This window comes from Marinobacter sp. (assembly GCF_052091845.1).
In the GTDB taxonomy this organism is placed as follows: domain Bacteria; phylum Pseudomonadota; class Gammaproteobacteria; order Pseudomonadales; family Oleiphilaceae; genus Marinobacter.
On sequence record NZ_JBQDCO010000007.1, the window covers coordinates 1 to 102,912 of the forward strand.

General features: G+C 53.1%; 95 protein-coding genes and 3 pseudogenes. 51 read left to right on the plus strand and 47 right to left on the minus strand.

Annotation, left to right across the window (positions count from 1 at the left end; genetic code table 11):
• Positions 1–389 precede the first annotated feature (389 nt).
• Together ACTHYN_RS03600 and ACTHYN_RS03605 are read left to right on the plus strand one after the other, a co-directional pair.
• Positions 390–965, plus strand: coding sequence for a diguanylate cyclase (locus tag ACTHYN_RS03600; protein WP_441811139.1), 576 nt, complete (start codon positions 390–392; stop codon positions 963–965).
• A gap of 857 nt (positions 966–1,822) precedes the next feature.
• Positions 1,823–1,912 (plus strand): annotated as a pseudogene (locus ACTHYN_RS03605) (PEP-CTERM sorting domain-containing protein); the annotation flags it as partial.
• Between the two features lie 136 nt (positions 1,913–2,048).
• Here the strand turns inward: ACTHYN_RS03605 and ACTHYN_RS03610 are convergent.
• The gene (locus ACTHYN_RS03610; RefSeq protein ID WP_441811140.1) at positions 2,049–2,717 is read right to left on the minus strand and encodes a glutathione S-transferase; all 669 of its coding nucleotides are present in this window, start codon (positions 2,715–2,717) and stop codon (positions 2,049–2,051) included.
• A gap of 231 nt (positions 2,718–2,948) precedes the next feature.
• Here ACTHYN_RS03610 and ACTHYN_RS03615 point away from each other — a divergent pair, with 231 nt between their 5' ends.
• From ACTHYN_RS03615 to ACTHYN_RS03625, 3 genes are all read left to right on the plus strand, one after another.
• The gene (locus tag ACTHYN_RS03615) at positions 2,949–4,082 is read left to right on the plus strand and encodes a sugar diacid recognition domain-containing protein (protein WP_441811141.1); all 1,134 of its coding nucleotides are present in this window, start codon (positions 2,949–2,951) and stop codon (positions 4,080–4,082) included.
• A gap of 151 nt (positions 4,083–4,233) precedes the next feature.
• Complete coding sequence (locus ACTHYN_RS03620) at positions 4,234–5,577, plus strand: GntP family permease (protein WP_441811142.1); 1,344 nt, start codon at positions 4,234–4,236, stop codon at positions 5,575–5,577.
• 47 nt (positions 5,578–5,624) lie between these two features.
• Complete coding sequence (locus tag ACTHYN_RS03625) at positions 5,625–6,761, plus strand: glycerate kinase family protein (RefSeq protein WP_441811143.1); 1,137 nt, start codon at positions 5,625–5,627, stop codon at positions 6,759–6,761.
• On the opposite strand, the gene ACTHYN_RS03630 is transcribed toward ACTHYN_RS03625, so the two are convergent.
• On the minus strand, positions 6,751–8,325 hold the full coding sequence (locus ACTHYN_RS03630) for a methyl-accepting chemotaxis protein (RefSeq protein ID WP_441811144.1): 1,575 nt from the start codon (positions 8,323–8,325) through the stop codon (positions 6,751–6,753). The genes ACTHYN_RS03625 and ACTHYN_RS03630 overlap by 11 nt on opposite strands.
• 203 nt (positions 8,326–8,528) lie before the next feature.
• Here ACTHYN_RS03630 and ACTHYN_RS03635 point away from each other — a divergent pair, with 203 nt between their 5' ends.
• The 3 genes from ACTHYN_RS03635 (at position 8,529) to ACTHYN_RS03645 (ending at position 12,575) form a co-directional block, all read left to right on the plus strand.
• Positions 8,529–9,476, plus strand: a complete 948-nt coding sequence (locus tag ACTHYN_RS03635) for a carbon-nitrogen hydrolase family protein (RefSeq protein ID WP_441811145.1) — start codon at positions 8,529–8,531, stop codon at positions 9,474–9,476.
• Positions 9,477–9,481: 5 nt separating this feature from the next.
• Positions 9,482–10,588 (plus strand): cell division protein ZapE, encoded by a 1,107-nt coding sequence (zapE, locus tag ACTHYN_RS03640; RefSeq protein WP_441811228.1) that lies wholly within the window; start codon positions 9,482–9,484, stop codon positions 10,586–10,588.
• Between the two features lie 103 nt (positions 10,589–10,691).
• Positions 10,692–12,575 carry a monovalent cation:proton antiporter-2 (CPA2) family protein gene (locus tag ACTHYN_RS03645; RefSeq protein WP_441811146.1) on the plus strand — a complete coding sequence of 628 codons (1,884 nt, stop codon included), beginning with the start codon at positions 10,692–10,694 and terminating at the stop codon, positions 12,573–12,575.
• Positions 12,576–12,599: 24 nt separating this feature from the next.
• On the opposite strand, the gene ACTHYN_RS03650 is transcribed toward ACTHYN_RS03645, so the two are convergent.
• The 3 genes from ACTHYN_RS03650 to ACTHYN_RS03660 all read right to left on the minus strand — a co-directional run bounded on the left by ACTHYN_RS03650 (position 12,600) and on the right by ACTHYN_RS03660 (position 16,391).
• On the minus strand, positions 12,600–13,766 hold the full coding sequence (locus ACTHYN_RS03650) for an MFS transporter (protein WP_441811147.1): 1,167 nt from the start codon (positions 13,764–13,766) through the stop codon (positions 12,600–12,602).
• Positions 13,767–13,832: 66 nt separating this feature from the next.
• Positions 13,833–15,998 carry a 5-histidylcysteine sulfoxide synthase gene (gene ovoA, locus ACTHYN_RS03655; RefSeq protein ID WP_441811148.1) on the minus strand — a complete coding sequence of 722 codons (2,166 nt, stop codon included), beginning with the start codon at positions 15,996–15,998 and terminating at the stop codon, positions 13,833–13,835.
• A gap of 165 nt (positions 15,999–16,163) precedes the next feature.
• Complete coding sequence (locus ACTHYN_RS03660) at positions 16,164–16,391, minus strand: DUF1206 domain-containing protein (RefSeq protein ID WP_441811149.1); 228 nt, start codon at positions 16,389–16,391, stop codon at positions 16,164–16,166.
• A 217-nt stretch (positions 16,392–16,608) separates the two neighbouring features.
• On the opposite strand from ACTHYN_RS03660, the gene ACTHYN_RS03665 reads away from it, so the two are divergent.
• Both ACTHYN_RS03665 and ACTHYN_RS03670 read left to right on the plus strand, forming a co-directional pair.
• A complete protein-coding gene (locus tag ACTHYN_RS03665; RefSeq protein WP_441811150.1) occupies positions 16,609–17,058 on the plus strand; it encodes a pseudoazurin in 450 nt (149 codons plus the stop codon).
• A 72-nt stretch (positions 17,059–17,130) separates the two neighbouring features.
• Positions 17,131–17,499 (plus strand): hypothetical protein, encoded by a 369-nt coding sequence (locus tag ACTHYN_RS03670; protein ID WP_441811151.1) that lies wholly within the window; start codon positions 17,131–17,133, stop codon positions 17,497–17,499.
• On the opposite strand, the gene ACTHYN_RS03675 is transcribed toward ACTHYN_RS03670, so the two are convergent.
• On the minus strand, positions 17,491–18,633 hold the full coding sequence (locus ACTHYN_RS03675) for a cytochrome P450 (RefSeq protein WP_441811152.1): 1,143 nt from the start codon (positions 18,631–18,633) through the stop codon (positions 17,491–17,493). The two genes, ACTHYN_RS03670 and ACTHYN_RS03675, sit on opposite strands and share 9 nt — an antisense overlap.
• A gap of 266 nt (positions 18,634–18,899) precedes the next feature.
• On the opposite strand from ACTHYN_RS03675, the gene ACTHYN_RS03680 reads away from it, so the two are divergent.
• Complete coding sequence (locus tag ACTHYN_RS03680) at positions 18,900–19,331, plus strand: DUF3010 family protein (protein ID WP_441811153.1); 432 nt, start codon at positions 18,900–18,902, stop codon at positions 19,329–19,331.
• A gap of 36 nt (positions 19,332–19,367) precedes the next feature.
• Here ACTHYN_RS03680 and ACTHYN_RS03685 read toward each other — a convergent pair whose 3' ends face one another.
• Both ACTHYN_RS03685 and ACTHYN_RS03690 read right to left on the minus strand, forming a co-directional pair.
• Positions 19,368–19,811 (minus strand): YtoQ family protein, encoded by a 444-nt coding sequence (locus tag ACTHYN_RS03685; protein WP_441811154.1) that lies wholly within the window; start codon positions 19,809–19,811, stop codon positions 19,368–19,370.
• Positions 19,812–19,896: 85 nt separating this feature from the next.
• Positions 19,897–20,406: an acyl-CoA thioesterase gene (locus tag ACTHYN_RS03690; protein ID WP_441811155.1), complete on the minus strand. Its 510-nt coding sequence runs from the start codon at positions 20,404–20,406 to the stop codon at positions 19,897–19,899.
• Positions 20,407–20,553: 147 nt separating this feature from the next.
• Between ACTHYN_RS03690 and ACTHYN_RS03695 the strand changes: the two genes are divergently transcribed.
• Complete coding sequence (locus ACTHYN_RS03695; RefSeq protein ID WP_441811156.1) at positions 20,554–21,525, plus strand: DnaJ C-terminal domain-containing protein; 972 nt, start codon at positions 20,554–20,556, stop codon at positions 21,523–21,525.
• 14 nt (positions 21,526–21,539) lie between these two features.
• Complete coding sequence (locus ACTHYN_RS03700) at positions 21,540–21,884, plus strand: chaperone modulator CbpM (RefSeq protein ID WP_441811157.1); 345 nt, start codon at positions 21,540–21,542, stop codon at positions 21,882–21,884.
• Positions 21,885–21,897: 13 nt separating this feature from the next.
• Here ACTHYN_RS03700 and ACTHYN_RS03705 read toward each other — a convergent pair whose 3' ends face one another.
• A complete protein-coding gene (locus ACTHYN_RS03705) occupies positions 21,898–22,071 on the minus strand; it encodes a DUF6435 family protein (protein ID WP_441811229.1) in 174 nt (57 codons plus the stop codon).
• Positions 22,072–22,267: 196 nt separating this feature from the next.
• Here ACTHYN_RS03705 and ACTHYN_RS03710 point away from each other — a divergent pair, with 196 nt between their 5' ends.
• The 4 genes from ACTHYN_RS03710 (at position 22,268) to ACTHYN_RS03725 (ending at position 26,630) form a co-directional block, all read left to right on the plus strand.
• Positions 22,268–23,716 (plus strand): DUF5666 domain-containing protein, encoded by a 1,449-nt coding sequence (locus ACTHYN_RS03710; RefSeq protein ID WP_441811158.1) that lies wholly within the window; start codon positions 22,268–22,270, stop codon positions 23,714–23,716.
• 91 nt (positions 23,717–23,807) lie between these two features.
• The gene (locus tag ACTHYN_RS03715) at positions 23,808–24,686 is read left to right on the plus strand and encodes a DUF6502 family protein (protein WP_441811159.1); all 879 of its coding nucleotides are present in this window, start codon (positions 23,808–23,810) and stop codon (positions 24,684–24,686) included.
• A complete protein-coding gene (locus ACTHYN_RS03720) occupies positions 24,683–25,084 on the plus strand; it encodes a DUF6502 family protein (RefSeq protein ID WP_441811160.1) in 402 nt (133 codons plus the stop codon). The genes ACTHYN_RS03715 and ACTHYN_RS03720 overlap by 4 nt, the downstream gene beginning before the upstream one ends.
• A gap of 55 nt (positions 25,085–25,139) precedes the next feature.
• On the plus strand, positions 25,140–26,630 hold the full coding sequence (locus ACTHYN_RS03725) for a DUF5666 domain-containing protein (protein ID WP_441811161.1): 1,491 nt from the start codon (positions 25,140–25,142) through the stop codon (positions 26,628–26,630).
• A 71-nt stretch (positions 26,631–26,701) separates the two neighbouring features.
• Here ACTHYN_RS03725 and ACTHYN_RS03730 read toward each other — a convergent pair whose 3' ends face one another.
• Positions 26,702–27,667, minus strand: coding sequence for an NAD(P)H-dependent flavin oxidoreductase (locus ACTHYN_RS03730; RefSeq protein WP_441811162.1), 966 nt, complete (start codon positions 27,665–27,667; stop codon positions 26,702–26,704).
• A 128-nt stretch (positions 27,668–27,795) separates the two neighbouring features.
• Here ACTHYN_RS03730 and ACTHYN_RS03735 point away from each other — a divergent pair, with 128 nt between their 5' ends.
• The 3 genes from ACTHYN_RS03735 (at position 27,796) to ACTHYN_RS03745 (ending at position 30,452) form a co-directional block, all read left to right on the plus strand.
• Entirely contained in the window at positions 27,796–28,527 is a 732-nt protein-coding gene (locus ACTHYN_RS03735; protein ID WP_441811163.1) for a DsbA family protein, read from the plus strand.
• A 136-nt stretch (positions 28,528–28,663) separates the two neighbouring features.
• On the plus strand, positions 28,664–29,680 hold the full coding sequence (trhO, locus tag ACTHYN_RS03740) for an oxygen-dependent tRNA uridine(34) hydroxylase TrhO (RefSeq protein ID WP_441811164.1): 1,017 nt from the start codon (positions 28,664–28,666) through the stop codon (positions 29,678–29,680).
• Between the two features lie 40 nt (positions 29,681–29,720).
• The gene (locus tag ACTHYN_RS03745) at positions 29,721–30,452 is read left to right on the plus strand and encodes a DUF481 domain-containing protein (protein ID WP_441811165.1); all 732 of its coding nucleotides are present in this window, start codon (positions 29,721–29,723) and stop codon (positions 30,450–30,452) included.
• 9 nt (positions 30,453–30,461) lie between these two features.
• Here the strand turns inward: ACTHYN_RS03745 and ACTHYN_RS03750 are convergent, their stop codons facing one another.
• The 4 genes from ACTHYN_RS03750 to ACTHYN_RS03765 are packed head-to-tail and all read right to left on the minus strand — an operon-like array spanning position 30,462 to position 35,784.
• Positions 30,462–31,409: a YbgA family protein gene (locus tag ACTHYN_RS03750; RefSeq protein WP_441811166.1), complete on the minus strand. Its 948-nt coding sequence runs from the start codon at positions 31,407–31,409 to the stop codon at positions 30,462–30,464.
• Positions 31,406–33,667 carry a glycosyltransferase gene (locus ACTHYN_RS03755; protein ID WP_441811167.1) on the minus strand — a complete coding sequence of 754 codons (2,262 nt, stop codon included), beginning with the start codon at positions 33,665–33,667 and terminating at the stop codon, positions 31,406–31,408. Before ACTHYN_RS03755 ends, ACTHYN_RS03750 begins: the two co-directional genes overlap by 4 nt.
• Complete coding sequence (locus tag ACTHYN_RS03760) at positions 33,664–34,722, minus strand: lysylphosphatidylglycerol synthase transmembrane domain-containing protein (protein ID WP_441811168.1); 1,059 nt, start codon at positions 34,720–34,722, stop codon at positions 33,664–33,666. The genes ACTHYN_RS03755 and ACTHYN_RS03760 overlap by 4 nt, the downstream gene beginning before the upstream one ends.
• Positions 34,723–34,761: 39 nt before the next feature.
• Positions 34,762–35,784, minus strand: coding sequence for a DUF6160 family protein (locus ACTHYN_RS03765; RefSeq protein ID WP_441811169.1), 1,023 nt, complete (start codon positions 35,782–35,784; stop codon positions 34,762–34,764).
• Between the two features lie 278 nt (positions 35,785–36,062).
• Here ACTHYN_RS03765 and gloA point away from each other — a divergent pair, with 278 nt between their 5' ends.
• Positions 36,063–36,611: a lactoylglutathione lyase gene (gene gloA / locus ACTHYN_RS03770; protein WP_441811170.1), complete on the plus strand. Its 549-nt coding sequence runs from the start codon at positions 36,063–36,065 to the stop codon at positions 36,609–36,611.
• On the opposite strand, the gene ACTHYN_RS03775 is transcribed toward gloA, so the two are convergent.
• From ACTHYN_RS03775 to ACTHYN_RS03805, 7 genes and pseudogenes are all read right to left on the minus strand, one after another.
• Positions 36,608–37,567 carry a DMT family transporter gene (locus ACTHYN_RS03775; RefSeq protein WP_441811171.1) on the minus strand — a complete coding sequence of 320 codons (960 nt, stop codon included), beginning with the start codon at positions 37,565–37,567 and terminating at the stop codon, positions 36,608–36,610. The genes gloA and ACTHYN_RS03775 overlap by 4 nt on opposite strands.
• Before the next feature lie 41 nt (positions 37,568–37,608).
• Positions 37,609–37,686, minus strand: a pseudogene (locus ACTHYN_RS03780) (lactate utilization protein); the annotation flags it as partial.
• Positions 37,687–37,783: 97 nt separating this feature from the next.
• Entirely contained in the window at positions 37,784–38,053 is a 270-nt protein-coding gene (locus ACTHYN_RS03785) for a ComEA family DNA-binding protein (protein WP_441811172.1), read from the minus strand.
• A gap of 373 nt (positions 38,054–38,426) precedes the next feature.
• Positions 38,427–38,570 carry a DUF3096 domain-containing protein gene (locus ACTHYN_RS03790; RefSeq protein ID WP_441811173.1) on the minus strand — a complete coding sequence of 48 codons (144 nt, stop codon included), beginning with the start codon at positions 38,568–38,570 and terminating at the stop codon, positions 38,427–38,429.
• Positions 38,571–38,724: 154 nt separating this feature from the next.
• Positions 38,725–39,927: a c-type cytochrome gene (locus tag ACTHYN_RS03795; protein WP_441811174.1), complete on the minus strand. Its 1,203-nt coding sequence runs from the start codon at positions 39,925–39,927 to the stop codon at positions 38,725–38,727.
• 3 nt (positions 39,928–39,930) lie between these two features.
• A pseudogene (locus tag ACTHYN_RS03800) lies at positions 39,931–41,800 on the minus strand (NAD(P)-binding protein).
• 139 nt (positions 41,801–41,939) lie between these two features.
• Complete coding sequence (locus ACTHYN_RS03805; protein ID WP_441811175.1) at positions 41,940–42,785, minus strand: DUF72 domain-containing protein; 846 nt, start codon at positions 42,783–42,785, stop codon at positions 41,940–41,942.
• Between the two features lie 127 nt (positions 42,786–42,912).
• Between ACTHYN_RS03805 and ACTHYN_RS03810 the strand changes: the two genes are divergently transcribed.
• Entirely contained in the window at positions 42,913–43,602 is a 690-nt protein-coding gene (locus tag ACTHYN_RS03810) for an MgtC/SapB family protein (RefSeq protein WP_441811176.1), read from the plus strand.
• 3 nt (positions 43,603–43,605) lie between these two features.
• On the opposite strand, the gene ACTHYN_RS03815 is transcribed toward ACTHYN_RS03810, so the two are convergent.
• Positions 43,606–44,733, minus strand: coding sequence for a hypothetical protein (locus ACTHYN_RS03815; protein ID WP_441811177.1), 1,128 nt, complete (start codon positions 44,731–44,733; stop codon positions 43,606–43,608).
• A 225-nt stretch (positions 44,734–44,958) separates the two neighbouring features.
• Between ACTHYN_RS03815 and ACTHYN_RS03820 the strand changes: the two genes are divergently transcribed.
• Positions 44,959–45,840 carry a formylglycine-generating enzyme family protein gene (locus ACTHYN_RS03820; RefSeq protein WP_441811178.1) on the plus strand — a complete coding sequence of 294 codons (882 nt, stop codon included), beginning with the start codon at positions 44,959–44,961 and terminating at the stop codon, positions 45,838–45,840.
• A gap of 266 nt (positions 45,841–46,106) precedes the next feature.
• Here ACTHYN_RS03820 and ACTHYN_RS03825 read toward each other — a convergent pair whose 3' ends face one another.
• Complete coding sequence (locus tag ACTHYN_RS03825; RefSeq protein WP_441811179.1) at positions 46,107–46,361, minus strand: hypothetical protein; 255 nt, start codon at positions 46,359–46,361, stop codon at positions 46,107–46,109.
• Positions 46,358–46,711 carry a transposase gene (locus ACTHYN_RS03830; protein ID WP_441811180.1) on the minus strand — a complete coding sequence of 118 codons (354 nt, stop codon included), beginning with the start codon at positions 46,709–46,711 and terminating at the stop codon, positions 46,358–46,360. The genes ACTHYN_RS03825 and ACTHYN_RS03830 overlap by 4 nt, the downstream gene beginning before the upstream one ends.
• 164 nt (positions 46,712–46,875) lie before the next feature.
• On the opposite strand from ACTHYN_RS03830, the gene ACTHYN_RS03835 reads away from it, so the two are divergent.
• Positions 46,876–47,748: a formylglycine-generating enzyme family protein gene (locus ACTHYN_RS03835; RefSeq protein WP_441811181.1), complete on the plus strand. Its 873-nt coding sequence runs from the start codon at positions 46,876–46,878 to the stop codon at positions 47,746–47,748.
• Here the strand turns inward: ACTHYN_RS03835 and ACTHYN_RS03840 are convergent.
• From ACTHYN_RS03840 to ACTHYN_RS03905, 14 genes are all read right to left on the minus strand, one after another.
• Entirely contained in the window at positions 47,745–50,468 is a 2,724-nt protein-coding gene (locus tag ACTHYN_RS03840) for a LysM peptidoglycan-binding domain-containing protein (protein WP_441811182.1), read from the minus strand. The genes ACTHYN_RS03835 and ACTHYN_RS03840 overlap by 4 nt on opposite strands.
• Positions 50,455–51,321 (minus strand): DUF4123 domain-containing protein, encoded by an 867-nt coding sequence (locus ACTHYN_RS03845; protein WP_441811183.1) that lies wholly within the window; start codon positions 51,319–51,321, stop codon positions 50,455–50,457. Before ACTHYN_RS03845 ends, ACTHYN_RS03840 begins: the two co-directional genes overlap by 14 nt.
• Complete coding sequence (locus ACTHYN_RS03850) at positions 51,284–53,401, minus strand: type VI secretion system Vgr family protein (RefSeq protein WP_441811184.1); 2,118 nt, start codon at positions 53,399–53,401, stop codon at positions 51,284–51,286. The genes ACTHYN_RS03845 and ACTHYN_RS03850 overlap by 38 nt, the downstream gene beginning before the upstream one ends.
• A gap of 119 nt (positions 53,402–53,520) precedes the next feature.
• Positions 53,521–54,264 (minus strand): class I SAM-dependent DNA methyltransferase, encoded by a 744-nt coding sequence (locus ACTHYN_RS03855; RefSeq protein ID WP_441811185.1) that lies wholly within the window; start codon positions 54,262–54,264, stop codon positions 53,521–53,523.
• A gap of 83 nt (positions 54,265–54,347) precedes the next feature.
• Entirely contained in the window at positions 54,348–56,222 is a 1,875-nt protein-coding gene (locus tag ACTHYN_RS03860; RefSeq protein WP_441811186.1) for a protein kinase domain-containing protein, read from the minus strand.
• 4 nt (positions 56,223–56,226) lie between these two features.
• Complete coding sequence (locus ACTHYN_RS03865; protein ID WP_441811187.1) at positions 56,227–57,528, minus strand: 2-oxo acid dehydrogenase subunit E2; 1,302 nt, start codon at positions 57,526–57,528, stop codon at positions 56,227–56,229.
• Between the two features lie 26 nt (positions 57,529–57,554).
• On the minus strand, positions 57,555–58,532 hold the full coding sequence (locus ACTHYN_RS03870; protein WP_441811188.1) for an alpha-ketoacid dehydrogenase subunit beta: 978 nt from the start codon (positions 58,530–58,532) through the stop codon (positions 57,555–57,557).
• A gap of 1 nt (position 58,533) precedes the next feature.
• On the minus strand, positions 58,534–59,718 hold the full coding sequence (locus tag ACTHYN_RS03875) for a thiamine pyrophosphate-dependent dehydrogenase E1 component subunit alpha (RefSeq protein WP_441811189.1): 1,185 nt from the start codon (positions 59,716–59,718) through the stop codon (positions 58,534–58,536).
• 319 nt (positions 59,719–60,037) lie between these two features.
• A complete protein-coding gene (locus ACTHYN_RS03880; RefSeq protein ID WP_441811190.1) occupies positions 60,038–60,565 on the minus strand; it encodes a cytochrome C in 528 nt (175 codons plus the stop codon).
• An 11-nt stretch (positions 60,566–60,576) separates the two neighbouring features.
• A complete protein-coding gene (locus ACTHYN_RS03885) occupies positions 60,577–61,098 on the minus strand; it encodes a methylamine dehydrogenase light chain (RefSeq protein WP_441811191.1) in 522 nt (173 codons plus the stop codon).
• Positions 61,099–61,115: 17 nt separating this feature from the next.
• Positions 61,116–61,727, minus strand: a complete 612-nt coding sequence (gene mauD, locus ACTHYN_RS03890) for a methylamine dehydrogenase accessory protein MauD (RefSeq protein ID WP_441811192.1) — start codon at positions 61,725–61,727, stop codon at positions 61,116–61,118.
• Position 61,728: 1 nt separating this feature from the next.
• A complete protein-coding gene (locus tag ACTHYN_RS03895) occupies positions 61,729–62,268 on the minus strand; it encodes a MauE/DoxX family redox-associated membrane protein (RefSeq protein WP_441811193.1) in 540 nt (179 codons plus the stop codon).
• Between the two features lie 11 nt (positions 62,269–62,279).
• Positions 62,280–63,419 carry an amine dehydrogenase large subunit gene (locus ACTHYN_RS03900; RefSeq protein WP_441811230.1) on the minus strand — a complete coding sequence of 380 codons (1,140 nt, stop codon included), beginning with the start codon at positions 63,417–63,419 and terminating at the stop codon, positions 62,280–62,282.
• Positions 63,420–63,528: 109 nt separating this feature from the next.
• Complete coding sequence (locus ACTHYN_RS03905) at positions 63,529–64,938, minus strand: aldehyde dehydrogenase family protein (RefSeq protein ID WP_441811194.1); 1,410 nt, start codon at positions 64,936–64,938, stop codon at positions 63,529–63,531.
• 376 nt (positions 64,939–65,314) lie between these two features.
• Here ACTHYN_RS03905 and feaR point away from each other — a divergent pair, with 376 nt between their 5' ends.
• From feaR to ACTHYN_RS03935, 6 genes are all read left to right on the plus strand, one after another.
• Entirely contained in the window at positions 65,315–66,229 is a 915-nt protein-coding gene (gene feaR / locus ACTHYN_RS03910; protein ID WP_441811195.1) for a transcriptional regulator FeaR, read from the plus strand.
• Between the two features lie 23 nt (positions 66,230–66,252).
• Positions 66,253–68,112 carry an FAD-dependent oxidoreductase gene (locus ACTHYN_RS03915; protein WP_441811196.1) on the plus strand — a complete coding sequence of 620 codons (1,860 nt, stop codon included), beginning with the start codon at positions 66,253–66,255 and terminating at the stop codon, positions 68,110–68,112.
• Positions 68,113–68,145: 33 nt separating this feature from the next.
• Entirely contained in the window at positions 68,146–68,652 is a 507-nt protein-coding gene (locus ACTHYN_RS03920; protein ID WP_441811197.1) for a cytochrome c3 family protein, read from the plus strand.
• Between the two features lie 175 nt (positions 68,653–68,827).
• Complete coding sequence (locus tag ACTHYN_RS03925; protein WP_441811198.1) at positions 68,828–69,211, plus strand: DUF2750 domain-containing protein; 384 nt, start codon at positions 68,828–68,830, stop codon at positions 69,209–69,211.
• A gap of 200 nt (positions 69,212–69,411) precedes the next feature.
• The gene (locus tag ACTHYN_RS03930) at positions 69,412–69,591 is read left to right on the plus strand and encodes a hypothetical protein (RefSeq protein ID WP_441811199.1); all 180 of its coding nucleotides are present in this window, start codon (positions 69,412–69,414) and stop codon (positions 69,589–69,591) included.
• Positions 69,592–69,714: 123 nt separating this feature from the next.
• On the plus strand, positions 69,715–70,413 hold the full coding sequence (locus ACTHYN_RS03935) for a crotonase/enoyl-CoA hydratase family protein (RefSeq protein ID WP_441811200.1): 699 nt from the start codon (positions 69,715–69,717) through the stop codon (positions 70,411–70,413).
• Here ACTHYN_RS03935 and ACTHYN_RS03940 read toward each other — a convergent pair.
• Positions 70,410–71,258 carry a zinc-dependent peptidase gene (locus ACTHYN_RS03940; protein WP_441811201.1) on the minus strand — a complete coding sequence of 283 codons (849 nt, stop codon included), beginning with the start codon at positions 71,256–71,258 and terminating at the stop codon, positions 70,410–70,412. The genes ACTHYN_RS03935 and ACTHYN_RS03940 overlap by 4 nt on opposite strands.
• Positions 71,259–71,457: 199 nt before the next feature.
• Here ACTHYN_RS03940 and ACTHYN_RS03945 point away from each other — a divergent pair, with 199 nt between their 5' ends.
• The 4 genes from ACTHYN_RS03945 to ACTHYN_RS03960 all read left to right on the plus strand — a co-directional run bounded on the left by ACTHYN_RS03945 (position 71,458) and on the right by ACTHYN_RS03960 (position 77,042).
• Complete coding sequence (locus ACTHYN_RS03945) at positions 71,458–71,658, plus strand: DUF1656 domain-containing protein (protein WP_441811202.1); 201 nt, start codon at positions 71,458–71,460, stop codon at positions 71,656–71,658.
• A gap of 9 nt (positions 71,659–71,667) precedes the next feature.
• The gene (locus ACTHYN_RS03950; protein WP_441811203.1) at positions 71,668–72,540 is read left to right on the plus strand and encodes an efflux RND transporter periplasmic adaptor subunit; all 873 of its coding nucleotides are present in this window, start codon (positions 71,668–71,670) and stop codon (positions 72,538–72,540) included.
• A gap of 13 nt (positions 72,541–72,553) precedes the next feature.
• The gene (locus ACTHYN_RS03955; RefSeq protein WP_441811204.1) at positions 72,554–74,653 is read left to right on the plus strand and encodes an FUSC family protein; all 2,100 of its coding nucleotides are present in this window, start codon (positions 72,554–72,556) and stop codon (positions 74,651–74,653) included.
• A gap of 253 nt (positions 74,654–74,906) precedes the next feature.
• On the plus strand, positions 74,907–77,042 hold the full coding sequence (locus tag ACTHYN_RS03960) for a TonB-dependent receptor (protein ID WP_441811205.1): 2,136 nt from the start codon (positions 74,907–74,909) through the stop codon (positions 77,040–77,042).
• 58 nt (positions 77,043–77,100) lie between these two features.
• Here the strand turns inward: ACTHYN_RS03960 and ACTHYN_RS03965 are convergent, their stop codons facing one another.
• From ACTHYN_RS03965 to ACTHYN_RS03975, 3 genes are read right to left on the minus strand one after another with little or no spacing between them, the layout of a single operon-like run.
• A complete protein-coding gene (locus ACTHYN_RS03965; protein ID WP_441811206.1) occupies positions 77,101–78,141 on the minus strand; it encodes a FecCD family ABC transporter permease in 1,041 nt (346 codons plus the stop codon).
• Positions 78,138–79,136 carry a FecCD family ABC transporter permease gene (locus ACTHYN_RS03970; protein WP_441811231.1) on the minus strand — a complete coding sequence of 333 codons (999 nt, stop codon included), beginning with the start codon at positions 79,134–79,136 and terminating at the stop codon, positions 78,138–78,140. The genes ACTHYN_RS03965 and ACTHYN_RS03970 overlap by 4 nt, the downstream gene beginning before the upstream one ends.
• A complete protein-coding gene (locus tag ACTHYN_RS03975) occupies positions 79,136–79,957 on the minus strand; it encodes an ABC transporter substrate-binding protein (RefSeq protein WP_441811207.1) in 822 nt (273 codons plus the stop codon). The genes ACTHYN_RS03970 and ACTHYN_RS03975 overlap by 1 nt, the downstream gene beginning before the upstream one ends.
• 287 nt (positions 79,958–80,244) lie before the next feature.
• On the opposite strand from ACTHYN_RS03975, the gene ACTHYN_RS03980 reads away from it, so the two are divergent.
• The 6 genes from ACTHYN_RS03980 (at position 80,245) to ACTHYN_RS04005 (ending at position 85,052) form a co-directional block, all read left to right on the plus strand.
• A complete protein-coding gene (locus ACTHYN_RS03980; RefSeq protein ID WP_441811208.1) occupies positions 80,245–81,096 on the plus strand; it encodes an ABC transporter ATP-binding protein in 852 nt (283 codons plus the stop codon).
• 17 nt (positions 81,097–81,113) lie between these two features.
• Complete coding sequence (locus tag ACTHYN_RS03985) at positions 81,114–82,055, plus strand: sucrase ferredoxin (protein WP_441811232.1); 942 nt, start codon at positions 81,114–81,116, stop codon at positions 82,053–82,055.
• A gap of 81 nt (positions 82,056–82,136) precedes the next feature.
• Complete coding sequence (locus ACTHYN_RS03990) at positions 82,137–83,393, plus strand: dicarboxylate/amino acid:cation symporter (RefSeq protein WP_441811209.1); 1,257 nt, start codon at positions 82,137–82,139, stop codon at positions 83,391–83,393.
• A 57-nt stretch (positions 83,394–83,450) separates the two neighbouring features.
• On the plus strand, positions 83,451–83,816 hold the full coding sequence (locus ACTHYN_RS03995) for a thiol-disulfide oxidoreductase DCC family protein (protein ID WP_441811210.1): 366 nt from the start codon (positions 83,451–83,453) through the stop codon (positions 83,814–83,816).
• A gap of 37 nt (positions 83,817–83,853) precedes the next feature.
• The gene (locus tag ACTHYN_RS04000) at positions 83,854–84,294 is read left to right on the plus strand and encodes a MaoC family dehydratase (protein WP_441811211.1); all 441 of its coding nucleotides are present in this window, start codon (positions 83,854–83,856) and stop codon (positions 84,292–84,294) included.
• Between the two features lie 83 nt (positions 84,295–84,377).
• The gene (locus ACTHYN_RS04005) at positions 84,378–85,052 is read left to right on the plus strand and encodes a spermidine synthase (protein ID WP_441811212.1); all 675 of its coding nucleotides are present in this window, start codon (positions 84,378–84,380) and stop codon (positions 85,050–85,052) included.
• A gap of 3 nt (positions 85,053–85,055) precedes the next feature.
• On the opposite strand, the gene ACTHYN_RS04010 is transcribed toward ACTHYN_RS04005, so the two are convergent.
• Positions 85,056–85,910 carry a PA4780 family RIO1-like protein kinase gene (locus tag ACTHYN_RS04010; protein ID WP_441811213.1) on the minus strand — a complete coding sequence of 285 codons (855 nt, stop codon included), beginning with the start codon at positions 85,908–85,910 and terminating at the stop codon, positions 85,056–85,058.
• Positions 85,911–86,133: 223 nt separating this feature from the next.
• Here ACTHYN_RS04010 and efpL point away from each other — a divergent pair, with 223 nt between their 5' ends.
• Positions 86,134–86,700, plus strand: coding sequence for an elongation factor P-like protein EfpL (efpL, locus tag ACTHYN_RS04015; RefSeq protein WP_441811214.1), 567 nt, complete (start codon positions 86,134–86,136; stop codon positions 86,698–86,700).
• A gap of 18 nt (positions 86,701–86,718) precedes the next feature.
• Positions 86,719–87,897 carry a YbfB/YjiJ family MFS transporter gene (locus tag ACTHYN_RS04020; protein ID WP_441811215.1) on the plus strand — a complete coding sequence of 393 codons (1,179 nt, stop codon included), beginning with the start codon at positions 86,719–86,721 and terminating at the stop codon, positions 87,895–87,897.
• A gap of 301 nt (positions 87,898–88,198) precedes the next feature.
• Here the strand turns inward: ACTHYN_RS04020 and ACTHYN_RS04025 are convergent, their stop codons facing one another.
• Positions 88,199–90,001: an NAD(P)/FAD-dependent oxidoreductase gene (locus tag ACTHYN_RS04025; RefSeq protein WP_441808504.1), complete on the minus strand. Its 1,803-nt coding sequence runs from the start codon at positions 89,999–90,001 to the stop codon at positions 88,199–88,201.
• A gap of 334 nt (positions 90,002–90,335) precedes the next feature.
• Between ACTHYN_RS04025 and ACTHYN_RS04030 the strand changes: the two genes are divergently transcribed.
• Complete coding sequence (locus tag ACTHYN_RS04030; RefSeq protein ID WP_441811216.1) at positions 90,336–92,294, plus strand: sigma-54-dependent Fis family transcriptional regulator; 1,959 nt, start codon at positions 90,336–90,338, stop codon at positions 92,292–92,294.
• Between the two features lie 5 nt (positions 92,295–92,299).
• Positions 92,300–93,073: a hypothetical protein gene (locus ACTHYN_RS04035; protein WP_441811217.1), complete on the plus strand. Its 774-nt coding sequence runs from the start codon at positions 92,300–92,302 to the stop codon at positions 93,071–93,073.
• Between the two features lie 5 nt (positions 93,074–93,078).
• On the opposite strand, the gene ACTHYN_RS04040 is transcribed toward ACTHYN_RS04035, so the two are convergent.
• Entirely contained in the window at positions 93,079–93,531 is a 453-nt protein-coding gene (locus ACTHYN_RS04040; protein ID WP_441811218.1) for a winged helix-turn-helix transcriptional regulator, read from the minus strand.
• A 283-nt stretch (positions 93,532–93,814) separates the two neighbouring features.
• Here ACTHYN_RS04040 and putA point away from each other — a divergent pair, with 283 nt between their 5' ends.
• On the plus strand, positions 93,815–97,444 hold the full coding sequence (gene putA, locus ACTHYN_RS04045; protein WP_441811219.1) for a bifunctional proline dehydrogenase/L-glutamate gamma-semialdehyde dehydrogenase PutA: 3,630 nt from the start codon (positions 93,815–93,817) through the stop codon (positions 97,442–97,444).
• A 50-nt stretch (positions 97,445–97,494) separates the two neighbouring features.
• On the opposite strand, the gene ACTHYN_RS04050 is transcribed toward putA, so the two are convergent.
• On the minus strand, positions 97,495–98,187 hold the full coding sequence (locus ACTHYN_RS04050; protein WP_441811220.1) for a lytic transglycosylase domain-containing protein: 693 nt from the start codon (positions 98,185–98,187) through the stop codon (positions 97,495–97,497).
• Between the two features lie 137 nt (positions 98,188–98,324).
• A complete protein-coding gene (locus ACTHYN_RS04055; protein ID WP_441811221.1) occupies positions 98,325–98,501 on the minus strand; it encodes a DUF1328 domain-containing protein in 177 nt (58 codons plus the stop codon).
• 250 nt (positions 98,502–98,751) lie between these two features.
• Here ACTHYN_RS04055 and ACTHYN_RS04060 point away from each other — a divergent pair, with 250 nt between their 5' ends.
• The 6 genes from ACTHYN_RS04060 to ACTHYN_RS04085 form a co-directional block, all read left to right on the plus strand.
• A complete protein-coding gene (locus ACTHYN_RS04060; protein ID WP_441811222.1) occupies positions 98,752–99,228 on the plus strand; it encodes a hypothetical protein in 477 nt (158 codons plus the stop codon).
• A gap of 26 nt (positions 99,229–99,254) precedes the next feature.
• Positions 99,255–99,491 carry a TIGR02647 family protein gene (locus ACTHYN_RS04065; RefSeq protein ID WP_441811223.1) on the plus strand — a complete coding sequence of 79 codons (237 nt, stop codon included), beginning with the start codon at positions 99,255–99,257 and terminating at the stop codon, positions 99,489–99,491.
• A 126-nt stretch (positions 99,492–99,617) separates the two neighbouring features.
• Entirely contained in the window at positions 99,618–100,499 is an 882-nt protein-coding gene (locus ACTHYN_RS04070; RefSeq protein WP_441811224.1) for a DMT family transporter, read from the plus strand.
• Positions 100,500–100,665: 166 nt separating this feature from the next.
• Positions 100,666–101,568 carry a diacylglycerol/lipid kinase family protein gene (locus ACTHYN_RS04075; RefSeq protein ID WP_441811225.1) on the plus strand — a complete coding sequence of 301 codons (903 nt, stop codon included), beginning with the start codon at positions 100,666–100,668 and terminating at the stop codon, positions 101,566–101,568.
• A gap of 7 nt (positions 101,569–101,575) precedes the next feature.
• The gene (gene mtgA, locus ACTHYN_RS04080) at positions 101,576–102,271 is read left to right on the plus strand and encodes a monofunctional biosynthetic peptidoglycan transglycosylase (RefSeq protein WP_441811226.1); all 696 of its coding nucleotides are present in this window, start codon (positions 101,576–101,578) and stop codon (positions 102,269–102,271) included.
• A 100-nt stretch (positions 102,272–102,371) separates the two neighbouring features.
• On the plus strand, positions 102,372–102,912 hold a 541-nt coding region (locus ACTHYN_RS04085), incomplete at its 3' end, for an oxidoreductase (protein ID WP_441811227.1).

Sequence of the window (102,912 nt, forward strand, 5' to 3'; positions counted from 1 at the left end):
AAGAACGATCTCTCAGCACTGGTTCAGCGATTGGTGCCCCAGTAGATAATCGGGCTCCCCCGGCCCGACACCAATGGGGGAAAGGGGGAGCTGCGCCCGAATGGTCGAGAATGATTAAATAGTAACCAGATCCGACCACAAGCACCTGGATCTCGCGCTTTCTGCCTTGGCCTGCGACGCTTGTTGGGACACTATGAGAAATTCAGGCTAGCGGTGCGCGCTGGTTGAAAAGCCAGGTTCACGAAGTACCTCTTGCGCCGGTAGCTGGCCGAAAGTGGATGGTTAGAGCCATGCCTGCGAAGGCATACGTGAGTGACAGGCGAGGTTACCTGCCGGCCCTTGTTCTTGGGTTTGGTTTCTCTTTTATCGCATTGCTGGTGTTCTATGCCGTGCGAAGCCTGCGGCACAATGCTGAACTGAACACGGACAAGAGCGAGTTGGAAAAAATTTCCCTGACCGACGCCTTAACCGGGCTTCCCAATCGCCGGCACTTTGATCTTTATCTTGAGAAGGAGTGGTCGAGGGCTTTACGCCAACGTCAGCCGATTGCGATCGTGATGGTGGATATTGATTACTTTAAAGCATTTAACGATGCTTATGGTCATTTGGGAGGGGATGAGTGTCTGAAGCAGGTCGCGCAAGTATTGGCTCAGGCGGTGCGGCGACCCACTGATCTGATCGCTCGTTATGGCGGTGAGGAATTTGCTCTGGTACTGCCGAACACCCAGGATGCAGCTGCGGTTGCTGAATCCTGTAGGCTCGCCATACAGGCACTTGGTATTGTTCATGAATTCTCAGGTGTGGCGCCGGTGGTTACTATTAGTGCAGGTGTTTGTAACTTGGTTCCGAGCAAGAGAATTTCACCTGAATTGCTGATTCAGCGTGCAGATAAAGCGCTTTACGAAGCTAAAAGAGCCGGGCGCAACCAAGTATTGGAGGCAGGGGAATTTTTACAGAAACATTAAAACTCAGACAAATTTTTGGTTATATAGCTGAATAATGCGGAGAGGCTTAGCAAGATGACGACGAGTTCAAATAGAAGCATGTGTTCGTTCGCTTTGCAGGCCAGAGCAAGCAATTTGAGAATCAGGTTTCGTGCACCGGCTGTTGCTTAAAGAGTTGGTTGAACTCTCAAATCGCAAGTGCCCATTAGGAATTTGATGTCGATAATCTATACATGTCCATCGAAGAGACGCATCAAAATTTATCGATTTTATTTTTATATTGTTGTTTTATATTTGTTTTTTGTTTGTGGTTTGTTTTTTGCTTATTTTTAAAATGGCATCGAGCCGCTTATTTTTCGAAGCGTAAAAACGTCCACATAAGGAAGAACAAAATGAAAACAGTCAGTTTGGCTCTAGGAGTGATCGTACTCAGCCTGGGATCTGCCATGGTACAAGCCGTGCCATTCAAGTCTGGTCTTGACGATATCTGTGATGGTTGCAGCCTGTCAGATCAAGTCGATCAGCACTATGTCACCCCAACTGGAAATCTTGATGGAGCTGCCTGGATACAGGATAGCGCAGCGTGGGAAGTAGATGACGCGGAGTTCGGTGTCTGGGAAGAGAGTTTTGGCTCGCTCGCCACTGACTCAATTGTTGATTCATTGTTTGTCTCTTTCGACGATAACCTGAAAATCGTCAACGGCACTGAGACTATTTTCGACTCAAAGATTCTTGGTAACCCGATTTCCGAGCCCTGGACACAGGCTATTGATATTTTCGACTATATCACTGGTCCCTTCCTCGTCACTGCTGGCGAGTCGCTCAAGTTCGTGGTGTCAAACGATGCAGACTACGCGACTGGCGTTATTTGGAAAGGCTCTGCTTATCAGGTGCCGGAGCCAGGCACACTGGCACTGCTGGGTCTTGGCCTGGCCGGACTTGGCGCGGCTCGACGGAAAGCTGCGTAGTTCTACTCGCCAGAAAAACAAAGGGAGGCATTTGCCTCCCTTTGTTTGCGTGGTTTGCCATGTAAGTTGTAACCGGTTTTATGCGCTTCAGGTCTGCTCCAACCCCCTGATCTGAGCCATGCCTTTTAGCTGGCTTTTAAGCAAAATCATATTCTCCGCCCTTTTGCAGAGCACTCTGGTAGGCAGGTCTGGCGTGCACCCTCTCCACCCACGCGGCTATATGGGGTCTGCTTTTATCGACGATACCCCGGGCAACCGAGGCTTCCAGAGGAAAGCTCATCTGAATATCCGCTGCGCTGAGCTTGTCCCCGAGAAACCAGGTATTTTTCGCCAGATGAGCTTCCACAAAATCCATGTGTGTTTTGATCATTGGGCCAATGAAAATCTGATTGGTTTTGTCAGCGATGCCTTTTGCTACCGGCTTCACAAAAAACGGCATAGGGCTGGTTTTTACTTTTTCAAACACCAGGCGCATAACCAGTGGAGGCATCAAAGAGCCTTCGGCGTAGTGTAGCCAGTAGGTGTAATCAAGCCAGGCTTGACCGCCGGTTTCAGGTAGCATGCTGTCTTTGCCGTAGGTGTGGGCAAGGTATTCTATAATGGCGCCGGATTCGGCCACGACCAGGTCGCCGTCGGTGATTACTGGCGATTTGCCGAGCGGGTGTACTTTCTTGAGGCTTTCAGGTGCCAGCATGGTTTCGGAATCACGCTGGTAGCGCTGGATTTCGTAGGGCACTCCCAGTTCTTCGAGCATCCAGAGGATACGCTGTGAGCGCGAATTATTAAGATGATGAACTGTAATCATGCACGGACTCCATTCAAGCAGAAAAAGGATCAAGTCAGTGTTGTAGTCTGCAAATGACGTTTTGGTTCACCGCTGTCACAATTTATGTTTGCACAATTCGCGTTGCGAAAACCCTCAAAGGGCATTATCAGGCCAGGGTGGCACTATAAATTAGACAGGCTGCGGGCCAAGCGATCATTATGGTGCTATTCCAGATTCCGGTGCTTGGCCGGATGATTGACAGGGCGGGCCATGATCACTCTCGACCACACTACAGCTCAGCGTATTGTAGACCGGGCAATGCAGGTTATTGGGCATTCGGTCAATGTAATGACGCCAGATGGCGTCATCATAGCCTCGGGCAATCCGCTACGGGTGGGTGAGGTTCATCCGGGTGCGCGTCATGTGGTGCTGGGTGGTGAACCCCTGGCCGTGGATGCCGGAAATGCGGCGCAGTATCCCGGAGTTCGCCATGGCGTTAACCTTCCCATTGCTGTTGGCCAGCAACTGGTTGCCGTTGTTGGTATTTCCGGAGAGCCCAGCAAGGTTTTGCCGTTTGCAGATCTGGTAAAGATTACGGCCGAGCTTATGCTCGAGCAAACGGCCCTGTTGGAGTTGGGGCAGCATCGCCGCCGGCAAATAGAGGATACGCTGCTCGCGTTGATTAATGGCCGCACCGTACCACAGAGCTGGCTGGATAGAATCGATTTTGACCCGTCTCAGCCGCGCTTGGCGTTGATCGTCGAACCGGCACAACTACCGGGCGCCGATGACTTTGTAATTTCCCTGATGCGACAGATAGAGCTTCGCGACAAAAGTCTGCTTCTGGCGCAGGTGGCGCCACAGAGGCTCCTTGTGCTCGCGCCTGTAAAAACGACAGCCGCAACAGCCCCGCACTTAATGACTGAGCATGCGCTGTCCCTTCTTCAGTCCAGCCTCTGTGCAGCTACCCGTATGGCCGTTGTGATATCGGCCGGGCAGTATATTGAGGGTAGCCTGCAAGGGTGCTACGAATCGGCCCTTGCAACCATGGCCCATGGCCGGCGTGAGTCTCCACAAAACAACATCCATTGTTACTCGGATGACCCGGTAGCCATTTTGTGGGAGAGCTTGCACCCCGGCTGGCAGCAGCAGGAACTCCTGCGCCCCCTACAAACCCTGCAGGCGCATCCCCGTTATCTTTTGTATATACGCACGCTGCAAGCGTTTTTTAAAGCCAATGGCGATGTAAAGCAATGTGCGGCGGCGCTGCATTTGCATCGCAACACTGTTCGCTATCGTTTGAAAGGCATTGAGCAACTTACCGGGCTTTCGCCGTTCCGGCTGCCAGAGCTTCTGCATTTACATCTGGCACTTACATCAGACAATTGTTTGGTAAAGCGCTGATTTGTGCGCGTGCACTAAATGCAGGCCGGTTGTCTTGTGAATATTGAGTCGTTTGTCTAAAGACGGGTGTCTGTTCAGCTTCTAAACTCTAAGGTTGAGCCAGGTTCCCCCGCTGGAACAACAATAATCGAGGCGATGCCGGAGATTCTCTATGTATATGGTTTTGGTTTTAATTGCTCTTATTGCGTTCATTGTGTTCGCAACGAGTAAATTGCGGCTTAACCCGTTTATCACGCTGCTGCTGGCATCGTTTATTGCCGCGTTTGCATTTGGTCTGCCATTTGACTCCATCGAATCCACGATCCGTGGCGGTTTTGGCAAAATTCTCGGCTACATTGGCCTTGTGATTGTGTTGGGAACCATCATTGGTGTCATTCTTGAGCGCACTGGCGCAGCGATTGTGATGGCTGAAACCATCATTAAGTTTTTGGGTGAAAAATTTCCCACCCTGACCATGTCCATTGTGGGCTTTATTGTATCTATTCCGGTTTTTTGTGATTCAGGCTTCGTTATTCTGAACAGTCTGAAGCGTTCTATGGCCAGAACATTAAGCGTATCCCCCGTCGCCATGACAGTGGCACTCTCCACTGGCTTGTTTGCGACCCATACTCTGGTGCCGCCCACGCCAGGCCCCATTGCGGCAGCGGGCAACCTGGGATTGGAGGACAACCTTGGGCTGGTCATTGGCGTTGGACTTGTGTTTGCCATCATCGCAGCGTTAGCCGGATTGGTTTGGGCGTATTTTTCACGCAACTTGCCCAGCAATGAGCTTGAGCAGGCGGAGGAGGCATTTCAGGAAGGCAAAGAGCACTACGGCGAGTTGCCCAGCCCGTGGAAGGCTTTTGCGCCTATCTTTGTTCCTATCGTACTGATTTGCTTGGGCTCGGTAGCCAGCTACCCCACCGCACCATTAGGTGATGGCGCTCTATATGAAGTGCTGAACTTTCTTGGTAAGCCGTTGAATGCCTTGATGATAGGCCTCGGGTTTGCCTTGTTCTTGATTCAGGGCAAAGAAAAACTCAAAGAATTTGGCCGACATACCGAGAAAGGTCTGGTTGTCTCAGCGCCGATAATTCTCATTACCGGTGCCGGTGGTGCATTCGGCGCCGTATTGGCTGCAACGCCCCTGGGGGAATTCCTGGGCCAGAATCTGTCTACACTGGGGCTGGGTGTGGTTATGCCGTTTATTGTGGCTGCTGCACTTAAATCAGCACAGGGCTCGTCCACGGTTGCGTTGGTTACTGCGTCTGCACTGGTGGCTCCGCTGTTGCCGCAGTTGGGGCTGGATTCAGACATGGGTCGCGTATTAACGGTGATGGCCGTTGGCGCTGGGGCCATGACGGTTTCCCATGCAAACGATAGTTACTTCTGGGTAGTGTCCCAGTTCAGCAAAATGGATGTGGCAACAGCGTATCGCTCACATACAGGTGCGACACTGTTTATGGGGCTGGTTACCATTGGTTTGGTGTGGCTGGTATCCATGGTGGCGCTGTAAGCACACACAACGACAAATAACAAAAATGATCGATAAGGAAGCACTGCATGCGCATACTCATTGCCCCGGATTCGTTTAAAGAGTGTCTTACAGCGGAAGCTGTTGCCAATGCTATTGCCGTCGGTTGGGTGCGAGGCGCACCGGCTGATCAGGTGGTACAAATCCCTTTGGCAGATGGCGGTGAGGGCACCACCGTCACGCTTTCTAGCGCAATGAACGGCACGCTCCATCAGGCAACCGTGGCCGGGCCCAACGGAGCCCCTGTCAGCGCCAGTTACGGGCTGATAGAGGATGGGAAAACAGCCATTGTTGAAGTGGCTGAGGCCAGTGGCCTGGACTGCGTGAACGAATCTGACCGCAACGCGATGACAGCCTCCAGTTACGGCACAGGTGAGCTTATCATGGCGGCCCTGAAGCATCAGCCAGATACACTCATTGTGTGCCTGGGCGGCAGTGCTACCACCGATGGTGGTGCAGGTTTGCTGCAGGCACTGGGTGCGCAATTGCTGGATAAAAACGGCAACCCCATCCCCCCTGGTGGTGAGGGACTTCAGCACATCAGTGACTTTGACATTGCGGAGGCGAAAACCAATCTGGCCGATGTACGGATTGTGGTGGCATGCGACGTTACTAACCCGCTGCTTGGCGATCTGGGAGCTGCCGCCGTATTTGGCCCGCAAAAAGGTGCTTCGCCAGACGATGTAAACGTGCTCGACAACAATCTTGGCACATTCGCCCGTTGTGTGGAGAAAAGCGGATACGACATAAGCAGCTTTGAAGGGAGTGGTGCTGCTGGCGGTATTGGCGGCGCTGTTGCCGGTATTTTGGGTGGCGTTCTGAAACCCGGCATTGAGCTGGTGATGTCAGCCGTGGATATGGAAACACACATGCAGGCCGCAGATCTGGTAATCACGGCTGAAGGCGCTATCGACGGGCAAAGCGCGTCGGGCAAAACGCCAACGGGTGTGGCCAAACTGGCAAAACGCTATCAGGTACCTGTTATTGGCCTTGCGGGTAAGCTGGGCGAGGGCAGCATGCAGGCCGTTCACGAAGCAGGCATTACCGCGGTTTTTCCAATCGCCCCGGGGCCAACGAGCAAAGAGGACGCTATCGCTAACGCCGCGCACTACCTTGAGAATACAGCCGAGCAGCTAGCCCGGCTAATTTCAGGTATTACATCTTGAAGCGGGCGATTTGCCCGCTGAGACCTTCAGCGAGCTGCGCTAGTTCGTCACTTGCTGCAGAAACCTGCTCGGCAGAGGCCGCTGACTGGTCACCCACATCACGAATCTGAGTCACATTTTTGTTGATGTCCTCAGCCACCGAGGTTTGCTGCTCGGCCGCTGTCGCTATCTGGCTGTTGTGATTACGAATTTCGTCAACAGCCTCGGCGGTTTCGCGGATGGTGGTACCGGCATACTCAGCTCGCTCGAGGGTCTGCTCCGCCAGTTTAATGCCGGTTTCCATACTGGAAACGGAAGTTTCGGCACTGGATACGAGGTTTTCAACCAGGGTTTCAATTTCACCGGCCGAGCTTTGGGTTCGCTGGGCAAGTGAGCGTACTTCGTCAGCGACGACAGCGAAGCCGCGCCCCTGCTCGCCGGCGCGGGCAGCTTCAATAGCCGCGTTAAGCGCCAGCAGGTTTGTTTGTTCTGCAACCGACTTAATAACATCCAGCACCGTACCAATGTTATTGGTCGCCGTTTGGAGGCCGTTGAGCTGCTGCATGACGTTTGCGCTCTGCTTGCTCAGTTCGCCGACAAAGTGGAGGGTCTCTTTCACCGATTTTTCGCCACTGTTCGATTTCTCACTGGCATCGTTGGCAGCCTGGAAAGCAGCTTCCGCACTCCTGGCAACATCACTCACTGTGGCCACCATTTCGTTCATAGCCGTGGCCACTTGGTCTGTCTGGCTTTGCTGCTCTGCGACGCCTTGGCTGGTCTGATGAGTTACAGTAGAAAGCTCCTCCGAGGCGGAAGCGATGCTTGCAGCACCTGTGTCTATCCCACGGATCAGTTCCCGTAAATTAGTGACCATAGCGCTGAATGCGGCAAGAAGCTGTCCGAATTCGTCGCCACGATCGCTTCGAACCTCCACGGTAAGGTCGCCAGACGCCACTTTATTCGCGATCTCAACAACCTCGTTCACCGGCCGAGTGATAGCCCGTGTTAGTAGCCAGGCGATGAGGGCCGCCACCAGAACGGCGACGAGAGCAACAGTGACCAACATGGTAATAGCACTGTTGTATTGTTTCTTCATCCGTTGAAGTTGCACCTCTTGTAGCGTTCTCGCCGTTTCAACTGCCCGGCGGGCCACGGCCTGCAGGTTGCTTTCGATCTCAAGGAGTACATAGGGGGCAGCGGAAATGTTGGCTTCAAACTTGTCCAGGAGTGCACTGTATTCTTCAACGCTCGCTATAATGGTGTCGACTTGCTTTCTGTCGGCAGGCACAACCAACATGTCTTTGAGAGGTGCCACTTCTGTCGCCGCGCTATTCGCCAGCAATTTCGCGCTTTCTATATACTGAGACTCGCGCCGTAGCCTGAAGTTTTTTTCGTCAGTGCGGGCGTCCAGCAGGGAAGACTCCGCGAAGCTGACCGCGGCCACAATCAATGAGCGTTCGTTGTATTGGCTGAATGTTTGAATGCTTATAATCGCAATCATCACAGCCAGAAAGACGAGAAAGGCAAAACCGCCAGTGAGCTTTTTTCCAACCGATAGGTTATTTAATTTGCCGGTCAGGGACATGGGTAACTCCCGGTGTCGATTTGAAGTGGGTTAGTAGGTAAGCTGGCGGCCAACCACCAGTGTTTGATAATTTGCGTAACGACTTCTACTGCGACAACTTGAATATTTAATTGTGATCGTTGGTTTCAATTCATATTGAGTCGTTACGGATTGAAAGACCTCTTTGGGCTTCCAAACGTTCAGTCGCTGAATAGACGAAGGATTTGTCCGAGTTGAAAACCGCGCTTTCCATCCGCGTCGCTGCACTGCAAGTTGACACCCGCATCGGCGACACGCAATACAATCTGGCCGGCTGCGAAGCGCTGGTCGAAGAAGCCTGCATGGCTGGTGCAAAATGGGTCGGCTTACCCGAGTTCTTTAACACTGGCATTGCGTGGCAGCCCTCCCTTGCTAACGCCATTGAAGATGAACGCGGCCCTTCTGCGCAATTCTTGCAAACGCTATCCGCTAAACATGGCATTGTGCTGGGCGGCTCTTTTTTGTGCCGTGTGGCCGATGGCAGTGTTCGCAACCGGTACCTGTGTTTTAACCGGGGAGAGCGGGCCGGGTATCACGATAAGGATTACCCAACCATGTGGGAAAGTGCCTTTTACGAGGGCGGAGCCCCTGAAGATACCGGCGAGCTTGGGAGTGTTGATGGCATTCGAGTCGGCACAGCTGTGTGTTGGGAGTTTTTGCGCACGGCAACTGCTCGGCGTTTGCGAAACAAAGTGGATGTGATCATCGGTGGATCGCGCTGGTGGAGCATTCCGGAAAACTGGCCAGCCTTCTATTCACGGCTTGAGCCAGCTAATCGGGAAAATAGTCTTAAAACAGTGCGGGACACTGCGCGCCTTGTGGGGGCACCGGTTATTCACGGGTCACACTGTAATGCGCTCAGCTGCCGGATGCCGGGGCTGCCCTTAGCTTATCGCGGGCACCTTGAAGGCCAGGCGGCAGTTATTGATGGTGCGGGCAATGTGGTTGCTAGCCGCCGTTATGAAGAGGGCCCGGGAGTTGTACTCGCTGACATCACTTTACAGGCGATAGAACCATCAGCACCCGTGCCGGATGGCTTCTGGCTGCGCCGGCGAGGCATCATTCCGACATTCTCCTGGCATTTCCACGGAGCCTTGGGGCGTCGCTGGTACCGGAAGCATATTCGCCAATGAATGAATTGTCCCAAATGTCTCCCTACGCGGCCTATCAGCAGGCATTAGCCTCCGGTTTTAAAGACGACCCGGCTCAACACGAAGCCGCTCTGTGTTTGCAGCGCTGCTTTGAGCAGTTACAGACGGGTGAGCCGGAAGCCCGGGGAGTGTATCTGTGGGGGCCGGTGGGTCGAGGGAAAACCTGGTTAATGGATCGTTTTCACCGGGCGTTAACCGTGCCTGCGCGGAGGCAGCATTTTCATCACTTTATGCGCTGGGTGCACCGGCGTTTGTTTCAGCTAACCGGGCAGGAAGATCCGCTTGGCCTGCTTGCACAAGAGCTGGCGGCTGAAGCGCGGGTGCTATGTTTGGACGAGCTGTTTGTCAATGACATTGGCGATGCCATGCTGTTAGGCGGTTTGTTTCAGCAGCTGTTTGCCAAAGGCTTGGTGCTGGTATGCACGTCTAACCAGCCTCCGGATGCGTTGTACGAGGGTGGCTTTAACCGTGAGCGTCTGCTGCCGGCCATTGCGGCCATCAAACAGCGCGTGCAAGTAGTGAGTGTAGATGGTGGTCAGGATCACCGGTTGCACCCCGGTGAGTGCCAGCCACGCTATTGGGTGAATGACCTACAGGCTCTTGAAGCCGCGTTTACCGAATTACTCAACGATGGCGAACAGGCTAACAGTAACCCTTTGTCGCTCGGACACTGTCAAATCAAAGTAGTGCAACGTAACCAGAAAGCGTTGTGGTGTCGCTACGACGACTTATGCGAGCAAAAGCTGGCCATACAGGATTTTATCGAGCTGTGTGATCGTTTCTCTCATGTATTCTTGAGTGACGTGCCCAGGCTTACGGGTGGCGGTCAGCAAACGGACATTGCTCGCGGTACTGAAGATGCCGTAACTCAGGTGGCAGCCGGAGACAGACAGCTACAGGCACTGTCACATCAGGATGACGGCGTGCGCCGCTTTATTGCACTGGTTGATGAATGCTACGACCGTGGTATTCCACTGTATCTGAGTGCCGCTGTGCCCATGAGCGAACTCTACAATAAGGGGGCATTGGCTTTTCCATTTCGTCGTACCCTTAGCCGTTTGCAGGAAATGCAGCTAAAGCGTTTCGGTCAGTGAGCAGGCGTTAGTCTGCCATTTGCATCAATAGCCTGCCGGCGTGTGTAAACTATCCGTCTTTTTCAACTAAGCTTTTTACCGATATCATCATGGTAACCGCCCAATGACTGCCTACTTCATTCAAGCTTTTATTTACCTCTTGGCTGCCGTGATCGCAGTGCCACTGGCAAAGCGCTTTGGCTTGGGTTCTGTGTTGGGCTACCTGGTTGCGGGTGTGGTAATTGGGCCTGTTACAGGCTTTGTGGGGCAAGAAGCCGATACCATTCAGCACTTTGCCGAATTCGGTGTGGTGATGATGTTGTTTCTGGTTGGTATGGAACTCGACCCCAAGTCGCTCTGGGCTCACAAGGGGCAACTTCTGGGGCTTGGCGGCCTTCAGGTAGTACTGACTGCTGCGGTTGGAACGGGGGTAGGCTGGTTCCTGGGGCTTCAGTGGCAGACGGCGCTAACGATTGGTTTTATTTTCGCGCTATCGTCCACGGCGATAGTTTTGCAAACCCTGGATGAGAAAGGCCTGTCGAAAACCGAAGGCGGGCGCAATGCGTTTGCTGTTTTGCTGTTTCAGGATATCGCTGTTATTCCCATGCTTGCGCTGATTCCGCTGATGGCCTTGCCAGGCCTTAAAGGTGACGCCGGTGCCGTGCCGGGCGACGATTCGGGCCTGAGCCTGGTTGCCGGGCTACCGGGTTGGGGGCATGCGTTGGTCGTTGTGGGCGCAATCGCCGCCGTAATTGTGGGCGGCTATTACCTGAGCCGCCCCTTATTTCGTTATGTGGTGGCATCCAGGTTGCGGGAGATTTTTACTGCGACGGCGTTGATGCTTGTTATTGGTATTGCCGCTCTCATGAGCGTGGTAAATCTGTCGCCGGCACTGGGGGCGTTTCTGGCTGGAGTGGTATTGGGCAACAGCGAGTTCCGTCATGAGCTAAAAGCAAGCATCGAACCCTTCAAGGGACTGTTGCTGGGCTTGTTCTTTATTACCGTTGGGGCTGATATCAACTTCGAAGTACTGGTGTCCCAGTGGCACACCGTTTTCGCGCTGGTGCTGGCAGTTCTCGCGGTCAAGACACTGATCCTTTGGGTTCTTGCAATGAGGTTCGGGGTTCGCGGCAGCAACGGTTGGTTGTTCACTCTCGGGCTTGCGCAGGCGGGTGAATTCGGCTTTGTGCTGCTCACTTACAGTGTTGAAAACCGGGTAGTGCCGGCGGATATTGCCCAGATGCTCTCGCTGGTGGTGGCACTGTCTATGTTCCTCACGCCTTTGTTATTTATCGTTTATGACCGCATTGTGTTGCCCTGTTACCGCCGGTCGACGAACGATGAGCGGGAAGCCGATGCCATTGATGAGCACGCACCAGTGATCGTGGCTGGGGTGGGGCGGTTCGGGCAGATTATTTGCCGCTTACTGCGGGCCAACGACATTCCTATCGTGGCGCTGGACCACGAGTTTGAACAGATTGAAAACCTCCAAAAAATAAACATCAAGAGCTTCTTCGGCGATGCCAGTCGCCCTGGATTGCTGGAAACTGCAGGTATTGAACAGGCCCGCTTGCTGGTGGTGGCCATTGATGACCGGGAGCGTACGGTCGGGATCGTGAAGCATGTGAAGAAGTACTTTCCCAGTGTCTGGATACTGGCGCGGGCATTCGACCGTGGCCATGGCTATGAGCTTCGGGAAGCGGGTGCTGACAATGTGGTTAGTGAAACCTATCTTTCTGCTTTGGAGCTGGGCAGTCATGCGCTAACAGCCGTAGGTGTGCATCCCATGCGGGCGCGCCAGATGACCTGGGCCTTTGTCGACAATGAGAAAGCCCATGAAGATGAGTTATTTGATGCCTGGAAGGAAATCGAAGAGGGCATCAACTTCAGCCCTCGCTATGGCGAGTTGTTCATGAAACTGGAAGAGGCATTAAACAGCGCCATGCATCGGAACTGGGAGGCGCCAAAACCTGAGGATGTGCCAGTTTGGACGCCGCCCGACAAATGATTTTCGCCGACTGACGCCTGACTTTTATCGGCCTGTATGACGGCCGCGCCACAAAAGAATCAGCAGTGCCACCGCAGCCATAGCGCCAACAAAAATGGAGAAGATAACCCCGGTTGACTGGAGGCTGATCACGCTGGCCATCAAACCGATACCAATCACCGGTACGGAAATAGCGATATAGGCAACAATAAAGAACGTGGAGGTGACCGCTGCGCGCTCTGCCGGCGGGCTGGCGGCTGCAATGGCGCCCATGCCAGCGCGAAAGGCGATGCCCTGACCCATACCGGCGATTATCGCCCCTGCCATGAACAGCGCCAACGATTGTGTATGAATGCCGAGCGCTACCGGTGATACGCCAACAACGAGGGTAGCGCACCCAGCTGGCAGGCGAAGGTGCAACGGCAATTTATCCTGCAGGAACTGGCCGAGTGTGGAGGCAATAAAAATACTGCCTGCAACCACACCAATCAGTAGTCGATTATCATACCCCAGTACATTGCTCATCATTGCTGGCGCAATCGAGGTAAAGAAACCGCACACGGCAAACCCCGCGAAACCTGCGATGGCGGCCGGCACAAACACGCCGCGAACTTCCGGGGGCACGTTCAGGCGCTGAAATGACAGCTTGGGGTGACTGGGTTTTTTTACGGTTTCCGGGGCCCGCCAAACACAGATAACCGCCAGAATGGCAAGCGCAATGTGCACTAAATACGTTAACACCAGTGGGGCGGGCAGATATTGCGACAATACGCCCGCAAGCATGGGGCCCAGGCCTAGTCCTCCCATGTTTGCGGCGGTGGCAAAAAATGTGGCCCGTTCACGCCAATGTGGCGGTGCGAGTTCCAGTACTGCTACGGTTGCGGTGCCGGTAAAAATACCGGCTGAGAGTCCGGAGAGTACCCGGCCCGCGAGAATCATCGTCAAGCCGTCAGCTTGCCAGAACACCAGGTCACTGATAATTGAACATGCCAGGCCGCCAAGCAGTATTGGGCGGCGCCCCAGTTGATCGGACCAGCGCCCGGTGGTCACCAGTGCGGCAATAACCCCGAAGGCGTAAGCTGCAAAGATAATGGTGATCATCAACTGAGAAAACCCGAAGGCTTCCTGATATATCGGATACAGCGGGGTTGGCATGGTGGTGCCGATCATTACCACGCTGAATGAGAAGGCTGCGCCGAGAAAAATGAGCAATGTCGATGAACCCTGAAGGTGAAGGTGGGTGGTTGATGCTTGCCTGAAGGCTGGCGATTGCAGCGCTTATACGCGCGGCAATCGCTCCCAGATTGTAACCTCCGACAGGGTATGTTGGTGCATGTGCTCGGTTTCGCGAATAACGAAAGGCACTTTTCGAGGCTTTCCTACTAACCTGAAGTGGCTGGAAAGGTGGTCTTTCAGGCCATCCAGGGTTGTGTAGTTTTCTCCGTCTTTTTTGAACCCGCCAACCCATTCTTCCCTTGGCGTGTGCTCCTCCAGCCAGGTGTAAGGTGATGCAATAACAAGCAGGCCGCCATCGTTAATGCGGTTATGAATGTGATTAAGGAAGTATTTTGGTCGATAAAGCCTGTCGATCAAGTTGGCCGCCAGAACCAGGTCGTAACCGGTGAACAGGGGTTTGAGGTTGCAAGCATCTCCTTGGTGGAACGACACTTTTCCGGCGTGGTTTTCCAACCCAAGGGCTTGGAGCGAACGGGTGTGGTAGCTAACCAACTCGGCTTCTTCAACAAGGGAATAGCGGATAGAACCCTGGTCAGCCATTTCGACACCAAGGCGTATAAAATTAGCTGAGAAATCAACGCCTTCTACCACTTCGAACTGCCGGGCCAACTCAAAGCTCGATCGCCCGCAGGCACACCCGATATCCAGCGCCTTTCCGGTGGGTTTCCCTTGCATGGCCTCAAGTGCCAAATCGGCTATGGCCTTCGGAAAGTTCTCAACCCCAAATGCAGTGTCTCCGAAGTGGAATTCCGCGTATTCCGTCAGTAGCTTATTGCTTTCGTAGTAAGCGTTGGGCTGCACGACTTTGGCATCCGATGCGATATACCGGAATCCGGCATGCTGGAAAAAGTGGCGCCTGAAGGCATAGCGGGCTGCAAGGCGCGCTTCGTTACCGCACGAGGCCCAGGAGCCACCTTTGATGAGGTTGTGCTGGCCATCAAACGTGGGTGTAGTGAAGTCGTCGTATAGTGGGTGAACCCTGAAGTGGTCGAATGGATAAGTGGGCGTTTCTGTCCATTGCCACACGTTGCCCACCACATCAAACCATTTGCCATGCCGGTGGCGCGTCACAGGGCAGGAAGACGCCCCATGGTCGAGATGCAGGTTGGCATTGGCGGGGTTGTTGCCCACCTCCTCTACGCCCGCTACCGAGCAAAGCCGGTACCACTCGTCTTCAGTGGGCATGCGAATGGGTCGCCCTGTTTGCTCGCGCTTCCATCCACAGAAAGCCTCGGCCTCAAGGTAATTCACCTCAACCGGCCAGTCCCAGGGCATGTCGACTTCTTCGGTCATCAGTCGCAATACCCAGCCATTACGCCAGCGCCAAAAGGTTGGGTGTTTGGCCCGGGTATACTGGAGCCAGGATAGCCCCTCATCACTCCAGTGCCGGTCTAGCTCGTAGCCGCCTGCCTCGATAAATTCCAGAAATTCCTGGTTGCTGACCAGATATTGACTGGCCTTGAACTCTTCAACCCGGTTTCTGTGTTCGCCGTATTCGTTATCCCAGCCGTAATAAGCATCGTCGTAAGGCTTGCCGATGTGGATTTCACCGGCGGGCACGGTAATCAGTTCATTTCGGGGCGCCTCTCCGGTTTCCTGAATCGGGGCCCACTCAGGCTGTGGCCGCACTTTTTTCAGGTCGTGCTGGCGGATCAGAACGGAAGAGGTTTCGAGGTGAATCCGCTCGTGTTCAATACCCATAATGATTGGCCACCAGGCACCTTCCCATGTAATGGGCAGGTTCAGGGGCAGGCTTTCAATCAAATTCAGTACCGTGGAACGAACGTCGGCCCGGTAATCCATCACGGCCGAAACGTTTGGCCATTCGTAATGGTCTTCGTTCAGGTCGTCCCAGCTCATTTCATCAACACCCACGGCGAAAACCGACTCCATATGAGGGTCAATCCGCTCGGGCAGAAGTTTTGCTAGCAGCAGTTTATTCACAAAAAACGTCGCAGTGTGGCCGAGATAGAAAATCAGCGGGTGCCTTAGAGGAATGGATTTCTGGTAAAAACCCGAGTCATCGGCCAGGCATTCAAACAGGCGCGTGTAGGTGTCGAAGGTATTGGTGAAATAGAGGGCTATTTCCTTGCGTTTATCCTCTGGTGCATCGCCGTCCAGTTCCGGTGTTCTGCGCAATGCGATTGGCTTGAGCGGCGCTTTGCAAGATTCGGCGTAGGGGGTAGTTTCCTGTATTCGCGATGTCATGATCGACTACGTCCTTTGGTTTACAGCATGTTGGATGTGAATACGCTGAGTCACCCTTTAATGGTTCAAAACTGAATGGCATTCATTCACGGCCTGGAGCTTCAAGTGGCCCAACGCGTGTTCTTTAACGGATTGAATTTGAATGGCAACCTGTTCGTTTTCCGCTCAGTTGGTTCCGGCGGATGGATTTACTCGACGATAAAACGCCTCCAGTATGCTGTAAGCACCAAATGCGAACAGCCCGGCTGCTACGAAGGCCATAAGCCACATCCCGAAGGGCTGGCCGCGAAACGTTTCGAACAGCTCCGCAATGCCCCCTACCAACAGATAAACAATACCGCTAGCCGCGTAACCCGCTCGTGCGAAAAGAGTAAGAGCGTCTTCAGTTAGCATGATCGATAACCATCGTGTGGTAGAAAGGTCCTGACTTTCGCCAGGGTTGCTTCATCCCGCTCAGTATCGTGTATTTATTCCCAATGTGCAGGCTCAAATGATCTGAGTCAATATCACCCATTAGTACATGCTCGTAGAGCAAAAACCAGTCTTCGGTTGTCACACTTTCGTAGTGCTTTATGCAATGTTCGAAATTAATCGACGAGGTGAGTTGAATATGAAAGTTACCTTTAAGCAAGCAGTAGCCGTAGCAGCTCTGACCGTTCTATCCAGTTCTGCGCTCGCGGCAGAGCATGTTGTTGAGATGAAAAACTCGGGTGCCGACGGCGCGATGGTGTTTGAGCCTGGCTATGTAAACGCCGATCCGGGTGACACGGTTAAATTTGTACTTGTCGACCAGGCTCACAACTCAACGTCCGTTGAAGTGCCCGAAGGGGCCGAAAGCTGGCAAGGTGAGATAAACGAAGGCATCACCGTGACTGTGGAAGAGGAAGGTGTTTACGTATACAAATGCACACCCCACGCGGCTCTTAATATGACGGGCATCATTCAGGTAGGCGAGGCGACCAACTACGACAGTGCTAAAAAGGCCGTCGATACGTTGACCGAAAGTGCCGCCACCAACAAGGACCGTTTGACCGGCTACTTTGAGCAAGTGCAGAAATAAGTTTGCGCTGCTGTTATATTGGGGGACAAAATGATCTGTCCCCTAATAGTAAGGTAACGTGTTAAAACTCTAATGAAATTCCCTATCGTTACCGCTACTCTGGTTTCTGCCGCACTGCTTTTTGTTCTCTGGGATCAAACCCGCGAACAGCCCCCACCCATAGACGCAAGCCGGTTCACCAAACTGGCATCACATCCCGCTAAACTCAGTACCACCGTGGATTGGGTGATTACCCAGGTGCCTAGTCTATGCGAGAAAGCCACTGGCCAAGCCGAAGGCGCTGAAGCTTATGCCTCTTGCGTTAAAAAAGCGCAGGCGCGCACATCGACTTGCCGGCGAGGGGTCTATGATCGCTTTCCGAGCGTTGTGGCCTCGGATGCGGTTTTTCGGGATCTTTCGATTACGCTAATAGATTGTCTTGTACCGGGCGCCTTAGGTTAGTACCACCGGTACGCTGTGATACCCACCCACCGGTGCGACTTCCCGCTCTGGCGGGCGCTCTGGTACCAGCTCAATCGTTTGCACTGAGGCTAGCAAGGTTTGTAGTGCGATCCTTAACTCCCAAGTTGCCAGCAGCCGACCGGGGCATACGTGCTTCCCAGCGCCGTAAACAATATTCGCTGCTGCGTTTGCTTGCGGATCAAACTGATTGTTGCCGAACACGTTCTCGTCGCGGTTGGCGGATGTCCAGTTCAACTTAACCTTTGCGCCACTTGGGATATCCCTGCCACCGATATGAACAGGGCAGGTGGTTACGCGCCGATTGGACACAAACGGATTGTCGATGCGAAGTATCTCGTTGATAACAGCCTCTACTTCGGCGTCGGACGCTTCACATAATTGGCCTACCAGTTCCGGGTGCTTGGCTATATGAGCGATGAGCACGCCAACACACAGTGCGATGGAACCTAAATCGCCACCTGTCCAATTGCGTAGAATTGAGACCAGTTCTGATTCCGTGAGCGGATGCCCATCCACTGTCTCTCGGCAGAGTTTGGTGGTTAGGTCGTCGGGCGCGTTGTCGCCGGCCGCTCGGCGCGGTTGGACAACCGAGCGGATGATTTCATCAAATTGCTCAGCCACGTCCGCCATCCAATTATGATCGCCGGAGCGTGTAGCTGCATGGTTTTCGCCCATCCAGGCTAAGAGCCGCGGCTCCAGTTCGGCCGGCCATCCCAGCCAAGCGCACTGTGCACGTACCGCAAATACAGCGCCTATGTCGCTTACTGCATCCAGAACTTCGCCTTTCGGCAACTCTGTTGCCAATTGGCTGGCAACGCGCTTGAAAACAGGTATAAACGGCTCTACTGCAGCACGGCTAAGATATTGTTCGATAACCTTGCGATAGCGGGTATGTTCTTCTCCGTCTAGCCCGTTCGGTACTTGCAGATAGCGTGAGACTTGGCTGGAGAAGCGTTCGTTGTCTACAGCAGCAGCAAGAACGTCGGCGTGCCGGAGCAGCACCCATTCGCCCTTGGTGTTTCGCACGACAGGATGTTTGGGGCGCAGCTCATCAGTATAGGCTCGTAAGTCGCGGCCAGCTGCGGACAAATCATCCGGCATGTGGTCTGTCATATTGATTCCTTTGCCATCCAACTATGTATCCACCCAGCATAACCGCAGTTGTTCAAATCGAAAATCTGATGCTTGAGTGTTTATGATTTGGATCATTTTTAATCACTCAAATCAGCCAGCACTCAAGGTGTGCATCATGTTTGAGATGCGGGAAATGCACCGCGTATCTGCCGATCGCTTTAAGAGTGTGGCTAATGGTATTCTGGTCACCCCATTCTTACTCCCATATCGTGGGGTCCATTATCTGTGCCTATAGAGAATGACACATGCTTATTTGTGGTGTTGAACTGAGCGGTAGCGACGCCGTGGTGTGTTTGTTGAGCCTGAATAAGGGGCAGTTCAGCCTGCCGGAAAGCAAGGTTCGCAAAATCACGCTGAAGAAGAATCACAGCCGCGAAGACCTGCTGCAATTTCAAGCGTCTTTTGCGGCGTTTATAGCAGAGCACGACGTAAAAAAGGTGGCGATTAAAGAGCGCATGCCCAAAGGCAAATTTGCTGGAGGTGCCATAAGTTTCAAAATGGAAGCAGCTATTCAGTTGATGTCTGGCAACGAAGTTGAGGTTAGCTTACTGCCGTCTGCGACCATAAAATCCACACTTGCTTCAAACCCCCTGCCTGTTCCATTCTCAGAGACCGGTTTGAAAGTATTTCAGGAAACAGCGTTTATTGCAGCTTACGTGGGGCATCTGGCGAAGTAACAAACGGTGTTGCTCTTCGCCAGATAAATCAGGCTTTTACTGAGCAGTGGTTACGTACTTCAAAATCTCAACCACTTGCTCTGGTGTTTGCGCCCAAGCCATGGCAGATGCGTCCACCTCCTTCAGCGGGTGGATAATGTCGTCGTTGTGCAGGGTGACGTAGGGCGTACCCATAGCGGCACAGAAACCAGCATCAAAAGCCGCGTTCCATTGCTTGTATTTGTCGCCGAAGCGAATCACTGCCAAATCGCATTGCTCTAGCAGCGTTTTGGTGCGAATGCCGTTCACTTTGGATGACTGGTGATCGCGCCAGAACCCTACGTCTGGCTTGCCCAGCATGTCGCCGGCGGCATCACTGGCCTCGTGGTTGGTAACGGGGGCAGTGAACTCCACCGGCAATCCGGCAGCGTCTGCACCGGCCTGAATCTGTTCACGCCAGTCTGTATGAATTTCGCCAGAGAGATACACAGTCCAAATCACGGAATTCTCCTAAATAATGTTGGTGGGGAAGTCTGGAGTTTGTGAGACCCTACCATAGCTGGCGGGCTTTCAGAATCTCGGCCGGCTAACTGCTGTTGTCTTCTGACATCTTTGCCAGCTCTGTACGGGTTTTCAATCGACCCTCCCTGCGAACTTCGGCCTTCTCAAAACGCTTGCGTTGCTTGGCTGTTTCCGGTGTAACCGCAGGTACATCCATCGGGTTGTCGTTTTCATCCAGAGCGACAAACGTGAAAAATGCCGACAGGATATGGCGGGTCTCGCCTGTGTAACTATTCTCGGCTTCAACACGGGCGCCGATTTCCATTGATGACCCCCAGCTCCGGTTCATAGCCAGGCTGAACAGCAGAGTGTCGTTGCCTTTTGCCGGCGCGCGAAAGTGGATGGAGTCTACCGCAGCGGTCACGCAAACCCGTGCTGAGTGTCGCTCGGCAACCACCAGTGCCAAGCGATCGCACTTTGCCATAATCATTCCGCCGAAAACCGTGTCGTGGGCGTTCATGTCATTGGGGAAAACTTTATAGACGTGTTTCTCAATGGCGGAGGCGGATACGGATTTGGAGCGCTTCTCGGTCATGGCTTCCTTTCTCTGCGTTGGCTTTGGACTATGATTTGCCTCAAGGTTACTACATCTTTGAAAGCTCGGGACAGAGCTTGTATTTCGCCGGTTTGCGCCAATCATATATAGCAAGAGAACAATTTGTGACCATATGCGAGGGGTTCGATGGACTTTAAAGATTATTACGCTGTACTCGGTGTGAGCGAATCTGCCTCTCCCGACGAGATCAAAAAAGCCTACCGGAAACTGGCCCGGAAATATCACCCGGATGTGAGCAAAGAGGCCGACGCCGATGAGAAATTCAAAGACCTGGGCGAGGCCTACGAGGTACTGAAAGATCCGGAAAAACGTGGCGAGTACGACCAGTTGCGAAAGTACGGCGCCCAGTCGGATGGCTCGTTCCAACCACCTCCTGGCTGGCAGAGTTCGTCTGGATTTGGTGGTGGTGGGTACACCAGCGCTGATTCCCGGCAATTCAGCGACTTTTTTGAGCAAATGTTTGGCGGTGGCGGGTTTGCTGGTAATGGTTTTGGCGCAACAGGCGGTGGTTTCCGACAGACTATGCGCAGCCGGGGCGAAGACGTTCACGCCCGCTTGTCATTGCCTCTGGAGGACGTGTTTTCCGGTAGCGATAAACAGGTGTCGTTCTCTGTGCAAGAAGCGGATGGCCAGGGTCGTGTTGTCGCACGCCAGAAAAATCTGAAAGTAAAAATTCCTGCAGGGATGCGCGAAGGGCAGCATTTACGTTTGAAAGGCCAGGGTTCGCCCGGCATGGGTGGTGGCGAGTCTGGCGATTTGCTGATAGAAGTTGAATTGGCTCCTCATTCGTTGTTCAGCGTTGAAGGTAGAGACGTTGTAGTCACCATTCCGATAACGCCTTGGGAAGCTGCTTTAGGAGCAACAATAACCGTGCCCACGGTGGGCTCGAAGGTGAACGTGAAAGTGCCAAAGGGGACATCGTCTGGCCGCAAACTGCGCCTCAAGGGCAAAGGGCTGCCAGGTAAACACCCGGGGGATCAGATGGTTGTTCTGCAGGTAGCCGTCCCGGAGCAGCACTCCGAAGAGGCAGAAAAACTCTACGAGCAGCTCGCAGAAGCCGAGAAGGCGTTCGATCCACGCAGTAAGCTCCATCTGTGAAGGGAGAGTAGAGGATGAGTGAAAAAGACAGCATTCTGACCGTTGAAGTGATGGACTCTGATGGCAGCACCTTCACTCTTCAGGAAGTGTGCCTGCGAGGCGAATGCCATGCGGAGTTTGTGATCAAACTGGTTAGCTATGGCATTATCGCGCCTGTGGAGCCAGCCGCGGAGGCTCGCCAATGGCTGTTCGATGTGGCAGCGCTTGCCCGATTGCACAAGGCCTTGCGTTTGCAGCGGGATTTGAAGATGAACCTGCCCGGCCTGGCCATGTCTTTGGAGCTTCTGGATGAAGTCCAGGAGATGAGAAAAGAAATGGAGCAAGTTAAGCGCCAGCTGCAGCAATTGACGAGAGGGTAAAGCGCCCTCGGCTCTATTGTTTTGCGTCGAGTGCCTTGATCTCGGCGTAAATCTCCTCTGCCTCCTCCATCAAGGTTCCGTGACTCCTTAAATCCCCATTACGCTGTGCATGCAGCGCTTTTTCCAGTTTATCTTCATACGTTTTCTGCAGTTTTTTTCTCGGATCACCTTTCAAAAATCCCAACATCATTGCGCCTTATTTCCCATGCGTGTTCAGTAGATTACGTTCGTCCTGACCGAAAGTTCACAAATCAAGTACGACAATTACTGGACAAAGTCACTAAATGGGATTAAATTCCCATTGCGTTTTGGGAAAATAATCCCAAATAAAGAACGGTCACAAGCCAACGATATCGGCTAGCCAATGGCTCAGGAGAAAAACGATGCAGCGGAACAAACTTTATTCAGTCATCAAAATGGTCACTGCGGGCGCAGTTATGGGCTCTCTGGCGGCCTGTGGCGGCGGCTCCGATGGTGGTAACGGCAATGCCGGGTCTACCGGTGGCAGTGTTGGCCCGGTGTCTGGCTTTGGCAGTGTTTATGTGAACGGCACGCACTTTGGTGTGAATGGTGCCTCCTATACTGGTAACGATGGCGTAGAGCGGTATTCCCAGTTGGAAAAGGGAATGATCGTTAAGGTAGCTGGTTCCTGGGGTGCCGATGGCGAAGGCGAAGCCAGTTCTATTTACTATGACGACACGCTTCGTGGACCTGTTGAGACGATGTCCTGGAATGCCGAGGCAAAGGCTGGCGTGATCACCATTGCCGGGTTGGACGTGGCCGTAAATAGTCGCACAGTATTCAAGGGCGCTACGCCAAAGCAACTGGTTGACAGTGTAACCGGCGCTTCCGCTGAAGATTACCGGGTTCGTATCAGTGGCTATCGTTTGGCCGATGGCAGTTTTCAGGCAACCTTTGTGGGCGCGAAAGAAATCGGCAGTGGCTGGGTTGGCGAATGGCATAAAGTGGAAGTAGAGGGTGTTGTTTCAAATCTCGGCACTCAGATCTTTGAAATCAACGGGTTGAAAGTTGATTTTCAGACAGCCGTATTTGATGACGGCGCCGAAGAAGATTTGAAAGAAGGCGTGGTTGTTGAGGTTGAAGGCAAGCTTGAAAATGGCAAATTGATTGCCAGTGAAATCGAGTTCGAAGACGATCTGTTCGACAACAACGACGACGTTGAAATTTCAGGTGCCGTGACTGTTGCCTACGATCCGGACAGCAAACAATTCCACCTTAACGGTTTCGCCATTCAGGTGGACGAAGAGACGGATCTCGACGATGACATTACTGTTGATCGCCTCACTGAAGGCGCCGAAATCAAGGTAGAAGGTGAATACCGTAATGGAATCATCGTGGCCGAAGAAATTGAAATGCGTGACGGCGATGCTGAATTGTCAGGCTTTATTGAAAGCAAAGAGCAGGGTGGTGAAGTTTTGATGGTTAGCGGCGTGCGGGTTACATTGACCGATAGCACGCTGATCGAAGACGAAGTCACCGAAGATGCTCAAGAGTCTGTTGTTATGCGCAATGATGATCTTGAAAGCCTGAACGTTGGCGAATATATAGAGATCGAAGGCAGGGAGACAACAGAAAATGGTGGTGGCCTGATCGCGTTCTATATTGAGCGGGATGACGATGATGAACTGGAGCTTGAAGGAAAAATCAGCAGCCTTACGCAAAACACAGTCACTGTGATGGGGCTAGAGCTGCAAATGGTTTCAGATAGCGAAGGTAGTCTGACGAACCTCAAAGAAGGCGAAGAAGTTGAAATCGAGTTTAAAAACGTCAGTGGTGAATACCATATCGTGAAGATTCAGGCAGACGATTAAACGCACGCATTACCTGTTAGAATCCGGGCCAGGCTGACTGCTAGCGCAGAAGGTCTGGCCCATTGACTAAAATGGGAATACAATCCCAAACATGAAGGACGCCCCAGTTAATCCACTGCACCAGGCCCTGCTCCGCATTCTGCGACCTCTTGCGAGGTTGTTGCTGCGTAACAGTATTCCCTATGGTGAGTTTGCTGAGTTGGTCAAAAGAGCTTACGTGGAAGCGGCACTGGAAGATTTCCCCGGTGAACGGCGCAAGCCTACCGATTCCGGAGCCGCAGTAAAAACAGGGCTAACCCGCAAAGAGGTCAAGCGCCAGCGGGACATTCTTGCCGGACAACCTGCGGTTAAATCCGAGATTCTGCACACCAATCGTGCCTCCCGCGTGGTTTCTGGCTGGGTGCACGACCCCGCCTTTCAGGACATCGCTGGCGAACCAGCTACACTTGCCTTTGACGGGCCGCAAAGTTTTTGCGAACTGACAAAAAAGTACAGTGGTGATATGCCCCCGCGTTCCGTACTTGATGAGCTGCTCAGGGTTGGCGTGGTGTCTGCAGAGAACGACACCGGCAAACTAACCTTGAAGCAAAGAGCCTATGTACCCATAGGGGACAATAAAGAAATGCTCCAAATCTTTGGCGAGGACGTATCAGACCTTATAGCCACAGTGGATCATAACCTGGTCTGTGGTGAAGGCGGCCGACAGCCGTTGTTCCAACGCACGCTGGCGTATAATAACATTCCTCCCGAAGTGATGGAGGCTTGGCGCAAGCATGCTGCAGAGCAGTCTCAGGCATTGCTGGAGCAACTGGATTGCTGGCTGGCGCCACAGGATCGCGATATGTCGGGCAAACTGGTGAATGAGTCGCAGCAGGACTCTTTCAGAACAGGTGTTGGTATTTTCTATTTTGAAGAGGGGCCTGCCACAAAAGCCACTCAGCCCGGCGCCAAAAAAGTGAGAGCGTCATGAATTCCAGCCGTCAGCCTAAGTTTGTGTGTCGCTGGGAGCCCACCGAGCTGGCCAGTACCATATTGTCTGCCCCGAGCCGTGAAGTGGTAAGCCATTGGGTTCGCGCCATAGCCTTTCTTGACGAGAATTTGCACCCGGTTTTGTTAGCGGTGAATTATCATAGTGATCCCTCTTTTAGCCAACTCGTGCGGGCGGTGAATCCAGATTTTGCCCCTTCAGTGGTCCTTGATGAATTGCTGCATAAAGGCGTAATCGAGCAGTTAGACAGTGGACAGGTACTGCTAAGGCGAAGTACCTATGTGCACGATGCACCTGGTATTGAGACCTACCCCAAGGTGAGGCGCCAGAGGTATAGCCCTGGCCGTAGTGCTGGACGGCGGCAAAGCGACGAAATCTAATATCAGTATTCCCGGACGCCGCGACACAGCGGCGCTATCCGAAACGGAGAGCACAATGGAACGTACATCTTGCAAGCACTCACTTGTCGTACTGGCGACCGCACTGGCTTTCAGTCTGCTTTCAGCATGCGGCGGCGAAACCACAGTAGCGGACGGTGGAATTCGCGGTACGGGCTCTAGCGTGGGACCGGTGTCTGGGTTTGGCAGTGTGTTTGTAAATGGTGTTGAATTTTTTACTGACAGCATTCTGAACCGTAAGGTTAAAAGTAATGACGGTCTTGAAAATGAGAGCGACCTTCAAAAAGGAATGATTCTTCGGATCGAGGGTGAATGGGAAAAAAGTGGAACCGGCCAAGCTAAATCCATGGAGTATGACGACAGCTTAAGGGGCACGGTTTCCGGTTTGACAGCCAATATTGCTGAGAGGCGGCTTGAGTTTGAGATTCATAACCAGAAGGTGTTTGCCGACGCTCAAACGGTTCTGAAAGGAAAGCAATTCGCTGACTTTAAAACGGGTGATTTTGTTCGTATTAGCGCCTGGAGGCAGGCTGATGATCGGTACCGGGCGAGCTACATTGAATTTAATCCACAAAGCTACGGAGACGATCCCGTTGAAATTGAAGGACGAGTGGATAACAGGTCGCTAACCAGCACCCGGTTCAGTATGAATGGCCTCCTGGTTGATTATAGCAACGCGGAGTTTGGCGATGGACTGTCGGCAGATAACTTGAGCGAGCAGGGCGCCTATTTTGAGGTTGAGGGCAAGTTGCAGGGCGACACTCTTTTGGCCAGCCGCGTTCAGCGGGATGATTTCCGCCGTTACCAGAGGCGTGGGGAGGATATGGAGTTAGCAGGGCCAGTGTCGTCTGATTTTAAAGAGCGTACAAAATCGTTCGGGTTAAATGGTCTTACGATTAAAGTGACGGATGAGACAGATCTGGATGACCTCACCAGTGCTGACTTGAAAGCAGGGGTGCTTGTGCAAGTAGAGGGCAAGTTTGTTTCTCCAACCGAGCTCCTGGCTAGCGAGATTGAGGCCCGTGAAGGTGATGCCGAAGTGGAAGGCACTATCGACGGAGTATGTATTCGTATGTCGAACTGCTTCACCGTTGGGGGTGTTCGGGTTCAGGTTGTTACTTCACGAACCATCATCACAGATGATGAAAGTGATGAAAGGCTAACAATCGACGACTTAAAGCCTGAACTTGTTAGTCCGAAATTTATATCAGTTGAAGTGTCAGGGCTTCAGAGGAAAGACAAGTTTAACGAAGTGTATGTTGAGGCGTTGCGGGTTGAACGTGAGCTTTCTGATGAGCGGGACAGTGAATACGAGGTGGAAGGCTACCTGAACGATGTAAAACAAAATGATATCAAGGTGCTTGGTGACTGGATTAGAACGACGCCCGATGTATTTGAGGGCGATAGCCTTTATCAGCTTGATGTGAGGCGCAAGAAGGGCGAAAAAATCGTTTTGGAAGTGGAGTATGAAAAAGTACCTTCAGGCAACGTTGACTACAGGGCGACCAGCATTAAAGAGGATGATTAACAGAACATCCGAGCTTTCAAGACCTCCCAAAACCAAATGAGGCGGGCTGGGAGGTCTTGACTTATGCTCGCCTAGCCGCAGATGCGGGCCCGTGCATCTGCATACTCCTGCTTGAGCCGTGACACCAGCGCTTGCACGCTCACCACGTCGTTTATCTGGCTGACTCCCTGGCCAGCTGACCACACGGTTTTCCAGGCTTTGGCTTCGTCATCCACGGGCTTGAGCTTTTCACCGTAGTTGATCTCACCGGCCTGGTGTAACTTGTCCATAGGAAAACCAGCCGCTTCCAGGCTTTGCCGCATAAAGCTGGCAGGTATGCCTGACACCGCCGGGGTATAAATAATGTCGTCAGATACAGCTTCCAAAACCATGTTTCGGTAAGCGTCTTCAGCCTGGGATTCGGTGGTATTGATGAAGCGTGTTCCCATGTACGCAAGGTCTGCACCAAGCGCTCGCGCGGCCAGTAGATCCTCACCGTGGGAAAGCCCGCCGGCCAGCAAAATGAGGCCATCAAACACGTCGCGAATTTCGTGAACCAGGACAACCGGATTGACGGTGCCCGCATGGCCGCCGGCACCCGCAGACACCGCAATAATGCCGTCCACGCCAGCCTCGGCAGCTTTGCGCGCGTGCTTTTGGTTGGTTACATCGTGAAACACTACGCCGCCATAGCTATGCGCAGCTTCAACCACCTGGCTTGCCGCACCGAGTGAGGTGATGATAATGGGCACCTGATGCTTCACGCACAGCTCCAGGTCGGTCTGCCAGCGGGGGTTGGAGCGATGCACAATCAGGTTGACGGCATAGGGTGCGATGTTGGCCTCGGGGCTTTCTTTCTTGAGCTTTTGGAGACCCTCTGTCATTTGAATCAACCACTCTTCAAGCCCTTCGCTTGTGCGCTGATTCAGCGCGGGGAAGCTGCCGACTATGCCTTCCCGGCAGCAGGCAAGCGCCATTTCAGGGCCGGAGATCAGAAACATGGGCGCAGAGACCAGTGGCAAACTCAGGGAGTCTGCGTTAAAAACGGGGAGTGACATGATATCTCCTTCTTTTGCATTGAAACTTTTGTAGGGTATAAAGGATCTTAGCCTGCCTGAGCGATCGTGGGAATGTTCGCCTGCTAACGAACAACAGGTAGTGTCTTCAAAGCAACAAGGAGTAAAAGATGGGTGAAGCCAAGCGTCGTAAACAAACGGGTGCGCCACCGCCCCGGAAAACCAACTCCAAAAAGCCACTGATTATTGGGGTGAGTGTGCTGGTTCTGGCGACCGTCGTTGTCAGTGTGCTTTTTCTTACAGCATCGCCTAAACCCACATCCAACAACTTGCCGGTTGCAGCGACAGGTGCAGAGGCTTTTCCTGCGGAGTTGGATCAGTACGGTGTGTCTGTGGGTGAGCAGGATGCGCCGGTCGTTGTGCGCGAGTTTGCAGATTTTCAATGCCCTGCCTGTGGTGCATTTGCCAAGATTAGCCAACGGTTGAAGCAAGAATACGTGGACACAGGAAAAGTCCGGTTTGTGTACTTTGAACTGCCTTTACGACAGCATCAAAATGCGTTTCCTGCCGCCCAGGCAGCGCGTTGTGCCGGCGACCAGGGTGCCTATTGGGACATGTACGACAGGCTCTACGATTCACAATCTGAATGGAGCGGGTCTAACGATCCTGTGGCTACGTTTGCCCGCTATGGCAGGGATATAGGCTTGGAGGAGCGCCGCCTGCGCCATTGTATGACGACCGAACTCCATCGCGAAGCCATTGAAAAAAGCCGCAAGGTGGCTATGCAGTTGCAAGTAACCAGCACACCCACCGTGATGGTCGATAATATTCGCCTTACCCGTCCTGGCTGGGGCCAGCTATCTGCTGTTGTGGAGCGGGAGCTTTCCAGTGCCGGCAAATAGCCGGTCCCCCTTGCTTCGGTCAGCCCTGACTTGAACAAAAGCCTGAGTCGGTTAAAATTCTCGCCCTCTTAGGCTTCGGCCTTCCAGATAGTTAAACCATGCTCCGGATTTACGGTCCGGCCCGCAGGAGACTCCTATGAGCCAAAACGTTGTTGTATGTGCACTTTATAAGTTTGCCGTTCTGAATGATTACAAAACCCTTCGCCAACCATTGCTGGAAACCATGCTCGCCAATGGCGTGCACGGCACATTGTTGCTGGCCCGGGAAGGCATTAACGGCACGATCGCCGGTAGCCGACAAGGTATTGATACAGTGCAGGCGTGGCTAGCCAAAGATGAACGCTTTAAAGGGGTTGATTACAAAGAATCGTTTGTGGATATCCAGCCGTTCAAACGCACCAAAGTGAAGCTCAAGAAAGAGATTGTCACCATGGGTGTGGATGGTATTGACCCTAAGCGAATCGTTGGCACCTATGTAGAGCCAGAAGAGTGGAACGCTCTGATTTCAGACCCGGAGGTTCTTCTTGTCGATACCCGCAATCAGTACGAAGTGGACATTGGCACTTTCAAACATGCCATCAACCCGGCCACGGACACTTTCCGCGAGTTTCCAGATTACGTGAAGCAGAACCTCGACCCGGCAAAGCATAAAAAAGTTGCCATGTTTTGTACCGGTGGCATTCGCTGCGAAAAGTCCACGGCATATTTGAGGGAACAGGGGTTCGAGGAGGTTTATCACCTTAAAGGCGGCATTTTGAAGTATCTGGAAGAGGTGCCAGAGGAGCAAAGTCTCTGGAAAGGTGAATGTTTTGTATTTGACGACCGGGTTACGGTCAATCATCGTCTTGAGCGCGGCGGCTACGACCAGTGTCACGCCTGTCGTCGCCCGATCACCGAGGCTGATAAGCAGCACGCCGACTATCAGCCGGGTGTGAGTTGCCACAGATGCATCGAATCCCTAAGCGAGGGGCAGAAGGCGCGCTTTGCGGAACGGGAGCTCCAGATGCGTTTGGCAGAGGCTCGCGGGGAGTCTCATGTGGGTGGTGATGCAGCTCGTGTCATAGCTGAACGCAGGGCACGCAAGAAATCAGAACGTGAGCGTCAGGCAGAAAAAAGCCTGAAAGGAGAGCGTCAGAATGAGACCGCTCGTTAACATGTATTAATACGCTTGAGCCAGCGATCGAGGAGCTTTCATGAGTTTTAAGAAAACCGTTGCCATTATAGCCATTTCAGCGGCACCACTGGCTTATGGCCAGGATGCAAAAGACTGGGAAGGCGAGGGAGAGCTCGGTGTACTTATAACGACCGGCAATACTGACGAGACCAACATTAATGGGCGCTTGGGTCTAAAACACGAAGTCGAAAGCTGGCGGAATATTGCAGAGTTTAGCTCCAACTACTCTGAAGCTGAGGATGAAACCACCACCGAGAAGTACAAAACTTCCCTCGAGACCAACTACAAGTTTGATGAAAATCAGTATGCTTTTCTGCGCGGCGCGTATGAGAGAGATCGTTTTTCCGGGTACGATTTCGAAACCACAGCCACAACCGGTTACGGTAACCGGGTTTGGAACCAGGGTAAGCGTTCGTTCCTTGATCTCTCGGTGGGTGTTGGTTATCGCTTCAACAAGCTGGAGGATGTGAACGACGAAGGTGAGGACGAGGAGAAGGAAGCAATCGGCCGACTGGCGGCCCAGCTTAACTATGGGCTTTCGGAAAACGCATTGTTCCAGCAGAAGCTGAGCACCGAAATTGGATTAGATGAGAACAACGTGATTAGCCAATCAGAGACGGCCCTCAAGGCTAACGTTGTCGGCAACCTGTCCATGAAGCTGGCTTATCGTGTGGAGCATGTATCCGATGCGCCAGCCGGTTCCGACTCCACAAACACAGAGACCTCCATCTCACTGCTCTACGGCTTCTGAGCCAAAGCTTTATACTTTGCTCCTGAGCCCCAGTTCGTCCGGATAGGGGGTCAGGTACTGTTGCAGGCGCAGGTAGTCAGCAGGTTCTCTGCGCTGCGCCATTCTCAGGAGCGTCATGGGTACGATCAACGGCACTTCGCCCCGGCCATAGGCTTCAATTTGTTCGACCAGGACCTTGCGGTCCTCGCCTCCCATCGCATCCCGCAGATACCCCATCAGATGCTGCATTACGTTTATATGCGAGCCACGACTTACTTTTCGTGCCATGGCCTCCATGAACCCCTGGATATAGCGATTCGCGATGTTTTCCAATCTGTCTGATTTCAGGTCGGCCAGCAAAGGCCCGAGTTGCCGGTAGATTTTTTCGGAGTGCGCCAGCAGCTGGAATTTGTGTCGTGTATGGAACTCGATAAGTGCTTTGGCGCAGAGGTTCCCGCCAGCAACATTCTGCATCCAGTCGTCATAAGCAAACACGCGTTCGATAAAGTTTTCCCGCAGGGTGTCATCGTTCAGTCGTCCCTCTTCCTCCACGGGCATTAGCGGGTAGGCGCACATCAGTGCTTCGGCAAACATTCCTTGCCCATCACGCCGAACCACCTGGCCTTCGGGGTTATGAACCTTAATGCGCTCCATGCCGCAACTGGGAGATTTAGCCATAAGAATGTAGCCGCGCAGGCCATTCAAGTGCGGCATAATACGGGTAACAAAGGCCTGCATGGCCTCTGTGTGATCCGCAGAGCCCTTTGTCTCTATCAGGCGCATACCATCCGGGTGTTCCCGTAGGTGGATGGCGGGTCGGGGAACGCCCAGGCCTGCTTCCAGTTCCGGGCAAAGGGCTTGGAAATCAAAATGCTGTGACAATACCTGGGTACAGTATCGGGAATGCTTGTGGCCGCCGTCGTGACGAACCTCTTTGCCTAACAGGCAGGTGCTTATTCCTACAGGAATGCCGCTCATATTACTCTCCGCTTTTTTCGCTTTTCATCACGGGGTTTGTAACGGTTCTTGTAGCAGTGTGCCAGAGTGGTGGCGTAAATCTCGCGAATATCCATGGCAAACTGCTCAACAGAAAAGTCCTTGGCAAATGCCAGGGCCTGTCTGGAGAGCGTGTGTCGTAATTCGTCATTTTCCAACAGATGTTTCACCTGGGCGCACCACTGATCCTGTCGCTCTGGTGTTTTGTAGCCGTTAAAGCCGTGGCGTACAACGTCGTCGATACCGCTGGAGCGTACCGCAACCACGGGCAGGCCCGCTGCCATGGCCTCCAGAATAACCATGCCCTGGGTTTCAGACTTGGAGGCGAACAGAAAGGCGTCGCCCAAGCGGTACCACATTGCCATATCCTCAGGCGGCACGGCGCCCACAAGCGTGATATGGGTCTCCAGGCCAAGGGCCTCAATCTTGTTCTGAAGTCGTTCTTTCTGGTGGCCTTCACCGATCATCAGGAAGTGAAAAGGCTTGCTTGTTGCCTGTTGCAGTTCACTGATCGCTTCGATCATAAAATCGATGTTTTTTTCGTTCGATAACCGCGACACACTGATAAAAATCTTCTCATCCCCCAGTTTCAGCGTTTTGCGAAGCTTGGAGATTTCGTTATCTGTCACAGCCTGGAAACGAGCGTATTCAATCCCTGTTGGCTGCACAAATGCGGGCGTTTTTACGCCGATCATTCGCAGATATTCCTCGGTTGAGTAAGTCGGCACGATAACGCCATCGCACTTGTTAGCAAAGCGTTTAATCAGTGCGTGGGAAATGAGATTGCGAAAAATCAGCCCGGGCAGCGGCACGAAGTGGGCGTAGTGCTCCAGCCTGGTATGGTAAGTATATATGGCTGGCACCTTGAGCCGACGCGCCATGAATAGACCGAGAGAACCCAGCCAGAACGGATGATGAAGGTGAATGATATCCGGATAAAAAGCGCGCACCCGTTTACGAATACGACCAAGGAAAATATTGGCCAGCCGAAACTCTCGCTTCTCACCCATGGTGAGTAGGGAGGGTACTCGAAGCACATGTTCTTCGACTTCCGGCTGGTCCTTGTAGCGTGGCGCCACTACCAGCAGCTTATCGCCCAGTTGTTCCAGACCGCGCCTCAGTCTGGCGATGGAAATGGGCACCCCGCCTATAAATGGCAAATAGTTGTTGGTGAACATGGCCACTCTCAGTGGCCTCTCCAGCCATGGTGTCGGGTCCAGGTTGTAATCCGGGTAGTAATCCTTGCCAATAAAGATGATGGCGTAGAGCCTGATGGCGATGGCTGCAAACACCGCGACGATCAGGAGGAAATTGAGGTAACCCGTATAGAAAAGTGAATAAACGAAGAACCAAAGGCTTTCGAGGCGTTTGAGAATGGGATGCTGGCCGACTTCGAGTTGCTGGAGACTGTGAGTGATCTCTCCCTTTGAGCTGACATTTACCTGCACGTAGTGGTAGAAGCTGGTGTCGTCGTTAAGGATTAGCCCACCTGCGCCACCGGTCGTGATGAACTGAGTGTTGTTCTGCTGCATCTCGGAATATAACGAAAGATTGGCAGAGAAGATCATATCAATATCGTGTTTTTGCGCTGCCTCCAGCAAAGCGTTTCGAAATTCTGGTGGAGCCAGGTAGTCTTCAGGCTGTTCGAATAGGGCGTCCTCTTTGGGTTTAAGCGGCGGATGCCCAATAAATAAAATTCTGGCTTTCGAGGTGTCTTGACTGAGAAGATCGTCGAGCCAGCGCATTTGCCACTGCCAGGGTGTTTTTCCTGTGCTGTCCAGAAAAATCAGTCGGCTGTTGCCCACCTGGATGCTGTAGAAGTGTGGCCCGAAATGATCGTAAAAACGGAAGCTGCCAAAATCCTCGTATTCGTGGGAGCCGAAGGTAAGCAGATATGGAATATTTAGATGATCGAGCAACCCGTACAAGGCCCGGTATTTGTCTTCGCCACCGCCGCTGACCGCATTGCCCGCAGAAACCATAAAGTCCATTTCTGAAGCGTTCAGCTCTGGAATAATACGTTCCTCAAAAATGCCGACCGAGTTATTGATGTTGCCAACCACAGCAAAACTGAAGGGTTTAGTCGCAGATATACCGCGATGAATCTGCACTGCCTGTTTGGTATGAACGCCCGCAAAGTCTTCCATGAAGAAGTTCAGGTAGGCTTTATAACCGACCAGAAGTATTACGATCAGCAGGCAGAGGTAGAACAGCAGTTTTAGCGGATTTCGGAAGATCATCTGGATGCCTTGCGATGGGTAATCAGCTCTTTTTGCAATACGATCAAGCCTATGATCATACCCAGATAAATGGTGATCAGGCGCCAGCTTACAATAACCAGGATCAGGTGATTGCCCGAAAGCAGGTCGCTGAAGAAGCTGCCAAACACACCTTCGGAAATGCCCGATGCGCCAGGTGTAGGTGAGAAGTACATAATAAATGTCGTCACAACGAGCAACCCCAGTGACACCAGGTAGTCTATATCGTAACCCAGGTTATATATCAGCAAGGCGGGAAAGCTGAACAGGCTAAGCAGGAATATAGCGGTAAAAAGTACAGACAGCGCTACGAAAAGCGGCCTGCCGCGCAGATAATCACTGAAACTGTGGGAAAATCGTAGCATCTCTCGCCGTGCTTTGAACTGCCAGCGTTGGTGGCGGGTCTCGTTGATTATATGCCAACGGTTTAAGGTTTTAAGCAGGTAGCTGAGTGGTCCAATAAGCCAGCGTGTGCGAAACAGCAGGACAATAAAAAAGCCGAGATACAGCAGAATGAAGATAGCTAGCGCAAAGCCAATGTCGCCGGTGATGGTGTGTTCGTCAAACGCATCCAGTGTCAGCAAAAAAACCGGTGTGAGGGAGAAGATAAATAGCACTGCCAGCACCGTTCGAATGGTTGTCGCAGCCGTGGCTCTGCCTACTGGTACCCCGTGGCGATGCAGGTACCAGATTTGTGCAAACCCGCCGCCAGTGGCCATGGGTGTAACGTTAGAGAAAAACAGGTTGATAAAAACCAGTCGAAAGATAACTGGCAAGGACAACTTGTGCCCCAATGCCCGCAGCGTAAAGTGCAAACGTAAGCCGTCGGAGCAAAAATACACCAGCAGTAGGGCCGCCACTGCCAGAAGGGTTTTGGGTGCAATCAGCTGCTCGTCAAAACTGATGCTGCGCCCTGCAAACTGATCGTATACGGCGTACAGCCCTGCTGCTGTGAGGGCAATGAAAAGTAGGCTGAACAGTATAAGCCGGTGCGCAGAGGTGTTTTTTTGGTAGCTGCTTTCAGTATTGTCAGTCATGTGCTGCCCGTCAGTAAGAGACGGGCAGTTTACAGGAGACTAGTGGCCATAAACCAACATGTTGGTGTCTGTGATGGCAAAGTCTGTGAATTGAACGCGGCCAATGCTGGTCTGGCCAATTTTGAACACCGGCATATCAATATCGGCCCGGAACTCTACATCATGAATCGAGAGGCCTTCTTTGCCAGACACAGAGCCCGTGCCCTTCGAGAGTTTGGCAGTGGCGCTTGCCATACCAAAGTGGCCAAGGGTGTCGTCGCCGCGCCGGTTATGAATTTGCAGACCCTCAATACCTACGGCTGCGAAATTGAACAGCAGTATGACATCTGCAGCATCCCAGTTCAGGTTGCCGTTGGTAATCTCGAAGTGAGTGTCGAGCTGCAATTCGGCGCCAGACACTACATTACCATTGCCGAGTGTTTTACTTGATCCGCCCTGGTTGCGAATAACCAGGTCGGTTGGCCCTACATAGCCCTGCAACAGTACGTCTGAAAACAATGTGGCCGTGCCCTCGGATCCGCTTGAGGTGATGCTCTCAACCTCCAACTCAAAATCCACTGCCTGCAAATAGTCGGTCAGACTGGTTGGGTCGCCATAATCGGTTGCACCCAAGTGGATCACCAGGTCGCCGCTATTGAACTGCTTGCCAAACTCCCCTGCCATGGAATAGGTTGCAAGGGCATCGGTAACGTCGGCATTGCTGGTGCTAAGAAGCCCTGCATCCGCCCGGCGGGCAATGTCTGAAAAGCCGTGCTCGAGTACTTCACCTGTGCCGGCAATATCGACGGTTAACTTCAAGTTATCCAGCGCTGTATTGTTATGCCCGGAAAGCCGCATGTTGTTCACATTCAGCGAGCCTTCATCTGTCCACGTCAGGCGATCGATATTGAGCTTGGTCGCCAGCTCAATGGTTACGCCGGCCTGGCCTGTTACCCCTGCGAGAGTGCCGTCATCCAGTGGCTGAAATTCCGCCATGGCAGGGGTAGGCAAAGATAGTGCAAGTATCCAGAGTGAAAGTGCTTTGGGTCTTGCCGGGCGGCGACAGGTATGCGGCTGGATCATGGTGGCCCCGTAATCATGGTTTGTTTTGTTGGTAGGGAGCTTTTACCAGGCTCCCCAGCCGCAGGGGACAGCATAACCAATGCAGCGGGAGTAAAAACGTTACATGTTGTTACGGTAGGCGGGAAGTGTTGATATGTCTGTGAGTTCAATCACAGTTAGAGGTAGAGGACAAAGCGTGTGGAAGGCGTGTGAAAAACTGACTTGTTTGGCCCTTGAAATTGTGCACACACGCACACAAATACGATACCGAACTTTCAAAAGCAAAAAAGGGAAACTCCATGCCCAAGCATTTCGAGCAAGCCCCTGGCCTGCATGAAGCACCGGTTCCAGAAACAGAAGGTTATGTGTTTAACCAGGCCATGCTGCGCATTAAAGACCCTGAGCGCTCCATGGATTTCTACACACGGGTGATGGGAATGCGGTTAGTGCGCAAGCTGGACTTCCCGGAAATGAAGTTTACGCTGTACTTTCTTGGCTACCTTGATGAACGGCAAGCGGGCCTTGTGCCGGCGGATGATGCTCACCGGACAACGTTTACGTTCGGGCGCGAAGCCATGCTGGAACTGACCCATAACTGGGGCACCGAAAACGACAAGGATTTTGCTTATCACAACGGCAACGACGAGCCCCAGGGGTTCGGTCATATCGGCATTGCCGTGCCCGAGGTTTACGCAGCGTGTGAGCGCTTTGAGAGCTTAGGCGTTGAGTTCGCCAAGAAGCCAGACGACGGCAAGATGAAAGGCCTGGCTTTTATCAGGGATCCTGATGGTTACTGGATAGAGATCCTGCAGCCGAATATGCTGGAAAAGCAGCGTAAGAAAAACTAATCATGCTGATGATGCCGGGTTGCCCTTCGGGGCGTACCCGGTTGCCCACCGTAACGAGAGGCCACTATTACCGCTATGGTTAGTATCAGTGCGCCGGCAATACCAATTGGCCCCAGTATCTCCCCCAGAAATACCCAGGCGAGTAACGCGACAAAAAGCGGTTCCAGCGTAATGATAATGCTGGAGAGCGTCGCTGGCGTGGTTTGCATGCCTGTGAAGAAGCACAGGTAGCCAATGCATGTGGGGACTATGCCGATGAATGAGATCATCAGCCAGTGTCGTAACTCAAGCTCTCCAATCCCTTCAAAACCACCGGTGAGTAGCACGAACGGTAGCAAAACAAGTGCCGCGGTAAAAAAGCAGATGAAAGCGGTGGTGAAAACGGGCGTGCCAGTGGAGCTGTAACGACTGGTCATTGTGAAGGCGGTGTATACCAGAGCAGCCAGAAGCGCCATGAGTATACCGGCAATGCGAAGGGTGCCGCTGGTATCTATGTCGCTGAGAACCAGCATAGCGGTGCCGATGACAGCGGTAATTAACGCCATAACAGTGAGCAGGCTTGGCTTTTCTCCCAATAATGGAGCGGAAAGTAGTGCCACCAACACCGGGGGCAGACACAGCGCAATCAGGGTGGCGATGCCCGCGCCGGTCATATCCACAGCCGTTAAATAGCTGCCCTGGTAAATAGCCTGGAAAAGCCCGAGTGCTGCAACAGGTGCGAGGGCTTTTAAATTTAGTTGCCGCACAGAACCGGTCGGCGTTTTTGAGACCGCGTTGGTTCTTTGTCGCTGTTCCCTGTGCATTAGCAGCCAGAAAAACGGCATGGCAACGAGCAGCCTCAGCAAAGCCAGCGTGGCGGCCTGCAAGTTGGTTTCTGCAAACAACAGTTTTGCAATTATCCCGGTGGTACCCCAGAGAAGGGCTGCCAGGGCGATTAGCAGGGCGCCTCGAATCATTCTATAACCAATATGATCAGTTCTTTGGGACCGTGAACACCTTAAGCCAGGGCCTGTTCAACGTCGGCGGTTTTGGATGGCCCGGAGGTTAGCAAAGCATTAGTAGGCATGCCAGACGACTTTTGTGGTGCAGGGGATAGGTTGTTGATGAAAATCCGCAAGAACGGCAGCGAAAGCTGCCGTTCTGCCAAATGTTTGGGAATCAGGCTTCGCTACTTACTTTACCGTTAATCGCTCGCTGTTTTTTTCAATGGTGCGGGCACCAATCCCTTTCACCTTTGAAAGATCTTGAGCGTTTTCAAAAGGACCGTTTGCTTCGCGATAGGCAATGATGTCTTCAGCCTTGCTGGCGCCAATACCGTCCAGACCCGCTAAGGTGATCGCGTCTGCGTTGTTGATATTAACGGTTGGCTCTTCTGCGTAGGCAAGGCCGGTTACCAGGCTGAACAATAGAACAAGTGTAGCGAACAAAGGTGTGTGCTTCATGTAGGTGACTCCTGAGGCTGACGTGTGTCGTTATGGTTATGAGTCAGAGCACAAGGCAGTAGGAGCAGGTTTTGGCAGGCTGAGACGAAGCAACAGCTAACGAAGTTAAGGCGTTTTTGAGAAGCAGTGCACGGGCAGGGGACACATTCCATGTGATCCCCGATTCCGTGGCTGACCCCCGCCTGATCCTTCAGGCTTGCAGCTCATCCTGAGCGTTTCATCCTTGATGCCGGCATCCTTGCTGGCTTGTCATCCCTGACGCTTCGTATTATAGAGCGGATGAAAGTGTGGCATATCGGAAATCGGCTCGATGGCGCGTGAGATATATCCTACACTTTGTGTAGGCTCGTGCCTTATAACTAAATGCAAACTCTTAGAGCGTATGCCCTAACAGCCCAAGCACACCCAGTGTGATCAGGTAACCTGCTACGATGTAATTGAGAAGACGGGGGAATACCAGAATGCCTATACCGGCGCCCAGACTAATCAATGGGGCGAGTTCGAGGTGAAGAGTCATAGCTTTCCTTTCAGGTGATTATTTTTTGAAAAATTTAAAAAACTGCCGGGTGCGACCAATGCGGCGCAAAATGCCACGACCTGAAGCATCGTAGCAACGAGTTGTCAAAAAATCGCGTAAGAAAAGAGCGACATGTTTGCCGCTCCCTTCGGTTCTAGCGGTGTTTCTTTACCTCCGTAGCTGAAATGGGCTCGGCATCATTGCCCCAGCGGCTGCGCATAAAGGTCAGCAAACTTGCGATCTGCTCATCGTTTAGCCGCCAGTCGTATCCGGGCATCAGACGCTGAGTATGGCCTGGGCCGCTGAGCGGGCTTTTCAGTCCTTCCAGAACAACCCGGATCACTGAGCCAGGATCCTTTGCGTTTACCGTCGCATTGTTCGCAAGTGTCGGTGTTACGCCAGGATAACCTGAACCGCTATCGTCGTGGCAGGTAGAGCAATACTCATGATAGAGCTCACCACCGTTCAGCGTGGGTTCGTTAACATTGGTCGCAACGCTGTCCTTCGCAGGCGACAGCGTTTTCAGGTAGGTACCGATTGCCAGTAAATCTTCGTCGCTGAGGTGCTGGGTACTATGATTGATGACCTCGCTCATTGAGCCCGACACGCTGACCTGTCCGCCCATGCCTGTTCTGAGCAGGGTTGCTATATCAGTGGCAGAAAGTGCACCTATGCCGGACTGGGGATCGCCATGAAGGTTGGTAGCCCACCACCCGTCCAGTTCCGCACCCGTCAGGAAGTCCTCGTCTTTTTCACTCAGACCCTTTTCCTGGAAGGCCATGCCCCGGGGGGTATGGCACGAACCGCAGTGTCCGGGACCTTGAACCAGGTAAGCGCCGCGATTCCACTGGTTAGTTTGCGTTGTATCGGCTGTGTAAACGCCTTCCTCCAGATACATGCCGCTCCAGATGTGAAGGGGCCAGCGCATGCTCAATGGCCAGGGGATATCAGACTCCTGGTTTTCCTGTCGCACTGGCTCAACAGCCTTCATGAAGTAGGCGTACAGCGCCGCAACATCCTCGTCTGTCATCTTCGTGTAGCTGGTGAACGGCATTGCGGGATAGAGTGGGCCACTGGGCGACTCGCCTTGGCGCAGTGCAGCACTGAATTGCTTCAGACTGTAGTTGCCTATGCCTGTTTCAGGGTCGGGTGTTATGTTTGTGGTGTATATATCGCCCACTGGAGTAGGCATGGCTAAACCACCGGCAAAGGGTTTGCCACCGGGTGCGGTATGGCAGGCCACACAGTCGCTGGCCCTGGCCATGTATTCGCCCTGCTGGATCAACTCATTGTCTGCGGCAAGTACCGGTGTGGTGAACAGGCAGGCTGCGATCACGAAAGCGCTTGTTTTGATCATGGCTTAACCCTCCTGGCCGGTCAGTTCATTTACCGCACGCCAGGCCTCGTCTATGGCTGCATGCATATACGGGCTCCAGCCAGCGTCTGAGTTTGCAATGGCAATCTGCCCATGCCTTTTGCGTGCAAGATTGATGGTGCGTTCGGCCGACTCTGTCGTGTCGAACAGGCTGGTTTCCTCGTAGCTGTAGCCGTGTGACCAGCGGTTGATGGTAACCGCGTCAACAAGCGATTCAAGTTCAGTATCTGAAATACCGAGGATGGCGCTTAGCTGAGAGAATATTTCGTGTTCCATGTCAGCGAAAGAACGGCCTAATAGTTCTGCTCGGCCCATGCGCATCTGTTGGCGCACGTCCAGCCCTGTATTGGCGGCGGTCGGTACCTGCACCATGTGCACAACGATCGGATCTTCGGGGCCGGAGGCGTGCGTGTAGTCGCCCATATTTACTGGGTAGTCCAGTTTTACAAGGCTGTATGGAGCCGTTGGCGAATACAACGAGTGTACGCCCAGCTTCTTGAATACATGCCAGTTTTTCAGGACAACTTTAGCGTACACAAGGGGGGCTTTTACGTTGCGATGCAGCGCTTCTTTCTGCATGGCAGGCAGCGACGGCACCATCGATGGGATCATCATGTTGTAGCAGGCAAGAATGCATTTACGCCCCTGAACCCGGTGCAACACGCCATCGGTCAGGTAGCCTACATCAACCGGGCCGCCCGGGTTGTCTACTCTCACGACGGTGCTGTTCAGGCGAAGCCGGACATTGTTTGAATCCACATCAAGCTTGCTGTAATCGAATTTGGCCAGCACGACGTCTTCCATTGTGTTGCCGGGCGCTACGCCTGGTATCAGGTCTCTCACCAGCAGGCGGGCGACCGAGGCATTGCCATCGGGAAAATGATAGATATAGGGGTCGTTCAGCTCCGCCTGAACTGCTTCGCTGGCCTCTGGTAGCCCCATTGCGCTTAAACCGGGGTAGCCAACTTCGTAGGCATCTATCGCGGCGATTGCGTCAACACCGTAGCCGTAAAATTCGTTGCTGGTAGAACGGAAATACAACAACGCTGTTTCACTGAGCTCCGCTATCTCGCTAAGAAAAGTCTTGTAGCTGATTGTGCTCAGGTATTCGACTTTTTCATCAACCGACATGTTTGGCAGATAGTCCGGGGGAGCTGTGTGGAGCGTCAGCAGTGCCTGAATATCCTTTTCGGGTAGCGGGAAGTCGCGAATATACGCTTCCAGAGAGCGTGAGTTCAGAAGATCCGGGCGTAGGTCGTCGGCCACGCCCATTTCCGGACTGCCTCCCACGACTTTATTGACGCCAAAGTGGTTTTTATCAAAAAAGACGCCACGGCTCATGCCTTGCTCATAGTAGTAATCGCGGTCGAAATACTGTTTGAACCGGGATATTTCCACGCCCAATGCTTCAAGCAGTTGATTTACTTGGTCGCTGAACAGGGAATCCGGAGACTGAAACGATTCACTGCCTCCATAGCTCAGCACAGTGCTGCCGTTCACGTTGAATTCGTTGCGTTTTGCATGCCCGCCAAAATCATCATGGTTATCGAGAATCAGGATTTTTGCGTCGGGGTTGCGCTGACGGTAGAGCCAAGCTGCAGCGAGCCCGCTGATGCCGGCGCCCACGACGACCAGGTCATAGGCCTCCTTAACATTCAACCCACCCAGTGCAAATCTATGGCCTTCCCGAGCCAGCTTGTGGGCAGCTTCGAACGAGCCAGGGTGATTGCCTCTCATGCCAGTGCGTAATGGCGGGTATTGATTCCGGGTTTGCTCGAAGCATGCTCAGCGGGGTCAGTCCAGCGGCGATTGTCAACGCTACACCATTTAGAAAATCCCGGCGGGAAATGGCCATTAAATATCTCCAGTAAAAAGCGAGGGCCCAAGGTATTATGCTTGTCGCTTGTTCAATTTCTTTAAAGGTTAATAGCTTCCTTACGTTTTGTCACAGAGTTTTGGGAAGAGAAAGTAGCTAACGGATCTGCGTTGGCTTTTTAGAACAGCCCCATCTGGGGCTGTTGTTCCCTGAAGCTCAGGGCTTCAATTCCCGTCAGTCGATGGCTCAATAATTCAGTCCAGAGTTCAGTCAGCGACAGGGCATCGCCAATATCCGGCATGTGCAGAAAAAAATAGGGTTGTATCCCCTGTTCAATCCAGGAGCCGATCCGCTCAACCCAGGGCGCCAGATAGCGGCGGTTAGTTTCTAGCTCCGGATGACCGATGTATCGGATAACCGGCGCGACACCACTTGAAAGTATATGCACAGGCACACGGGGTTTTTTACGCTGGGCTTCAAGGGTTATGTCATTATCAGGGGTTGCTGCAAACAGAGCGCGGCTATCCAGGCATACGCGTGCGATATGTCGCTCACGGAGGCCACGGTTCAGGATTTTTTCGGCTTCACCTTTGCTGAAGAAAGCCTTGTTACGAACTTCGACTGTGCATTTCAGGGGCGCGGGCAAGGCGTCTACAAAACGCCACAGGTTATTCAGGTGTTCAGGCCCGAATGCGGCGGGAAGCTGCAGCAGAAAGGGTCCGAGTACGTCCGTCAGTGGCGCAATAATGTCAAGAAAATCTCGCATACCTGCGTCTACTCCCGACAACAACCGGTCGTGAGTGATGGTGCGGGGGAACTTGAGTAGAAATCGAAAGTCGCCTGGCACCTGCAAGCGCCACTGAAGGCATTGTTCGTGGCTTGGTGTGGCGTAAAAAGTGGTGTTTCCTTCGACACAATTAAACACTTTGCTATAGCGCTCCAGGGGAGCTTTACCCGATGGCAATACGTTATTCCAAGCGGGGTGTTGCCATTGCGGGCAGCCAAAAAAGTAGGGGTGTGCCATGGGCTAGCGCTTCGTTCCGGTTCAAATGCTTTTATTCGCGGACGCTTGATTGTCGCCTTGATCGCAGATCGTGCATTATACCTGAGTGTAACCATTCCGTATCTGGCGTGATTTTGGGGGAATATTGATGGAACCTTTTCTTGATGTGGTTGCCCGTGATGGAGCCTTTGTGTTGCGCCTTTTGATAGCAATGCTCCTTGGTGGTTTGGTGGGCATGGAGCGCCAGTCACGAGGCCGCGAGGCGGGCTTACGAACCAATATCCTGGTTTGCCTCGGCTCAGCTGCCGTGATTGTAGCCTTTCAGAAGCTCTCTTCTGAATTAGGTGTGGATGCAGATTCTGTTATCCGGATGGATCCGGCTCGCGCGGCTGCAGGCGTGATTACGGGAATTGGCTTTCTTGGCGCCGGCACGATTGTAAAAAGCCACGATTTTGTGCGTGGGTTAACGACAGCAGCCTCCATCTGGGCTGTTGCAGCCATCGGGGTAACCGTTGGGCTAGGGGAATACCTGATTGCGAGCGTGGTTACTCTTCTGGTGCTCGTTGCGTTGTATGTTCTGCACCGGCTGCCCTTTAGAGGCGACCGTTATGCGTCGCTTGAGCTGAAATGGACAGGCGATTTTAATCTGCTTGCGGATGTGATCGCCCAACTGGAAGAGCAGGGCGCGAAGATCAAAAACCGGAGTGTGATTCGTCAGCCAAAAACTGAAAACTGCGAAGCGACACTGGTTTTGCGGCTGGGTAAAAATGAAAGCGATATGGAAATATTCGGGCGCCTGCAGGCAGATGTTCGGTTTGACGAGGTGGGGTGGAATTGATTTTCATAACCGCCAGTATTGAGGGCCGCGCCGGTAGCGGCCGCTCAGAACTGCGAGCAGATGACTGGCGCCCCGCAATAGCCCCACCAGCAACGGTGCCAGCAGCCATAACAGCCAGCTACCGAGATAAAGCGCAGGAACAAGCAGCAGCAACCAGCCTACAAACTGCACGACAACGACTGGGTAGCCAAGTACATCTGCAATACCTGCAAACAGATCGTTAATAATGCTGGGGTGGGCGATAACCAAGTAGCTGGCGCCAACCATAAGGGGCCACTTGGCGTAACGGGCGCTGCGCAAAACCATTTTCCCACTGCGTGAAACCCGCGCGGCCAGAGCGGCGGAGCGAGTGCCCCGGCTTGCGCCCTTGGTGGCGACAGCCGCAGTGCGCCCAACGCGGAGCACTTTCGCTGCACTGGCAAAAATCAGCACGTCCACCGACGCCCAGCCAACGTCGCCTGCGGTAATCTCACTCCCGGAACGGTAGTTGCGCTCCAGATCACGAATGCCGCTGGCAAAAAACTGATTCACGCCTTCCAGCACCCGTTCTGTGCCAATCCATTGAGTAGCGCCCTGGCTGTCAACAACAAACTGTCCCAGAAAGTCGTGACCTTCGCTTTGAATGAAGTTGACGGCGTACCAGCCTCGCTCTTCCGGTGACAGTTTTTTGCCGTCGCTTGAGGGCTGGTTGTCAGGTTTCGAGCTCTCCGGCTCGCCGGTAAAGAACCGTTTGGCCGCCTGATATTGTCGGGACGCCTTGCTCATCCATTCAATCGTGCTGATGGGCTGGCTCACGAAATGCTGGATAGGCGGCAGGATGCCCTCACCATACTGCCTAAGGATGTTTTGAAACTCCGGTTCTGCAGCGTAAAGCGGGAACACATTTCGGGCCATATCCGGATAACGTATGAACGCAGCCTGCGCCTTCAGAAGCAGAAGAGGGTCATCGGACATATCCAGCAGTATCGCCTGAATTTCAACAGGCTCCTGTTCGATGCCGGGAAAATCACCGAGCACATCTTGAGCATGAATATTGATTAGCTTTTGCTCAATAGGAACCGGCTTGGCTATGGCGCTAAAAAAAGCCGCCATCAGCAAGGCCAGGCCACAAATCAGGATTAGCTTTTTCAAACAGTCACCACTGTATCGCGGTTATTCATAACGACCAGTCTAGCGCGAACTGGGTGAATTGGTGATGGTTTGCGGGTATAATTTTGCGCTTGGTTTAGCTGTTTCAGGGTAGCGGGGCACCGTAGCTTGTTATAAGAGAGTGAGGTTTTCTTGATGGAGCCACCTGGAGCATTCCGGTAGAATCCATTCCCATTACTTGTATAAGTCGGAAAGGATACCGCACCCATGAATACGCAAAGAAATCTCACCCGTTTTCTTCCCTGCTTGTTAATCACCGCCATTGGAATGTCTGGTTGCAGCTCTTATTACGAATCACAAGCCGAGGATATGATAGAGCGCCAGATGGGTGCCATGGTGTTTGTGGAGGGTGGCGCGTTCATGATGGGGAATCCTGGGGGATGGAGTGTCCGAAGTGACACGGTACCGGCTCACCGTGTCGTTCTGGATGATTTCTATATCCAGAAGTATGAGGTGACTCAGGGGGACTTTGAGTTATTTATGAAGGTGACGGGGTATGAGCCTTCCGATGATCGCTACGACAACAAAAGAGATGAATGGCCCGACCGTTTTGATGATGAATTGCCAGCCGTTGCATCTTGGGTAGATGCGAATGCGTTCTGTCAATGGCAGGGGGAAAGAGTCGATAGGAAGGTACGACTCCCCACAGAGGCAGAGTGGGAATTTGCTGCACGAGCCCGGGGGGAAATGCTTCGCTATGCAACCGAGAGCGGTGAAGCAATTGAAGGTGTCACCATGGCCGCTGAAGTCAAAAATAGCAGGTACGACACACCACCCTATGAAGTTGCGATGGCCACCCCGCCAGGCACATTTCCGCCAAACCCGCTGGGCTTATATGATATGTCGGGAAACGTCGGGGAGTGGGTTAGCGACAACTTTTCAAAGAATTACTATGAGCAGTCACCAATCGATAATCCTCAAGGCCCCACAGAAGGCCAAAGAGATATGTTTGAAAAACTACCCTATCGGGTTCTCCGAGGCGGTGATTATAAAGAATTCCTCGGAAATACAACGGTTACCCGCCGCAAAGGATCTCAGACGCTCGCATCTGAAACCCGCGGGTTCAGGTGCGCTGGAAACCCGGAATAAAAGTGTTTGCGCATGACCTAGTTGAGCATAGCTGACAACCATTGCTCAGCTTTTTGAGACTGAGAAGAATGCAGTAACTGGCGAACAACCAATTTCCTATAATTGGTTTTGAAATCGTGGAATCCACCTTTCTTCCCCGCATTTCCGATAAGTTTCAGGATCTCAATCAATTCCCGATGCTTAGTTACCGTCTCTAGAATTCGCATACTCGCTTGGTCAGCTTTTGTGGTGGACCTGTTTGGGTATGTGTTCCGGATTAAAACGAATCAGTTCACCGGTTCGGGGCTGTTGATGACGCAGCGGAAGCCATTGCCCGAGCTTTCTATATGCGCACCTGCTCTGGTAAATACGGTTCCGCCTCCGCCCATGTGATCTCCACGGCCAGCCCAGTCTCTAACGGTTTTTTGGGGTTTGTCTGGATTTATCGGCTTTGCCGGGCTACTGGGGTTGTTGCCAGGCGCGTGCTCGTAGAAGTCTTCTTGAAACCAGTTTTGCGTCCATTCCGCTACATTGCCGGTCATGTCATAGGGCCCCGAGGGATTGGGGGGATTACAGCACCTATGCAGGCTGTTTTCCACGCTTCAATCTGCTCGGGATACAATCCGTGCTTGCGGCAGTATTCGCTGAGTTCCGCCACGGTCATCGGGGCGGTCTCAAGAACAATGCGGAAATTTTCTTCGCTACTCCACTTGTCAGGAATGGCTGAATTCGATGGCAAAACGGCACCTCGTTTTCTGGCGGCTGTTCGCCAATTGTACAGAGTTGCGGTACTGATGCCTTCCTGACTGGATAGCTCTGCTACGGTCAGGCTTTGAGGTGGCGCCATCTTTTGAAGAATGGCTTCCTTACGTTCCGGTGAGTAATGGGGCATGGTTGTCCTCTGAAATAATCAGGCGACAACTACGCCGACACATAGGGGTAACGGGGCACCGTAGCTTGTTATAAGAGAGTGAGGTTTTCTTGATGGAGCCACCTGGAGCATTCCGGTAGAATCCATTCCCATTACTTGTATAAGTCGGAAAGGATACCGCACCCATGAATACGCAAAGAAATCTCACCCGTTTTCTTCCCTGCTTGTTAATCACCGCCATTGGAATGTCTGGTTGCAACTCTTACTACGAATCACAAGCCGAGGATATGATAGAGCGCCAGATGGATGCCATGGTGTTTGTGAAGGGGGGCGAGTTCATGATGGGGAATCCTGGGGGGTGGAGTGTCCGAAGTGACACGATACCGGTTCACCGTGTGGTTCTGGATGATTTCTATATCCAGAAGTATGAGGTGACTCAGGGGGATTTTGAGTTGTTTATGGAAGTGACGGGGTATGAGCCTTCCAGCCGATTTTATGGTAAATGGAGGGATGAAAACCCCAAGCGTTACCACTCCGATTTGCCAGCGGTTGCATCGTGGAGGGATGCGGTCACTTACTGCAACTGGCTGGGCGAAAAGGCTAACGAGCCAACCCAGTTGCCAACCGAAGCTCAATGGGAATATGCCGCCCGTGCGCGAGGAAAAGCGCTGCGTTATGCAACGAAGGACGGTGAGGCTATCGAAAATGAAACCATGGCGCCTAGGCGCGTTCGTGCTCGTTTCGACGAATCGCCTGTTGGCAGCCTAGTGCCCCACCCGCCAGGCAAATTCCCACCGAATCCAATTGGGCTCTATGACATGTCAGGGAATGCTGCTGAATGGGTTCAGGACTACTATCAAAAAGACTATTACGAATATTCTCAAGCCCACAACCCCCTTGGCCCCAAAACCCCCGATGCTTCAAGTCCGCCTGGTAACCCTTATCGAGTGTTGCGGGGCGGAAATTTTAAAGACTTTGTCGGAAATACAACGGTGACCAGAAGAAAGGAAATTCAAAATGGAGCCGGCGAAACCACCGGGTTTCGTTGTGGCTATTAAGTTGGTAGCTCGTTGCTGCCTGCCTGCCTGCTAACTACACTTCGTAACCAGACCTCAGTTTTTGTAGCTTGCGAGGACTGCATTAATCGACGAAAAATTACGTGATAATAGTTTCGCATCAGAGTTCCGACCCGACCTTTGCGGTCTTTCATTCCCATCCGCTTAAGCACCTCTACTAGTTCACGATGACTCTTGATCGTTTGGAGAATTTTGATACTGGCCGCCGCAGAAAGCTCTCTGTACGGGTCTCCGAATCCAATGAGGGGACCGCTATCTTCAGATAATATACTTAGTAAGTCCGCTTTCGTTTTCGGGGTTAAGAATTCCAGATCCTGTTTCTCCAGCACTTGAGTGGCGGTATCGCGAACCCTTGTTTCAGCGGTAGTAATGGAGGCCCAAGTTTCCGACAAGCTCAATAAGCTCTTGCTGACGACATCAACGAACGCTTCGTCACTGATCGCAAACACACGCACTAGATACGATAGATGTTCAAACGCAGCGCTATCAATCCAATCCAGAAACCTGAAATCACTCTGCTCCAGCGACCAACGAACAAACTTAACCAACTCCCAAATCTGCGTTCCGTTAAGTTCCGCCGCGACACCACCGCCACCGCCTGGCCCGAGCACCAAATGGCCTTTCATATAGGCTACAAGTTTGCTTTCCTGGAGACCTATCCGGAAATCGAATCCGATACCAATGCCGGCAGAAACAGCTAGCTCACCTTTAACTTCCAACAAAGACCGATATTCGGAGTTAGCGTCACGTTGCTTGTCGCTAACAGAGCCAGGTCTGGGTTTGCTCGGCTGGGATTCAGTGACTTTCTGATAAGCTCCCTTCCACTTAACCCCAAATGTTGCCTCATTACTCAGGCTGGCACCCGCAAAGGCTTCTCCATTGGTTTCACCGGAAATCCCCACGTTCCCCGGCGCACTGGATATCTTCGCATTGGCTGCAAGGGATGCACAGGCTCCGGCAAACCCCCGGATTCGGTACTCGGCATCTGCTCGGAAATAACCGCAGTGAAGCTCTTTCTGATTACCTTCATGGCTCTCGTATTTTAGAATTAATTCCGATCCTAACTCATTCGGAATCTGAGCCTTCAGAACGGCCTCGCCCTGCATGAGGCTGTATACACCTTCCAGTTTTCCGCCGATGTAGGCTTTATTTTTTTCCGGGTCGTAGGCAGCGGCCAGGCCGCACTGGGCAGCAAATCGGAACATCTGGGCCTCGGCACTGGCGGAAAAGCGACCATCCTCGGTGGATACTTCCTTTTTAAGAAGCTCCACTTCAAGTCGGTTGAAGAAATTGTCGTCCTTGCTTTTCCATTCACCCATTTTGAGCGACAGGGTCTTGCTGGTCTTCAGTGCCTCTTTGGCACCGCCCCAGGCGCGTTTAAATTCGCCCGCGCTCATGGCTGCCCGGACATCAGATGTTTTCAGGGACTTCCAGTTCTTGCGTAGCTGATCCACTACTTCTCGACGCATGTAGCGGTAACCGCCGGTACCAGTGTGTTTCACTTCCACCAGGGGGTGCCGTCTCATCGACGCCACCTGGGGCCTCGCGATATGTTCTACCGGGGTGCTATTGCTTACCAGTTCTCTCAGTTTTTTCTCTATATCGGCCATTAGTGACCGACGTTCTTCCTGGCGTTTGCGGTGCGCTTGAACCGTATCATCGGCAATTACGGTAGCCAGCCAGACGGCAGAGCTGACCTTGGCAGAATACTCAATGACATAGTCCATATATGGGAGTAGGTCAGCGTCCAATTCCCGGAACCGTTTAGTCTTTGAAGCCAGGCTTTCGATATCCGTTTCGGAGATGTAGTTTGGCCAAAGGGTAGCCTCTTTAAGCTCGTCCGCTTCGTAACGGAGCTGGGCAACTATCGACTTAGACTTTTCGGATTTTTCCGCCACCCGGTATTCAATTTCTGCTTCCAGTGCTGCCCGAAGGAGCTTCAGGCGCTCATTCATGCGGGAGAGATCCTGCTCATAGCCTTTCGTAGCCTTCTGGTGGGCCTCTATTTTGTCGGTGATCCCTGGCAGCGTGGATTCCAGCTCACTGCAATAGAGAGTAAAGAACTGCAGCGATAGTCTGTCTCTGGAATCCTGGAGATTGCGCTCTCGGCCGGGAATAAGAATCTGCTGACGGACATTATGGATTTCGTAGTGGATCCGCTTCTTTCGGCGAATCTGGTGCTCCAAGCGTTTCTGCTCACGCTTCCAGCGGACTTCATAATCCGCCAGCAACTCCCGGGCAGTGGTGCTGTGATCCGGTTTCGGTAGTGCACCCAATGCCTTCAGCTTGTCCCAAGCCTTTGCCCTTGCTTCAGGAATCTTGTCCTCAGCACCTTTCTCTGCCTCAGCCAGTTCCGCGAGGGGCCCATTTAGGGTGCGGGTCTCTTCTTCCAGCTCATTCAGCTGGGTTTCGGTCAGAGCAAATACCTGCTCGCCATCGTCGGTAAGTTGAACAAGGGCTACACATTCCAAGGCGCAGTCGGAGCATTCAGTATCGTCTGATGAATCATCGTTAGCAGAGTGTGCCGGTGGCAGAGGCTTGGTCGGTTCAGCAGCCTTGGGAACCAACAGGCTCCAGCCCGCTTCAATGTGATTCACATCTTTGATAACCGGGTTCTCGGCCTTGATCGCATCCAGTGATACTTTGTAGCGAGTGGCAATGTCTGAAAGGGTTTCGCCAGCTTGAACTTTATGTTGTTGCATGGTCGCACTCCATTAAGCATTCCATTGCTTCAAGACGATCTTCGTCGGTCATATCAGCATTTTCCACCGAGGCTCTGAATGCCGAATCGGACAATAGAGGTGCGTCACTCTGAATGGCCAGCCTCAGCCATCGTTCCTGTTGGGCAGCCTTGAGAAACCCGTGATCATGAGCATGTCGTAGCTGCTCCAGCACCCATAGGCGTTCATCTCCGTCAGAACTGAGATGGTCGCTGTATGTTGAAGCCCAACGACAGGCCCGGTCTGCCATTCGATAATCAGGCAAACTGGCCAAATCTGCTTCGGACAGCTTCCATTCCAAAGCAGGCAAACCCGGCTTTATTTCACTATGATCCTGCCAACTTAACCACTGGCCTGTGTCGTGCCAGAGCAACATCCAATCTGGCGGCAAAAGTCCCTGTGTTCGGGGCCCTAACGCAGCCAAAAGGGCTTTCAGGGAGCGAGGGTCATAGAAACGGAGCAGGCGATCATCAGATTTCGCCAATGCAAATAGGCGACTTCTGCTCCAGGCCAGAGTTTTCTCATAGTCCAGGCTGTTTTTCATCAGTATGCCGATCGCTCCGGCTGTCAGAATGTCCGTAACGATTGCCTGAAAGTCAGCCCGGCCACGCAAATCGACCAAAATGGGGCCAAACTGCCAGCCGCTCTGCCATCGAGTACCTTCAAGAAGGGAAGTCCAACGGATGGGGCCCCGATCCATGGCACTATACAGAGTCTTCAAAAACTCCGGTGTCCCAGCCAGATCAATTAGAGCGAAATCTGGCATTACGGGTACTTCAGGCGTTGTAGGTAATTGGTCAAGCGTGTTGATGCAGAGTGCAGCGTCCATGCTCATCGTACTCGCAGTCAGAAATGATTGAGGCGCCCTTACTGGTGGATTCTTTCAGTAAAGCTGAGTAATCGGTAACAGGCTCCTGTGCGCCCGAAGTCGCATTACTCCGCTGGTCGTTAAGGGCAAGCGTGGCTGAATCCCCACCAACGCGTTCGGCCCCCTCAGAGCTAGGTAACACAGGAACCTTGGCGGCTGTGGAAGCACCACTCCCCGGCCCACCCCCGGAATTCATCCGCACCAACGGCCCGGAAATAGTCACCCCACCGGGATCCACCTTCACAAAGCTTCCCCCGGCCTTCAGTGTCACTTCCGCACCGGCCTCAATCACAATCTTCGTGCCTGCTTTGTGATGAATTTCATTCCCCGCTTCCACAAGCTGCGCCTTGCCGAATTTGCTGTGGTGGCTACCGTTAACTGTGAGGCTGTAGTCGCCGCCGATCTTTTTCCGGTGTTCGCCGTCTACCGTTGAGTGGTCGTTGGCTTTCACCTGGCTGAAGCGGTTGTTTTCAACGGTCAGGTGGCTGTCATTTTTGATGACTTCGGTGCGGCTATTCTCCGTGAGCAGGTCCAGATCCTTCTGTGCATGGATGTAGATTTGCTCTTTGTCTGCTTCGTCCTCAAACCGCAGTTCGTTACTGCCTTCGCCTTTGTGGGTCTGGGTTTTCAGGGTGGTGCGGGTTTTATGCTCCGGCAGCGGGTAGGGCGGTGTGTTGCTGGCGTGGTGTGTTGTGCCTGTGATGATGGGCTGGTCGGGATCACCATCGAGGAAGGAGACGATCACTTCGTGGCCGATTCTTGGTAGGGCCATGAATCCATATTGGCCGCCTGCCCAACCTTGGCTCACGCGCAGCCATGCGCTGCTGTGTTCGTTGTTTTCAGAATAGCGATCCCAGGGAAATCTGACTTTTACCCTGCCATATTCGTCGCAGTGTATTTCTTCGCCTTCGGGGCCGGCCACAATGGCAATTTGGGGCCCGTCCATCAGGGGCTGGTGATCGCACAAAGGCCGCCAGGTTTTTGTGGCCGGAACCGCGCTGAACAGGTTGTGGTAAGTGGTCGGTTCAGAACCGCCTTCTTCTGCCAATGCTTGGGGTTGTTCGCCCACATGGGTAATAGCGGTAAGCAGCCAGTCCTGGTTTAGCTTGGCGCTGTCGTGGTTAGTGAGTTCAACCTTGGCGCCGCAGGTGAAATCCGGGCGATTACTCTCCCCATTGGCCGTGGTCGCGTTGTTTCGGAGGGCGTCCAGTCTGGCTTCGGTAAACGGTTGCCCGCTGGCATCGGCTTTGAATCGGCCCGGGTAGTCGAAGTGTTGATAATCCTGGCGGTGGCTAGCGCCGGCTGCGCTGTGTTCGTGCATCAGCCCGTAGGCTGGGTTCTTGAAGGTGTAGTCTTTGATTGCCACGGAGGCAGCTCGAGCGCGCTCTTCGTAGCGGAAGCGGAACACCGCTGGCTGCTTGGTGCTGCCGCCGGCTTTGCCGTTGTATTCGACGGCTTCTAATCTTGGTGCATCGCCGTGGTGGTCTGCGATAATCAGGCCGGGCTGCTCATCGCCTTCTACATTTCCGTGCTGATAGCGATAGTGCCAGCCTTCCTCTGCAGCTAACCGCTCAATAAACGCCAGGTCGCTTTCCCGGTGTTGTACGCAGTATTCCCGTTCTTGTGGGGTGCGTTTGAGATCAAACACCGAACCTACAATGCCTCTTTCTTCCAGCAGGGTACGCACGATGGTGTCTGTGGTCTGGGTTTGGAATATGCGGCTGTTGTGCATCAATCCTAAGCGCCATAAGGGTGGCTGAATGATCAGCTCGTAGCATGTGCGGCGATGGCCGGTGTCGCCCCGGGCAAATTCGTTCACCACGCCGGTGAAGCGACGAAGGGGCATGCTGTCTTGCCAAACTACCAAGTCCACAGGTTGTTCCAGTACCTCTGAAACCTGAATGGCCGGATCTGTACTGGCCAGTATCAAGCGGCCATGGAAAAGCGCGGAAAGGCTTTCGGTTAATGCAAAACTGACGACAGAAAATACATCTTCGGGAAGCTCACCGACACGCGCAGTGAACTGCAATCCGTTTGCCTGGGGCATATCTTCAATCCTTGAAGGTATGTGATTCTGGTGATAAAGCGAAATGGTAGGTTACCGCCGCTGGCGTGGAAAATCCAGTCGTTCGGTTGATTACCCCATAGTCAGACAGGGCCTTAAACTTAAGCTTTCACACAGACAAAGATCGCGTTGCCCGACGCTTTATCCCAAGGCGTGATCTTCTGGTAGTCGTGTTCAAGAATATGGACCTCAAAATACGGCTGTAGAATGTTCGTTAACTCTTTAAAGCTTGTTGCAACCATTGGGTGTTCGTCATCCCAGGATTGAGTAATGCCTTCCGTGGTTTTCGTGATACCGAGCCGGAGAGATTGTTTGTCACCCTCGCCATCGTAATGCCATGCGGAGCTGAAGGTGAACAGACCAGACTGGTGCTTGGCGGTGTGCCTTTCAAACAGGTTGTTGTCTATTCTGGTTTTATCGACTGAGTTAAAGCAAAACACTCCACCGCTTTTTAAGGCCTTATGTGCGCTGGCGATGCATTGCTTCAGCTTTTCGATGCCATTGCTGTAATGGATGGAATACAAAAAACAGGTGATTAAATCGAGAGCTTCATCCACCTCAAAATCACACATGTCTCCCAGTGAAAACTGCGCTTTCGGGCATCGGGTTCTGGCTTGTTCCAGCATGGGCTGATTGATGTCCAGACCACTGCTTTGGTATCCAAACTCGATAAAGTGCCGAATATGCGGCCCGGTTCCACAGGCCAAATCCAGGTGGGTATCGCCATTATTGCCGAACAGCTGGTGCAACCTATAAACGCTGTAGCTTTGAGCGTGATAGTTAATATCTGCGCACATTAAGTCGTAGTAGCCAGACAGGTCGGTATACAGATAATTTGAAGACATGGCAGCCTGATTGATTCAGCGGGGGATAGGTTATGGCAACGCATCGTAAACCACTCCCACAGGTTTGCGAATCAGATAAAATACTAGCTTGCCTCTGTCACTTCCTGCCTGGGGTTTCTCGGGTAGTAGCGCTCAGGCAATCGTTCTATATAGGGGAAGAAACGGGCATCTTTGTAGGGCATTTTCATAAAGCCAGACACGCCCAGCCCGGTTATTTGATCCACAGCGGCCAGGATCTCATCCAGTCGCTGTCGGAACTCACTTTCTTTCCCGGGATCCAGCAGTCGGTATTGGCTGTGGATTTTAAGGTGGCGGGGCAAAGCCTCAAAGATAATCATGCCCGTATGACGGATGGCGTTGAGCCCTTCGAGGGATTTGATGATGGATTGGGGTAGCACCAGAAACTCTTCGGGGTCCGGGCCGTCTTCAAAATAGGAGTGAACCCGCGAGCGGTCTTCAACTTCCGGTGCAGAGCTTACCTGATAGGGCAGTCGCATCTCGGGCGGTGCCATGAATGCCTGATCTGGCTCGTCGCGCTCTATGTGCAAGGTGTCCCGGGCGTTGAACAGGCAGCTTTTGAAAATGCCCTGTCGGTAGATTGCCTGAGCCAGATGTACCATGTTGTTCACGGCTGTGGTGAAGGCGGTTTTGAGTTCCGGATCGTGCAGGTTCAGGGAAGTATCCACATAAACACCGTCTGGTTCCCAGCGCACCGCCAGCCCGCCTTCCACCGGGTAACGGCCAAGGCGACTGACCGCTGCGAGGAATGCTTTTTCTGTTTCCCCCATGCCTTGCATGAAGTTTTTGTAGTAGCGGTCGAGTTGCACGTCGTTGACGTCGTTCAGGGTTTCCGGGGCACCTTCCTGTCGCAGAAAGGTTTTGCGGGAACTGTAGACCACCGTGTCGATTTCCCGGTCGGAGTGCCGCGTCCATATGGGTACCAAGTGTGTGGGCGTGGGTTCGGGCAGATCGACCATCACTGTTCGGGCCAAACGTGGCATTTCGTTCAGGTAGTGATCTCCGGCACGCATGCGCAGCGCAGGGTCCGGATCGAGCATGCCGTCCAGCATGCGTGCAAATTCCATGGGCAAGCCGAGGGATGTGGCCGGTATAGCCAGGTGGCCAAAACGGCAGGACTGCCCGGAAGCCAGTGCGTAGAGCGTAGCGGCTGCCCCTTGCTCGTCAAATCTCGGGGACGACAGACCACCATAGAGTTGTTCTTCGCCAATAAAGTAAACATCGCCCAAGCGGGCGTTGGTCTGCTGCAGGTTGTCTGACATAAGCTCCATCACGCTGGGGCTCAGGAACTGCTGGTTGGCATCAAGTTGAGCAAATACAGAAGAACCCCAGTCGATCAGCGCAATGTTCTCACTTTTGTCATCAAACACCAGATTGGACGGTTTGATGTCGCCATGCACGATGGGGCGCTGACCGTTATCAGATTCACGCCGCAGATTGCGAAGAATGTCGGCTAGCTGGCCGGCGATGCGGATAATCAGGCGCGGGCTCAGGCGGCCTTCCCGCAAGGATACTTCTTCCAGGTTAAACCCTGGTGCACGTTCCATCACCAGAATGGGTTGGCGACCGGCACGGTGGAAGGCGATCAGCCGAGGCACCCTTGGGTGCTTCACTTGCTCCAGAATGTAGGCTTCGTCTTCCAGCCGGTCGTGCAGATGCTGGGCCAGGGTGATGCGAGTGAACTTGAACACATGCTCAAGATCACGCGTGCCCTCCAGAGGCCGTCGACCAGAAAATACAAAGCCATAGGCGCCCTTGCCAATCATCGAGATGTCGGCATAACCCATCTGTTTGAGCTGCTTTGTACACAGCTCAACCCAGTCTTTCAGCTTTCTCGCGTCGTCGTGGCTGAGCAGATACACCGACTGCTCTTCCGGGATGTAAAATTGCTGTATTTGCGACGGTGGCGGCATCGACGACGACTGGTTCGGTGGTGCCATGCAATCAGCCCAGGTGAAGCAGCATGGATTGCGGTGACTCCAGGTAGCCCTTCCACAGGTTATTGAATCGGGCGATGGTGCCCCCATCAATAATACGGTGATCGCCTGCCCAGCTGATGGTCATAATTGAACGTTCTACCACCTGCCCGTTGGCATCAAAGCGCGGCAGCTTCTGGGTACGCCCCAGGGCTACAATCGCCACTTCCGGCGCATTGATGATAGGCGAAGCGTAGGTGCCGCCCAGAGCGCCAATGTTGGAAATGGTAATGGTGCCACCTTTAAGATCTGCCTGGCTTACCTTGCCTTCCCGGGCCGCTTCGGTCAGTCGGGTTACCTCATCGGCAATTTCCAGCAGAGTAAGTTGGCCTACGTTTTTAACGTTAGGTACAAGCAGTCCGATTTTACTGTCCACGGCCATGCCGATGTTGCAGCCTGGCTGGTAGTGAATCTCTGTGACATCTTCGTTTAGCTGGCTATTGAGCACGGGGTATTCCCTAACCGCGAGCGCAATCGCTTTCATGATGAATGGCATCAGCGTGAGGCGAGAACCCCGAGCTTCGGCGTCGGGCTTGAGTTGCTGGCGAAGGCTCAGCAATTCTGTTACATCAATGTCTTCACTGAAGTTGAAGTGCGGGATGGTCGATGCTGAAGTCACCATGCGCTTGGCCATCACGGCCTGCATGCCTTTGATTGGCTCAATGCGAACGTCCTGGCTCTGTGTGTGACGATTCCCGGGTAAACTCTCAGACGCTGATGAACCTCCTGATGCCGACTGGTCCATGTGCGCCAACACGTCTGCTTTGAGCACGCGGCCATCTTTGCCCGAGCCCTGGATATTCCCGAGCGTCAGTTCGTTCTCGCGAACCAGTCGGCGCACGGCGGGGCTGGCTGGCGTTCGTTGGCCATCCGGGGAAACAGCAGATGCCGCGGCTGGCTCTGCCGCAGGTTCAGAATGCCGGGCAGCCTCAGCCTCAGCCTGCCTTGCCTCTGGCTCAGGTTTTTTGTTTTTATCGCTGGTCTCGGCCTGTTCCCCCGAGCTTTCATCAGAGTTCTGGTCGGAGCCCTCTCCGCTTTCATCAACCAGTTCAAATAGCGGGGCATGCACTTTGGCAGTGTCGCCTTCTTTCCAATACAGGCGGGTTACCCGGCCCTTGTAGGGGGCGGGGATTTCTACCAGCGCCTTGTCGGTCATCACTTCTGCCACTGGCTGGTCTTCCTCGATCAAATCACCTTCGCTGACCAGCCACTTAACCAACTCGCATTCCACGATACCTTCACCGATATCGGGCAGTATAAAATCACTCATCATTACTCTCCTGTCCGGATATCCGCTTAGAATTCGACGCTTTCCCGAATGGCCTCATAGACCTTCAGATGGTTGGGGAAATGTTCTTTCTCCAGCACCAGCGGGAAGGGTGTGTCCATGCCGGTGACCCGCGCGATCGGGGATTCCAGATAGAGAAAACAACGCTCCTGAATAGTGGCGGCGATTTCACCGGCAAAGCCGCCTGTTAGAGGTGCTTCGTGGGTGATTACCAGACGCCCGGTTTTAAGCACCGAGTCGGCAACGGTTTCCACATCCCAGGGCAGGATTGTGCGCAGGTCAATCACTTCGCAGGAAAAGCCTTCCTTCTCCGCCATCTCAACGGCCTTGTCGATCACTTCCATCTGAGCACCCCAGCCCAGAAGCGTCACGTCAGTACCTTCTTTTAGTACTTCGGCTTCGCCCAGGGGTAACTGGTATTCGCCTTCTGGCACCTCGCCTGTGGAGGCGCGATACATGCGTTTGGGCTCAAAGAACAGGGTTGGGTTGGGATCGTTGATGGAAGCCAGTAGCAGCCCTTTCGCCTGATGCGGGTTGCGCGGCACCACCACTTTCAAGCCAGGCGTATGGGCAAAATAAGCTTCGGGAGACTGGGAGTGATAGAGACCTCCAGCGATGCCGCCGCCGTAGGGCGCCCGAATGGTTAGCCCGCCTACATTGAATAGGTTGCCTGAGCGGTAGCGGAACTTTGCAGACTCGTTAACGATTTGGTCGAACGCTGGAAAAATATAATCAGCAAACTGAATCTCGGCCACCGGGAACGAGCCTTGGGCCGCTAATCCGTTAGCAAAACCGACAATGCCCTGTTCTACCAGTGGCGTGTTAAAGCAGCGATCCTTGCCGTACTTTTGTTGCAGATTGCTGGTAGCACGGAATACGCCGCCAAAAATACCCACGTCTTCGCCAAAACACAGCACGCGATCGTTGGCGGCCATTGCCATATCCAGAGCATCGTTGATGGCCTGCAGCATGTTCATTTTCGCCATGTTATGCCCCTCCCTCAACGTGTCCGGCTGACTTTGGATACTCATCCGGATATTTGCGAATGTGTGCTTTGAGCTTTTCAAATTGTGCGTTCAGCAACGGGGGTACCTCGTCGTATACATCCGTTACCAGGGAGTCCAGTGCCGGTGGTGGCAGTTTTTGAGCTCGCTTCATGGTTTCGAGCACCTCACGGCGCAGGCTTTCCTGCAGTTTTTTCTCCTCGCCCTCACTCCACCATTTGTGTGTTATAAGCCAGTTGTACATGCGCAAAATAGGGTCTTTTTCGCGCCAAACCGATTCCTCGTCTTTGCTGCGATAGCCCGAAGGGTCATCTGATGAAGAGTGCGCGGCCAGACGGTACGTCATGGCTTCGATCAAAACCGGGCGGTTCTCTTCCACGGCCAGTTTACGGGCTGCTTCAGTGGCCTGGTAAACGGCCAGAATATCGTTGCCATCTACGCGAATGGTATCCATTTTGTAGCCAAATCCCCGGGGTGCTATGCCATCGGCGGCAAACTGTTCGTTTGCGGGGGTGGAAATGGCATAGCCATTGTTGCGACAGAAAAAAATAGCGGGTACACGATGTACTGCAGCCATGTTAAGGCCCGCGTGAAAATCGCCTTCTGAGGCAGCACCTTCGCCGAAGTACACCACGGTGCAGTGGCCGTCACCGGCCATTTTCTGGCCATAGGCATAGCCTGTGGCTTGAGGGATCTGGGTGGCCAGCGGCGATGAAATAGTCATGTAGTGGAGCTTGCTGGAGCCGTAATGGACCGGCATCTGCCGGCCTTTGCCGTAGTCTTTCTCGTTGCCAAACAGTTGGTTCATGAACTCTTCAATAGTGAAGCCGCGATAGGCCAGGGAGCCTTGTTCGCGGTACTGAGCCATGATCATGTCGGCATCGTTCAGTGCGGCAGTGCTGCCAATAATGGCAGCTTCTTCGCCGGTACACTGCATATAGAAACTCAGGCGGCCTTGGCGCTGGGCACCCAGCATGCGTTCATCCAGTACGCGGGTTGTAACCATCGCACGGTAGATTCGCAGAGCCTTGTCTTTATCAATATCAGGTGCTTTGCCGCTCTTATAGAGCGAGCCGTCCTGCTTCAGCAGTTTGAAGGTTGGAACGCGGTATTCCGCACCGTCTGTAAAAACAGGGGTATAAACGGTTTTGGACTTTGTTGTTGTCATAATCCTCTTCCTGGGGTGGTGGCTTGAGGAGCAGAGTGCCCCTTGTGAGGGCCTCGGTAATTAATGGAGCCTTATTCTGTTTTACTGGTGGTTTGCCAGAGTATAGAACGCTTTATGCAACCCTGCTGGTGTTGCAATGGTGCTCGCATTGCCAGCCTTTGTGGATCGGGTAAAATCCTTTGAGGCACGGTATGTTGACCTTAACGTAAAGTGCAGGGTTTGGATAGTGTCTGTGAAGAAGGGCAATCTGTAGAGGTAAGAACAGGAAATCGCGGCTCAGGGCAGGGTGTACCAAGAGCCGCGTTTTAAGTGAGAATGATCAATAAGGCGTGACGTTTTTCGGGATGTCTATGTTAAGGGCCTTTATCTGCTTGATGAGGTTCAACCTGTAGCCAGGCAAATCTTTAATCATTATTCCTCTGTGGGTTTCAACCTCTTGCTCTGTATAGGGCTCGAAGCCTTTTGGCGCACTACCACCGGCTATGCCGCCATCTTTCAGCATCCAGTTGAGCAGCTCAGCCAACTGCGAGTTACTAAGAGCAGACTGCGACGCGCCTGGAACCTGTATGAGGAACTCCCGACCTCCTTCCACTTTCAGGAAGTTTCCGACAAAGTTTTTCATCATCGGAATGTCGCTACGAGGTGCGCCTTCGCCGTTAGTCAGATGACAACCCAAACATTGCAGCTGATAGTTCACCGCCGGTGAGTAATTGGCCTGGTGTATGGGGGTTTGTCGCGCCTCGTTACCAGGTGCTGGCTTTTGCCTGGGGTCGGGAATAACCCGTGCCTCCCCCGAAGGGGAGGCAATGACCAGAGCCAAAGCCAAAACGCAGAATAGTGAGCGCATTGCTATGCTCCTCAGGACGCCACGCCCTTGATAACAGCGACTGTACAGTTGTAAACGCTACTCTCAGTACCAAGGCACCAGTTAATATCGTTGTTGTTGAAGGGCCTGTACATAGGCTCTTCGCTGTCGTTGCGCGTGCACGCGCATTGGGCACAGCTGTGTTTGCCGCAGCAGTCGTTGTAAGAAATGATGTAATCGATGCCATCGGCGGGGTTGCGGCATGTGCCGACCCACGTAACCGTGGAGGATTCTGTTCCCGGTGGGCAGGTGGTAACCGAGCCACCACAGCAACTGCACAAGAACCCATCGACAGAACAGTAACGCCAGTAATCGCAACTGGTGGGGTCACCCGGGTCGCCGGCTGAGGCCTCCCCGGCTGCAAGTGCCTTTCCGGTTCTGTCTATAGGAAGAAGAGCAGGCGCAGCCACGCCGACGGCCATAAGTGAACCAAATTTTGCAATAAACTGCCGCCGCCCTGTTGTATTGGCTACGTGGCGTGATGAGCGTTCAAAAAAGCGATCAAGAAATTTCATTTTATTGTTCTCCGTAATCAGGATGGGGTGTGAATACCAGGTGATTCAGACTGCGCCCTTATGTAGTCCTGAAGTGTTGATGAGCCTAGCAATTCGGTTTCAAAAAGGCTGTCGAGGTGTTCCCTTGAGTTGACGAGACCCTTGGCTTTCAGTGTGCCGGACTGATCAATCAACGCTGCATATGGAAGCTTGCCAATCTGGTAGGTCATGCCAATTTCCGGGCTCACCACATAGGTGGATTTTTCGAGGCCTGCATCGGCAATAAGTTTGTCGTGTTCGGCGGCATCGCCATCACTCACGTACACAACGTCCAGATCTTTGACTGAACGACTGATGGCCTTGATTGCTGGTATCAACGATTTACATATCGGGCATGTTGGTGAAAGGAAAAACAGAAGAGTAGCTCGCTCACCGGCATAACCAATATTAACCGGGCGACCGAAACGATCCGCCGCGGTTACTTGTGGTGCCGGCTGCCCAACCTCGACACCTTTATCGAGCATCAGTGCGCCGGCAGGGGCGATCCGCGAATGCAAAACGCCGATTTGCCGAATAAGGCCAAGCAGCACCAAAGAGCTGGCTATCAAAAGCAGCCAAAGCAGAATGTTTGAAACGATAAGTGCTTGCATCTTATTTTTCTCCTGACAATTTTAGCAGTAACGGCCGATGGGCCAACCAAAGGTCTGTGGCGGTATAGAGCAAAACCAGGACGGTTCCCGCTGCGATCATGACAAAGTTATCGTGCAGACTCAGAGGGCGGTCGAGCATGGGTAGTAATGCCCCTAGTGCAATGACAGCCAGCAACGCATTACGCCCCAGCAGCGCTGGTTGCAGAGGCTGACGCATTGCCGGGCCAGAACACCCACAGTCGATGTCTTTGCGGCCACGGGCCAGGTTTATGGCGATAGCCAGCGCGTAGAGAGCTATCAGCAAAAATGCCAGAAGACCGGCGTAGGGTCTGCTGGCACTCCAGAGCAAGCCCGCGGCAATCACAAGTTCTGTGATTGGCAGGGCCCGAGCTGCAGCTGGCACCATTAATGCTGGAATGAGTGCGTATTCGCGTACCTGGCGACGAAACCAATGTGGGTGTCTGAGTTTATGGCTTGCCGCGCTGGCGAATATCACAGCCAGCGCCAGAGCAGCCGATGTACTGACAATAGGGTCTATCATCACGTCACCTCTCAGTGGTTCAGAATCAGCGTCGGCGTTTTGGTTACGCCTTCCATGGTGCCGGTATGCTCACCTGTGGAAAGCTCGAAAATTTCCAGCCCACCTTCAATATTTGCACCCAGCAATAGAGGCTTGTCATCTGAGGTGGCGTTCAGGCTCCAGATAAGGTTCGGCGACTCCAGGGTTCCAAGCCTTTCACCGGTTTCCAGATCGAACTCCCAGATAGTCTGGCTTGGATCCTCCCAGTTATAGGCTTTGTGGTCCGGGTGCATGAGCACATACAGGCGATTCAGGCCAGGCGCTGCTGTCAGTAGTTGCCAGCCGCCTGGTGCCCATCCCTCTGCATGTTCTTCTTCGGTAACGAGGGACCAGCGGGGCAGTAGTTCCGGCTCATCTCCGGACAGATCCACTGGCACTACTTCACCCAGTGTTGTTACAAAATAATAGGTCTCATCAACAACGGTTGCCCTTTCGACGAGCTTTACTTTATCCGGGTCAAAAAAAGTGGTCTTGGAGCGATCTACTTCTTTGCCATTGTCATCCAGCGTAATTAATTGAAGTGACCCGTCACCGCAGAGGGAGGCAAACCTCCGCTCGCCGACCGGGTAGTTCAGAATGCAGCCATTGATCGCAATCTCGTTAACCATTTCTTGTTTGGTGGTATCGACAACCGTCACAGTCGTGGAGGGCGTGAAGTTGTAGATATAGACAAACTTGTCATCACTACTGGTTGCCAATGAAAAGCGCTCCGTTAGTGTGAAGGCGCGCTCGCTGGAAACTTCCAGCTCCCATTTAGGGGATAGGGTCTGGCTGTCCCAGGCGGTTAACACATCGGTGCGCTCGCCGCGCACATAGCGAGTAAAAAAGAAGTCAGCCGTGAAAATGGTTTTGCGGTCCCGTGAAAGCGTGGCCGGAGCTGCGTGCCCGGTGGGAATCATGCCCAAATATTTCTGTTTGTCCGGGTCAATGACAGCAATTCGGGTAGAAACCATGTTGTTGAACTCAAAGTCCACCATGTAACTTCTGTGGTCGTCTGGCAGCGGCAGAGTCGTGCTGCCAACGGTTTCATTGGGAAGACGAGCGTTTGCCGTTGCAGCGATAAAGCTGGACGCGACCATCAGGCAGCACGCCAGTTTTTTAGTGAGATGCATCATCAAGATCCTCAATATTTGTTTTTCTGGTTTAGGGGCGCGGTGGCTCACTGGCAATCACGCTCCTGATTTTCTATTGGTTTCAATTTGCGCTTGAAGCCGTCTTTTTTTATTTCTTTATGCTGATAGTCCGGCCCTGGGTGACTGCTTTCAGCCCTTCAATGCCGAACTCAACTCCGTAGCCCGATGCTTTGTTGCCGCCAAAGGGAACCATCGGATGAATTGCACCGTGTTGGTTGATCCACACTGTCCCTGCCTCCAACCGGGGTGCGAGTTCGTTTGCGTCGGCTGTGTTGTGTGCCCACAGAGACGCACCCAGTCCTGCCTCAAGCCCGTTTGCGGATGCGATGGCGTCACTCAGCTCGCTATACTGAATGATGGGCAGCACAGGGCCGAACTGTTCTTCGTCGACCAGGCGTTGCCCATCTTTGATATCGCCCACCAGGGTAAGGGGCAGGAAGTAGCCTTTGTCCGGCACGTTGCCAAACTCACGTACGTCGCAACCATTCTTTTGGGCGTCAGAGATGAGTTCTTTGACCTTTTCAAATTGCATGCTGTTCTGGAGGGGGCCAATCAGCACAGATTCATCCATGCCGTCGCCTATCTTCATTTGGCCTGCAATCGAACTCAGCTCAGACATAACCTCTTCGTAGTCGGTGTCATGAACATAGAGCCGCTTAATGCAGGCGCAGGTTTGCCCGGCGTTCAGGAATGCTCCCCAGAACAAATCCATGGCAATGGCCTTGATGTTCGTTCCTGGCATTACAATGGCGGCGTCATTACCGCCCAACTCTAAAGTGATGGGTGACAAGTTCCGGGCCGAGGCTTCAATAATGCGGCGCCCGGTGGCTTCACTGCCGGTGAACATGATTTTGCTAATGTCAGGATGATGCGTGAGTTTGCTACCAATGTTTCCATCCCCGGTGACCGTATTGAGAACGCCCGCCGGCAGAACCTGGTTGATCAATCGAATCATTTCCAGGGTCGCAATAGGGGTGTACTCGGAAGGCTTCAATACCACCGTATTTCCCATCCGTATGGCCGGAATAATTTGCCATATGGCAATCATCAGCGGCCAGTTCCATGGAGCAATAGCTGCCACCACTCCCAGAGGTACGCGGTGAAGGGTGTCTTTGCGCTCGTCATCCTCGTAAACAACCTCGGGGTTCAGTTCCAGGCTTGCGGGCACTTGTGTCCAACCAACGCAGGCTTGCATTTCAAACCTGGAGCCAAGGCCTGACAAAGGTTTACCTTGTTCCCGAGTAATTAATTCAGCCAGGTATTCAGAATTTTCCTCCAGAATGTGCGCCACCTTCTGGACAATATCCCGCCGCTCCTGATCACTGCGCTTTGCCCAGCTTTTTTGAGCATCTACAGCCGATTGAACGGCCCGGTCAACTTCTTGCTCATCGCTCTCTGGCGCGAAACCCAGCGATTGCATGTTGGCAGGGTTAAAGATTTCATAGTGATTAGCCGGCTCTGTTAGAGTTCCGTCCACGGTGTTCCGGTAAATGTGCATGTTGTAATCTCCAGCAATGGAAAGCCTGATTCGCCATACCGGGCGAGTGGCCGACAGGTGCCGTTTTGCGGTCAGAAGAAATAAGCCGCCATCGTTTGAGCGCAGGTGTTCAGGTTGTTGGCCTGAGGCTAACTGACACTATAGCCGACATCTTAATCAACTCGTCTTGCCGTGTGCTTTCTTGTCGGTGCCAGAACATTTCGTTACTGCGCCAAAGCACCAGAAGTCTAGTTCAAAACCGACACTTTTTTGTTTGCTGTTGTCTTGCGCTTGTATCGAAACCAGGTGCTGGCTCCGCCAAGGCATCTTGACTTTTGTTTGTTTTCTGGTCATTTTCGACGTTAGCAATAATAAATAAGAGTAAGAGGTCATAAACGTGTCGTCATGCAATAGCGGGACTGGTGATTTCGAAAAATGGATCTGTAATATCAATGATATATGCGGGCCCTTCCTGGCGAGCCCTTTGGGTGACAGATTTTTAGGGTCTGTAGAGAAAGTTGGCGGGTCGCTCAATATGTCCAAAGTGAATATTTTGGGCGCAGATCTTTATCGCACGCCAAAAGAGATACAGAAAAGTGGTGTGCCTGACTTTTTTTGTGTTTTCCAGATTCGAGGGCGCTCACTGGTTGAACAGGCAGGGAACCGTTCTTCTCTCACTTCGGGAGACGTTGTTCTGGTTGATTCCGCGTTGCCTTTTCGTTTTTCATTTCAGGAATCTTCGCAGCAGATATCATTGATATTGCCTCGCCAGATTGTTGAGCGGATTTTGAACCTGAGCAGGGTTGAACTGGGTGTCAAAATTCCTGCTGATTCTCATATTGCGCGCTTTGCCAGCAAGTTGGTGGTTGAGGCCTCCAGGCATGAAAACCTGAATCCGGAAGAGAGTGCTGCCATTCTTGATTCGTTGGCGACGCTTATAAAGCCCTCGGTATTAAAGAGTGTTCGTAGTAGCGAGTCATACGACAAAGTGTTCATGGCTGCGTCTGAATTTGTAAAAGATAATCTGGGTGAGCCTGGCCTGAACGCACCGATGATCGCTAGCCATATTGGCGTATCGGTGCGAAGTCTTTACCGTGCTTTTGCTGGCGATTCCATGACTTTCTCAGACTATGTAAAAACTCAGCGCCTGGAGATGTGTGCCGATTACATCAAAGCCAATAACGGGCGATTAAACCTGACGGAAGTTGTTTATAGATACGGCTTTGGCAGCCCCAGCTATTTTTCGACCGCGTTTAAAGGTCGTTTCGGAATTACGCCGTCCGACTTCAAAAAACGCTGTGCGGAAAATTAACGCACGCGCGCCTCACCTGACACATGTCGTCATCAGCTGACCCATCTGCGGCATCACCCATTATTATCGGAGCGGGGCCTGCGGGTATGCGTATCGCGCGCCGGCTAGCCCAATATGGCAATGTACTGGTGTTGGACAGCGATACTGAAAGCCCCGGGGCAACAGAGGCTCGCCCCAAGTTACTCACCCATGTCCAGTTTTCTCACGCACATAAAGGTGCTCAAGCACGGCCATTCTTGCCGCTAGCGCCCGGCGTTAGCCTATTGTCTGGTCGTAACGTAGTTCATATTGATCGCGATAATTGTCGAATCCTCGATGATGAAGGCCAGACCCATGTGTATTCCCGGCTCTTTCTTGCACTGGGTGCGGCGCCCCTGCGTCCCGAACTGCCCGGGAGCCAGCTCGCCAGAGTGCAGACGCTCTATACTCGCCACGAGCTCAATGCCCTGCTCAGAGGGTTGGAGCACAAAGCCCCGTTGCTGATAATAGGCGGTGGTCTGCTCGCCGTCGAACTCGCTGCTTTAGCGGCCAAACATACTTCCGTCACTTTGATTGTCCGCAGCCGGTTGTTGAGACGCTACCTTGAGCCGAAGATGAGTGCGCAAGTTGTCCAGCGACTCGAAAAACTCGGTGTTCGGGTGCTGGAGCAAGCGACGCCGCAACGCTTGCTTGGCCGCGAGGGTGTCACCGGTGTGGAATTGGCTGATGGCCGGCAACTGGCGACACGACAAGTGGTGCTGGCCTGTGGCAGTGCGCCCAACACGACCCTGGCAAGCGAGGCAGGTCTTGGTGTTGACACGGGAATTTTGGTGGACGCTTGCATGCGCAGTTTAAGTGATAAGCGCATCTTCGCTGTCGGCGACTGTGCTCAGCCACCTTGGCCAGCAATGCGGGGTAATATCACGCAAGTGCTGTATATGGCTGACCTGGCCCTGGCCTTCGCTAACAAGGAGCAGACACCGGAATGTCCAGCAGGGCAGTACCGGGAATGTCGGCTGAATGATAACTGCCGGCTTGTGATAGCGGCCTTGCACCCGGCGATCGAGCCTAAGGCTTTGCATAAGCACTATTATGAATGCGTTAATCGGGTAGCGTCCGTGACGATGCAACATCACTCCGTCGTCGCGTTTCAAGCACTGTTGCCTCACGCCCCGGCCAGACGGCTCACGGAACTCTGGCAAAATCACGCCATATTGTCCCACTGGGAATCTGCTAGCTTGCAGCGGTTGGTCTGGCTGCCGCCACGCCGGCAGCCAGACCCGCTGATCTGTCGCTGCGCCAGCGTGCGTCGCTCAGCGATTCACGCTGCCATCAGCGAGTACGGCAGTGACTTGGCAATGGTCTGTCAGGTAACCCAGGCAGGCAACTATTGTGGCGGTTGCCTTGATGACATTGCCGCACTGTGTGGCAGCAACTCCTGGCAAAGTCGGGGGACGCGCTGGTTAACGGTGGCGGCGATTCTGCTTATGGTCATTTTACTAGGATCACTGCCGGTCTGGCCGGTTCCTGATAGTGTTCTTTATGTCGATTTTACCGCCTATCGCCTATTGACCAACAGCGGCATTCGGGAGGCCAGTGGTTACCTATTGACCGCCGTTATGTTGACGACTCTTGCGCTTCGCGGCGACCGCCGACGCTACGGGTGGCACATGTGGCTGGGAAGCGCTGCGCTGCTGCTACTGCCGCTGCACTCTTTGGGTGGTCCCTCACACAGTTCCGGCTTTGGTGCCAGCCTGGTCGGGCTGATGTTGCTGGTCGCTTTAAGTGGTGCCCTGTTAAAAATCCGTCGTGGGGTGGTTGGGTTGCGCCTTGGTCATCATGCCGCCACACTCGCTTTATTAGCTGCAACGGTGATTCATATCGTGTTTGTCTACCAATACTAAACACCTGACAAGTCCACCAACCGGCTGCTGACGATGACTTCCACCACGCGTATCCTGCTTTATAGCCTCATGCTCGCTGTGTGTCTGGGGGCGATTTTGCTAATGACCGGCAAGTGGCAGCCCACCGCAAATCCGGCGCCGCTCTCTCAGGGACATGCCACTCTCGAATGCGACGAATGTCATCTTGGTGTCAATAGCAGTCAGGCGCCGCTGAACGCCAGTTGCCGGGGTTGCCATGACAAGGTGCTCGGCGAGCGCCGTGCGCATTCAACCGCGTATCTGGACATTGTGGGTCGCCGTGATTTTCCCAGGCATATTCAGCCGGATGGCTGTCTGGACTGCCATAATGGCCACGTTCGTGCCGGCGACAACTTTGCCAGTGCCATGCCCACAGATCAGTGCAGGCTTTGCCATGCAGATCTCGTTAAGAAAGATGATTATCATCAGGGGCTTGATTTTAGTACCTGCGTGAGTTGTCATCAGTACCATAGGCGCACGCTGCGTCCACCCATGCCGCGCCAAGCGGCGCCAGAATACTGATATGGATATGCATTACAGGAACCGGCCCAGCAGGTTGATCTGGGCTTTTGTAAAAAAAGGGCCTGGAAGCATTACTCGTTCTGCTTGGCGTGGGCCTTGCCTGGATCTATCGAAAGGCGCAACGTGCAAGTGTTCAGACTCCTTAAGCCTCATTTATTAACCAGAGATCCAGATTATGAGTGATGAGCAGTTAACAAGTGTGCTCGAATTGAGCGGCGAAGAGCGGTACGACTATTTTCTGAGTGAAGTGCTGGAGGAGCGGGAAATCTGGATACTGATCAATTCCGAGAACCGCTTCCTGTCAATCGTGTCAGAAGAGGATGGCGTGGCTCATCTGCCGGTCTGGCCTAGCTCGGAATTTGCTGTTGCATACGCCAAAGGGGCGGGCGACTTAACAACAAAAAGCATTTCCCTGCCGGATTTTTTCAGGAAATGGGTGCCGGGCCTTTCGAAAGATGGACTGCATATTGGCGTATTCCCGGGGCTTGATAAAACCGTGTGGATAACCGAACCCGGCGAACTGAAGGAAGACCTGCAAGATGAGCTGTCTAGCTTTTAGAGTGGCATGGTGTCGGGTGGTTAGTAATTAACCTGGTCAGTTAACGGTCACATTTGCCGAACGCCCGTTTTAACTGGCCTGAGTATGCTTGTCCCGCGCCTTTTCACAAAGTTATCCACAGATTCCCGGGATAACTTACATGCAGGAGTGCATGGACGTGTCTGGCCAGCTCAGTGAATTGTTTTTAAAGGAGTTTCGCTATGTCGACATTGCTGATTATCCTTGCCGTTCTGTTTCTTGCGCTGATCGTTATACTGCCTCTGATTGAAAAATATGCACCGAAAGGTGAAGCACGTAACGACGGCAACCTGACAAGGTTCATTTTTCCACTGGTGGCCTTGTTGATCGTGGTGCAACTGATTTGGTATTACTTTTCCTGAGAGGGCTTGTTCGTCTGCCTTCTTTGCTCTTCTCAAAAGAATTCCATCTATGATTTGTGGCAGCTTGAATAAACTGGCAAAGTTCTGCGCATTCAGCCCCAACTACACCAAGAGGATATGCCGGTGACAAACTTAGTAGACTACACATTGAACGATGGTGTCGCGACAATCGTCATGAACAACGGCAAGGCGAATGCCTTGAGTCACGATGTGTTTGAAGCGTTGAATAAGGCGCTCGATCAAGCTGAGCAAGACAAGGCCGTTGTGATTCTGACAGGACAACCAGGCGTTTTCTCTGGGGGCTATGATCTCAAGGAAATGCAGAAGGGCATGAATGAAGCCACCGCACTGGTCACAGTAGGCTCAAGGTTTACTCGCCGCCTGGCGGCCTTTCCCTTTCCGGTCATTGGCGCATGCAGCGGCCACGCCATTGCTAAGGGCGCCTTTATCATGCTGTCTGTGGACTACCGCGTGGGCATTGAGGGTAGCTTCAAACTTGGCCTGAACGAAGTGGCCATCGGCATGACTATGCACCATGCGGGCATAGAGATCGCTCGGCACCGGCTGGCACCTGCCCATTTCTATCGCTCGGTCATCAATGCTGAAATTTATAATCCTGAAGGCGCCGTGGCAGCGGGCTTTCTGGATGAAGTGGTGGCACCAGAGCAGCTAATAAGTCGTGCGACCGAACTGGCTCAGGGTTTTCGGAAACTGAGCCTGAAAGCACATGCCCAGACCAAGTTGAAGGCCAAGGCCGGATACCTTGAGCTATTGGATAGCTGCATCGAGAAGGACTCGCAGAACCTGGGTCTGACGTCTTAACAGGCAGGTTTGGTGGGTTGGCCGCGGGTTAACTCGCCAGGATTTATTCTGTAAAAGTCGCTAAGCAGGTGATACACAGCCGGCTGCTGTTCTTTCAAATGCTGTGGTTGTTGATAAAAGGTTTCCGTTAGCACCGCAAAAAACTCAGCCGGTTTTGTAGCCCCGTAAGGATCGAGCCAGCTTTTTCGGTGGTGCCTCAGTGAGTGCCGGAGGTCGTCGTAGGCAATGGTCATGGTTTGCTGCCATTCTTTGGCGTGCTCCCCGCTTAGCGGCGGTGCTCCGTCTGCGGTTCCGTCCAGGTAGTCAAGCTGGTGGGCAAACTCGTGGAGGATCACGTTGTGGGTACTCTCGGGGTTTATCGCCCCGCTTTCACATTCCGACCAGGCCAGCACCACTTGCCCCAATGTTGACGCTTCACCCGCGCGAACCTGATCGCTGACACCCACAACCATGCCATCCCGCTCCGATGCCTGCACCCGGTAGACCTCCGGATATACAAGGATGCTGCGTACGTCGTCGAAATCGGAGTACGATCTTTTGAGAATCAGTAGGCAGGCGTGTCCGGCGATGGCCACCCGAACGCGATCAGTCATCTCAAACCCATCGCACCCATAGAAGTTCTTTTCTGAGAGAAACAGCTGAACCTGTCTTTCCAGCGTTTGCTGAAGCTGTGCCGGCAGTCGGCGGTAAAGGGGAACAGTTGCTTGAAGGTGTTTTTTCCAGATTTTCGGGAAGGGCTGTTTTAGTTCCCGGTCTCTGCGCCAGGCGCGATAGAAAAACAGATAAAAAACGGCCAATGCGATGAAGACAACGGCGAAGACTGCAAATACACTTACTGAGGACATTGTCTTAAACTCGCTTCATGCGTATGTACAGTCGGTTTGCTGTAATCTCAAACGTTTGATGTTTGGCCAGCGCCCACTAAAGCCGATAATGAAACCCTTACGCGGTTAGCATACGCTAGTTGGTCAGTCGCTTAAATCGCACTTATCATCGAAACCGAATCGAAAGTAACGACGGCATAGCAGCAATATTAAGGATGACATGCTTCACGAGATGAGTATTGGTGGAATGTTGTTCAGCCCGTTTGTGGTGCTGGTGCCGGTGGCGTTTATTCTGGCTGCCGCTACGCGCCTGTGTTTGCATTATTCCGGGCTTCGCCACTATATCTGGAAAGAGGCTTGGTTCGACGTGGCCGTGTTCATCTGCTATCTGGCAGCTATTGTGTATTTGTTTGGGGATTAAAGGGCTTTCATGGGAAAACTGCTACGTATTGGCCTGACATTGCTAGTGGTGACTGCCGCTGTTGTCGCTGGCACCTGGGTCTGGGATCACTATCTTTATTCCCCATGGACCCGGGATGGCCGAGTCCGGGCGGATATTATAACGATAGCCCCGGATGTGTCTGGCTGGGTGACCGATTTGAGTGTGAAAAATAACCAATCGGTGAGTAGGGGCGATCCTCTTTTCACCGTTGACGATGCGCGCTACCAGGCAGAGCTTGCTGAAAGACAGGCCAGGCTAGCCCAGGCTCGCGCCGAGTGGAATCTCGCCAGGCATCAATATGAGCGTCGGCAGAGGATGTCTGACCGCCAGACAATCAGTGAGGAAAGCCTGGAGGCTTATGGCATTCGCGCGGAGTCTGCCAAGGCCAGCTACCAGTTAGCAAAGGCCGAGTTAAGCTCGGCGCGTATTGACCTTGAGCGAACAAAGATTCTGGCGCCGGAAAACGGCACAGTAAACAACCTTACACTGGAACAAGGGAATTACGTCGCGCGCGGATCTGCCGTGCTGTCTTTGATCAGGAAAGACTCTTTTTATGTAACGGCCTATTTCGAAGAAACCAAGCTGCAATTGGTGCGGGTAGGGCAAAAGGCCCGAGTCACACTGGTGTCTGGCGGTGAGGAACTTACCGGCGAAGTGGTCAGCATTGCCCGCGGTATCTCAGATCCGAATACCAGTAGCGACAGCCAAATGTTACCCCAGGTACAACAGGCCTTTAACTGGGTTCGGCTTGCTCAGCGAATTCCGGTGGATATTGCGCTTGACCCGCTTCCGGAAGACGTAAACATCAGCGCTGGCATGACGGCTTCTGTATATCTGGAAGCTGATCCGGAAGCCGACTGACGGAGTTGCGACCATGACACTCCACCCGCTGCTAGCCCAGCTGCTCATGCCTAACAGGCGCGCAGTTATATTTGCCCTGAAAGGGGTGATATCCATGGCGCTGGCTTTGGCTGTGTCTATGTACCTGCAGCTTGATCGCCCATATTGGGCGCTGGTCTCTGCTGTTTTTCTACAGATTCGGCCGGAAAGCGGACTGGTTATCGAGAAAGCCCTTTGCCAGATTTTTGGCTCAGCAGTGGGTGGCGGCGTGGGGATTGTGATTCTCGCTTTGTTTATGCCATATCCTGTGCTGGCTCTGGGCTGCCTGATCCTTTGGATCGGCTTGAATGCCGCCGCTTCTTCCATGGTGCATAACACCAACTTTATCTATGCTTTTGCCATGTCGGGAATGACTGCCGGCCTGGTGGTGATACTGGTGATGGCAACCCCCAGTGGGGCAAACAGCCAGGCCGTGTTTGATGTTGCGCAGTCCCGTATCAGCGAAATCACCGTGGGCGCTCTCTGTGCCATGTTGGTGAGCCAGCTATTGTGGCCGATAACGGTTAAAGACGGCCTTCGCAACCACTCTCGCAATGTGATTAACAAAACCCTTGAATACCTGTCGTTGGAACTGGACCCGGCCAGCACACATAAACAGCGACACCAGCACGCGGATGAGATTCTGGAAACGTTGGTTGTGCTCAACGACGACTCCAGTGCCGTGGCCTATGAGGGCCCGGAAGGGCCAGGGCGTAGCAGGGCCGCACATCTATTGTGCAACAAGGTGTTATCGTTGCTGGCGGTGATACAGATTATGGGACGCTTCCCCCGTAACCATCCGGAACTGGTCTCGCCGGCATTCAGTGAACTACTGTCGGATATGCGCGCTCACTTCATTAAAATTGCCGAAGCCGACAGCTATGATGGCTCGTACCAGCAGGCTCAGGCTCTGAGGCGAGCATTGTTGGCGCATAAAGCGGCCTATGTGAATGAGGCGGCCATCGTGATCCGCCTAACCCACACAGCGGTGGAGCTTGTGGCCGATCTGGTGATGGTATTGAGGGCCTATAACGCACTTGAAAACCGCGACCAGACCTTGCTGAAAGCCTCTAGGTTGAAAACCCATCAGGACCCATTGATTGGCGCTGTTAACGGGTTCCGCACCGCCCTTGTATTCATGATCGGGAGCGCAGTGTGGCTGTATACCGGCAGCCAGGCAGCCATTATGTTGATGATTATGCCCGTGGTGTTTTCGGTGATGTTTGCCCGCTTTTCTCTGGTGTTGCTGACGTTTATATTGCGGCGTTTGCTGCTTGGGGTGGTGGTAGCAATCCCGGTTGCATTGTTTTTCGGATTGGGCTTGTTGTCGAGAAGCAGTGGCGACTTCGAAATGCTGATATTGGTACTGGCCGGACCCTACTTTATTGGCTTGTTGGCGCTCGCAGACCGACCAACTCTGCCTTACGGTTTGGGCTTCTGTATTCCGTTCACGCTTATTGTCCAGCCCAGCAACAGTATGACGTTCAGTATGGAGTATGCGACCAGTAATGCCCTGGGGTTGTTTGTGGGCATCAGTATTCTGTATTGGGTGTTCAAATTAATCACGCCGCTAGACGGCCCGTTTATGCAACGGCGACTGCTTAAGGCCACAGCCCGTGATCTCATAAGTATCGATTATAAACGCCGGCCAGAGAACTGGTTTAATGGACGCATGGGGGAACGGCTATTGCGTCTTTCGAACTATGATCGCGGCTCCGGCAGTCCCAATCGCTACATGACGGATCTGGGCTTTACCGGGCTGAATATTGGCCACATGTCTATCCGCTTGCGGCGCCGTATTAAGAACCATCGCAGCGTTGTGGTGGATGAAAAACTGGGAGAGTGGCAGCAGGTACTGGCGGATACCTATCTGATGAGCGCTCGTGGCGATATGAATTCCGAGTTTCGGGTGGTTAGCAAGCAACTGCTGGCAGCCATTCAGGCAGCGAAATCTTCCGATACTCAAATAGCAAACATTGAGGGGATGTTTGAGCGTATGGCGCTGACGTTTGAGCGCACAGCCGAAACGGTTTCAGACGCCAATAGCCCCACGCCCGCAGGTAAGCAAGCGGTAGCGTCGGCGCCAACCTCCTGATCGCCGTGGCCTTTTAGGCAAGTAGGGTGGTGTTTCCACAGCTTTTTCGTCAGTTGTGCCCACCTGGCGTATACTTGGGCCTGGTCTCGGTGGCTGTTGATCAGCCTTTGGCAGGTGTGCAAAAGCTGACCGGTCTCACTTGCAGATCTAAGTGGTAGTGATTATCATCCTCGATCAAAACTGTAGTCCTTCTGGTGATTTCACCATTGTGGATTACGCAAGATATCGTTTGATGATAAGGAACAACACACCCATGCCTGCTGTGCCAAAGCCACGGTTTCTCTGGTTGGCGCCGGTCATTTCCGGAGCTTTCTTTCCCTCAGTCGCTTTTTCCGATACGGACTCAGTGGCAGCCACAAACGAAACACTGGCGCCAATTGTGGTATCAGCGACGCGAAACAAGAGTGTTCGGGGCGAGACACCCCAAAAAGTCACGATTATTTCCCGGGAAGATATTGAGCAGCAGCTTGCGATCACCAATGATCCTGGTCAGGTTCTTAGTAATCTGATTCCTTCCTATTCTCCAAGCCGCCAAAAAATGTCGAATGCGGGAGAAACATTTCGAGGGCGATCTGCCCAGTTTCTGATTGACGGTGTACCTCAGTCAAACCCGCTTAGAGACAGCGCCCGCGCCAGCTACACCATCGATCTGAGCATGGTCGAACGTATAGAGGTTATCTACGGTGCCAGTGCTGAGCACGGCCTGGGCGCGACTGGTGGCATTATCAATTTTGTTACCAAAAGGCCGGAGTCCGGTACGTTCAAGCAGTCTGTCGGTGTAGAAATGGTGACAGATGATGATGTTCAGTCTGATGGCCTTGGCTACAAGCTGAACTATCAACTAAGCGGGCAAAAAGGCGACTGGGATTATCTTGCCGGTGCCACCATCCAGGAGCGTGGCGTTTTCTATGATGGCAACGATGACCTAGTTGGGATCGCCTACCCGGGTGAAATTCAGAACTCGTCCAGCTACGACGTTCTGGCAAAGCTTGGCTACTGGATTGACGACGAGCAGAGCGTTGAGTTTTTTGTGAATCGCTTTGAACTCGAAGGCAACGGCGACTATGTGCCGGTGCCCGGCGATCGGGATGCCGGTGTTCCGACAACAGCGGAAAAGGGGGCACCGATCGGTGATCCGGGGTACAACGAGGTAACGACCGCGCGCCTATCCTACTCACATGGCGATTGGCTGGGAAATCAGGTAGACGCCCAGCTGTACAGTCAGACCTTTCGTGCCCGGTTTGCGACTACCCCCTATTTTCCCTACCTGGCTGATAGCGGCAATACGCTGTATGACCAGACCCGCAATGAGTCCGATAAGATTGGCGGAAAATTCACGCTCGTTCGAGGCGGGTTGTTCAATGATCGGTTGACACTGACAACTGGCCTTGATGTGCTTCAGGACGAAACCAAGCAGGTTCTTACTCACACTGGGCGTACTTACGTTCCGAAATCGCAGTTTCGGAACTATGCCGTGTTTTTGCAGGGGGATGTCGTTATCACTGACGATCTGACTTTTCATACCGGTGCGCGTCATGAGTATGCAGAGCTGAAAGTAGACACCTACCAGACGATTGACCGAAGTAATGTAACCCAGGATAACGTAACCGTAGGTGGGGGCAGCCCTGATTTCGAAGAGACCCTGTTTAATGCGGGTCTTGTGTATAACGTGACTGACTGGGCGCAGCTTTACGGCAATTATTCCGAAGGTTTCGGTATGCCGGATGTTGGCCGTGTATTGCGTGGCATCGGCGATCCCGGCCAGGATATCGATACCCTTCTTACCCTGGTGCCTATTGTAACCGACAACCGTGAAGTCGGCGCACGCTTCGACTGGGATCGATATAACCTGGAGGTTAGCTATTACGAATCCTATTCAGACTTTGGTGAACGGCTGAGCTTCGATTCGGGGAGCGGAGTCTGGGTTGGTAATCGGGAAAAAACCGAGATCAAGGGTGTGGAAGTCAGCGGTGAAATGCGTGTTACCGATGCACACGAGCTGACAATGAGTTATACCCATGCAAAAGGAAAATCGGATACTACAGGAGATGGCTCTGTTGATACAGAACTAACCGGTTTGAGTATTGCTCCAGACACCTTGCGTGCTGGCTGGAACAGTGCTTGGTCGAAGCGGTTAAGCTCGCGTTTGCAAGTGTCTCATTATCGCGATCGCAGCACCGATGATCCTGAGCTCGATTTTAATGGCTATACACTGCTGGATGCATCCGTTGCATACCGTTTACCGAAAGGGCGCCTCAGCCTGGGCATCGAAAACCTCACAGACAAGGACTACATCACATACTACTCTCAAGCGGCGAGGGTGAGTGATGAGTACTACTTTACTGGGCGTGGGCGCTCGGTGAGTCTTGGCTACACCGTCGATTTCTAAGTAAAGGCCGCAAGGAACCATGTCTCGCCAAATTCGTTTTTGGTTGGCGAGACATGTGTCAGCGCTTCATTCGATAGAGCTGATAAACGAAGTAGGGTGCGCCAATACAGGCAACGAACACGCCGGCCGGCAGATCTCTCGGGGCAAATCCGATCCGACCGATGAGATCCGCATAAAGCAGTATCAGCGCTCCTACCATTGCGGCAATAATAGCGAGCCCTGTTGCGCCCGAACGGCTTAGGTTGCGGGCCATATGCGGTGCTACCAGGCCTATAAAACTCAGCCCTCCTGCAAAAGCAACCGCTGAGCCCGCCAGTGCGACGGCCGATAGAAGCAAAACGAACCGATTTAGGTTTAGCGCGCTACCAAGACTTGTGGCCATATCATCTCCCATGGCCATAATATCCAAATGACGAGCCCGGCTGACAGCCAGCGGCAGAAAAATTGCCAGCCATGGCAGTAGCCCAAAAATATCCCCCCATTGCGCAGCATATAAACTGCCTGTTAACCACAGGTACGCATTCATGGCAGGTGTGTCCGGACTCATAACGATCATCAGCGTAATAAGCGCACCCATAGCCGAAGCCATACCAATACCAACGAGAACAAGCTGCCCGGGTGTCACGTGTTTTAGCCATGCGAGTGAGAGAATGGTCAGTGCCACCGCAAACGCGCCCGCTATGGCTGATACCGGTAGTAACGGGCTGCCTTGCGCCACGCCGCCGATGGTTAGCAGGAAGACAGCTGCAGCTGAGGCGCCGCTGGTAATGCCGATGACGTCGGGTGATGCAAGTGGGTTGCGCACCAAACCCTGTAGCAACAGGCCGGCGACGCCGAGCGCTGCACCGACCAAAACCGCCAGGAGAATGCGTGGCAGGCGTATCTCCCGAACGATCAATGTCATATCACTCTCGCCAGGTGCTATTAACGCCTGCAATACATCCGTTGGAGAAGTCGTGTGACTACCCAGGCACAATGAAATAAAAACACTGGCAAGCAGGATGGCGCCCAGTACAGCAACGATTTTGACGGTGTGTCGGGAAAGTCGCAGAGCCAGACGCTCGTTCGGCGTTCTCAGTACAATCGTGTTTTCGTTCACAGTGATTGGCTCCTGCGGCTGGCAAGATAGAGAAACAGGGGCGCTCCGAGTAGTGCGGTCATGACTCCGACAGGAACTTCCTCCGGAGGTATAACAAATCGAGCAGCGGTATCGGCGATGAGCAGCAGGGCGGCACCGAGCAGAGTACAGGCAGGCAGCAGCCAGCGGTGGTCACGACCAAACAGAGCTCGGGCAATGTGGGGCACTATTAGGCCGATGAAGCCAATCATGCCTGCCAGGGCAACGGAGGCACCAGAAAGAGTAACCACAACAAGCCCAGCGAATAGTCTGACCAGCCCTGTTCGCTGGCCCAGGGCACGAACGACCTCATCGTCCAGTGACAGGATATTGAGCTGACGGGTTAGCAGTACACAAATTAGTGCCGCACCTAAGAATAGAGGCATCAATGGCCACAGGCTATCCAGACTGCGTCCTGAGACCGAACCGGCGAGCCAAAAAATCAGGCTGCCAAACCGCTCTTGATTGACCACCAGCAGCCCTTGGGCAAACGAAACGCACAGGGCCGTTATTGCTACGCCTGCAAGCACTGTGCGCAGGGGCGAACTCCCTGAGCCGCGTTCGTAGCCCAAAAAATAAACCATACTGGCAGCTGTTGCCGCGCCAAGAAAGGCAGCCCAGATCAATGATAAAGGCATGTTCCCAGTAAAATAGGCAGCGCTGATTACGACGAACAGCATGGCGCCAGCGTTAATGCCCAAAATGCCCGGGGAGGCGAGGGCATTTCGTGTCAGGGACTGCATAAGGGCGCCCGACACAGCCAGGCTGGCACCTACCAGCACTGCAATCATTGCCCGTGGAAGCCGCTCAGTCATAATGACGAGATGGCTGGTTAAGGAAGGATCATAGGCCGTAAGCGTATGTGCCAGCGTATCGAATGATGTTGAAGATTGCCCCAAAGCGAGGCTGCTGGCAAAGCTGGCTAAAACCAACAGAAGCGCAAAGAGCAAGCCTGCAAGCTTGCTTGCTGGTGATATCAGCATTGGCAACAACCCTTCGTTGACTCTTCTGGTTCTTGTGGTTTCAAGCTGTAGTGAGCGTAAAGCTCGTCCAGCAATTTGTTGGCCGCGATATAACCCCCGCCCAGGTTCCATGTCACAGCATTGACCCGAAAAATTTGATTCGTTTGCGCTGCTTTTAGTTGTTGCCAGAGTGGATGCTGAGTCCACTTGCGGTAGGTCTCCATGACGGAGGGGTTGGAATCAACCATAAAGAAGAAAATGGCGTCGGCGTCCATGGCAGGAATGCTTTCCTGGCTGGTTAGATTGATACCCCAGCCTGGGTTCCTTTGCGAAGCGGGCCGGGTAAAGCCAAGCTCGTCCAAAACCGAGCGAGCAAACCCACTGTAGTAAATCCGGGCACTTGGCCCCCGGAAGCGTATGACCGAGACCTCCTGTGGCCAGTCCAGGCCTGCCCGGGTGGCCATCTTTTTGCGAAAGTCTGCCACGCGAAGCTGCCAGCAGGACAACAGTTGTTCTGCCTCGCTTTGGCGACCTGCAGCCTCGCCAATCACTTTAAGCAGTGATTTGAAATCGAAAAGTTTTTCAGCAATAACTGTAGGTGCTATGCGTGACAGTAAGGGGGCTATCAGCTGATGCCGGCCTCGCTCTCCGATAATGAGATCTGGCTTTAGCAGCGCAATGGTTTCCAAATCAGGTTGGGTTTCAAGGCCCAGATATTTAACTTGTTGAAAATATGGGCGCAAGTAGTGATACATGGGCTGTTCAGACCAGGACTCAACAACCCCTACTGGCTCCAAGCCAAGGGCTACAGCGGTATCGGTGGCCCCCTGAAACAACGTAACAATCCGTTGTGGATGATGCTGGTCCAACTGCTCAGGCGGTGATGCCAGAGTTGCTGATGCTCCCTCGAGAAATAGCACGATGAAAATAATAAACGCGTGCACTGATACAAGAAAGAGAGCAGGGCAAGAGTGTCGGTTCGCAGGAAGAAGGAGCGGCATGGAGACTTGAGTTTGTGCTCGGCAAATTGATAATGAGAATGATAAATAATACCATCAATGCCCGTTTGGTTTCGATAATGCCTATTTAATTTTGATAGCACCCATGGATTTCGATTGTACCTATGCCAGCGTTCCCGATAACAGATACGACATGCCGCCTGGAAGGCAAGAGCTTGAATGTTGCCTATAGCGATAAGTTGATCCTTCAGAATGTTGATTTTCAAGTCGAGGATGGCAAGGTGACGATTCTGCTTGGGCCTAATGGTAGCGGGAAATCCACATTGCTGAAGACGCTGGCTCGCACGATTGAGCCCGGTGAGGGCCAAGTCGTGCTGGACGGCCACTCTATCCACCGGCAGTCGACGCGTTCTGTCGCTCGCCGCCTTGGCATGCTTCCTCAAAGTTCTGCTGCGCCAGAAGGGTTAACGGTTAGAGAGCTGGTCAGTCTTGGTCGCTTTCCTTACCAATCGCTCTGGAGGCAGTGGTCAAAACGGGATGAGGTTGCTGTCACTGAGGCAATGTATACGGCGGATGTTACTGAGTTTGCGGATCGCTCGGTCGACTCGCTTTCCGGTGGACAGCGACAGCGTTGTTGGATTGCCATGGTGTTGGCGCAGGAAACGGATTTAATCCTGCTGGATGAACCTACGACCTTTCTGGATTTAAAGGTTCAGGTGGATCTTCTGGAGTTGCTGGTTAACCTCGCTCACCAGAAAGGGCGAACACTGTTGATTGTGCTCCATGACCTGAATTTGGCGGCCACGTATGCCGATACCATCGTGATGTTGCGTGCGGGTAAAATCGAGCACGTAGGTTCCCCCGAACAGGTATTCACCGCCGCCAACCTGAAACAGGTATTCGAACTGGACAGCCATATCATTTCTGATCCGCACAGTGGTAGACCCGTTTGTATCCCCAAAACAGGTCGCGCTATGCATACGACTGAGCCGCTGAGTCAGCAAGCGGTTTCATAGGGAGAATTACGGTGGGTATGAAGCCTGTGGCTGCCCGTTTATTTTGTACTGTAGAAAGTGAGCAGGCCGGTGATCCTCTGGCGGGCACTGGTGCACATGCACAGCGCAATCTGTTGATCAGCTGGCCCAGTGGAAAATGGATGCGCAGCCTGCGCAGGGCTAGAGATATGTCCGAAAACTTGATCAGCCGAATTGAAGCCACGGTTGAGGCAGGTCGTCGGGTTAATCTCATACACCGTGAACAGCAGCCAGCCGAGCAGCATCGGGTTTTCCTTATGCCCGAGAACCTGCAAATAGAACTACCGCGAGACCAGCTGCCGGTTTTTCTGGATGCTTTGAATCGTGGCGCGTCGCTTGATCCCTGGCTTCCGGTACCAAATGCCAGCCCTCTTATTCTGTGTTGTACTCATGGCAAGAAAGATAAATGTTGCGCTAAGTTTGGCAATGCTACGTTCAAGACTCTGGTTCAGGCTGTGAACGAAGGTGGTTATAACTTTGATGTCTGGCAGAGTTCTCACCTTGGCGGGTGCCGCCTGGCTGCCAGTGTTATGGTGTTCCCTGCGCACCGAAAATATGGCCGCATTGGGCCGGATGAAGTTGTGCCGTTTCTCGAATCAGAGTCAGAAAACCGTGTTTATTTGCCCTGTTACCGTGGTAATTCAGCGTTGGAGCCTGCCGGGCAATGCGCTGAAATTGCTGTGCTTCAGTGGCTTGGTGAACAGGGGTATGTAGCGCATGCACGTGTTGGCTCTATGGTACCGGGCATTTCAGGCAAGACCGTTACGGCTGAGGTGCACTGGGACGCAGGAAGGTTAGCGGGTTCGTTTAAGGTCCAGTGTGCGGCAACAACGGTGATGCGTTACGATACCTGCGCGGATATAACGCCAAGTGGCCCCAGTGAGAGCACTGTCTGGGTTGCAAAGGAGATAGTTCCGGTCAGCGGTTTACCCATCGGTTGATTTCCACCACACTCTGCGCCATCCCGAATCAGGAAATCATATTATGCCATCGTGTGCGCCCGTCTCATTGGAGGTAATCTGGTGAGAACTCTCTTTCATAAGTATCTGAATACCTCCCTGATTCTGCGTGTAAGCGTTGCACTGGTGCTTGGCGTGGTCGTGGGCATGATAGGTGGGCAACAAGTCGCGGACTGGCTGGCGCCCTTTGGCGAGTTGCTGCTGCGCCTGCTCAAGTTTCTGATTGTGCCTATCGTGCTATTTACCCTCATGGTGGGCATTAACCAGGCGAATATTGGCAGTATGGGGCGTGTCGGGCGTAAGTTATTTGGCTTTTATGTGATGACAACCGCACTGGCCATTGTCGTCGGTCTGGTGATAGCAAGCCTGCTTGAGCCGGGCAGCGGCATGGCGCTGAATGAAAGCGCCGAAGTACACGTGCCGGATAACCCCGGGATTGCGAGTGTGCTGTTGAACATAGTGCCCGACAACATTTTTGCGGCATTTGCCGAATTGAACCTGCTGGGCATCATATTCATTGCCATTGTGTTTGGTATTGCGCTGCTAAAGTTGCGTGAATCTGAAGCGCATGCTGAGCTTGGCGAGCACCTTTACAAAGTTGTTGAAGCACTGAACGAAATCACCCTGAAAGTGATGGCTGGTGTGCTGCAATACGTGCCTGTCGGGGTATTCGCCATTGTAGCCAAAACGGCCGGCGAGCAGGGCATGACTACCATATTGGCACTGGGCGATATGGTCATGGTGCTTTATATCGCACTGGCCGTGCATCTGGTTGTTTACTGTATTTTGATGCGTCTCTATGGTGTGCGTGTGCGGGCATTTTTCCGTGAAGCCCGTACCCCCATGGCCACGGCTTTTGCTACCCAGAGCAGTTCAGGTACCTTGCCGTTAACCCTGGATGCCGCGCGTCGTCTGAACATACCCAAGCGCATCTATGGCTTCAGTCTGCCCCTGGGCGCCACCATCAACATGGACGGTGCGGCAATCCGTATTGCGATTTCTGCGGTGTTTGCAGCCAACGTAGTGGGCATTCCTCTGGACCTGATGACCATGGCGGAAATCGTACTTATCGGTACGCTTACCTCGATAGGCACCGCCGGTGTGCCAGGCGCGGGTATTGTGATGATTGCCACAGTGTTTGCCCAGGTTGGGCTGCCAATCGAGACCGTTGCGTTGCTGGTTTCTATTGATGCGTTGGTTGGCATGGGCGCCACCGGGCTTAATGTGACTGGCGATTTGGTAGCTACTTCGGTAATCGCCCGTAGCGAAAACAAGCGATCAGTGGAGCCAGAGGTTGCCCGTTCTGAGGCTGTCAGTTGAGCGGCGCTGAGTGTGTTACAGTCCCGGTAAGGCTTTGTTCCTGACCGGAGGGCTTTTATGAGACTGAATTCAGGTAAATTGATCGTTTTTTACGATGGTTCCTGCCCTGTTTGTATCAGGGACCGCCGCTGGTATGAAAAACTGGCGGGCAAAACCGGCGAATCGGTTGAGTGGCTGGATATCACCGGCAGGGATGAAGAGTTGCGCCAGCAGGGCGTAGACCCGGAGAAAGCACTCCGAGAACTACATGTGAAGGACGACCAAGGTGAAATTCATCGCGAGATGGACGCCTATATTCTATTGATGTCCCGAGTCCCTGTACTTAAGCCGCTGGCGTGGCTGATCTCTTTGCCGCTGATTCGGCCGTCTCTGGCAAAACTCTACCATTCGTGGGTTGAGCGCCGCCTGGCCGGGCGTACCTGAACCTTTAACTGCCGAGCTGAGCCCCGGAGAACTGTAAGTGACCACTATTCGAGAACAGGCCAGCCGGGGTCTCAAGCAAGGTGATGCGTTTACCATCACCCGAACGTTTACCGAGCGTGACGCCAACGTGTTCGGGGAGATCAGCCGTGACATGAACCCGGTTCACTACGATGAACGCTTCGCAGCCGCCAAGGGCCTGCGCGGTAAAATCTGCCATGGTTTGTTGGTCGGCGGCATGATTACCGAAATAGGTGGGCAGATTGGCTGGCTAGCCTCGGGGATGAATTTTCGGTTCCGTCGGCCCGTCTATTTTGGCGATACCGTTACTTGCGTGTTTACTATTACAGAAGTCGAAGAGCGCAACCGTGCGAAAGCAGAAGCGGTGTTGTGCAACCAGCAGGAAAAGGTTGTTATTAAAGCCTGGCTGACCGGCATACTGCCTGGGCAAACAGAGCGAACTATTCTCGCGCAGACCTGATTTATTCAGCTTCTAAACCCCCAATTCTTAACCCTTAATTATTAACTCTGCCCCCCCCCAGAGTTTCACCTTCAGAGGTTTTTATGGCTCGCTTTGAGTTGCTTGGCACTGCAACCATTCCTGGCAAGGGCACACAGTTGCGCCTGCTTCAGCGCAATGATGAGTTCTCGATCCGAGTGACTGGTATCTCCGGTGAGCTCATGAACACGCGCGTGCACGGCTCGGAGGACGCACTTGCGGCTTTGGCCTGTGAGCGTATTGCGGATCACACGACACCGAAAGTGCTCATTGGCGGGCTGGGCATGGGGTTTACCCTCGCAGCGGCTTTGCAGTCTTTGGGTGAAACAGCGGAAGTGACTGTTGCGGAATTGGTGCCAGAAGTGGCGCAGTGGAACCTTGGGCCTTTAGGCCGTGCATCTGGCTACCCGTTAAAAGATCCTCGCACCAGGGTGTATATTGGCGATGCGGTTCAGCTAATTAAAGATTCGCCAGCCAGTTACGACGCCATTCTGCTGGATATCGACAACGGCCCTGAGGGTCACACGCGCAAAGAAAACGGTTGGCTGTACACATCGGCAGGCATTGAAGCAGCCCGGGAAGCGCTTCGGCCAGACGGTATTTTGGCGTATTGGTCAGCTGGGCAGGCCCCGGCGTTTACTGAACGGCTGAAGCGTGCCGGGCTTACGGCGGAGGCCGTAACGGTGAGGGCTCATCGCCCCGGCAAAGGGGCGAAACACGTTATCTGGCTTGCGTGGTAAGGGCTAGTCCTCGTCGTTATCCAGCAGGCGTTCCTGGCGCTCAAGCTCTTCTTCTTTGGCAGAATCAATAACCGCCATTAGTTCTGCCACATCGGCGCTGTGGGTATCGTGCTCAAAACACCCTGTAAGTTCGCTGTCCGGGTGCAAGTCGCCGCTTTCATACAAAGCCCAGATTTCCTTGCCATAGTCGGTAACCAGCAGATCGGGCGCGTATTTGCCAAAATAGCGGCGCATGTTGTCCACATCCCGCTCAAGCATGCGCTCGGCGTTATTGTTGCCGGCAGCGTTCACGGCCTGGGGCAAGTCGATGATCACCGGGCCGTCGTTTTCCACCAGCACGTTAAACTCCGACAAGTCGCCGTGGATCAGTCCCGCACTGAGCATCCGGACAATCTCTTTGATTACCCGGCCGTGGTAATCTCTGGCCTGCTCTGCAGGCAGGCTGACGTCGTCCAGCCGTGGCGCAGCCTTGCCATCCGCATCGGCAATCATTTCCATGAGCAACACTCCATCTACGAAGCCCATGGGCTCTGGTACGCGCACGCCCGCTCTGGCCAGGCGGTACAGGGCGTCTACTTCGGCATTGAGCCAGGCATTTTCCTGCTCCTTTTGGCCGTAGCGGGTTTTTTTGCTCATGGCGCGGGCGCGGCGGCTGTTGCGTACCTTTCTGCCTTCCTGATATTCAACGGCCTGTTTGAAGCTCCGCTTTTTCGCTTCTTTGAACACCTTTGCGCAGCAAACCTGGTCGCCACATTGCACCACGTAAACCTGCGCCTCTTTGCCGCTCATAAGCTGGTAAAGCACTTCGTCGATCATGCCGTCGTCGACAAGGGGTTGTAATCTCTTGGGTACTTTCATAAAACCTTTCAGTTTAGCTGTAAATGGCGCATAGCTTACATCAAATGGCTTTTTCTTATATGAATCCCGTTAAAGCGCCAAGAAGCTTTTTGCTGAATGGCCTATAGTACTCACTCGCCCTGTTACTGCAGGGCAAGTATGCGGGTAGAGTTGCTCGTGTGAAACACACTGGCGCATACCCAGCATGGACGCGTTTACGGTATTGTTTTGGAGCTTTATAAAGATGCCTAGAGCAAGTGAAATCAAGAAGAATTCTGCGGTTGAATATCAGGATCGAGTGTATTTTGTCAGGGATATCGACCGTTCGGTGCCTCAGGGTCGTGCCGGCGGCAGCCTTTATCGCATGCGCATGTACGATGTGGTAACGGGCAACAAAATTGATGAAACGTTCAAAGATTCGGATATGCTGAATCTTGCCGACCTTGAGCGCAGGCCGGCGACTTTCTCCTATTCTGATGGTGATGAATACGTTTTTATGGATAGCGAGGACTTCACCCAGTACAGCCTGAACCGGGAAGCTATTGCAGACGAACTGCTGTTCATCACCGAAGACACCCAGGGCGTTGTGGTTATTTTAGTCAGTGAAGCACCGGTCGCGCTTGCACTGCCGCAAACGGTAGAGCTGGAAATTGTTGAAACGGATCCGTCTGTTAAAGGTGGTTCCGCAACCGCTCGTACCAAGCCGGCTAACTTGTCCACTGGGCTGATTATCCAGGTGCCTGAGCATATTTCTACCGGTGATCGCATTAAGATCAACGTAGAAGAACGAAAGTTCTTAAGCCGGGCCTAGCCCGAGGTAAGGAGGCCCATGATAACAAAGGAGACCGCCAAGGTATTGGTTGCCAGCGTGATCGCGGTTGTGGTCACGGTGGGCATCGCCCGGTTCTCATACACACCGATGATTCCCGAGATGGTAGAAGCGCTTGGGTTGAGTCAGTCGGTGATTGGCATGTTGGCCACGGTGAATTACGCCGGCTACCTTACCGGCGCGCTCCTGATTACTCGAATCAGTGATCTCGGCCTCAAGGTAAAGCTGTATCAGCTGGGCCTTGTTGTGGCGGTGGTCTCCACCGTTCTCATGGGATACACCACCAATCTCTGGCTTTGGTATCCACTGCGCTTCATTTCCGGGCTGAGCACCTCAACCGGGATGTTGCTCGGTGCTGGCCTGTTGATGAGTTGGCTCATTAAGAATAACCAAAAATCCGAGCTAGGCGTGTTCTTCTCGGGGATAGGGTTGGGTATTGTGCTGACGGCCGTTCTGGCAGAGCTGATTCGCGATGCGTTTACCTGGGATCAACAATGGGTGATCTACGGTCTGGCAGCGCTGGTACTCTTGATACCTATATGGCGCTGGATGCCGGATTATCGCGCCTGTGCTATGCCGAAAACCGGCAGTTCAAATGCCGGGGATGACCGAAGCCGGTTTATCCTGATGCTGCAGTTGGCCTACTTTTGTGCCGGTGTTGGCTATGTGGTCACGGCGACTTTTCTCGTGGCTATTGCCGAATCCATGCCCGAACTCAGTGGCCAGGGTTGGCTTATCTGGCTCATTGCCGGCCTGGCAGCTACACCTGCCTGCTGGCTGTGGGATGTGTTCACCCGCCGTTGGGGGCAATGGACAGCGCTCTATCTTGCCTACACACTCAATTCCGTAAGTATTCTGATGCTGATCCTCAATACTAGTATGGTCAGCGTTATGCTAAGTGCGATTATTTATGGCGCCAGCTTCATTGGTATTGTCAGTATGATGTTGGCAATGGTGGGGCGAGTATTCCCTGAAAACCCTTCCCGCCCCATGAGCCGACTTACTTTCAGCTACGGCATTGCCCAGATGCTAGCGCCTGCTGTGGTGGGCTACCTGGCAGATGTGGAGGGTAATTACACTAATGGTCTTTGGCTCACTCTGGTGGTGATGGCGCTGGGAGTGGTGGTGATTTATTTTGCCCGTGGAGTTAAAGGTAGGGAGGCGGAGACTGCCTTATGAGTCGCTTAGCTGATGCCCAACCACTGATTTGGCGATGTTGTATGTAGATGTTCATTGGCTAGCAAAGTTGAGGTTTCAGCTGTGGGGCCGCTGAACATGCTGGCGCAAAGAGCGCCCGGCCAGTACCCATGTAGAAAGGGATAGCCAGCAGATGGGCAAATACAGGCTGGAAAATATCGCAAGTTGAGTGAGGAGTCTGACGCGACCGTGAACTTGGGTATTGTATAAAATTGTGCCTGAGTGTCTTCAGTTGACCCGCAGGCACAATAAAAAGGCTGGCCTTGGCCAGCCTTTTTTGCTTTCAAGAAAGGTGATGAACGTCTTCCATACCGTATACCGGCGTTTCGAGCCCTTCTTTCCGGGCCTTTAGTTGAAGTGCCAAGTAAAGCGAGTAGTGACGTGATTGGTGCAAGTTACCACCGTGGAACCAGAGAGATTCCTGCCGGGTCGGTTTCCACATGTTGCGGAGTTCGCCTTCCCAGGGGCCTGGATCTTTGGTGGTTTCAGACCCCATGCCCCAGCATTTACCAACCTTGTCTGCCACTTCCTGAGAGATGATTCGTGCCGCCCAACCATTCATGGAGCCAAAGCCGGTCGCGTAGACAATCAGGTCTGCGGGCAGCTCCGTGCCATCGGTTAGCGTTACAGAATGCGGGTTTATACATTCAATGCCGACACCGCTCTTGAGCTTGATTTCGCCCTGTGCGACCAATTCGGAGGCGCCCACATCAATGTAGTAGCCGGAGCCACGGCGCAGGTATTTCATGAAGAGACCTGAGCCGTCGTCACCAAAGTCCAACAAGAACCCTGCTTTTTCCAGGCGCTGGTAGAAATCTGCATCCCGTTCGGCAACTTGTTTGTAAACCGGGATGTGCATGTCAGGCATTATTTTGAAAGGTACCGACGCGAAGGTGAGATCTGCCTTCTCAGTTGTCATGCCGTTCTGAATGGCCTCTTCTGAATAGAGGGGGCCGAGTACCAGGTCCATTAACGTGTCGGACTTGATAATATGGGTAGATGAACGCTGAATCATGGTGACGTCAGCATCATTTTCCCAGAGGGCTGCGCAGATATCGTGGGAGGAGTTATTGCCTCCAAGCACCACGCACTTTTTGCCTTTGTAGGCGGCACCGCCAGGGTGTTTGCTGGAATGGTGTTGTTCACCTTCGAAACTGTCCATGCCAGGGATGTCGGGAATGTTCGGGATGCCGGACATGCCGGTTGCCAGTACCAGTTGTTTGGGGCGAAGAGTGACTTTCTTGCCTTCACGGAAGACATCAACAACCCATTCCTCGCCGGCTTCGTCATAGCGGGCGCCGGTACACTCCGTCGAGCTCCAGTAGTTGAGCTCCATGATCTTGGTGTACATCTCTAGCCAGTCGCCGATTTTGTCTTTCGGGGCGAATACCGGCCAGTGATCCGGGAAAGGCAGGTACGGCATGTGGTCATACCAGACTGGGTCATGCAAGCACAAAGACTTGTAACGATTGCGCCAGGAGTCGCCGGCCTTGGGGCTGCGCTCGATAACGATCGTAGGTACATCCAGTTGGCGTAGCCTTGCTGCCAGGCCGATACCACCTTGGCCACCCCCAATGATCACGCAATAGGGCTGGCGGCTGTAGCCGAGCGCCTGCTCTTCTTCTTGCTGTGCTTCCAGCCAGGTTTGGCGGGATTTTGTGGCGCCGTGCTGGGCGCCCTTGGGCCGCAGGGAGTTGCGTTTTTCCGGGAACTCTTTCAGCTCTTGCATAGTGGTGAGGAGGGTCCAGGCTTTGCCATCGCGCAGGCGAATTTGACCTTTACCGAAAGCGTCTTTGGTTTCAAAGGTGATCCAGGCCTCGGTAACACCATCCTGTTCGGTGGCTTCTTCTGCAACCTGCCAGTTTCCCGGGCGGGTTAGCTCTAGCGTGTTATCCAGCATGTCACGAATGCTGTCGCGGCCTTCCAGTGTCTTGAGGTTCCAGGTCATGGCGACAAGGTCTCGCCAGAAGCCGTTTTGTTCAAACATCTCAGCAGCTCGGCCAGAATCGCCTGCTTGCAAGGTTTTGTTGAACGCGTCGAGCCATTGCTGGACTCGTTGGGTGGCAGTGGTTTGTGCTTCAGTCATTAAGATTCTCCAGGTTTGCATTGTTTTTGTTAGCCGGATGCCTGTGGCACCCCGTACAGGAATGAACCCTTCGAGAAAGGTTTAGCAGGCGGCATGCCAGCTCCGGTTTCAGGCTTCAGGAATTTAATTAAGCTGCTGATATTAAATGAGAAAAAGTCCACCTGGTAGAGAACAGGATGTTCGGGCGTGGTCTATGGCTGGGGATCTTGTATTACACCTGTAATGTTTTGACCCGAGGATGCTTTACAGATGTAACGTGAAGACGGGGTACTAAGGAAGGATGTTGAGTTCTTGGTAATGGGTCTATGCTGATATCGAGATGCAGGAGGGTGGCATGACGATACAAATGGTGCAGCGACAACATATCAATACCATCTTGAACTACGCAGATGACAAGACTGATACAGCGTTGTCTCCGGAGACCCTGATTGGCCGTTCCTGGAAGCGATGTATAGAGGAGTTTGGGCTGGACCCCAGCCGGCCACGGCGGCCACGGATCGTGACGCAACAAACGCTGCGAGAGCATCAGGACTCCGTAGATGAGTTCCTTAATGTCGCAAGAGCGGGCGTGGAGCAGCTTTACTCCAGGATAGCGAATCTTGGTTATGTGTTGTTACTTACCGATCACCGGGGCATCACGGTCCAGTACCTCGGCGACAGGCGAGTTGATCAGCGCTTTCGAAAGGCAGGTTTATACCTGGGTGCTGATTGGAGTGAGCAGTATGCCGGCACCTGTGCCGTAGGCACTTGCATACAGGAACAGCAGGCCTTGACCTGCCACCGGGTCGACCACTTCGATGCGACCCATATCAACCTTACCTGCACCTCCGCGCCGATTCTCGACCCCAAGGGCAATCTCCTGGCGGTTCTGGATATCTCAGCCATGGATTCGCCGGACGCGCACAGCAGCCAGAACTTCGCGTTACACCTGACCCAGCTGTATGCCCGAATGATAGAAGATGCCTATTTCCTCCGCCGTTATCGGAATCAGGTTATTTTTCGCTGCGATGCTTCCCGTGAATTTGTTCAGGTTAATGGTCAGTATCTGTTTGCTATTGACGATGACGGTTGTGTCGAGGCGGCCAATACTGCCGGGCGTTCACTGATGTTGAACCCAAACTCCGACAATAACGCCGGAATCCGGCCCAATCTTGCCAGCCTGTTCGACTGTGAACTCAGGGATATCTGGAGCATTCCGTACGATCACGATGATCAGGTTAAAGCCTTCAGGCACTGTGTTAGCGGAAGTACATTTTTTGCTGCCCTGATCCAGCCCAGAATCAAATCTCCGACGCCTTTATCGCCAGCGATTCAGTCGAGCGAAGACAGCGTGCCGCAACTGGATGCGCTTGCCGCTGATGATCCCGTAATGCGCCGTACTCTTGGATTGGCAAAACGTTTGCGGAACAGAGATGTCAGCTTGCTTATTCTGGGTGAGACCGGCACGGGTAAGGAGGTTCTGGCCAGTGCGATACACGCTTCAAGCCATCGTTCCCGGCGAGCTTTTGTGGCGGTGAACTGTGCAGCCATTCCTGAGTCACTGATCGAGAGTGAGCTTTTCGGCTACGTTTCAGGCGCCTTTACTGGCGCCCGTCCCAAAGGCATGCGCGGACTGATTCAACAGGCGGATGGTGGTACATTATTTCTGGATGAGATAGGGGATATGCCTCTCCAGCTACAAACCCGGTTACTTCGATTCCTTTCCGAAGGCGAGGTGCTTCCCGTTGGTGCCAGTAGCCCTGTTAAGGTGAACTGTCGCGTGATTGCTGCTACTCATCAGGAACTTGGCCGGTTAATTGAACAGGGTACTTTTCGGGCAGATCTGTATTATCGGCTGAACGGCGCTACCTTGCGCTTGCCGTCCCTGAGCCGGAGAGCCGATCGACAGCACGTAATTAGCCGAGTGCTCAAAAAGTTAATTGAGGAAGGTGAGCTTGCGAATGTTCACATTCGGGCGGATGCTATGAGTGCTCTACTGGCTTACGCTTGGCCAGGAAATATCCGGCAACTTGCCAACGCGCTGGCATTTGCCGAGGCCACCTGCGATAACGCAGAAATCACGGTTGATGATTTGCCAGACGAATGTCTGGGTGAACAGGGGCTGTCGGTTCTGAAAAACAATGATGAGCACCTTGGTTCCAGCCCCTTGCTGGAAGCTTTGACGAAGTATCACTGGAATATCTCTGAGGTGGCGCGTTTCTATGGGGTGTCCCGGCCAACCATTTATCGCTGGATGCAGCATCAGGGGGTTGAACATCCCAGGTTTTCAGGCAAATCCAAAGTGGGGCAGTAGTTAGCATGTTGATATCGGTAGGTGCGCAACATTACGTTCTAATGTTGATACCCAGCCTTTTGTTGGATATCGAAAAGCTGGGGCTGCGCCGGATTATTCGCATGTCTGATTTCTCGGAGCAGGAAGTGACAGCGCTCTACTTCGAGTTTGTCTCTATCAAGCGCGTGCTGCCGGATAACCCACATTCTATCGAGCCGGCTATTTGGCAACACTTGCTCCACTGTGTGCGGGTGATGAGCTCGCTGGTGACTCTTGCGACTATGGAAGATCTGGAGCGTGCCCGCGAGACTGCGATCCACCGCTATCTGCCTCATGCCAAAGAGAGTCTGAAAAACGAATACGATCAGATGCGCAGCCAGGGTAAGGTTGATTTCCGGTTGGCGGGTATTCTGCGTGGGAGTGACACTCCGGAAAACTCCGGTCAAGTGTGTATGGAGGCCATCCTGCGAGAGCGGGAGCAGCGTGTTGAATCCATTAAGTATTTGGGAACTGAGTATTTAACCGGTCACGAGGCCTATGTGGTCGGGGCCGCCAAAGCTCATGTTATATCTCACATTGAAGATGCACCGGAAGACTTCGGCGTTCTGGACTTGGTGATTCGTTTGCTTGATCTTCTTCGGTTGGTGCTTGTGCTTGAATCCCGTTCTCCTGGTGGTGCCAGCGCCGTGTCGTCTAATTTCACAGTGGAAAACATAGTGCTTGGTATCGGCAATTCACTGTACCGAGGTGAGCTTGGTTTGCACGTATCTTCTCTTGGGTTGGCCAGGGTCAATAAGTAGGCTTTCTATAGCCCGGCATCCTTCACATTTTCCATCACCACAAACGTACTGGTTTGCAGCACATGGGGCAGAGCGGAAATCTGCTCACCCAGTACCTGTCTATACTCCGCCATATTGCGCGTACGCACTTTCATCAGGTAATCAAAATTGGCGGCAATCATGTGGCATTGTTCTATAGCTGCGATTTGTTTAACGGCTGTATTGAACGCTTTTAGCGCCTCGCTGCTGGTATCGCTTAACGTAACCTGAGCAAAAGCGATATGACTTTGTCCCAGTTTGGTCTGATTTACCAGCACCGTGTAGCCGGTAATAAAACCCTGTTCCTCAAGACGACGCATGCGTACCTGGCACGGGGTTTTAGAAAGGCCCACCCTTGAGGCTAGCTCGGTGATTGTAATTCGCGCATTTTTTTGCAGTTCACGAATGATGGAGTGATCGATCCGGTCGAGCTCGTTCATGTTGTTTTATCCTTCACAAAGCATAAAACTGCCTCTTTTGGGCAAGTCCTGGTTATGGGCACTATGCTGTAGGTTGTAAATGCCGGATTCTGCATAGGTTTCTGACTATTCTAACTTATTTTTTAAGGACAATGTCCTGGTTTTGCATGTAATGAGAGGGAAGTTACGCACTTTCGCGAGCTAATAAAGCCAAAGTGACATGTGATGTCGATTCTTACAGGGAAATAGTCTTGGCTGTTGTCGGTAGAATGCGGGAAAGACAAATAATTGAGAGGGTACAACTATGAGATCGCAGCAATCAGTGAGACCTGAGCTTGCCGAAAGCCGGCAGGCAGTTCGCGATTACTATCTCGCAGATGAGTACAAAGTGATTCACGAGATGATTGCTGACGCTCAATTGTCTGAGGCAGAGCGCGAGGCAATTTCTGCCCGGGCGGCCGACCTGGTAAGAAGTGTGCGGGATAACGCCAAATCCACGATCATGGAAAAGTTTCTTGCAGAGTACGGCCTCACCACCAAAGAGGGCGTGGCGCTTATGTGTTTGGCAGAAGCTTTATTGCGCGTGCCCGACAACACAACCATTCACGCGCTGATTGAGGATAAGATCACGTCTGGTAACTGGGGTTCCCACGTAGGTAAAGCGTCTTCTACGTTTATTAACTCCACCACTATCGCGTTGCTTATGACCAGCAACCTGCTGAAAGATTCTGAGCGCCACACGGTGGGCGATACGCTACGTCGGCTGGTTAAGCGGATGGGTGAGCCGGTGGTTCGCACGGTTGCCGGGCAGGCCATGAAAGAAATGGGGCGTCAGTTTGTTTTAGGGCGTGATATCGAGGAAGCCCAGAGCGAAGCCAAGCCCTACATGGCAAAAGGCTATACCTACTCCTACGATATGCTTGGTGAGGCTGCTCGCACCGATGCCGACGCCCAACGTTATTACGATTCTTATTCCGAGGCTATCGACAGCATTGCCCAGAACTGCACCGGCGATGTGCGCAAAAATCCGGGTATTTCTGTCAAGCTCTCAGCCTTGCTGGCCCGTTACGAGTATGGTCAGAAAGAACGGGTAATGAATGAGCTGTTGCCCCGAGCACTGAAGCTGGCGAAAAAAGCAGCAGCGGCCAATATGGGCTTTAACATAGATGCTGAAGAGCAGGATCGCCTTGATCTTTCTCTGGACGTTATCGAAGGCATTATGTCTGATCCTGCACTGGCAGACTGGGAAGGCTTTGGCGTGGTTGTACAAGCCTTTGGCAAGCGTGCCGCGCATACGCTCGATTGGCTGTATGCTCTGTCGGTAAAACTCGACCGTCGCATTATGGTTCGCTTGGTGAAGGGCGCCTACTGGGATGCCGAAATCAAACGCGCTCAGGTGATGGGTCTGACAGACTTCCCCGTATTTACCCGCAAAGCATGTAGCGACGTTGCGTTTTTGTCCTGTGCCCAAAAGCTTGTGAGTATGAGCGATCGAATTTACCCGCAGTTCGCCACCCATAATGCGCACTCTGTGTCTGCCATTTTGGAACTGACACGCACGGCCGGGCTGGAAAACTATGAGTTCCAACGCTTGCACGGTATGGGCGAATCGCTGCACGATCAGGTGCTTGCTGAGAGCGGTGTACCCTGCAGGATCTATGCACCTGTGGGTAAACACAGCGATTTGCTGGCTTACCTTGTGCGTCGCTTGCTTGAAAACGGTGCCAACAGCTCTTTCGTTAACCAGATTGTTGATACCAGCATCAGCCCTGAAGACATAGCCAAAGACCCCATTAATATTGTTCAGGAACTGGGCGAGGGTGTTTCCAGTAAAGTGATTGTGCGACCGGCAGATCTGTTTGGTGCCAATCGCCGCAATTCCAAAGGTTGGGACATTACCGACCCGGTCATGGTGGCGAAAATTAATGAAGGCCGCGAGGCATTTCTTAACCATCGCTGGGAAGGCGGCCCACGCATTGCTGCAGACAGCACCGGCAACGAAGTGCTGGAGGTAAAAAACCCTGCAAAGCCAGATGACCTGGTTGGGCACATCACCCACGCAAATGAAGCCGATGTTGATGCAGCCATAACCGCCGCCGAGCAAGGCTTTACCGGTTGGTCTGCTATGCCTGCGGAAGAACGCGCTGCCTGCGTTCGTAAAGTGGGTGATCTGCTGGAAGAAAATGCAGATGAGCTGTTTGCCCTGACCACTCGCGAAGCCGGTAAATCCTTACTGGATGCCATTGCAGAGATCCGTGAGGCGGTGGATTTTTCCCAGTTTTACGCCAACGAAGGCATTCGTAACAAAGATAACGGCGAAGCTCGTGGTGTGGTTTGCTGTATCTCGCCCTGGAACTTCCCGTTGGCCATTTTTTGCGGCCAGATTCTGGCGAACCTGGCGGCTGGCAACGTAGTAGTCGCCAAGCCTGCAGATCAAACATCACTGCTGGCGGTTCGCGCCGTTGAGCTGATGCACAAGGCGGGTATTCCGAAAGATGCCATTCAGCTTCTGCCGGGCTCCGGCTCTACGGTAGGTACAGCGCTTACCTCTGACCCCCGAGTGGCGGGCGTGTGCTTTACCGGCTCTACCGCAACCGCTCAACGTATCAACAAAGTGATGGCCGAAAATGTGGCCCCGGACGCGCCTTTGGTGGCGGAAACCGGGGGGTTGAACGCCATGATTGTAGATTCGACCGCTCTTCCGGAGCAGGTAGTGCGTGACGTGCTGGCTTCATCGTTCCAGAGTGCCGGCCAGCGGTGTTCAGCGCTGCGTATGTTGTATGTGCAGAAGGATATTGCCGAGCACCTGTTAGAAATGCTGTACGGTGCCATGGAAGAGCTGGGCATTGGCGACCCCTGGGCACTGTCTACAGACGTGGGCCCGGTCATTGATGAGAATGCCCGTAAGAAAATTGTAGATCATTGCGACAAGTTTGAGCGCGAAGGACGCCTGTTGAAAAAGATTCCAGTGCCGAATGGCGGGTTGTTTGTATCGCCTGCGGTACTGAAAGTCGGCGGGATCGAAGATATGGAAGAAGAAATCTTTGGTCCGGTCTTGCACGTGGCCACCTTTGAGGCGAAGGACATCGATAAGGTTATCGATTCGGTGAATGCCAGAGGCTACGGATTAACCTTCGGTATCCACAGCCGGGTTGATAACCGGGTAGACCGGATTTCCAGCCGCATCAAAGTGGGTAATGCCTACGTTAACCGTAACCAGATTGGCGCTATCGTTGGTTCCCAGCCATTTGGCGGTGAAGGCCTTTCTGGCACTGGCCCCAAGGCGGGCGGGCCGCAATATGTTCGCCGTTTCCTGAAAGGAGCCACAACTGAGCGCCCTGCGGACGCCGGTGGGAAAACCATTGATGGCAAGAAGCTCAACGGGCTGATTGGCGACCTGAACACGATGAACATACTGAAGCCGGATGCCAGATCCGAAGCCATGCAGCGGGTTTTCGAGAGCGTGCCTGAACAACTGGAAGGCCAGTCTGAAGAGTTACCTGGGCCAACGGGTGAGCTTAACCGCCTGACCAACTATTCCCGTGGCGTGGTGATATGCACAGGGCCAGACAAGGAAACGGCGTTGGCACAGGCCTCTATGGCACTGTCTCAGGGCAACAAGGTTGTGGTTGTTGCGCCAGGTGTTGGTGATATGCTGAACCGCGCAGCGCAAGCGGGGCTACCTATTACGGGAGTTGAGGGGCAGTTGGAGCCAGAAGCCCTGGCAACGGTTAATGGGTTTGAAGCGGTTGTAAGTTGTGCTGAAAAGCCGGTTCTGCGCAAATACCGGCAGGCGCTGGCCAAGCGTGATGGCGCACTGCTGCCGTTGATTACCGAACATACCCTTGATCAGCGTTTCGTGATTGAGCGGCACCTTTGCGTGGACACAACGGCAGCCGGTGGTAATGCGAGCCTGATTGCGGCTTCTGAGTAGCGTTTTATCGGCACCGGCAGCACCCAGGGATGGGGCTTCTGGTGCTTTGATCAATGGCTGGCGTAGCGCTCGCGCAGTATGCCAACCCGCTCAACGTAAGCTTTGGTTTCCGCATAGGGCGGAATTCCGCCATATCGGCTTACTGTGCCCGGGCCGGCATTGTAGGCAGCGGTTGCTAACCGGGTGTCGCCCTTGAAGCGCTCAAGCATTTTAGCCAGGTAGGTTACACCGCCCCGAATATTGTCTGCTGCCACCATGGCGTTCTGTACGCCAACTTCCAAAGCTGTTCCCGGCATCAGCTGCATAAGGCCTTGTGCCCCAACCGGTGAGAGAGCCTTCTCATTAAAGGCTGATTCCGCATGAATAACCGCACGAACCAGTGCCGGGTCTACGTCATAGGCCTCAGCTGCCTTTTTTATTTCCGATTCGTAGCGGCCAGAAAACAGAGGTGTTGTGCGCCAATTAACGCGAGAGTTCGGGTTGCAGGCATAGCAGTGGAAGCTGATAACGTCGAAATCTGCCACCGAAGGTCGAGCTCCGCTGTATGCAACGATGCCATTAGTATCTTTGTAACGGAAAACGGTTTCGTTTTTGCTGGAGACTCGCCCGGGGTTATCACTTTTTACGTTGGTAAATTCCACGCGGCCATCGGGATGAACAATTCGTTTTATACTGTCTGCTGCGGCTGGTGCCGAAATCCCGGCCAGAGCGGCAATGAGGAAGATAATAATATGACGGGGCATGGGTCACTCACGGAGAACATAACCGACAGCTTGGCTGCCGGTTATACTAAAACAGACGCGAGGTTTATAATACGCTTTCGACGAGTCGAAAAAAATCAAGAGTTGTCGGTATAATGTTACCGGGCTTGCAAATATTGCTAAATCTTTGGCCCTCGCCCGCGCACCGCATTGGCGATGAGAGAAATGACCAGCAGGATGAGGAAGATAAAGAATAGCACTTTGGCAATCCCCGCCGCTGTACCTGCAATACCGCCAAATCCTAAAACCCCGGCGATAATTGCGATAACGAGACAAATCACAGCCCAATAAAGCATGGTAACTCCTCCTTGTTTGGATTCATGTTAAAAATGGCACAGCTTTCATGGATGCACAAATGACCAGCGGTTTCAGAGTTCTTTCCGGCTAACGTTCCAGTCGTTAAATGTTTTTTTAAGTCCATGTTTTTATTGGTATAAATAGAGATTATGGGTTGTTGATTACATTTTTATAAGATAGGCGGTTAGTCGGTATATTGTTATCCTTGCACTGCTGCTATTCTTGATAGATGCAGGTTCGGAGTCATTTATGAATATAAAGCACTTTGTTTGCACACTGGTTTTTGCCGCATCTTGCACGCTTGCAGCACCCGTGTGCGCGGAATCCGCAGATTCGTCAGTTAGCCAGCTAAAGAAGGAGAGCCGTGAGCTGGGTAAAGCACTGCAGGAATATAGCGCCAATCAGAAGGATCAAGCGGAAGATTCCATTAATCAAATGCTCTCAGCTCTCGACAAACGAATTGCAGAGCTGGAATCAGAGCTTGCCGAGAACTGGGACGACATGAGCAGCACGGCTCGGGATCGCTCCCGGGAAAGCCTGGAATCTTTGCGAGAGCAACGGGCACGAGTTCAGTCCTGGTATAATGAGCTTAAAGCCAGTACCGCATCGGCATGGGAGCGAGCCAAAAAAGGTTTCTCGGATGCGTATGAATCATTTTCCGAGCAGTGGAACGAAACTGAACGGGATTTGACCCTCGATCAGGACAAGAGATCCAAAAGTATTTGACCACCAAAACCAGACAAGGAAACACCATGCCACTTTCTTCAGATCATATTCATGAGCTTAACCTGTTGACGCAGTTTGAGTCCTCCTCTGGCCAGGCTGGAATTAAAGTACACCGCGGTGACGCTGCACCGGAGACCGTTCAGGCCGCAGAACGGCTTTTTGCCAAGGGGTTAATCAGCCAGGATGACGGCGGCTACCTCACGCCCCTGGGCAGTGAGGCTGTAGAGTTAACCCAAAAGCTGCAGTCTATTCTTACCACCTGACAGTCGCGGGGTCGGCCGCAATCGCCCTCTGGAGTGTTTGTCTGGCCGAGGGTCTGTGTCTGTTCCAATTGCGAGTGAGTCTTTAAACTGACTGACGTTACAGGTATCTGACCCCGGCAGCCCCCTATGCGATCGCTCTTCCACTCGTTTTTTGTTCCCGCTTTGTTTGTGTGGCTATGGAGTACCGGTTTTATCGGTGCCAAGTACGGCCTGCCCTATGCCGAACCATTAACCCTGCTATTGATCCGAATGCTGCTAACCCTGGGGTTGCTCGGTGGCCTTGCCTGGCTTTTGAAAACCCGCTTGCCTGGTTGGCCTGCAGCCGGTCACCTTGCCGTAACCGGGTTGCTGGTTCACGGTTGCTATCTTGGCGGTGTCTATTACGCGATTCAGGACGGCATGCCTTCGGGGATCGTATCCTTGGTGGTGGGCTTGCAGCCATTGGTCACTGCGGGTGTTGCCGTTCTCATACTGAAAGAAACCGTATCATGGCGGCAATGGCTGGGCCTTGGCCTGGTAGGCGTTACACTCGTTCTGTTAGAGAAGTTTGGCAGTGTCGGCTCGGGGGAGGGCTTTCCACTCTGGACACTGGTTTGGGCCCTGTTTGCCCTGGCAGGCATTTCGATAGGTACGGTGTATCAGAAACGACATGGCACGGGAGCGGATCTTGTAGCTGGCACCATCATTCAGTACGGCGCAGCCGCGGTATTTTTTACCATTGGCGCGCTGCTGTTCGAAACTCGTGAGGTGGAGTGGTCGGTGCAGTTGCAGCTATCCATGGCCTGGTTGGTTTTGGGGGTTTCCGTGGGCGCCATACTGCTTTTGATGTGGCTGATTCGTCGTGGTGCGGCTTCCCAGGTCGCCAGTCTGTTCTATCTGGTGCCGCCGGTTACGGCTCTGCAAGCCTTCTGGCTGTTTGATGAGCGCCTGGATGTGCTGGCAATCACCGGTGGCATTGTTTCTATCACCGGTGTTGCCCTGGTGGTTTCACAAAGGCGCTCCGCTTAATCGGTGTCTCAATAACTGCACGTGCGAACCTGGGTTGTAGTCTGGCAATCCATCATCTGGAAATGACCCCGTGTCCGTATTGTAACGTCAGCAGAGATGTGTTTGAGGTATCTTGAAACAACTCAGCCCTGAAAATGCCCGAAACTGCGACAGAGATAGAGATGTTATGACCTATTGGTTGGTTGCAAATCCACAAGCAGGCGATGGCCAGAGGGGCCGGGATTTCTGGCTTGAACATCTGGAAAATGCCGGTGTTTCAGGCCCGGAGTGTTGCTCTTTCCAGGAACAGGGCTGGCAAGCTCACGTAAAAGCAGATGATGTTGTAATGGTTGCAGGCGGCGATGGGTCGGTGAATGCCGGCGCCAGTTTATGTGTTGAGCGTAATGCAACGCTGGCCGTTTTACCCTCGGGTACGGCGAACGACTTTGCCCGTAACCTGGCCTTGCCGGACGACCCCGCTGCCTTGTGCGAGCTGGTGCAGCAGGGCGTAACGCAGTTGGTTGATGTGGCAGAGTTTGGCGACGGTATTTTTCTGAATGTTGCACACATTGGTCTGGGAACGCTGCCAGCCAGGGAGTCGAAAGGTTCTGCCAAAAAACTGTTAGGCCGGTTTAGTTATGGTGTCGAGTTACTGCGCCGGGTGAATGCCAAGCGAGGTTTTCAAGCTGAAATACAGTGTGATCAGGCTTTTGTGCGTGGCCACTGGCTGTCAATTGCCGTATCCAATGGTGCATTTTTTGGAGGCGGCAATGAAATCCCGCAAGCAACGGCGAACGATGGGTTTTTGGATGTTATTGCGGTGAAACCGCGCCCTTTGTTCCAGCTTCTGCTTACCTTCTTTTTGGTTCAGTTTAGTGGCAAATCTCCCACGCGCACCAGCACGGTTGTGCATCTGAAAGGCCGGCGTTGCGATATTCTTACCTCTAACAAAAAAACCGTGACCGTAGATGGAGACGAAGCGGGTAAAACACCACTGCACGCTGTATGCCGTAAGCACTGTCTTCGGGTAGTCGGATCTGACGTGGTGAGCACAGGTGAGGCTGAGAAAAGCCGGCCTGGACTTGAGTAGGGCATTTATGGCTCGTGGATCTATAAAAAAACGATTATGTCGCTCGGTTGCATGGGTGCTTGTCACTGCAATTGTGTTGCTCGTCTCCTTGTTGCTGCTGTTTCGTTATGTGAACCCGCCAACCTCCGCATTTATTCTCAGCTATAGTCTTGCCAACCCTGACAAGGAGCTACGACAGCAGTGGGTAAGGCTTTCTGATATTTCGCCCTGGATGCCCCTTGCGGTTGTCGCCAGCGAGGATCAGCGGTTTCCGAACCACTGGGGCGTTGATTTTTCGGCTATTCGCAAAGCGCTAGCGGAGTATCAGTCGGGTGAAGGGCTTAGAGGGGCCAGTACCATTACTCAGCAAACCGCAAAAAACCTGTTTCTTTGGAATGGCCGAAACTTTGTTCGTAAAACACTGGAGGCTGGCCTCGCCTTGGCCCTCGATGGGCTTTGGCCCAAGAGCCGGATTCTTGAGGTATATCTGAACATCGCTGAATTCGGGCACGGAATCTACGGCGTGGAGGCCGCGAGCAGGTTCTACTTTGGTATTTCAGCGCACCAACTGTCTGCCGGGCAGGCGGCACAGCTTGCCGCTGTGCTGCCAAACCCCAAGGTATTGAGTGTTACCTCACCATCGCCCTATGTCCGAGACCGAGTGTTCTGGATTCGCGGCCAGATGGAGCAGCTTGCCGGGCTGCAATACCTGAAAGGACTTTAGCGCCCTGTTGTACATAAAAGGGAGGCCCTGGTTCGGCTAACTCACGGAGATGGCGCGTTCTTTGGTACGATGACCGCTTCTGCTGATGGAAGAGAGCGCTATGAAAGTGTTGTTATTGGGAGCAACGGGGCTGACCGGCGGGTTTGTTCTGAACGAACTGCTGGCCCGCGATGACGTTGAGTCTGTAGAGGTGCCGGTTCGGAAATCGCTGGAAATGGCTCATGCCAAGTTGCATCAGCACGAAATGGATTTTGATCGCATGGACGATCATGCCGGGCTTTTTGAGGTTGATACCATCATTTGTTGCCTGGGCACGACCATCAAAAAGGCTGGCTCTCAGGAACAGTTTCGCAAGGTAGACCACGGTTACTGTCTGAAAGCGGCGGAGCTTGGTCGAACGGCAGGAGCTCACTCGTTTGTTCTGATGTCTGCCATTGGCTCATCGCCTTCATCGACTATTTTTTATAACCGGGTCAAAGGCGAGCTGGAAAATAGCGTTAAGGAGCTTGGCTACCCTTATTTATCGATTTACCACCCTAGCTTGTTGTTGGGCAGCAGGCCTGAAAGCCGCTTGGGCGAATCTTTAGGTGCCAGGGCCATGCCGCTGATCAACCGTGTTCTTTTGGGGCCGCTTGAAAAAT

Bases quoted from the DNA above. Each gene is read 5' to 3' on its own strand.
- ACTHYN_RS03710 (WP_441811158.1), top strand. From the start codon at position 22,268: ATGCAGCGGAACAAACTTTATTCAGTCATCAAAATGGTCACTGCGGGC.
- ACTHYN_RS04075 (WP_441811225.1), top strand. From the start codon at position 100,666: ATGACCTATTGGTTGGTTGCAAATCCACAAGCAGGCGATGGCCAGAGG.
- ACTHYN_RS03775 (WP_441811171.1), bottom strand. From the start codon at position 37,567: ATGATTCGAGGCGCCCTGCTAATCGCCCTGGCAGCCCTTCTCTGGGGT.
- ACTHYN_RS03610 (WP_441811140.1), bottom strand. From the start codon at position 2,717: ATGATTACAGTTCATCATCTTAATAATTCGCGCTCACAGCGTATCCTC.
- ACTHYN_RS03745 (WP_441811165.1), top strand. From the start codon at position 29,721: ATGAGTTTTAAGAAAACCGTTGCCATTATAGCCATTTCAGCGGCACCA.
- ACTHYN_RS04065 (WP_441811223.1), top strand. From the start codon at position 99,255: ATGCCACTTTCTTCAGATCATATTCATGAGCTTAACCTGTTGACGCAG.
- ACTHYN_RS03725 (WP_441811161.1), top strand. From the start codon at position 25,140: ATGGAACGTACATCTTGCAAGCACTCACTTGTCGTACTGGCGACCGCA.
- gloA (WP_441811170.1), top strand. From the start codon at position 36,063: ATGCCCAAGCATTTCGAGCAAGCCCCTGGCCTGCATGAAGCACCGGTT.
- ACTHYN_RS03695 (WP_441811156.1), top strand. From the start codon at position 20,554: ATGGACTTTAAAGATTATTACGCTGTACTCGGTGTGAGCGAATCTGCC.
- ACTHYN_RS03660 (WP_441811149.1), bottom strand. From the start codon at position 16,391: ATGCTAACTGAAGACGCTCTTACTCTTTTCGCACGAGCGGGTTACGCG.
- ACTHYN_RS03665 (WP_441811150.1), top strand. From the start codon at position 16,609: ATGAAAGTTACCTTTAAGCAAGCAGTAGCCGTAGCAGCTCTGACCGTT.
- ACTHYN_RS03805 (WP_441811175.1), bottom strand. From the start codon at position 42,785: ATGGCACACCCCTACTTTTTTGGCTGCCCGCAATGGCAACACCCCGCT.
- ACTHYN_RS03630 (WP_441811144.1), bottom strand. From the start codon at position 8,325: ATGTCCCTGACCGGCAAATTAAATAACCTATCGGTTGGAAAAAAGCTC.
- ACTHYN_RS03750 (WP_441811166.1), bottom strand. From the start codon at position 31,409: ATGAGCGGCATTCCTGTAGGAATAAGCACCTGCCTGTTAGGCAAAGAG.
- ACTHYN_RS03870 (WP_441811188.1), bottom strand. From the start codon at position 58,532: ATGGCGAAAATGAACATGCTGCAGGCCATCAACGATGCTCTGGATATG.
- efpL (WP_441811214.1), top strand. From the start codon at position 86,134: ATGCCTAGAGCAAGTGAAATCAAGAAGAATTCTGCGGTTGAATATCAG.
- ACTHYN_RS03690 (WP_441811155.1), bottom strand. From the start codon at position 20,406: ATGACCGAGAAGCGCTCCAAATCCGTATCCGCCTCCGCCATTGAGAAA.
- ACTHYN_RS04010 (WP_441811213.1), bottom strand. From the start codon at position 85,910: ATGAAAGTACCCAAGAGATTACAACCCCTTGTCGACGACGGCATGATC.
- ACTHYN_RS03945 (WP_441811202.1), top strand. From the start codon at position 71,458: ATGCTTCACGAGATGAGTATTGGTGGAATGTTGTTCAGCCCGTTTGTG.
- ACTHYN_RS03810 (WP_441811176.1), top strand. From the start codon at position 42,913: ATGGAACCTTTTCTTGATGTGGTTGCCCGTGATGGAGCCTTTGTGTTG.
- ACTHYN_RS03850 (WP_441811184.1), bottom strand. From the start codon at position 53,401: ATGCCCCAGGCAAACGGATTGCAGTTCACTGCGCGTGTCGGTGAGCTT.
- ACTHYN_RS03735 (WP_441811163.1), top strand. From the start codon at position 27,796: ATGGGTGAAGCCAAGCGTCGTAAACAAACGGGTGCGCCACCGCCCCGG.
- ovoA (WP_441811148.1), bottom strand. From the start codon at position 15,998: ATGACATCGCGAATACAGGAAACTACCCCCTACGCCGAATCTTGCAAA.
- ACTHYN_RS03865 (WP_441811187.1), bottom strand. From the start codon at position 57,528: ATGAGTGATTTTATACTGCCCGATATCGGTGAAGGTATCGTGGAATGC.
- ACTHYN_RS03670 (WP_441811151.1), top strand. From the start codon at position 17,131: ATGAAATTCCCTATCGTTACCGCTACTCTGGTTTCTGCCGCACTGCTT.
- ACTHYN_RS03855 (WP_441811185.1), bottom strand. From the start codon at position 54,264: ATGTCTTCAAATTATCTGTATACCGACCTGTCTGGCTACTACGACTTA.
- ACTHYN_RS03985 (WP_441811232.1), top strand. From the start codon at position 81,114: ATGAAGCCTGTGGCTGCCCGTTTATTTTGTACTGTAGAAAGTGAGCAG.
- ACTHYN_RS03955 (WP_441811204.1), top strand. From the start codon at position 72,554: ATGACACTCCACCCGCTGCTAGCCCAGCTGCTCATGCCTAACAGGCGC.
- ACTHYN_RS03730 (WP_441811162.1), bottom strand. From the start codon at position 27,667: ATGTCACTCCCCGTTTTTAACGCAGACTCCCTGAGTTTGCCACTGGTC.
- ACTHYN_RS04035 (WP_441811217.1), top strand. From the start codon at position 92,300: ATGTTGATATCGGTAGGTGCGCAACATTACGTTCTAATGTTGATACCC.
- ACTHYN_RS03830 (WP_441811180.1), bottom strand. From the start codon at position 46,711: ATGCCCCATTACTCACCGGAACGTAAGGAAGCCATTCTTCAAAAGATG.
- ACTHYN_RS03625 (WP_441811143.1), top strand. From the start codon at position 5,625: ATGCGCATACTCATTGCCCCGGATTCGTTTAAAGAGTGTCTTACAGCG.
- ACTHYN_RS03920 (WP_441811197.1), top strand. From the start codon at position 68,146: ATGACTTCCACCACGCGTATCCTGCTTTATAGCCTCATGCTCGCTGTG.
- ACTHYN_RS03860 (WP_441811186.1), bottom strand. From the start codon at position 56,222: ATGGCACCACCGAACCAGTCGTCGTCGATGCCGCCACCGTCGCAAATA.
- ACTHYN_RS03675 (WP_441811152.1), bottom strand. From the start codon at position 18,633: ATGACAGACCACATGCCGGATGATTTGTCCGCAGCTGGCCGCGACTTA.
- ACTHYN_RS03615 (WP_441811141.1), top strand. From the start codon at position 2,949: ATGATCACTCTCGACCACACTACAGCTCAGCGTATTGTAGACCGGGCA.
- ACTHYN_RS04055 (WP_441811221.1), bottom strand. From the start codon at position 98,501: ATGCTTTATTGGGCTGTGATTTGTCTCGTTATCGCAATTATCGCCGGG.
- ACTHYN_RS03760 (WP_441811168.1), bottom strand. From the start codon at position 34,722: ATGACTGACAATACTGAAAGCAGCTACCAAAAAAACACCTCTGCGCAC.
- trhO (WP_441811164.1), top strand. From the start codon at position 28,664: ATGAGCCAAAACGTTGTTGTATGTGCACTTTATAAGTTTGCCGTTCTG.
- ACTHYN_RS03755 (WP_441811167.1), bottom strand. From the start codon at position 33,667: ATGATCTTCCGAAATCCGCTAAAACTGCTGTTCTACCTCTGCCTGCTG.
- ACTHYN_RS03720 (WP_441811160.1), top strand. From the start codon at position 24,683: ATGAATTCCAGCCGTCAGCCTAAGTTTGTGTGTCGCTGGGAGCCCACC.
- ACTHYN_RS03880 (WP_441811190.1), bottom strand. From the start codon at position 60,565: ATGCGCTCACTATTCTGCGTTTTGGCTTTGGCTCTGGTCATTGCCTCC.
- ACTHYN_RS03680 (WP_441811153.1), top strand. From the start codon at position 18,900: ATGCTTATTTGTGGTGTTGAACTGAGCGGTAGCGACGCCGTGGTGTGT.
- ACTHYN_RS03950 (WP_441811203.1), top strand. From the start codon at position 71,668: ATGGGAAAACTGCTACGTATTGGCCTGACATTGCTAGTGGTGACTGCC.
- ACTHYN_RS03715 (WP_441811159.1), top strand. From the start codon at position 23,808: ATGAAGGACGCCCCAGTTAATCCACTGCACCAGGCCCTGCTCCGCATT.
- ACTHYN_RS03705 (WP_441811229.1), bottom strand. From the start codon at position 22,071: ATGTTGGGATTTTTGAAAGGTGATCCGAGAAAAAAACTGCAGAAAACG.
- ACTHYN_RS04030 (WP_441811216.1), top strand. From the start codon at position 90,336: ATGACGATACAAATGGTGCAGCGACAACATATCAATACCATCTTGAAC.
- ACTHYN_RS03915 (WP_441811196.1), top strand. From the start codon at position 66,253: ATGTCGTCATCAGCTGACCCATCTGCGGCATCACCCATTATTATCGGA.
- ACTHYN_RS03940 (WP_441811201.1), bottom strand. From the start codon at position 71,258: ATGTCCTCAGTAAGTGTATTTGCAGTCTTCGCCGTTGTCTTCATCGCA.
- ACTHYN_RS04005 (WP_441811212.1), top strand. From the start codon at position 84,378: ATGGCTCGCTTTGAGTTGCTTGGCACTGCAACCATTCCTGGCAAGGGC.
- ACTHYN_RS03765 (WP_441811169.1), bottom strand. From the start codon at position 35,784: ATGATCCAGCCGCATACCTGTCGCCGCCCGGCAAGACCCAAAGCACTT.
- mauD (WP_441811192.1), bottom strand. From the start codon at position 61,727: ATGCAAGCACTTATCGTTTCAAACATTCTGCTTTGGCTGCTTTTGATA.
- ACTHYN_RS04025 (WP_441808504.1), bottom strand. From the start codon at position 90,001: ATGACTGAAGCACAAACCACTGCCACCCAACGAGTCCAGCAATGGCTC.
- ACTHYN_RS03900 (WP_441811230.1), bottom strand. From the start codon at position 63,419: ATGCATCTCACTAAAAAACTGGCGTGCTGCCTGATGGTCGCGTCCAGC.
- ACTHYN_RS03905 (WP_441811194.1), bottom strand. From the start codon at position 64,938: ATGCACATTTACCGGAACACCGTGGACGGAACTCTAACAGAGCCGGCT.
- ACTHYN_RS03790 (WP_441811173.1), bottom strand. From the start codon at position 38,570: ATGACTCTTCACCTCGAACTCGCCCCATTGATTAGTCTGGGCGCCGGT.
- ACTHYN_RS04070 (WP_441811224.1), top strand. From the start codon at position 99,618: ATGCGATCGCTCTTCCACTCGTTTTTTGTTCCCGCTTTGTTTGTGTGG.
- ACTHYN_RS04050 (WP_441811220.1), bottom strand. From the start codon at position 98,187: ATGCCCCGTCATATTATTATCTTCCTCATTGCCGCTCTGGCCGGGATT.
- ACTHYN_RS03980 (WP_441811208.1), top strand. From the start codon at position 80,245: ATGCCAGCGTTCCCGATAACAGATACGACATGCCGCCTGGAAGGCAAG.
- ACTHYN_RS03960 (WP_441811205.1), top strand. From the start codon at position 74,907: ATGCCTGCTGTGCCAAAGCCACGGTTTCTCTGGTTGGCGCCGGTCATT.
- ACTHYN_RS03840 (WP_441811182.1), bottom strand. From the start codon at position 50,468: ATGCAACAACATAAAGTTCAAGCTGGCGAAACCCTTTCAGACATTGCC.
- mtgA (WP_441811226.1), top strand. From the start codon at position 101,576: ATGGCTCGTGGATCTATAAAAAAACGATTATGTCGCTCGGTTGCATGG.
- putA (WP_441811219.1), top strand. From the start codon at position 93,815: ATGAGATCGCAGCAATCAGTGAGACCTGAGCTTGCCGAAAGCCGGCAG.
- ACTHYN_RS03820 (WP_441811178.1), top strand. From the start codon at position 44,959: ATGAATACGCAAAGAAATCTCACCCGTTTTCTTCCCTGCTTGTTAATC.
- ACTHYN_RS03825 (WP_441811179.1), bottom strand. From the start codon at position 46,361: ATGACCGGCAATGTAGCGGAATGGACGCAAAACTGGTTTCAAGAAGAC.
- ACTHYN_RS03930 (WP_441811199.1), top strand. From the start codon at position 69,412: ATGTCGACATTGCTGATTATCCTTGCCGTTCTGTTTCTTGCGCTGATC.
- ACTHYN_RS03895 (WP_441811193.1), bottom strand. From the start codon at position 62,268: ATGATAGACCCTATTGTCAGTACATCGGCTGCTCTGGCGCTGGCTGTG.
- ACTHYN_RS03995 (WP_441811210.1), top strand. From the start codon at position 83,451: ATGAGACTGAATTCAGGTAAATTGATCGTTTTTTACGATGGTTCCTGC.
- ACTHYN_RS03835 (WP_441811181.1), top strand. From the start codon at position 46,876: ATGAATACGCAAAGAAATCTCACCCGTTTTCTTCCCTGCTTGTTAATC.
- ACTHYN_RS03885 (WP_441811191.1), bottom strand. From the start codon at position 61,098: ATGAAATTTCTTGATCGCTTTTTTGAACGCTCATCACGCCACGTAGCC.
- ACTHYN_RS03645 (WP_441811146.1), top strand. From the start codon at position 10,692: ATGACTGCCTACTTCATTCAAGCTTTTATTTACCTCTTGGCTGCCGTG.
- ACTHYN_RS04060 (WP_441811222.1), top strand. From the start codon at position 98,752: ATGAATATAAAGCACTTTGTTTGCACACTGGTTTTTGCCGCATCTTGC.
- ACTHYN_RS03795 (WP_441811174.1), bottom strand. From the start codon at position 39,927: ATGATCAAAACAAGCGCTTTCGTGATCGCAGCCTGCCTGTTCACCACA.
- ACTHYN_RS04020 (WP_441811215.1), top strand. From the start codon at position 86,719: ATGATAACAAAGGAGACCGCCAAGGTATTGGTTGCCAGCGTGATCGCG.
- ACTHYN_RS03925 (WP_441811198.1), top strand. From the start codon at position 68,828: ATGAGTGATGAGCAGTTAACAAGTGTGCTCGAATTGAGCGGCGAAGAG.
- ACTHYN_RS03620 (WP_441811142.1), top strand. From the start codon at position 4,234: ATGTATATGGTTTTGGTTTTAATTGCTCTTATTGCGTTCATTGTGTTC.
- ACTHYN_RS03785 (WP_441811172.1), bottom strand. From the start codon at position 38,053: ATGAAGCACACACCTTTGTTCGCTACACTTGTTCTATTGTTCAGCCTG.
- ACTHYN_RS04040 (WP_441811218.1), bottom strand. From the start codon at position 93,531: ATGAACGAGCTCGACCGGATCGATCACTCCATCATTCGTGAACTGCAA.
- ACTHYN_RS03700 (WP_441811157.1), top strand. From the start codon at position 21,540: ATGAGTGAAAAAGACAGCATTCTGACCGTTGAAGTGATGGACTCTGAT.
- ACTHYN_RS03845 (WP_441811183.1), bottom strand. From the start codon at position 51,321: ATGAGCATGGACGCTGCACTCTGCATCAACACGCTTGACCAATTACCT.
- ACTHYN_RS03875 (WP_441811189.1), bottom strand. From the start codon at position 59,718: ATGACAACAACAAAGTCCAAAACCGTTTATACCCCTGTTTTTACAGAC.